Consider the following 113,475-nt stretch of genomic DNA (forward strand, 5'->3'; position numbering starts at 1 on the left):
CAGTGGAGCCGGTACGCTCAACTATGGGCATAACAATCCCCACCTGAAAGAAAAGCTGATTGAATACCTGAACACCGACGGCTTGGTACACGGTTTGGACATGGCCACCAGCGCCAAGAAATACTTTCTTGAAACGGTGGACAAAGTGCTGCTCAAACCGCGCGGGTGGGACTACCGCTTGCAGTTTACGGGGCCTACCGGCACCAATGCCGTGGAGGCGGCGTTAAAACTGGCACGCCAGGTCAAGGGTCGCCAGAATGTGATTTCCTTTACGCACGGTTTCCACGGCGTCAGCACGGGTTCCCTGGCAGTGACGGCGAACTCCAAGTTTCGTAGTGCAGCGGGTGTGGCCCTGGGCAATACCTCGTTCATGCCCTATGACGGCTACTTGGGACCGGACGTCAATACGATGGCTTATCTGGAGCGCTTGCTGGAAGACCCCAGCAGTGGTCTGGACCATCCTGCCGCGGTCATCGTGGAAACCGTGCAAGGTGAAGGGGGCGTGAACGTTGCTACACAGCGCTGGCTGCGTGAACTGCAACGTCTGTGCCGCGAGCACGACATGCTGCTGATTGTCGATGACATTCAGGTCGGTTGTGGTCGCACGGGCCGTTTCTTCAGCTTCGAGCAGGCCGGTATCAGCCCTGACATCATCACCTTGTCCAAATCCTTGTCCGGTTTTGGCTTGCCCATGTCTCTGGTTTTGTTGCGTCCTGAACTGGACGTATGGAAACCCAGCGCCCATAACGGCACCTTCCGTGGCAATAACCTGGCTTTCGTGACTGCGGCTCAAGCTCTGGAAAGCTACTGGGCCAACGAGGACTTTGAAGCCGAGATCCAGGGTAAGGAGCGTCAAGTGCGCGACTGGCTGGAAAACCTGGTGCACAGCTATCCAGATCGTGGTTTGAGCGTACGCGGTCGCGGCCTGATCCAGGGCCTGGTGACGCCGCCCGGTGCCGGTCTGGCCAATGAAATTGCTGCACAGGCTTTCAAGCAAGGTCTGGTGATTGAAACCTCGGGCGCCCACGACGAAGTTCTGAAGCTGCTGCCTGCCCTGACGATCAGCAATGAAGAGCTGACTCAAGGCCTGGACATTATTGAACGCAGCGTGGCCCAGTGCCTGTCCAAGCGCGGCAGCCAGGCCAAGATTCTGAAGATTGGAGGAGCACGCTAATGTTGGTCAAGAACGTACAAGATGTGATTGGAACCCGTGACGAGGTGCGCACGGACACCTGGGTCAGCCGCCGTGTTCTGCTCAAGAAAGACGGCATGGGTTTTTCCTTTCATGAAACCGTTATTTTTCCTGGCACCGAGACTCACATCCACTACCAGAATCACCTGGAAGCGGTGTGGTGCATCGAGGGCGATGGCGAAATCGAAACCGTTGCCGACGGCAAGAAATACGATTTGGGCCCAGGCGTAGTCTATGCCCTGGACCAGCACGATGAGCATTATCTGCGCGGTGGCAAAGAGCCGCTGCGAGTGATCTGCGTGTTCAATCCGCCCCTGACCGGTCAGGAAGTTCACGATGAGAAAGGGGTTTACCCAGCCATCGTGGAAGACTGAAGACCTAAGGAGAGCATGATGACAGTGACCATGAGCGATCTGTACACATCCCGTACAGAACGAACGGCGGCCATCGTCAGCCGCCAGGAGCCGGTGGTGTATCCGGATCCGGTAGGTAGCCAGCCTTTGAACAAGTCCCAACTGCGGGAGTACGAGGACAATGGCTTTTTGCTGCTGCCTGATTTGTTCAATGCGCAGGAAGTGCAAGCCTTGCTGGGCAATGTGGAGGCCATGAGCACCGATCCCGGCATCTTGTCGCGTGAAGAAGCGGTGGTGGAAAAGGGCAGTCAGGCCGTGCGCTCGATCTTTCGTGTGCACGAGTTAAGCGAGCTGATTGCCCGCCTGGTGCGCGATCCGCGTGTACTGGATGTGGCCCGCCAGATTCTGGGCTCGGAGGTGTATGTGCATCAGTCCCGTGCCAACCTGAAACCGGGCTTTACCGGCAAGGAGTTTTACTGGCATTCGGATTTCGAGACCTGGCATATCGAAGATGGCATGCCGCAAATGCGCGCCTTAAGCTGCTCGGTGCTGCTGACGGACAATAATGTGTGCAATGGCCCCTTGATGCTGGTGCCGGGCTCACACCGTCAGTTCATCTCTTGCACAGGGCAGACACCGGACAACCATTACAAGGAGTCCTTGCGCAAGCAGGAGTATGGCGTACCCGATCCGATCAGCCTGCGTTTGCTGGTGGATCAGGGTGGCATTGAAGCCATTACTGCCAAGGCCGGTTCGGTGATCTTTTTTGACTGCAATACCTTGCATGGCTCGGCCAGCAATATCTCGCCTTGGCCACGAGCCAATGTGTTTACGGTCTATAACAGCGTGGAGAACTGCGTGGGTGATCCCAAGCAGGGGCTGACACCCCGTCCTGCGCATGTGGCCACTCGCGGGCAGTTCCCTGTCCTGACGCCGTTGAACGGACCGCTGCTGGAGTCCTAGGCAGAAAGAAGGTTTGCGCCTTGTGCGCAGACCTGGCCGGATAAGACGCTCCCTGGATTTATTTCAGGGGGCGTTTTTTTGTGGGCTCAGGATTGTGAAGAAGAGGGGAGCGGCCAGCGTCTGGGGGCGGGCGTTGGTAAATGACGGGTCTGCACCGTACTGATTGGCCGGCGTCCGGAAAAGCTGTTATCGGAGATGCTCATCAGATATGACTCGGCATGTCCAGGAGTCCTTGTGATGGCTGCTGGACGGGATCAACTGTGTTAATACACCCAATTAGCAACAATCGCTTATTTATATCCGGGTAATATTGACGGATTAATATCATCCGGGTAAAAATAGGGCCTTCTTACTTGAAGCTCTGGTTTTGACATGAAAACGACTTACCCCAATACCTACACCAGCTTTATGGGCCACCGCCGTATCGCGTCCGGTCCCATGCTGACCAATGTGCTGGCCGTGAAGAAAGTGCTGGAGAGCCGGGTTAACGATCCCGTACTGATCTTTGACGATGTGACAGGCCGTTTTGTGGATGTGAACACCCAAGGGACGGACGAAGAGCTGGCGCAACGCTATGCGCCAGTGGATGCTCCTGAAGTAGAGGTCGAGCAGACAGAGAAAGAGGCTCCACGAGGCCGAGGTCGTCCTAAGCTGGGCGTTGTTCCCCGTGAAGTGACCTTATTGCCACGTCATTGGGACTGGCTGGCGACTCAACCCGGCGGCGCATCGGTTGCGCTGCGCAAGCTGGTTGAAGAGGCTCGCCGTGCCAGCTCCGCCAAAGATCAGCGTCGCCAGGCGCAGGAGCGGACCTATAACTTCATGACCGCGATTGGTGGCGATTTGCCCGGCTTTGAAGAAGCCATGCGAGCCTTGTTTGCCGATGAGCTGGAGCACTTCAAAACCCTGCTGGCTGACTGGCCGGAAGATGTGCGGGACCATGCTATCAAGCTGGCTGAAACTCCGGCGACACCCTTGGCTTAATAAGGCCTGGGGACTCCCGCCTGCTGCCTTTGCAAGAGATGGGTACCTCTTTGACAAAAGCTGCTTGAACGTGGCTCAGCTCAGAACCACGTTCAAGTGACGCAGACCGCAAGTGCTCAGGCCGCCTGAATAAAGTTGCTCAAGAACGCCTGCGTCCGCGCTTCCTGCGGATGGCAGAACACTTGTTCGGGTGGGCCGGATTCCACGATCACGCCTTTATCAAAGAAGCAGACGCGGTCCGAGACTTCCTTGGCAAACTGCATTTCGTGGGTCACCAGCAGAATCGTCAGATCCTGTTCCTGACTCAGCTTTTGAATCACGCCCAGCACTTCGCCCACCAGTTCGGGGTCCAGAGCCGAGGTAGGTTCGTCAAACAGCAGAATATTGGGTTCCATCGCCAGGGCCCGGGCGATGCCCACGCGCTGTTGCTGTCCGCCAGAGAGCTGGCTGGGGAATTTGTCAGCATGGTCGATCAGGCCCACCAGATCCAGATATTTGGTGGCCCGTTCGCGCGCCTGTTCTTTGGACAGGCCCAGCACATGGGTGGGCGCTTCAGTCACATTGCGCATCACCGTCATGTGCGGGAACAGGTTGAACTGCTGGAACACCATGCCCATTTCCTTGCGCATCTCGCGCAAGTGGTTCTGGCTGGCGGGCACCAGCTTGTCATCGACCCGCTCGTGCCAGAGGGGTTTGCCCGCTACCGTGATGACACCTTCGTCGATGGTCTCCAGCGTCATCAGAATGCGCAGCACGGTGGATTTACCGGAACCGGAAGGGCCGATGATGGTGACTTTTTCACCTGGTTCCACCTGGAAGTTCAAGGCGTCCAGCACGGTGACATCACCAAATTTCTTGGTGACATTGTCAAATTGAATGATGGGGTTCGTAGAGTCAGTCATCGCAGGGGGATTCCTTGCTTGGGCAAACGCTGGTCCAGCGCTCGTACCCCAGCGGATGCCAGGAGGGTCAGCAGCAGATACAGGCCGCCCACCATGGACAGGGGAATGATGTAGTTAAAGGTACGGTCACCGATAATCTTGGCCACATTCAGAACTTCCAGTACCGATACAACAGAGAGTACAGGTACGTCCTTCATGATGGACACCAGATAATTACCCATGGCCGGAATGATGCGCGGGATGGCCTGGGGCAGAGTGATGACCATAAAGGTACGCAGCGGGGAAATATCCAGTGCGCGGGCTGCTTCAGTCTGGCCATGGGTAACGGACTCCAGACCGGCTCGGTAGACCTCGGACAGATAGGCGCTGTATTGCACACCCAGTGCCAGTGCGCCGGTCAGAAAGGCGGGCAGCACAATCCCGTAGTCCGGTAGCACGTAGTACAGGAAAAATAATTGCACCAGCAAAGGTGTGTCGCGCAGGAATTCGGTCAGCACATAGGCGGGCCAGGAAATCAGGCGCAGACGCACACTTTTCAGGCCTGCCAGAATCAGTCCCAAGATAGCCGCAACACCAAAGCCCAGCACGGCGGCCTGGATGGTGACCCATAAGCCTTTAAGCAAAATAGGCAGGATAGACAGCGCAAATGCTCCGTTGCTGCTGGTGTCCCATTCAATACCAAACAGCATGTTCAGCTCCTTTGCGCACGCCAGCGGCCGGTTGCGCGTTCCAGCAATTTCATCAGGACGGTCAGCACCAGTGCCATGCCGAAGTACATCAGCAAGAGCAGGGTATAGATGGTGGTGCTGTCCTGGGTGAAGTTGCGTATTTGTTCAGCTCTGAAGCTCAAGTCGCCCAGACTGATCAGGGAGACCAGGGCAGTGTCTTTCAGGTTTTGCACGGCCAGATTCCCGAAGCTGGGCATCATCTCCGGGATGGCCTGGGGCAGGCTGATGCGCCACAGGGTTTGGCGCTCTGTAAAGTCCAGGGCCTTGGCCGCTTCCAGTTGGGAGTGTGGCACGGCCTGGATGGCACCGCGCACCACTTCGGCACCGTAAGCGCCAATGTTCAGGCCCAGGGCCAGGGTGCCGGCCACGACCGGGTCCAGACGCCAGTCCAGACCCATGGACTCGCCCAGAATGGGCAGGGCAAAGTACAGCCAGAACAGCTGTACCAATAAAGAGGTGCCGCGAAAAACTTCAATAATCGTGACGGACAGCGAGCGCAAGGCGACCGAGTGGGACAGCCTGCCTATGCCCAGGGCAAAGGAGGCGATGGCTCCCACCACGGTTGAATACAGGGTGAGCTGTATGGTGACCCAGGCTCCGTCCATCAGGGCCGAGCTGTAACTTAACCAATCCATATCAGGTTCCAGACAAGGGCAGGCGGTACACCTTCAGTGCGCTGTCGGCCTTTGCAAGGGGCCGCGCAGGCCCGTGCGGCCGCCTTACCCGCAGGTGAAGGATCAGGCTTTACACAGCTGTTCCGTGGATTTCTCAAATGAGTGCTTGGCGTCTTCTTCGGTAAAGCCGTGCTTGCTCAGGATGGCTTTCCATTCATCGGTTTTCTTGAATTCGGCCAGTTCCTTGTTCACCGCGTCGCGCAAGTCTTCGGATTCCTTGGCAAAGGCAAAGCCGCCCCAGCTACGAACCGGGTTGCCATCAATGATAGGGTCCTTGAACTCGGCGGCCAGCTCGACTTTGCCGCCCCCTTTGGAGGCCAGATCACTGGCGGTCTGGCCAGTTGCGGCATAGGCATCGGCACGGCCGGTTGCCACGGTGGAGATCGCATCCGCGTTGTTGGAAATAGTGATCATGCGGTTATCGGGCACGCCCAGGGCCTGCATCATTTCCAGCTGATCGGCACCGGCCATGATGGCGATCTTGTGATCAGTCTTGGCGAAGTCTTCGTAAGAGTGGATGTTCTTGGGGTTGCCCTTGGCGACCAGCAGGCCTTCACCGTAGGAGCTGTTGGGCTCGGAGAACAGCACGGTATTGCAACGTTGCGGCAGGATGGCCATTTCGGCGGCCACCATATCAAAGCGTTTGGCTTGCAGGCCGGGGATCAGGGAACCGAAATTAGCGGTTTCCCATTTGATTTCTTTGACACCCAGGCGCTCCATGATGGCCTGGGCCACTTCGGGGCCAGCGCCTTGGGCTTTGCCGGACATGTCCATGTATCCGTACGGAATTTCATTAGCAACGGCGACGCGAATCACGCCGCGCTCTTTGACTTGTTCCAGCGTGACTGCCTGGGCGCTGGAGGCGGCAGCCAGGGTGCCCAGCAGGGCAAAGGCCAACGCGCAGAGGGGCTTGGATTGTAGTTTCATCATGAGTCCTTTTCTCGCCTATACCATTTCGTTATGAATGATTTGTTTTACGAAAGATTTGCAGGGAAATCATAGCGCATAAAATCATTCGTACTCAAATTAAATGGATAGAAACTATCGCTCAAAAGAACTGATTAGAATTTATATATAAGTGAAAAGTTTGGTCTTAGGGAAAATGCGTGGTGCCTTGAGTACGTGTTTTCACTATGCTCCCAAGGATTAAAGAGCGCTTGTCCTCTCAAAAGCGCCTGGCTTATGCCTACCCCAGATTGATTCATGAATGAGTTCGGCGCGCCTTCGGGCGCGCCGACACCCTTTTGGAAAGTGCGCTTTGGCGCTCTTTCAAACCCTGCTGGTTCGGGAAATGCACGGTACCAAACGACTGTGCTGACCCCGCAAGAACGCCTGCCACACTCGGTATTGCGTCTCTTGTGCTGGCAGCTGGCGACTTCTTCAGATCAGAAGTGCGGCCAGAAGAAAAAGTTGGTGACAGACTTACTTAATGCAAAATCGTGGAGGCTCTATGAGCAGAGAAGAGGGCGGTTTTATAAAACAGCATCTGATTTGGGTGCTGGTTGCAGTGCTGGGGGCCTTTGCCCTGGGAACGGTGGCACTAAGCCGAGGGGAGAGCATCAATGCTCTATGGATCGTAGTCGCCGCAGTCTGCGTCTATTTAATTGCCTATCGTTATTACAGCCGTTTCATTGCTCGCAAGGTTTTTGAGCTGGACGCGACCCGCATGACGCCAGCGTGGCGTCATAACGATGGTCTGGACTACGTACCGACTAATAAACACGTGCTTTTTGGGCACCATTTTGCCGCCATTGCAGGGGCTGGCCCCTTGGTCGGGCCAGTGCTGGCGGCGCAAATGGGCTACCTGCCCGGCATGCTCTGGATTCTGGCCGGTGTGGTATTTGCGGGGGCGGTGCAGGACTTCACGGTGCTGTTCATCTCCATGCGCCGCGACGGGCGTTCGCTGGGGGATCTGATCAAGTCTGAACTGGGCACGGTGCCCGGTGTGATCGCCTTGTTTGGCGCTTTCATGATCATGGTCATCATTCTGGCTGTGCTGGCGCTGATTGTGGTCAAGGCCCTGATCAATTCGCCATGGGGCACCTTCACGGTATCAGCGACGATTCCGCTGGCTATCTTCATGGGGATTTATCTGCGTTTCCTGAGGCCGGGCCGTATTGGCGAAGTCTCGGTGATCGGACTGATCTTTCTGCTGGCCGCGATTGTGTATGGTCAGGACGTAGCGGCGCACCCGACCTGGGGCCCGTTCTTCACCCTGAATGGCGAAGAGCTGACCTGGGCACTGATTATTTACGGCTTTATTGCTGCTGTGCTGCCCGTGTGGCTGCTGCTGGCTCCACGTGACTATCTGTCCACCTTCCTGAAAATTGGCACGATTGTGGGTCTGGCCATCGGGATTGTGATTGTGGCGCCCGAGCTGAAAATGCCAGCGACCACCAAGTTTATTGATGGCACAGGTCCGGTCTGGTCCGGGAGTTTGTTCCCCTTCCTGTTCATTACCATTGCTTGTGGTGCCGTGTCCGGTTTCCACGCTTTGATTTCCTCGGGCACCACGCCCAAGATGATCGAAAACGAAACCCAGGCGCGCTATATCGGCTATGGCGGTATGTTGATGGAGTCCTTTGTGGCCATCATGGCCCTGGTTGCGGCTTGCGTGATCGAGCCTGGCATTTACTACGCCATGAACAGCCCAGCCGCTTTGATTGGCACCACGCCTGAGCAGGCCGCGCAAGTGGTGTCCAGCTGGGGCTTCCTGATTACTCCCGCTGATCTGACCCAAATGGCCAGCGACGTGGGTGAAAACAGCATTATTTCCCGTGCCGGTGGTGCTCCTACCCTGGCGGTGGGCATGGCCTTCATCTTGCATAACGTCATCGGCGGGCCGGCGATGATGAGCTTCTGGTATCACTTCGCCATTTTGTTTGAGGCCCTGTTCATTCTGACGGCGGTAGATGCCGGTACGCGTGCAGGTCGCTTCATGCTGCAAGACTTGATGGGTACTTTTGTGCCGGGCTTGCGGCGTACGGAGTCGCTAGTCGCCAACTTGATTGCCACATCCTTGTGCGTGGCGGCGTGGGGCTACTTCCTGTATCAGGGTGTGGTCGATCCACTGGGTGGTATCAACACCTTGTGGCCTTTGTTCGGTATTGCCAACCAGATGCTGGCAGCGGTGGCATTGGTACTGGGTACGGTGGTGCTCTTCAAGATGAAGAAAGACCGCTACGCATGGGTGACCGTGGTTCCCACTATCTGGCTGCTGATTTGCACGCTGGTGGCAGGCTTTCAGAAAATGTTCCACCCCGACCCCAAGATCGGCTTTTTGGCCCACGCCAAGGTTTATCAAGAAGGGTTGGCGGAACAAACTGTCATGGCGCCGGCCAAATCTCTGGAGCAGATGCAACAGGTGATTTTCAACGATTACGTGAACTCCACCTTGTGCGGTCTGTTCATCTTTGTGGTCTTGAGCATGGTGTTCTTTGGCATCCGTTGCGTGCTGAAAGCACGTCGCAGCACGGAGCCGCATTCTGCCGAGACTCCGTACGAGCCATTGCCGGCTCAAGCGGCAGCAGGAGCTTGATATGAAAGGATTATTGACAGGAGCCATTTCGCGCAGTGCCCAGGCAGGGCGGGGCACCGGGCGTTATCTGGCCACAACCTTGCGTCTGATGGTGGGCGTGCCTGATTACGAAACCTATCTGAATCATATGCGGGTGAACCACCCGGATCAGAAACCGATGGAGTACGCCGAGTTTTTCCGGGAGAGACAGCAAGCCCGGTATGGTGGCAAAGGGCGTATAGCCTGCTGCTAAATTAGGCGGCTAAGGGCCAGAACCCAGTGTTCTGGCCCTTTTGCATTTGTGCCTGGCAGTGTGCCATCAGGTTTGTATGTAGATGTAAAAATAAGACAAACAAGGCATCTAAACGATTTATCGTGGTTTTTCGCGATAACACGAAACAAAAGGGCCAATAAAAAATTCAAAACGAAACAATGATTTCGTTTGGTGGCGTTTTTTAGTGTCCTTTTGGTATAAATATTTTGTTGTTCTGCGTTTTTGTGGATGAATCTTGCTGGTTTTGTTGGCGGCGCGTCAGGAACTGTGTTAGGATTTTTCCCATGACTTTCGCAACCCCCGTTTTCTTCTTTTATTTTTATGCTTTTCCGATGCCGCTGGTGGAGGAAAGGACGGGTTGCACCAAACACAAGTAAGACCTAAATCCTGAAATAAGCCGCCAGCATAGACCGGGCGGCTTTTTTTTCGTTTGCCCCCGGACCTGGCAAACCAACTGGAGTTCAATCGTGTCGCACAATACTGATGATTTACGGATTCGTGAAATTAAGGAGCTGTCTCCCCCATCCCATGTGATGCGCGAGTTCCCGTGTACCTCTGCTGTATCGACGACGGTTCACAAGGCCCGCCGCAGCATTCACAAGATCCTTCACGAACGCGATGATCGTCTGGTGGTCGTGGTCGGCCCTTGTTCCATCCACGATACCGAAGCCGCCATGGACTACGCGCGTCGCCTGACGGTCGAGCGCAAGCGCTTTGCCCCCGAGCTGGAAATTGTGATGCGCGTGTACTTCGAAAAGCCACGCACCACCGTGGGCTGGAAAGGGCTGATCAACGACCCCTTCATGGATGGCAGCTTCAACATCAATCAGGGTTTGCGTACGGCGCGTGAATTGCTGCTGGCCGTCAACCAGCTGGATTTGCCCGCTGGCTGCGAGTTCCTGGACATGATTACTCCCCAGTACATTGCTGATCTGGTTTCCTGGGGCGCCATTGGTGCTCGCACGACAGAGAGCCAGGTTCACCGCGAACTGTCCTCCGGATTGTCCTGCCCCGTCGGCTTCAAGAATGGCACGGATGGCAATATCCGTATTGCTCTGGACGCGATCAAGGCCGCTTCCCAGCCGCACCATTTCCTGTCGGTCACCAAGGGTGGTCACTCCGCCATTGTGTCCACCGTGGGCAATAACGATTGCCACGTGATTTTGCGCGGTGGCAAGACGCCGAACTACGACGCTGAAAACGTTGAGGCAACCAGCCAGGCCATGATCAAGGCCGGCATGGTGCCGCGTGTGATGGTCGATGCAAGCCACGCCAACAGTAATAAAGACTACCGCCGTCAGCCAGAAGTGCTGGCCGATGTGGCTGGTCAGATCTCTGGTGGTGACATGCGCATTTGCGGCGTGATGATCGAAAGCCATCTGGTAGGTGGTCGTCAGGATGTGGTTGAAGGCAAGCCGCTGACCTACGGCCAAAGCATTACCGACGGCTGCATCGATTGGGATGACACGGTGGCGGTTCTGGAAAAACTGGCTGAAGCGGTGCGTCAGCGTCGCCAGGCACGAGTCGCTCTTGAAGAGGGGGCACTTAGCCACTCATAATAGGGTTTTGCCTTTTTGGAATGCTCATGAATGCTCCCGGTCATGCCGACCTAGCGCGGCGCCCTTTACCTGAAGGTTTTGTAGAAGCCTTGCAGGCTCAGTTCCAAGAGCGTTGCTCGCTTTCGCACGCCGTGCGTGAACACCATGGACGGGATGAATCGCCGTATCCACCCATGCTGCCTGATGTGGTTGTTTTTGCTCGCAGCACAGAAGAAGTAGCCTGGGTGGCACGTCATTGTCATGAGCACCATGTGCCCCTGATTCCTTACGGGGCTGGCTCCTCGCTGGAAGGGCATTTCCTGGCGATTCAAGGCGGTGTCAGCCTGGATTTGTCCGGTATGGACGAGATCGTCGCAATCAACGCCGAGGACTTCACCGCCACCGTGCAAGCTGGCGTGACACGCATGGCCTTGAACGAGCATATCCGTGATACGGGCTTGTTTTTTCCCATCGACCCCGGTGCGGATGCCAGCCTGGGCGGGATGGCCGCAACGCGTGCGTCGGGTACCAATGCCGTGCGTTACGGCACCATGCGCGAAAACGTCCTGACTTTGAAGGTTGTGACGGCAGATGGCCGCATTATTGATACGGCTAACCGTGCCAAGAAATCCTCCGCCGGTTACGACCTGACCCGCTTGTTCATCGGTAGCGAAGGCACGCTGGGCATCATTACCGAAGTGACGGTGCGTCTGTACCCGCAGCCCGAAGCCATTTCGGCGGCTATCTGTAATTTCCCCGATCTGCGCTCTGCCGTGCAAAGCGTGATCGAGGTCATTCAAATGGGTATCCCGATTGCGCGTGTCGAATTCATGGATACGGCCGCCGTACGTGCCACCAATGCCTACAGCAAGCTGACGCTGAAAGAATCGCCCTTGCTGCTGTTTGAATTCCACGGCAGCCCCAGCGGTGTGCAGGAGCAGGCCCAGGTTGTCCAGGAAATCACTCGTGATAACGGCGGCATGGACTTTGAGTGGGCCGATAAGGCCGAGGATCGTTCCCGCTTGTGGACGGCTCGACACAATGCCTACTTTGCCGGTTTGCAACTGCGTCCTGGTTGCCGCTCCAGCACCACGGACGTTTGTGTGCCTATCTCCGCCTTGGCAGAGTGTGTGGCGCAAACCGCGGCCGATATGGATCAGGCTCCGTTCCCGTACACCATCGTGGGTCACGTGGGCGATGGCAACTTCCACGTCCTGATGCTGCTGGACGCCGATAGTCAGGAAGAGTGGGACGAGTCCGAGCGCTTGAACCATCGTCTGGTAGAGCGTGCCATTGCCATGCAGGGCACCTGCACCGGCGAACACGGTGTGGGCTTGCACAAGATGGAGTTCATGCTGGCCGAGCACGGTCAGGATGCACTGGATGTGATGAGCAGCATCAAGCAGGCGCTGGATCCTCACAACATCATGAATCCCGGCAAGATGTTGCCCCCGCGTCCTCTGGACTGATTCTGCGGTAGTCGCCTTGAAAGCCCAGACCATGTCGTCTGGGCTTTTGTGTCTTGGGCAGCACAGTTTTCCAGAAACCCCAGGTGCGGGCGGTGTCTGCCTGTACATGTGTCAGGGCAGGCGTACAATGCCTTTTTTAGTTAGTCAGGTGCGCACTGGGCGCAAAGCCCAGCCAATGCGGCACCTCTCATCATCACTGCAATGACTATTTCCACCAAAAAAGGTCGCGTCGTTATCGGAATGTCCGGCGGCGTGGACTCCTCTGTCTCGGCCTGGCTGCTTAAAGAGCAAGGCTATGAAGTCGTGGGCCTGTTCATGAAGAACTGGGAAGACGACGATGACTCCGAATTTTGCTCTTCGCGCCAGGATTGGCTGGACGCGGCCAGCGTGGCCGATCTGGTCGGGGTTGAGATCGAGGCGGTCAACTTCGCTGCGGAATATAAGGACCGCGTGTTTGCGGAGTTCTTGCGGGAATATTCGGCAGGTCGCACCCCGAATCCCGATGTTCTGTGCAATGCGGAAATCAAGTTCAAGGCCTTTCTGGATCACGCCATGACCTTGGGCGCCGACTGGATTGCCACCGGCCATTACGCCCGTGTGCGTGGCGTGCCCATGGCCGGGGGCGGCACCGACTATCAATTGTTGAAAGGTCTGGATGCGTCCAAGGATCAAAGTTATTTTCTGCACCGCCTGAACCAGGCGCAGCTGTCGCGCACCTTGTTCCCCTTGGGCGAGATCAACAAGCAGGAAGTACGCCGTATTGCCGAGGAACTGAAGCTGCCCAATGCGGCTAAAAAAGACTCGACCGGCATTTGCTTTATTGGTGAGCGTCCTTTCCGCGAGTTCCTGAATCGCTATCTGCCCACTCAACCCGGTCCTATCAAAACACCGGAAGGGCAGGTATTGGGTCAGCACGTGGGTCTGGCTTTCCACACCTATGGTCAGCGCAAGGGTTTGGGCATTGGTGGTGTCAAGGGCAAGCAGCGCGAAGACGGTACCGCCGACGCCTGGTATGCCGCCCGCAAGGATCTGGCCACGAACACGCTGTATGTGGTGCAAGGGCACGATCACCCCTGGCTGTTGCAGTCTGAATTGAAGGCCGAGCAGACCAGTTGGGTAGCGGGCCATCCGCCAGCGCTGGGCCCGATTCATGCCAAGACCCGTTATCGCCAGGCCGATGCGGCCTGCACGATCCTGGCTGCCGAAGGCGACAGCCTGTCTCTTCATTTTGATCAGCCCCAATGGGCCGTAACGCCGGGCCAATCCGTGGTCCTGTACGACGGTGACCGCTGCCTGGGCGGCGGCATTATTCAATAAGAGGCGGGCATGGATCCCATTCTTGTCATCAGTTTGCTGGTGCTGGGTGCCGGTATTGGTTTGGCCGCCGGGCTGCTGGGGATTGGCGGAGGCATGATTCTGGTGCCGTTCCTGACCTTCCTGCTACCGCTGTTTGGTGTGCCGCAAGAGCTGGCCGTGCATGCTTCCATTGCCACGGCCATGGCCACGATTCTGTTCACCTCCTTGTCCAGCGTGAGGGCGCACCATAAACATGGTGCCATTCGCTGGGATGTGGTCAAGGTCATGGTGCCCGGCCTGATCCTGGGTGGGCTGCTGTCGGGCGGCGCGATTTTTGCCATGATCAACAGCAAGGCGCTGGCGATTGTGTTCGGTGTGTTTGTCCTGTATTCGGCCTCCAAAATGGCACGCAAGTCGGCCCCGGTGCAAGGCCGCTCTTTGCCAGCCCCATTCTGGATTGCTGCCATGGGAGCCTTGATCGGTTTCGTGTCCGGTCTGCTGGGGGCGGGTGGGGCCTTCTTGTCTGTCCCCTTCATGCTGCGCGGCAATGTGCCTGTGCGGCAGGCCGTGGCTACCTCGGCCGCCTTGGGCTTTTTCATTGCTCTGGCCAATAGTGTGGGTTATATCTGGTCCGGGCAGGCTACCTTTGGCAGCCACCCCGGCATGATTGGTTTTATCTACTGGCCGGCCTTGTTGATTGTTTCGGCCACCAGTATTTGTACCGCCCCCCTGGGGGCCAGTCTGGCCCACAAGATCGATCAGGTGACGCTCAAGCGCATCTTTGCTGGCATGTTGACTGTGCTGGCGATCTACATGATTACGCAGGCCATCACACAGGCTTGATGTTTTCTGGCTGGACTTTGCCATACGCACAGTCCAGCCCATTCAGTTCGGTTTCTTCTGCCGGCTCAAAAACTCCCCCAGCTGTCCATTGAATTGCTGTCCGTAGCGCAGTCATTGCCTGCTCGCTTTGCGGTAGTGTGCTGCCGTAAGCATGAAATTCGTGCGTCATATCCGGCCAGACATCCAGCCGTATATTGGCCCCCTGCTTGTGCGCCTCTCGGGCAAAATCCCGGATCATGTCGACCAGAATTTCCTTGCCGCCTGCCTGAATGTAGATGGGGGCCAGATGTCGCAGATCCTGTGCAATGGGTGAGAGTCGATCATCACTCCAGGGGCCGTTGCCCTTTAGCCATTGACCGTATTGCAGCGTTTGATAGCCCTGCACCATATCGTAGCGATCATGACCAAACTGGCTGGCGCCGCGTCGTCCTATATCCGTCCAGGGGCTTAGTGCCAAGGCCAGAGAAGGTTGGGGCAGTCCCGCTTGACGCAGGCCGACCAAGCTCATCAGCACCAGGTGTCCGCCTGCCGAGTCGCCTGCCAGGACAATATCCTGAGCGGGGATTCCACGTCCAAGCAGATAGCGGTAGGCGTCTAGCGCATCTTCCTGTTGGGTCGGGTGAGGGTGCTCCGGGGTCAGGCGGTAGTCCACGGCGAAGATGGGTATTTGCAGCTTGTAGGCCAGCAGACGAATGAAGTGGCGCGACACGATTGGGTAGAAAGCATAGCCGCCGCCATGAAAGTACAAGATGGTTTTGCTGCTGTTCGGGCGATCTGGAATGAACCAGTCACCCCGTGGTTCTGGGGACGTGCTGGCCTGCATCTGGACGGGCAAGTCCGGTTCGGCAATCGTGTACAAGCTGTCGAAATAGGCGCGGCCTTCAGCTATGGTTGGCAAGCGGAAGGCGTGGTTGAACTGCTTGCGATAGAACAGGGTGGCGATTTCAAAAGGCACGGACCAGCCGGGCACTAGCGGTTTGGCGATGATACGTCGAGCCAGTACGTCTATGGTGGTGGCCCAGAGGGCGAGGGCGCTTCGGCAACGATGAGACCAGGAACCTTGCAAGATAGTTTTGGGCATAAAAGGGCGGGGCTGAAGTAGGATAAAAGGACTTTCAGTGTGGCCCGGCTTGCCTGGGCCGGATAGAACGGAAACGACCTCCCATGTCTGCTTTGCCTTGTGCCCGTTTGCATCACCCCAGCGGAAAAACGGCGTCCATTATCCATCTGGGCGTGGAGCGTGATACCCGTGCTCTGGATCTGTTGCCGCAGCAACGTCTGAACTGTTATCCGGCTTCGCCCCTGGTGGTGTTGTCCTGGGTTTTCCATGGCCAGCTGCACATGGTGCAGACGCCCGTGGATGGAGGGAGTCCGGTACTGTCAGAGCCCCTGCCCGGCATGCTGTTTGCCGGGCCTTCGCGCACACCTTCCATTAGCTGGTCTCCGGGGCCTGTCCATGCGATTTCGATTGGACTGTACCCGGATGCCTTGAAACGTGTGTTTGGTATCGAGGCCAGCGACTTTCTGGATCAGGTACTGCCCATGGAGCAGGTCTTGCCCGCTGCCAGCTGTCAGACACTTGGACAAGCTGGCACAGAAGAAGCCCCTTTATTCGAGCAGCTGGAGGCGGCAATTCATCGTTGTGCTCATGGCTGTCTGGCGACAGAAGGTGCTGCCACCTTGCATCATTGGTTGACGGCATTGGGGATGAGGATGGCAGCAACACGCACGGGAACGGGCTTGCGTCAGATGCAAAGGCAATTCAAGCGTTGGGCCGGGCAGAGCCAGCGTGAGCTGCAGCTGTATGTGCGTGCCGAGCGTGCTTTTGCCTTGGTGCAGCAGCAGGAAAATCCGGTCTGGTCTGATGTGGCGTTGCAAGCCGGGTATAGCGACCAGTCTCATTTTGGCAGAGAGGTCAAACGGGTTTCGGGCTTTTCGCCTGCCCAGTTCGCCCAGCGCATGAAGTCTGATGAGGCCTTCTGGATGTACCGATTGCTGGGCGAGGCCTGAACCAGCAGACATAAAAAAACCCATTCAAAAGAATGGGCCCTGGCTTGCTGGCGCAACGCTCACTGCGTAGGCGGTAAGGTGCTGGCAAACGAGGGGCGCGCTTGGAGTTTTTCATCCAGGCGTTGCAGATTGCCGTACTGCGAGCGCCAGTCCAGTTCAGGAAAGCGCAGATCCAGATAACCCAGTGCGCAGCCTACGGCAATGTCGGCCAGGCTAAAGCTGGTGCCCATGCAAAAGGACTGGTCACCCAAGGTGTTGTTCATGGATTGCAGGGCGGCGGTAATCTTGCTGTTTTGGCGGTCAATCCAGGCGGGTAGACGCAGCTCTTGGGGACGGCGTTTTTCCACCACGATGGCAACGCAGGCATCAAGCAAGCCATCGGCAATGGCTTCCCAGCATTTGACTGCAGCGCGATCACGTCCGGCTTGGGGAATCAGGCGGCCGACGGGCGAGAGGGTATCCAGATACTCGACGATCACGCGGGAGTCAAACAGATTTGCCTGATCATCCATAATCAGACAGGGGACTTTGCCCAGTGGATTGTGCTTCAGAATATCGCTGTCATCGGCCCACACATCCTCCAGAATCAGCTCGTAGTCGAGCTTTTTTTCCGCCATGACAACACGCACTTTGCGCGCGTATGGGCTGGTGAGGGAAGCTAGAAGTTTCATAAAAAGCTATCAAAAGTTGCAGGCTCAAAAAGTATAGCAGGAACCTATGGGCGAACGTCCCGCAGGCCGGGCCTGAACCTGTCGCTGGAAACAATGTTGGAAAACTGTGGTTTATTCGTCAAAGCCTCGAACAGCCGTCGCATTCTGACCCCATGCTGAACGCGTGGCATACGGGTGCCAGCCTGCAATGTTAGAATGCGGGCTGACTTTATTCCCCCTTCTTTTCTGTAGAACGATGCACATAGCCGATACCCTGAGCACTCTGAATGCCTTGTCGCCATTGGACGGGCGTTATGGCAGCCGTACCGCCCCCTTGCGTGGCCTGTTGTCCGAAGCCGCATTTATGTGGCATCGCGTAGAGGTCGAAGTGGCCTGGTTGATCGGCCTGTCCGACGCGGGTCTGCCCGAACTGCCTACTTTCTCCGCCGAAGCTCGCGAGGTACTCAAGAGCCTGGTGCAGAACTTCTCGGAAGACGATGCCGCCCGCATCAAAGCCATCGAGCGCACCACCAACCACGACGTGAAAGCCGTGGAATACTGGTTGAAAGAAAAAGTGGCCGACCACGCTGAGCTGTCCGCTGCGGCTGAGTTCATCCATTTTTCCTGCACCTCTGAAGACATCAACAACACCTCGCATGCGCTGATGCTGACGCGTGCTCGTGAACAAGTAATCTTGCCGCAACTGCAAGAAGTGTGCGATGCCATCAAGGCTCAGGCCCGCTTGCACGCCGAGCAGCCTTTGCTGTCGCGCACCCACGGTCAGCCTGCCAGCCCCAGCACCATGGGCAAGGAATTTGCCAACGTGGCCGCTCGCCTGCAAAACGCCATTGCGGCCATTGCTGCGGTCCAGCCTCTGGCCAAAATGAATGGTGCCACCGGCAACTACAACGCTCACTTCTCGGCTTACCCCGAAATTGATTGGCCAGCCTTCAGCCAGAAAGTGCTGGCTGGTCTGGGTCTGACGCAAAACGTCTACACCATTCAGATCGAACCCCACGACTGGATGGCCGCTCTGTTTGACGCCATCGCTCGCGCCAACACCATCTTGCTGGACTTCAACCGTGACGTCTGGGGCTACATCTCCCTGGGTTACTTCAAGCAGCGCCTCAAAGAAGGCGAGATCGGTTCGTCCACCATGCCGCACAAGGTCAACCCGATTGACTTTGAAAACTCGGAAGGCAACCTGGGCCTGGCCAACGCCATGCTGCGCCATCTGTCCGAAAAGCTGCCTATTTCCCGTTGGCAGCGTGACCTGACCGACTCGACCGTGCTGCGTAACCTGGGCGTGGCTCTGGGTTACAGCGTGGTGGCTTACGACGCCTGCCTGCGTGGTCTGGGCAAACTGGAACTGAACGCCGCAGCTGTCGATGCGGACATCGACGCATGCTGGGAAATCCTGGCCGAGCCGGTTCAAACGGTGATGCGCCGCTACGGTTTGCCCCAGCCTTACGAGCAACTCAAAGCCCTGACACGTGGTCGTGGTATTACTCAGGAAGCGTTGCGCGAGTTTATTGGCGGTCTGGAACTGCCCGCCGACGCTAAAACCTATTTGCTTGAGCTAACTCCACGCAGCTATCTGGGTGTGGCAGTAAAGTTGGCCCAGGCGATCTAAATCCAAACGGCTGTGTTCTTGCACAAGGGCACAGCCGGTCGGGTTTCTTGAGCCAGTGCTTTATGAAGTGTTTTATGTTTCATCACACAGGAGTTCACATGAAAAAATTCGCGTTTCTGACTGCCGCTGCCGCCTTGTGTGCTGCGTTTGTCACGCCTGCTACCGCCCAGTTTGCCAAGCCAGAACAGGCCGTGGACTACCGTCAAGCCAGCATGTCACTGATTGGCTCGCACTTTGGTCGTATGGCTCCCGTGGCCAAAAAAGAAGCACCGTATGATGCGGCTGCAATCGCTAAAAACGTAGAAGTGCTGACGGTTTTGGCGGCTTTGCCTTGGGGCGCATTTGGCGCTGCTACCGAAGGCGGCGAGACCAAAGCTGAGGCCTGGAGCGATGCTCAGGGTTTCAAGCAAGCTACCGATGATTTCACCGCTGCAATCGATAAGCTGAAAGTGGCTTCCGATTCGGGCGACTTTGATGCCTTCCGCGTGGCTTTCGGTAATGTGGGCAAGTCCTGTAAGACTTGTCACGACGCTTACCGCAAAGAAAAATAAGCAACTGGTTTGCCTATAAAAAAAAGCCCTCGAAAGAGGGCTTTTTCTTTTAGGCCTGTGCCTGTGTGTAAAGGGAGCAGTTTGCCTGCAGGCAAGATTGGCACGAATCATGATGGGATCTCAGTGTTGATAACCCGTTTCACCGTGGGTACGGATATCCAGACCTTCGCGCTCGTGGTCAGCATCGACACGTAAGCCGCCGCAGACTAGTTTGGCAACGGTGAAGGCAATCCAGGCAGCCACACCGGACCAGACCAGCGTAACCAGCACGCCTTCGAGCTGAATCCACAACTGCATCCAGATACTGTTGCCAGCTGCAGTACCAGGCCCCCCCAGAGCAGGTGCGTTGAACAGACCTGTGAGCAAAGCGCCCACAATCCCGCCCAAACCGTGAATGCCAAAAACGTCCAGCGTATCGTCGGCGCGTAACCAGCGCTTCAGAACATTCACACCCCACAAGCACGCCAGGGAGGTAATCAGGCCAAGGGCCAGTGCGCCGGAAGGAGCCACAAAACCGGCCGCCGGGGTAATGCCGACCAAACCTGCGATCGCACCCGAGCAGGCACCCAGCAAGGAAGGATGACCTTTGCTGATCCATTCACCCAAAGTCCAGGCCACAACGCCGATGGCGGCTGCCAGCATGGTGTTGAAGAAGGCCAGCGTGGCATTTTCATTGGCCGACAAAGCCGAGCCTGCGTTGAAACCGAACCAGCCTACCCACAGCAGAGCAGCACCAATAAAGGTCAGGGGCAGGTTATGAGGTGGCATGGCTTCACGACGGTAGTTCAGTCTGGGGCCAATCATCCAGGCACCGACCAGACCGGCAATACCGGCGTTGATATGCACCACCGTGCCACCGGCAAAGTCCAGCGCGCCACGGGAGTTGAGCAAGCCGCCGTTCTGTTCATTGGCAAACCAGACCATATGGCAAATGGGCAGATAGGCCAAAGTGAACCAGATCACGGTAAAGACCAGGATGGCGGACAGGCGGGTACGTTCTGCCAGACTACCGACAACCAGAGCGCAAGTCAGACCGGCGAAGGTGGCCTGAAAAGACGCAAACAGCAGTTCAGGCAAGGTGCCCGACATGGAGAACTGTTGGTCAGCAGCGGTGAACATGCCGTTGAACAAGACCTTGTCGAAACTGCCAATCAAGGGATTGCCAGCGGTAAAGGCCAGTGAGTAGCCATAGATAAACCAGAGCACCACCCCCAGACTGAACACCAGCAAGGTCTGGGATAACATGGACAAGGCATTTTTTTGACGCACCATCCCCGAGTAAAACAGGGCCAGGCCCGGCGCGGCCATCATTAGTACCAGAAGCGTGGAGACCAGCATCCACGATAGATCAGCGTTGTTCATGATGGAGTCTCCGATTACAGGGCTTGCTCATCGCATTCGCCGGTGCGGATGCGGATGACATGGTCCAGCGGCTGGACAAAGATCTTGCCGTCACCAATACGTCCGGTGCGGGCACTGCTTTGAATGGCCTCCAGAACGCTTTGCAACTGCTCGTCGGGAATAGCCAGTTCAATGCGGATCTTGGGCAGGAAGTCGACTGCATATTCCGCACCGCGGTAAAGCTCGGTGTGGCCTTTCTGACGACCAAATCCCTTGACCTCGGTAAGCGTCATCCCCTGTATGCCCAGATCGGAAAGGGCCTCGCGTATCTCGTCAACCTTGAAGGGTTTGACGATGGCGGTAATCAATTTCATAGGTGTTCCTGAAGTAAACACAGGCAAGCTGGCCTTGCGGATGCAATGGAACACCGAGAGGGGTAGGAGACGGTTGAGAGGGGGCCGACCGGGATGGGTTATCCTGGTGGATGGCTTGTGTGCAACCGGGCAACGCCGGTTTGAGCGACTCTCCGGCTGTCAGCAGGGTGTGCGACAGCGCGAACGCAAGTGGTAGGCAAGCGGACCTGTGTTGTAGGTTGAAGAGCAACACAATTCCGGCAAGGCGAGTAAGCTAGCTAGGCACGTGACCCCGGTCTTGCCTAGTCGGTGGGCAGCGAGATAACAGCAGCGCTCTGTGACGCCTGTCTCCGCTCATCTCACCACCGCAGGAACAACGACTATGGAAAAATAATATATGTTGCGGCGCAACAAGTGCGCATTTTTTTTTAATAGTCTTAACTTTGCAACATTCGGTTCAGAAAAATGACCGACTGCAGAGCAGGCAGAACAGACCTGTTCGTGCTGGAATTGCCGTGGCTGAATGGCAGGCAGGGCGCCAGGAGGATTCACAGGGCAGCCCGCGTGTCAGCGCTGCCCGTGTATGGATAGAGCTAGTTCTGTGACTAGCAAGGATCAAGAGAGCAGCTCAGGACCTTTGTGCTTTCTGGTTTTTTTGCTGTCTGTACTCTGAGTGGGGAAGGTAAGCGGTACATGCCGCCGGTTAAATGCCTGCAGGCCTCCTTGCCATAATTTGAATCCCAGGCAGGCGTCCCATTTGTCGCGTTGGTATAGCCAATGGGTGTGACAAACAGTGCAGTGATACAGACTTTCGGTGCTTGGTTCGTCAGTGTCATCGACTCGTCTGATGGGTTTGAGGTAAGGATGTCGTTGAGCGTTGGGTTGCGATAGTGGAAGGGTTTGGCACATGATGCACATGGTGCCTCGGTCTAGCTGGGCCATACAATGCTCCTCAAATAATTTTGTGGTTGATGTAATAGCGTTTGCAAACTGGCTTGCCAATTAGCGTAGGGTGATGGTTTGTAATAAATATCACCACGATTCACTGTACTGCAGAAAATGTGACAGCCGTTTCAGGCCGCATCTCAATGTAATGACATGCGACCTGCGTATGGCGAGCAAGTGTTCAAATTCCTGCAAATAGCAGCGTCAAAAGCTCTGGCCTTTGACTATTTTTTGGATGGCGGCTCATTGCCAGGAATCTTTTTAGGGTCCGGCTCGGGGTTGGGCGTTTTGCCGGGAGGAGTGGTGTCGGGCGCTTTGGTGGGATCAATGGCAATTGGCATGAACATCTCCTGACTGAAGTGATCTTCCAGCGTATCGGATTTAGGGCGCAGCTAAAGTAAACAACTATGACTGCAGGGCAGGCCGCTCTTGTTTTTTCTTGTTGCATCGAAAAGAAGCTGGGTAGCCAATCGGCGAAGCCATTGCCTGGCGATGCTATGATCAAACTCCTTACAGAAAGCGGACTAGCGCCTTGGGAAGCGAGTTGGAAAAAACCACCCTGGACCTGGAGAATTTTCTCCCTTATCAAGTCACGATACTGGCCTCGCATATTGCGGTGACCTTTGCGCGTCAGCATGCACAGCAATTTGGTTTGTCCATTCCAGAGTGGCGCATCATTGCGACCCTGGGACGCTATGGCACCCTGACCTCGGGCAGTTTGACCGAGCGCACCAGCATGGACAAGGCCAAGGTCAGCCGTGCCGTTTCTCGCCTGACAGCCGCTCAGTTAATTGCTCGTCGCGATAACGAAAACGACATGCGCAGCAATCTGCTGTGTCTGACCGAGCAGGGCCAGCAAGTGCACGATCGCATTGTGCCCATTGCTCTGGATCTGGAGCAGGAGCTGACGTCCGTGCTTAGCCAGGAAGAGCTCAGCTCCTTTAAAGAAATGATGACGCGCCTGGAGAACCGTATGGTCCAGCGCTTTGGCAGCGATTTCAGCGGCGACGCACATATTTGAAGTCTCAAGGGTAATCACCGAGTTGTGCTGGATATTTCTCACGCTAATATTGTTTCGTTTGAAACGAAACAATATTCAGGAGAGGATCATGACGCAGGTCGTAGACAGCCCAATCGCAGCCAGCCGCTTGGAAACCAGAATCATGTCGCCCGCTATCGGTGTCGAGGTAGCGGGTGTCGATTTGACTCAGCCCCTGGAAGATACGCAGGTACAGGAGCTGCGCGCCTTGTTGTTGAAGCATCAATTGCTGGTGTTTCGTGACCAGCCTTTGAATGCGGCACAGCATGTTGCATTTGCCCGTTGCTTTGGTGAGCTGGAAGTGCATCCGGTTTTTCCACACGATCCGGATTATCCCGAGCTGGTGCTGCTGGGGGGCAATAACACGCAGCCGGGGCGTGAGAATATCTACCATAGCGATGTCAGCTGGCGGGCCGAACCTTCCATGGGTTCCATTCTGCGTTGCATTGAATGTCCACCCGCCGGGGGCGATACGATCTGGTGCAATATGGCACTGGCCTATGAGAACTTGCCGCCTCACATCAAAGATATTTTGCACGAGCTGGAAGCCGTGCACGATTTATTGCCTGGTTTCATAGACCGTATTCCTGAGGAGGACAGGGCGGCAATGCGAGATCGTTTTCCAGCGCAGACACACCCTGTGGTGCGTACTCATCCAGAAACCGGTCAGCGGATTTTGTATGTCAGTAGCTGGACTACCCATCTGGCCAACTACATTGAAACCGGCTTTTTCCGTGGCATGCCCGAGCTGCAAAGCGGTGCTCATTTCCTGCTGCAGTATTTGGTGGATCAGGCCCGTCACCCGGAGTATCAGGTGCGCTTGAAATGGCAGCCTCACACCATTGCGTTTTGGGACAACCGGGCCACTCAGCATTATGCCGTTCAGGACTATTTTCCTTTGCCCCGCAAAATGGCCCGAGCCACCATTATTGGTGACCGTCCTTATTGATCGTATCGCTGCACTTTTGACAAGTTGGGGGGAGACATGGAAAACCAGAAAAAGTATTTCCCAGGACAGCGCTACGTCGTGGTGTTCTTGTTGTTCTTGTTTATGGTGATCAACTTTGCCGATAAGGCGATATTTGGTCTGGTCGCCGTGCCGTTGATGGAGGAGCTGGCCATCGGGCCACAGCAGTTTGGCACCATTGCAGGCAGCTTTTTCTTCCTGTTTGCGATCTCGGGCATTGTGGTGGGTTTTGTGTCCAATACGGTGTCCTCGCGTTTGCTGCTGGTGGGGCTGGTCATTATCTGGTCTGTAGCCCAGGTTCCGATCGCTATGGGAGCCAGCACGATTATTGCCTTGATGGCTTGTCGCATTTTGCTGGGCGTGGGGGAAGGCCCTGCCTACCCCCTGGCCTTGCACGCGTGCTACAAGTGGTTTCCGGATCAGGAGCGTACCTGGCCTACGGCCATTGTGATGCAGGGTGGGCAGGTAGGTATGCTGCTGGCCGGTCCCTTGGTGGGTTACCTGACCATCAGTCATGGCTGGCGCTCGGTGTTTTGGGTGACAGCGGCAGCAGGGCTGATGTGGCTGGTGGTATGGGCCTTGTTGGGCAAGGATGGTCCCATCAGTGCGAATCCGGTGCCCGCCGTTGGCAAGAGCAAGCCGCAGTCTCGCTGTTCGTACCGTGATGTGCTTTTGAATCGTAGTTTCATCGGCAACCTGCTGATGTACTGGGTAGCGTACTGGTGTGCTGCGCTGGTCTTTACCTGGTTGCCCGCTTATTTGCAACGCGGTCTGAACTTCTCGTCGGACACGGCGGGATGGCTGTTTTCCTTGTGCATTTTCGTGGCAATCCCGATTGTGTCGGGCGGCTCTTACCTGTCCAACCGCTTCTTGCGTCAGGGGTATTCGTCCCGAGTGGCACGCAGTCTGGTCACGGTAGGTTTCTTGTTGGCAGGGGCCTTGTGCCTGCTGGCGGCCGCTTACTTGAAGCCGGGTCCAACAGCGGGGATTGTGCTGATCGCCTTGGGCTTGAGTTTCCCCCAGGTCGGTTTTGTGCTTTGTTCGGCAATCTCAGCGCAAATCAGCCCAATCGAAAAGCGAGGTTCTACATTGGCCATCACCAATTCCTTGTCCACAACAGCGGGTCTGGTTGCACCGATTGTGATGGGAAGACTGATTCAGGCCGAGCCAGGTCTTGCCGGTTTTCACCAGGGTTTTGCCTTGACGGCCGTACTTTTGCTGCTGGGAGCCGTGCTGGGTTTTGTCTTGGTGGATCCCTCCCGCACGCTGTCGCAGATTCAGGCAAAGGCAGGAAGTTCTGTGAGTGGTTCGGCTTCTGTTTAAGGCAGGGTGTTGAAGAACGCAGAGTGGCACTGCTTACCGCGTTTTTCTATACACTTGCCTGGATGGACAGTATGGAGATTCAGGAAAAGATGATGGCAAGTGTGACGGGTTTCATGCGGGCCGCTTCATGACCGAATTACAGAATGGGTGCCACGACTATTGACCGTGTGCAGTATTGTCACCCAAGCCCTGCCACTCAAAAATTGGCAGGGCCCTTGAGCTTCTCAGGGATAGTGTTCAGACGCAAAAAAGCCCGCTGCAGTAGCGGGCTGATTTACGGTGTTACGGCATGGTGTACCGTAAGCAGCAGGACATGTGGTGGGTCGTGACAGACTCGAACTGTCGACCAATGGATTAAGAGTCCAGTGCTCTACCAACTGAGCTAACGACCCCCGTTTCCTGCGAAGAAAAAGATTATAGAACGGAAATTATCTAGCGCAAGACGAGGTTACATAATTTTACGTTTATCAGGAGACCGGGTCAGGACGGGTGAAGGTGTCGCACATTTTCAGCTGTCCGGTTTTATAGCCTTCCATGAACCAGGCCATGCGTTGTTGCGAGCTGCCGTGGGTAAAGGAATCGGGGACTACATAGCCTTGCGATTGCTTTTGCAAGGTGTCATCGCCTACGGCTTGAGCGGCATCCAGGGCCGAGCGAATATCGCCTGGTTCCAGAATCTGGCGTTGCGCGTCAGCGTGGTTTGCCCAAATACCGGCATAGCAATCAGCCTGAAGCTCCAGGCGTACGGAGGCTTGACGAGCCTGGGAGGCGGAGCCGCTGCGACGGGCCTCATCGACACGACGCATCATGCCTAACTGGTTCTGAACGTGGTGGCCCACTTCATGCGCAATCACATAGGCAGGGGCAAAGTCGCCCTTGACGCCCATCTTTTGCTCCATCTCGGTGAAAAAGCCCAAGTCTATATAAAGCTTTTGATCGGCAGGGCAGTAAAACGGCCCCATGGCAGATTGACCCGCCCCGCAGGCGGTCGGGGTAGCGCCCCGGTACAGCACCAGCACGGGATCGCGGTAGCTGCCATTGGTTTGCTTGGCAAAAACATCACGCCAGACATCCTCGGTTTCGCCCAGGATCTTGGCAATGGTTTGGCCCTGTGCATCCGAGGCTGCAACGGGTTGAGACTGAGGGGCGCTGGTAGGGCCGTCGGCCAGGTTCAGCACCACACTGGGATCCACCCCAAAGTACATGGCCACCAGGGCCAGCACGATTGTCCCCAAGCCGATCTTGCCGCCGCTCAATCGTGGCCCATTGGCACGGCGGTCCTCGACATTACGGCTGGAGCGAGACTTATCCAGACGCATCACGCTCTCCTTGAATTGGAAAACGTCAATGTACTCTGATTTCCGTGGATAGAGCAGGGGCATTTTCGATTCTTGTCATCGGAAAACGGGTAGGGGGCGTTAATTACCCCGCCATGACAAGTCATTGAATTGCTTGGCTTAATGTGACTTGTCCAAAGGCTATCCCCGAGCTTGCCCACTGAAAATGTGGATAAGTGGATAAGTAAGTCACCGGGACACTGCGGTATGCTACTTTTCTCAGAGCGTACCCTACTGGAGAGCGAGTATGTTGGGAGGAACCTTGTTGGCCTTGCGCGACCATGCACGAGTCCGTGCCATTGGAGCGGTTATAGCTCGATACGGGATTGGGGATGTGATGCATCGCCTGGGCTTGTCGGACCTCCTGCCCGGTAACAAGACCTCGGTGGCGGCCGAAATGCCCGAGCGCTCGGCACCTGAACGTTTGCGACGTGCGCTGGAAGAGCTGGGTCCGACCTTTATCAAGCTGGGTCAGATTCTGGCTACACGTAATGATTTGCTGTCGTTGGAGTGGACGCAGGAGCTGGAGAAGCTGCAAGGTCATGCCGCGCCGGTGCCTTGGGAAACGATCAGACCCGAGCTGGAGCAGGCTTTGGGTCAAACGGTTGATCAAGCCTTTGCGCGCTTTGACACCCAGGTGCTGGCCTCGGCCTCCATGGCACAGGTGTATCGCGCCTGTTTGCGGGATGGCACCGAAGTCGTGGTGAAGGTGCAGCGCCCTGGTCTGGAGCCACTGATTCAGGCTGACTTGCGTTTGTTGAAACAGATTGCCCGCCTGGTCCAGCAACAAGGCCTGCTGCCCGAGTATCGCCCTTACGATATCGTGCGTGCCCTGGCTGAAGCCATTGCCGATGAGCTGGACTTCACCCGCGAAGCGGCCAATACCTTGGCGGTGCGCGAGAACATGCAGCCTTTCAAGGACATTGTGGTTCCGCGTGTCTATATGGAGTGGACCAGCGCGACGGTCATGGTGCAGGAGTTTGTCCCCGGGGTCTCGCCCATTCAAGAGGCACAGTTGCAAGCCATTGAGGCGGATCGTCCTTTATTGGCCCGCCGAGGTGCCTTGGCGTTCCTGCATATGGTGCTGGAGGACGGGCTGTTTCATGCTGATCCGCACCCCGGCAATATGATGGCCTTGCCGGGCAATAAGGTTGCCTTTATTGATTTCGGCTTGGTGGGCCATTTGACGGAACGTCGCCGCCAGCAATTGCTGGTGTTGCTACGGGCGATTGTGGATGGACAGGCAGATGGGGTGGCAACGACCTTGCTGGACTGGTCCGGGGCAGAGGACTTTGATTGGAGCCGTCTGGAAGAAAGTGCCCAGCGTTATGTAGCCCGACAAAGCAGTGGGCTGTTGTCCATCTCGGCTGCCTTGCTGGACTTCATGGCTCTGGCGCGCGAGAACCATTTAATTCTGCCGCCGGATCTGGCCTTGCTGTTCAAGGCTTTTATCACGGCGGACGGTGTGCTGAAGCGTCTGGACCCGCAGTTTGATGTGGTCGAAGTCGCGCAGCCCGTGATTATGGGCTTGATGCGCAAGCAGTACTCGCCACGTCGTGTTTATGCGGACCTGCAACGCAGTTTGCTGGAGTCGCGGCAGTTGGCCATGGATGCGCCCCAATTGCTGCGTCTGTTGATGCATAGGGTGCGGCAAGGAAAGATCTCGGCGCGTATTCAAATCGAGGGCATGCCGCGTCTGGCCTCGTCGCTGGAAAAGGCAGCCACCCGTCTGGCCATTGCGATTGTGACGGCGGCTTTTGTATTGATTTTGGGTCCGGTGCTGGTTACGCGCGGTCCCGCATGGCTGGGCCTGACTATTTTCAGCTGGGCGGGTTTATTAGCCGCCGTGCTGGGCCTGGTTCTGGTTTTGTGGGGATTTTGGCGACGGCGCTAAGAAGTATCTTGAGGCCGTCGCTTTCTGCGCAGGAAGTGCTCAAGCGGCTAGTCACCGTCCAGTTTAAAAGACGGCTAGTAAAAATGCGGCTCAGCCCAAACAGTCCCCGCATTATCCCCAGGTTTATTCACAGCTTCTGGGGATAAGTCGGCCTTACATAAAGTCGTCCATGCCACCGCCTACGGGTGCCAGACCTGTCATCCAGTACACGCCCCAGGCAATCAGAGCCACAATGATCAGAGCGAGAAAACGGGTTTTCCAGCTGTCTTTGCTGGCAGGCAGGCTGGCATCGGCGGGAACCGGCATGCTGCCCTTGACCATGACGCTGGTTAATTTCTGACCACGCAACACGCGATACAGGAAAATAGCCAGGATATGCAAGGCAATAATGGCCAGCATGATCCATTCATTGGCTTTGTGCAGGCCCGTCAGGGTTTTGGACCAGTCGCTGCTCAGATAGGCCAAAGGGCCAGTCGTGAAGATGTCGTCATTGGCAAACAGGCCCGAGACGGCTTGAAAGCCGAACACAATCAACATGATCCAGACGGACCAGGCACCGATGGGGTTGTGGCCTGGGTAAACCGCGGGCTTGTCACGCAAGTAGCGCAGGCTGCGTACAGGATTGGGCAGGAAGTGGCTGAAGCGGGAGTAGTAACCACCAATCAGGCCCCAGACCAGGCGAAATGCCAGCAGCCCCAGGGCCAGCAAGCCAAAGCGTACGTGCCAGTCCATCCACAAACCGCCAACCTTGATCGTCACAAAACAGCCCACGATGCTGATCACGAGCAGCCAGTGGAACAGGCGGGTGGGTAGATCCCAGATGAGTAAAGGGCGAGTCGAGGAGGCTTGCATGGGGAAATCCGGAGAGACTAAGACAACTGATTATAGTCAGTGTTGTCTTGGAGTCCGTTTTCCGCCGCGGGTTCCTTCTTTTATTGAGCGCGGGGTTTGCGCTTGCGCAAACTGATCTTGCGACCGTCGTAACGGTACTCGTCGATCAGGGTGGGATTATCCAGGCTGGGGGTTTCCATGATCAGGGTTTGACCCTGGTGGCGTACTCGAATTTGTGCGCTGCAAGACCCAAACGCTGGCGAGACGGTATAGCCCTTGGAGGACACTGTGACCCAGTGATAATAAATCGAGCAACCCCCCAGGCCGTTGTCCACCGAAATCAACGCAGTCTGGTTGTTGGATTGTCTGAAGGCGTAGGGAATATTGATCAAGCCCTTGAGTTCGGGCGCGATGATTTGCGAGTCCAGTTGCAGTTGTGCTTCATAGACATAATCGCTCTGGCTCACTTGCAAGGTGCCGTAGGGGCTGTCCAGACTTAATTGAGAAGGAGGCTGGGGCCAGGTCTGGCTTGCCGCACTATGGGCGACAAACGGTTGCAGGGCCAAGCCGAGCCCAATCACAACATAACGAATAAAGACCTTAGTGGCGGGCATGATCAATCGAGTAAGAGGATGATCAAGGCTCAGTGAAAAACACAAAGCGCCATAGATCATCTGTATTTGTAAGTTTCATAACATTTTATGTATTTTCTTGTTGCGTAGAATACCGGATCGCAGAACTTTTCGCTATAAGGATAGGCACATAAGGTGAATGTTTCATGTCTGTGTCATAGGGGGGACAAGCGAAATTAGTCCTGAAAAGCATCTTGCCTCAGGCTTAAAGAAATGGACTGAATTGGGCTATCATTGCTAGGTTGCCCCGGATGGGGCCAAGCCGCATTTCTTCGTTGCAGCAGAGACTCATTATGCAATCCATCCCGGATGCCGCACTGGCATCAGAATCGGACTCCCCGCTGGCTGCCCAGCAGGCCAAACCCGGCGCTTTATTGGACTACGTCAGCTCCAGCCGTTTGCCTACCCCCTGGGCCGTATTCCAAATCCATGTATTTGTAGAGCGCAGCAATCAAAAAGAACACGTCTTGTTGACCCTGGGGGATGTGGCCGACGGCGAGCCTGTCCTGGCCCGTGTCCACTCCGAGTGTCTGACGGGCGATGCCTTGTTCAGCCTGCGCTGCGATTGCGGCCCTCAACTGCAATTGGCGCTGGAACGTATTGCTACGGCAGGCCGTGGTGCCTTGATGTATTTACGCCAGGAAGGGCGGGGTATTGGTCTGGTGAACAAGATCCGTGCCTACAACCTGCAAGATCAGGGTGCGGATACGGTGGAAGCCAACGAGAAGCTGGGGTTTCCTGCGGATATGCGTCGCTATGATATTTGCAAGGATATGCTCGAGCACGTCGGTATCCAGAAGCTGCGTCTGATGACCAATAATCCGCGCAAGGTAAAAACCCTGCAGGAAATTGGCATTGATGTGGTGGAGCGTGTGCCGCATCAAATTGAAGGTAATCCCTTCAACGAGGCTTACCTGAACACCAAGCGTCTGCGCTTGGGCCACTGGCTGGAAACAGACGAATAAAAAGGGGCGCGCGGGCAGAAATTGATTCTGCTCCGATTTCGTTCCTGCTTATCGCGGTATCAACACAAAGGGCCAATTGATGGCCCTTTGTGTTTTTCTCTGGTGGAGATTAAGCGCGATCAGAATGTGCTGCCTGCTGGCAGGCAACGCAAAAGAGAAAGCCGGATCCGATGTCCACACAGGGATTGGGATCCGGCTTTATCTTTGCTTGCTCAGGCTTGAGAGCTGAAGGGGCGGGTGGCTGCTTGTGCAGAACTAAACAGCCAAGGCCTGGTCGAACCAGGCCTTCCCGGTCTTAGGCAGGGCTCTTTTCCAGCAAGGCGCTGACACTGGCCTTGGCGTTCTCTACAATCTGATCACGCAGCTCTGGGGTTTTGCCCAGACCTTCGGCGTACACAATACGCAGGTCCGTTACACCCATGAAGCCGAACATCACACGCAGGTAGCTTTCCTGATGTTCCATGGCCTGGCCTTGCTCCGATTCGGAGTAGATGCCACCACGGCTCAGAACCAGGTAAACCGTTTTGTCGCCAGCCAGACCTTCTGGGCCATTGCTGGTGTAGCGGAAAGTGCGGCCAGCTTGAGCCAGACGGTCCATCCAGGCTTTCAGTTGGCTAGGAATGGTGAAGTTGTAGAAGGGGGCGCCAATCACCACCACATCGGAAGCCAGGAACTGGCTCAGGTATTGTTCGGTGATGGCGTTCTCGGCACGCTGGCGCTCGCTCAGGGTGGCTGGGTCCAGACCCAGGCGCATGCCCAGGGAGTCAGCCGAAAAGTGAGGTGGCGGGTTCAGGGCCAGATCTACATGCTCCACTTGGACTTGCTCATTTTGCTGGCGCAGTTGATCAACCACAAATTGCGAAAGTTCGCGGGAAACGGAGTTGGCGCCGGTGATACTGGAGTCTACGTGTAGCAGTTTCATGATGTTTGGTGTCCAAAGCGATGAAGGAATGGTGTCATTATGTTTGATGCCCATACCTTTGATAAGCCGGTTTTTCTGAGAAAGATTATTCTACTTTTGTCTGTAATCCTGGAAAACTTCCCTGTATGTATGACTTAAATGACATGGTGCTGTTTACCGAAGTGGTACAGCGTGGCGGCTTTAGTGCTGCTGCCCGACACTTGGGCATGCCGCCATCGCGAGTGTCGCGACGTCTTAGCCGTCTTGAGGCTGAAGTCGGTGTGCGCCTGCTGCAACGCACCACGCGCAGCCTGTCTCTGACCCCTGCTGGAGAGGTGTTCCTGCGCCATTGCCAGGCCATGCGTGACGAGGCCGAAGCTGCGTATTCTGCGGTGGCTCAAGTGCAGCAAGAACCGCGTGGTCTCTTGCGTATCAGTTGCCCGGTCACCTTGGCCCATACGGTCTTGTCGACCGTGTTTGCACAGTTTCTGATTCGCTACCCTCAGGTTGAGCTGGAGGTGGAAGTCAGCAACCGGGTGGTTGATCCGGTGGCGGACGGGATTGATGTGGCTTTGCGAGTGCGCAGCACCTTAAGTGATAGTGCGAGCTATATCGTCAAGCGCCTGGGTGAAACAGGAGCGATTCTGGTTGCTCAGCCTGAACTGCTGGCGCGTTTTGATCCGGTGCGCGGCCCGGCTGATTTGGTGAAATTGCCCACGGTGGCCATGTCGGCCCGACAAGGTCAAAACGAATGGGAGCTGTATGGTCCCGAGGGCGCCAGCCTGACGGTAACGCACAGGCCGCGCTATATGGCCTCGGATTTGCTGACGTTGCGTGAAGGGGTGGAGCAGGGCATAGGCGTGGGTATCTTGCCCGACTATATGTGTTGCGAGGCCTTGAAAGCTGGACGCCTGGTGCAAGTATTGCCACAGTGGGCGCCCTTGCCGGGGATTATTCACGCTGTGTTTGCTTCCCGCCGAGGCATGGCCCCGGCGGTCCGACATTTTCTGGATTATCTGGGTGAGCAACTGCCGGTGCATCACCCCAAAATTTAAGTGATTCAGCGGGCGGTGGCTGCAAAGGGGCAACTGCTTTGTGCGGGCAGAATGGCCCAGTTCAGATCAATCATGGGACTGCGCTCGGAAGACCAGCGCTGCTCGGCCTGCCCCTTGATAGGAGCTTGCTCGTACAGCTGGAACAAGGATGCAGGAGGTTTCCCACGGGTCTGGATGCTGTAAACAATCAGAGCGCCGCATTCCATATCCTGCGGTAGTGTCAGCCAAGGTGAAGCAGCCGGGTCAGCATCAATAAAGACCATCACATCCTGGCCGGCATGAACGGCAATATTGCCGCCTAGCCAGGTATCGGCTACGACGACTTTAAGTGGGATGCCGGGCATGTGTTCGTTCCAGATGGCTTGCATTTGGGCAGATACTTCCGGGCCGGGGAAGGTGGAGCGAGAGTCCCGACCTTTATGCCAGGCCAATGGGCCACGAGCCAAGGCGTAGCCCGATGCCAGCAATATCTGCAACACGATCACAATAATAGCCACGCGCCGCAGCTGGATCTTGTCCTTGCCGTGCATGACCCAAAGAGCAAAAAAGCCATACAAAACAAAGAAGGTGGTGGCCCAGGAAGCGACCAGACGGGTGCCCATCATGGCTGAAATCAAGACGGTGCTGACGATCGGAGTCAGGCCCACCCACAGCAGGAATTGCTTGTCGCTGCGGGAAATATCATCGGCATAGCGCTGCTTGTTTTGCAAGGCCGCGTCGGATGGGGCCAGCTTTTTCCTGTCACGACGATTCCAGATACCCAGCGCAATCATGGCCACAACCATGGGGCTTAGTCGCCCCAGCTGGTCCAGGCTAAACGCCAGCAGTTCCTTGTAGGCCTCCCAGCGGGTATGTGTTTCCAGCGAGCCGTCCATATAGCGGAAGGGGGCGAAGTCGTGCTTCACCAGCCAGTACAGATGGGGCGACAAGACCAGCACATAGGCAAGCAGGGCCAAGCCCAGCCCTATCCAGGTCTGCCGCTGACGCCACATACCGCTGCGCAGGAAATACAAAAAGAAGGCGGTGAACAGAATCACGGCACTGTATTTGGTGACCGTAGACAGCGCAGCGACGGCGCCCAGCCATAACCAGTCTGCCGGTTTCTGGTCGCGGCTGGCGCGATAGAAAAACCAGGTCGCGGCGGTTACGGACCACAGTTGTGCCGTGTTGTGATTAAAAATGGTGCCGCGCAAGGAAAAGTAAATACTGACAGAACTGATCAGCAAGACCATGAAGGCGCGTTCGGGATTCAGAAATTCGCAGGCCAGTTTCCAGATAAACCATAGCCCCAGCACCGAAGCTGTCATGCCCGCGGCAAAGGTCAGCCATGCCGGGCGTCCGACTACGCTGGTCAAGGCGGCCATCACCCACGCTGGGAAGGGCGGATGCTTCAAATAGCCCAGCTCGAAGCTGGCCGACCAGACCAGTTCTTCCATGCCGTCCAGATCGGGGGCTTTATGGCTAATTGCCATCAAAACGGTCCACAGCAAAATCATGAATAACAGATACAGCAGCACATAGCGCTGGTAGGTGTTGGGCTGAGCCGATGCTGGGTTTTGGGCAGTCATGCGTCTGGTGAAAGCGTGAAAATAAGCAAGTGTACTTCTTGTGCGTTGAAAAGCCCCGATTGGACAGGCGTCTTGATCTGGGCTACGATGCGCTTCGTCATTAGGGAGTAGCCGCTTCGGTTTACCGAAGATCAGCGTCAACATACTTGACCTACACAGGGTCATGGCGCTGATAGCAACTTAGCCTGGCAAGACTTTTGACCATGGACCTTCGCGTTTGGCCGGGAGGGTTTGTGGTCATCTGTCTCTTATCCGGCCAGGAGTTGTTATGGAAGCGTTGTTTATCTCCACGGGTGTGGTTGCCTTGGCAGAAATTGGGGACAAAACCCAGTTGTTGGCCTTTATTCTTGCAGCCCGCTATAAACGCCCTTGGCCCATCATTCTCGCTATTTTCATAGCAACCTTAGTTAATCACGGTCTGGCTGGCGCCATTGGTGCTTGGGTTCCCGCTTTGCTGGATCCGGAAGTGCTGCGTTGGGTGCTGGGTATTTCCTTTCTGGCCATGGCCATCTGGATTCTGATTCCTGACAAGATCGATGATGCCGAAGCCACCCGTACGCGTTTTGGTGTTTTTGGCACCACGCTGGTGACATTCTTCTTGGCCGAGATGGGCGACAAGACACAGATTGCGACGGTCGCTTTGGCTGCTAAATATCAAGAGTTCGGTTTGGTGGTGCTGGGCACGACCTTGGGCATGATGTTGGCCAACGCACCTGCCGTTTTGTTTGGCGAGCGCATTGCCCGCCGTTTGCCGACTCAGTTGGTACACCGGATTGCTGCCTGTATCTTTGCCGTGCTGGGTGTGCTGGCCTTGTTGGGAGGGGCTGAAAGCCTGGGCTTTTAGCGAACTCAGGTACTGGATGCCAATTGTCGTAGTCGGCCTGGGTGGGCCGGTTTGCGACGAGCGGCGTCCATTTTCACAACCGGGGCCAGGATCAAGGGGGCAGCAGAGCGAGTGGGTGGGTGGGTATGTGCACTTTCTCCATGATTCAGGACACTGATAGCCTCTTGCAGTTCGGCCCCATTCTGGTTCAGTTCCTGCGCTGTTTCACTCAAGTCATGGACCAGAGCGGCATTGTCGCTGGTGATTTGGTCCACCTGTTTCAAGGCCTGGGTCAACTGGCCCAAACCGATGCTCTGCTCGCTGGTGGCAGCAGAAATCTCACCCATCAAACCCGCAACCTCAGACACGGATGTCAGGATTTCCTGCATGGTCTGCCCCGCATGGGCGGCGTGGGTGGCACCTTCAGCACTGAGGGTTTGGGTTTCGGTGACCAGTTGCTTGATTTCATCGGCCGCTTGAGCCGCTTGCTGAGCCAGCGAACGCACGGCAGAGGCAACCACCGCAAAGCCTTTACCGGCCTCTCCGGCGCGGGCCGATTCAATTGAGGCGTTGATCGACAGGATATTGGTCTGAAAGGCGATGTTATTGATCATCGACACGATATTGCCGATATGCTGCGAGCTTTCCAGAATCTGCTGCATGGATGAGCTGACTTTCTGAACCGCATCGTTCCCGCGACCCGCGATATCCGCGCTGCGGCTAGCCAGTTCGTGGCTGGCCTTGGCGTTTTCCGCGGTCTGTAGAACGGCTTGCCCAAAGGAGCTCATACTGGCAGTGGTCTGCTGCATGGACGCCGCTTGCTCTTGAGTGCGTGCTTCCAGCAGGGCGCTGTTATCCGAGAGTTTGCGTGACACCATTTGATTGTTGCTGCAGCTATGGTCCACGTCGGTACTAATGCTCATCAGGCTCTTACGCATCAGATCCAGATTCTGGCCCAGCGTTTCCAGCTTCTTTACAGCGGGCCCGCGTGTGTTGACTGTCAGGTTGCCTGCGGCAATTTGTTGGGCGATGTGCGTGGCCGTTTTAAACGATCCCAAAACCCGTCGCATCAGCACGGCCTGATAGCCCAAAATCATCAGTGTCCCCACCCCCAGAGAACTGGCCAGGAGGATCATGCTTTGCTGTGGCATTTCCGTATTCAGGATCGTGGCAATAATCCCGCCGGTAATACCCAGATTCAACAGGCCTTTTCGTAAAAAGGCGGCCAATAAACTGGGACCAGCCAGGAAACGAAGGCCGGCAAAAGGGCGACGCCAGCTGCGAGCCGTAATTTGGCCAGCGCGTATCGTTCGGGAACGATTTCGGCCTTCGCGCAATTCCTGATAAAACTGTTCAGCTGCTTGAATATCCTGAGGTTTTGCGCGCACACGAACCGACGCAAAGCCGGTTAATTCCCCTTGTTCAATAATGGGACTGGCATGGGCCAGGACCCAATAAAAACCGCCGTCCTTACGGCGATTCTTTACCACCCCCACCCACGAACGTCCCTGTTTTAAGGTATGCCACAAATCTGCAAAAACTTCGGATGGCATATCGGGGTGACGCACGATATTGTGCGGCTCGCCAATCAATTCTTCCCGACTAAACCCGCTCACCTCGACAAAGGCCGGGTTCGCATAAATGATGCGGCCGGCCAGGTCAGTTTTGGAAATGAGATATTGCTCGTCCAGCAGCTCGGTTTCGATGCCGGTAATTGGTAGGTTCTTGCGCATAGCCTTTCCCTTTGTATTTTTGTATCAGCAAAAGACTCGAGATAAACGGATCAATTTCTTGTTGTGAATTTTCGTGAATAGTATCATTTGATTCGTTTTTTATGTCTAAAAATAAAAAAATGATAATCAAATGAAAATTTTTGTCACAAAAAGATCGAAATTGAAAAAATTGATCCTGGCTGATAAAGGGCAGAGGACGTGCTCAGGAGGGCAGGTACTGGGCGTGGAAGGCTTCGCTGAGCAGTTGCAGGAGCAGGGCAATGGGAATGGGCTTGGTCAGGGCTGTTGCTTTGCCGGGCAGACCGCCACGCGCGTGAATATCGGCGGCGCTCAATGCAGAAATCACATAAATCTGGGTATGTTCGGTTTCAGGGGCATCGGCCAGCGCCTTGAGCATGGCAAAACCATCCAGTTTGGGCAGGTTCAGGTCCACGATCAGCACATCGGGGTAGAAATTGCCGGCAGCAATCAGACCTTTCAGGCCATCTTGCTCGCAGCGCAATTCGACCGGGAAGGGCAGATGTTCCATGGCCATGCGGTAAATCGCCAGCAAATCCAGGTCGTCTTCAACGACCAGTACGCGCAGGCAGGGTTCACCGCTGCAAACAGGTAGGCTGGGAGTGATCGGAACATCAGGCGTCGGGGGGCTGGTTTGCCCACGGCGCTCTTGCAAGATGGCTTGTACGGAATCGCGGTCGATGCGACGGTGCCCGCCTTGGGTTTTCCAGGCTTTCAGGGTCCCGGCTTCTACCCAAAGTTGTACGGTGCGTACAGACACACCTAGTAAATCAGCAGCCTGCCGAGTGGAGTAAACGGCGTCGTTCATGGAGTCAACAAAATGAAAGCAGGCCAGACCGGGGAAAGAAAGGCTATGGGCCCCGATGTAGCAGTGCAGAGTGTAGAGACGGTATTAGTAAGTACAGAAATACTACTAATGGCAATGGGAAGTGGCCTGTTCACGCCAAGTGATAGGCAGAGTATTCGACACACATGCTTCTAATATCTCCGATTTTCAGATGTTCATGCTTCATCAGGGACTCACTTCAATCGGGCGGGCCTGTGAACCTGGACTCGCCTTGCTGATTTTACGCGTATCCCTTGCGCTGTCGTGTTACCGGACGGGCCCAGTGTGGGGAGCTGAACACACTTATAAGTGTTGATGTTACGGGCGGGTCCGGGCGGTGCTCGGCTTGTTGGGCCAAGAAAAACGGTGTTAGCACCCTAGCACTTGTTTTTATCGTTAGTCTTGATCCTGGTCAGTCTTTATAAAATAAATAGGAATCCATTTTGTACAAGCCCCTTTGTTTCCTCAAAGAAAATTTATGCGCCTTATGATAAGGCCGTTTCTGCCGTTAAGCAGTATGGGCGGTGGTTTTGGAGTAAAACTTTTAAAAAGTACTAATCCCTTTCTTATTGTTCCGCCTGATTGTTATGAAATTTATTTATTAGGCGATTAACCGTTTTTTCACCCAGGCTGATGCAAGGGCATTGGCAGATCAGTAATCCCATCTAGAAAAATGCTTGGTTTATCCGCTGGACTGGCTTTTTGTCGTATGGAGATTGAAACCACACTGAGGCAGGCCTGGTGCTTGTTTTGGGACGAAAATAGGGGATTGGTTTGTTGCTCACACTATTTACCAGTTTTTTGATCGGGCAACGTTTGTTTGACCGAGCGGGCGCGCCTAAATGGCCGGGACAGGCTTATGAAAAAGCACATCGCTTTGAGCAAATGCTGGATGCCTTGCCCGATGCCATTGTCATGTTCGATTCCTGTGGTCGAATTGAGGGTTGTAATCGGGCCATGCGGCGTTTGCTGGATACGCCGGAATTGGCCAATGATAACGATGATTTAATCGATTTTTTCCAGAATCTGGAAAAGGGAATACGGGCAGATTTAGCGTATTTGCTCCCTGGGATTAGTCGGGTTATTAACCGCGAAAAAAATCCTTTTTACTATGTGCACCGGGATGGGGAAGGGGAACAGGCCCGAGCCCTGGAGTTTCATGCCTATGCGGCCTCCGATTCAGACAGCGCAACTTTGTTGATGATTCGCGATGTCAGCACAAAAATGCAACAGGAGCGCGATCGTGCTGACTGTTTTGCCATGGCTGCCCATGAAATACGCTCCCCGCTGGCCGCCATCAGCGGCTATATCCAATTGCTGCAACTGGAGACAACCCCGTCAGCCTGGGCTAGCAAGATCTACTCTCAATTACATGAAAAGGTTCGTGGCGTTGATGTGCTGCTGGACGATTTGACGCGCTTGAATCGCATGGAGTATGAGGGCACGAGCATGCAGGAATGGCGCGAGTCCGATTTGCGTGCCGTGCTGCGCCTGAGTCTGCGCCCCTTTCACGAACAGCGCCACCGCATTTACCTGGATGTGCCCGAGTATGGCTTGTGGGCCAAGGTGGATATCGTTCCTTTATTGGTGGCTTTGCGCAATGCGCTGGAAAATGCCCTGAAGTACTCCGCGCCGGACACCATGGTGACCCTGCGCTTGCAGCCGGGCGAAACCGGTTGGGCTCGGATAGAGGTCCTGGACCAAGGGCCGGGAATTGATCCGCTCTATAAAGAGAAGGTCTTTGACAAGTTCTATCGCCTGCCCGGCCAACAGGTGCAAGGAAGCGGTCTGGGCTTGTCCATTTTGCGCTCGATTGTTCACCACCACGGGGGCAGAGTCTATTTCAAGGACCGTCCGGGTCCAGGAGCGCATTTGGTCATGGAATTGGTTCTGCTGCCTTCCGCGTCGTATATACCTTAATCTTCCCTTAAATAGGGTTATTTTCATATATTTAAGTTTGATATAAGGTACAATTTGCGCTCTTTTCGATGAAGCGAGGTGATCGCCATTCCAGGTGCACCTCGCTTTGAAGTTTTTACGTTGCGGTCGTCTCGTTGGTAGGGAGCGCAAAATCTGTTAAAGGAGCACACGATTATGCAAGGCTTGCACTTGACCGCAGACCTTTACCAATGTGCATGCAGCCCGGAGCTGCTGATCGATGCCCAGAAACTGGCGGATTTTTGCCGTCAGCAGACTATTGATGCAGGGCTGACGATTGTTGGTGAGGAGTGGCAGGCATTTCCCGAATTTGAAGGGCAGCCTGGTGGTGTTACCGGGGTACTGTTATTGGCCGAGTCTCACTTGGCCATCCATACCTGGCCAGAGCGTGGTGGCGTGACGCTGGACGTTTATGTCTGCAATTTCATGCAGGACAATTCCGGCAAGGCGACCCGCCTGATTGACGGTATTGAGCAGGCTTTCAAGCCCGGTCAGGCCCAGCGTAATCGCTTGTGGCGTGGCGAGGCCGATGGCCCGGCCCATGCTGGTGAACTGCTGACGGAAAACCTGAATCAGGATGCGCTGTACGGCTTTCGCTTCACCGAGCGCTTGCTGGAGCGCCAGACTGCTTTTCAGCGTCTGGAGTTGCTGCGTTCCGAAACCTTGGGTAAGACCTTGCGCCTGGACGGTTGCATGATGACTTCCGAGGCCGAAGAATTTTTCTACCACGAAGGTCTGATTCACCCGGCCGCTATGTCTCACCCGAATCCACGTCGTGCCCTGATTGTGGGCGGTGGGGATGGTGGAGCCCTGGAAGAACTGCTGAAGTACCCCAGCCTGGAGCGAGTCTCTCTGGTTGAGCTGGATGGGGAGGTGATCGAGGTGGCCCGCGAGCACTTGCAGTCCATTCACAAGGGGGCGTTTGATAACCCGCGTGTACAAATTCAGATCGAAGACGGCGCGAAGTTCCTGGCCAATACACAGGAACGCTTTGACTTGATCTATCTGGACCTCACCGACCCCGAAACTCCGGCCGGTCCCTTGTACACGACTGCCTTTTTTGAGTCCTGCAAACGTGCGCTGGCAAGTGGTGGTGCTTTGGTATTGCACCTGGGTTCGCCTTTCCACGAAAGTCAGCAAGTCAAGAACCTGAGCGAATCCCTGGCCAGTGTGTTTGCACAAGTGCATGGCTACGGTCTGCATATTCCGCTGTACGGCTCTTACTGGGGGCTGGCAATTGCCTCCGACGAGCTGAACCCGCGTGCTTTCTCCGCCGAGCAAATCCAGGAACGACTGGAGCAGCGTATGAGCAGCGAGAACCAGGATTCCCTGCAGTTCTACAACGCTGATATTCATGGTGCCTTGTTTGCTTTGCCTACTTTCTACCGCCGCCTGATGCCTGTGAATGAGGTCAATCTGGAAGAGGTCTGTTAAGCAGGTTCTGGACAGTTTGAGTCTGCCTTCGGGCAGATTTCGTGATGAAAAAGCCCCTGATCTTGTTAAGGTCAGGGGCTTTTTCTGTTCAGGAGGAAACTGGATAGAGCCTTATTCCTTATCCGCCCCACGATAGCGCTGGTAAGGCAGGACGTTCCAGGTGCGTGTGGTCAACTGCTTGGCAGAAATCACGGTCGGAATATCATCCAGCAGGCTGCGGGCCGAATGCAGCTCGCGCACGACTTCCTGCTTGTCCTGATACATGAACTCGTCCGAGGCTTCTTCCGGTGCTTGCTGCTGCTTTTCTTCCAGATCGCTGATCAGACGCTCTTGCTGGAAGCGCAGGGCAGCACGTGCATCCTCAATCCAGGCGGCTTGCATATTGCGGTTGTGATCCACCACGGCGCTGTACTCGGTGTACACCCCGTTGTAGATATCTCCCGCATGGTGCCGCACGTCGTGGCTGGCGATTTCCAGATCGCGCACCGTCAGCTGAGATGGATCCAGCGGTTCACTACGCTTGGCCCCGCCCAGACGGGTGTACTGGGTGTAGTAGGGGAACATGCTCTGGATCACTTTACTGACGGGCTGGATGGCTTCGCCTGCCTCGCACAGTCCTTTGGGCTGTACGCCTTGCATGGCCGGCAGAATGGATTCAGGGCGGCAAATTTCCTTGGGCGGCATGATGCCGTGACGCAGCATCTCGCGAATGCCGGTGCCGGAGATGGTCAGCCTGAAGCGATCATCGTGCGGGCAGGTCTCGGAAGTGGCATGGCAGGCACAGCGCGTGCAGTAAAACACTTCGTGGAACAGACGCACATCAATGCCCATTTCCTTGGGGCTGAACTGATCGAAAATACTGTGGCTGGCGTACTTGTCGTAGTAGCTGCCAATCCCGGCGTGATCCCGACCAATCAAGGCGTGGGTGCACCCATAGTTCTTCATGATCAGGGCATGCAAAATGGTTTCGCGAGGGCCAGCAAAAATATAGGTGACGCGCAACGGTGACAGGATGGCACGGTCCTTGGGGTAGTAGGTATCCAGCACATTTCGGTAGGCCATCATGCGGAACTCGTGGCGCACGTATTCACGCTTGGCCATTTCCACCAATGGTTGCAGGAACAGGCCATCAATCCCTTCCAGCGCATTGCGGTGAATGTACTCGTGGCCACGGTGCAGCGGATTCGCACCGGTGATAAAGCCTGCCACGGAATTGAATTTCTTTTCTTCGTAGAACAGGCGCCAGGTGTCTTTGGGTTCGCGGCGCAGCTTTTCGAACGGGCCCCAGTCCACACGCTGCAGCAGGTGCAAGGTCCCGCCCAGGGACACATCGCCCATGCGGCGGTAAATGGAGTCCACACCGGGGTGATTTCTGTCCGTGGTGCCAAACAGTTGCTGAGCGCGCTGCTCCTTGTCGTAGGAAAAGATGTCCTCGATGCTCAGGATGGCTACCGGCTCGTTGTCGCTATTGGTCAGCGCCACTTCAGAGCCGACCGAAAGTCCTTTAATAATGTCGCGGTTGCGATCGCCAATCGGGGCGAAGCTCAGCGGCACAGGCCACACCACACCATTACTCAAACGACCCTCTTTGAGCACGGAGTTGTAGTCGGCCTCGTTCATGAAGCCTTTGTTGGGGGAGAGCACGCCCGTAGCAATCATCTCGATGGTGATGACGGCTTCCAGATCCACGCGGATGCTGGGCAGGGTGCGCGCACGTTCGATCTCGTCCTTGACGCGATCCTCCGGGACAACCTGGTTGACCAGCGTTCCACCGTGCGGTTGCTGTGGATAGCGATCAAAGTTCAATGTTGAGTGGTTCATATTGCCTCCTTTAATTTGCCCCGCGTGACGATGAAAGATAGTTTTTTTGTCGGGGCGTTTTTCGTTTGCGAGTGATAGATGAGTTCTGGACTGGAGCAGTGACTCCCCGGTTTCAAACGCTCTATTTCTTCTTGTGATGCCAGACGAAAGCTCTTCGTCCAAACAGGTGATGCAGCGCTGGCTTGAATACCGCCTGCGCATTGTTTTGCTGCGCTTGTTAAATGCGACATGAGGACAGGAATGCAGGCATCGTTCTGGGTTTATCGGTGCGTGAGGTGATCCTCACCGTGGCTCATGATGCTGCGGGTGCTGCCTGCCCAAGAGATCTGTCCCGAAAATCAAATTGGGTATAGGTGATAAGCCCTAGTTTTCCGAGCTCAGATCCTGCTGGAACTGTCTTAGTATTACTCACAATCGCGAGAAAAATCATCGCGTTATACCAAAGTAGGAGACAGTGCAGATGACGCCAGCTTGGGTGGTGTTGGCCTCGTTGATTTACGCCGCAATTTTGTTCGCCATTGCCTGGTTCGGGGACAGGAATCCTTTGTATACCCAGCGCCCCTGGTTGCGACCTACGGTCTACAGCCTTGCCTTGGCTGTGTACTGTTCGTCGTGGACGTTTTACGGCGCGGTCGGGTCGGCGGTGCGCTATGGCATTGGCTTTCTGCCTATTTATCTTGGCCCCATGCTGATGCTGCTGTTTGGCTGGCGGATTATTGAACGCCTGGCGCTGGTGGCTCAATCCCAGAACACGGTTTCCATTGCGGACTTCATGGCCAGTCGTTATGGGCGCTCGCAGCGCTTGGCGGCCATGGTGGCGGGGATTGCCGTGGTGGCGGCCGTGCCGTATCTGGCCCTGCAATACAAGGCGGTGGCCTTGAGTTTGAGTGTGCTGGCCGGGACCGAGTTTCACGCCGGGCTGTTTGGTGATCCGGCCTTGTATGTCGCGATTTTGATGGCCTTGTTTTCTATTCTGTTTGGAACACGCCAGGTGGACGCGACCGAGCATAGACCGGGTTTGATGCTGGCCGTGGCCTTTGAGTCCGTGGTGAAACTGGTGGCCTTGGTGGCGGTTGGCCTGTTCGCCTTTCGCTGGTTTGGCAAGACTGAACTGAATATGGTGGGGGCCGTCAGCACACTGTTCGAGAACAGTCCGCCGGTGGGTTTTGTCGGTCAAACCTTGCTGGCCTTTGCCGCGATTATTTGTTTGCCCCGTCAGTTCCATGTGGCCATTGTGGAATGTGGGGACGTGGTGGATATACGGCGGGCGCGCTGGTTGTTTGGGGCGTATCTGCTGGTGGTCAGCGTCATGGTCTTGCCTATTGCTGCGGCAGGAGTCAGCCTGTTTGGCGTCGGGGGCGAGGGCGTGGCACCGGACAGTTTTGTGCTGGCCTTGCCCCTGTCGCAAAACCAGGTTGGCTTGGCCTTGATGGTTTACATAGGCGGTTTTTCAGCGGCAACTGGCATGGTCATTGTGACCAGCGTGGCGCTCTCAACCATGGTCAGTAATGACTTGGTGATGCCTTTGTTGCTGCGTCGTGGCTGGGCGCAGTATCAGCAAAGTACGGTGGCTTCCACAGTGCTATGGATACGCCGTGTCGCCATCATGGCGCTGGCGGGTGTGGCTTACGGCTATTACATGCTCAGCGGCAGCGATACGACCCTGGCCGCGTATGGGCTGATGGCTTTTGTGGCGGTTGCGCAGTTTGGGCCGGGCTTGATTGGTGGTTTGTATTGGCGCGGTGCCAGTCGACAGGGCGTAGAGGCCGGACTGCTATTGGGCTTTGCCATCTGGGTCTATACCTTGCTCTTGCCGACGCTGACCGAGGTGGGCTGGCTGGCGGATGATTGGTTGTATCACGGGCCATTTGGCCTGTCCTGGCTGCGCCCTTATCAACTTTTTGGCGTAGAGGGCTGGGACCCGCTGACACATGGAACTTTCTGGTCCCTGCTGTGCAATATCAGCGCCTTTTTGTGGGTGTCCTGGCGCCGGCGTCCGGGCTTGGGAGAGCGCTTGCGGGCCGAACCGTTTCTTAATCCTTATGCGGAGCGGCAGACCTTGGCGGCCCGTCATTCTTATGGGGATTTGTCGGTCCAGGATTTGCTGCTTTTGGCAGAGCGTATCGTTGGTAAAAAAATGGCGAAGCGGGCTTTTGAAACGCAGGCCAGACAGGCCAAGCAATCGCTGGAGCCTGGTTTGCGGGCGGATAGTTCCTGGGTGCATTTCACGGAGCTATTGCTGGCAGCTGCGGTGGGGGCCGCGTCCGCGCGCCTGGTGCTGACCAGCGCCTTGCGTGGTTCGGGCATGGAGGTGGCTGCCATCATGGCCGTGCTGGATGAGGCGGGGCAGGAACTGCGTTTCAATCGGGATATTTTGCTGGCCACCTTGGAGAACATTGATCAGGGCGTCAGTGTGGTGGATGCGGACATGCGGCTGGTCGCCTGGAACCAGCGCTATCAGCAGTTATTCGATTACCCGCCCAGCATGTTGTACGTGGGGAGGTCCGTGGCGGATCTGATTCGCTTTAATGCCGAGCGGGGCAAGGTCGATGGCGTGGAAAGCATAGGGGTGGAACAAGCTATAGAACGTCGTATTCAGTTCATGCGCGAAGGCTCTTCCTATGTGACTCAGCGTATGTTGAATGACAAGCAGGTGATCGAGCTGCGGGGGCGGCCTTTGCCGGGCGGCGGTTATGTCACCAGCTATAGCGATATCACGCACTACAAGCGCGTGGAGCGCGAGCTGCGGGAGATGAACGACAGCCTGGAGCAGCGTGTCGCGGTGCGTACGCAGGAGGCGGAAAAAGCCCAGGAGTCTCGTACCCGATTCCTGACGGCCGTCAGCCACGATGTGCTGCAACCGATTAACGCGGCACGTCTGTTTGCGTCGGCCTTGCGCGATACGCATGACCTGGCGGAGATGCCCAATCTGGCCGAACGAGTCGATACCTCTTTGCGTACGGCGGAGGAATTGCTGGAAGGCCTGCTGGATATTTCCCGTCTGGATGCCGGAGCCTTGAAGCCGGATCTGGGCGTGATCAATGTGCAGCATTTGCTGCAGCATTTGGCAGACCAATACGCTCCTATGGCTGCACGACGTGGTATCCAGTTGCGGATTCATGCTCGACCTTTGCAGGTGTATAGCGACCATCGTCTGTTGCGGCGCGTGCTGCAGAATTTCCTGGCCAATGCCTTGCGGTACACCCAGGAAGGACGAGTGGTGTTTGGCGTGCGTGTCCGGGGCGAGGAGCTGGAGTTTCAGGTCTGGGACTCAGGCCAGGGTATCCCGCCACATCATATTCAGCAGATTTATGCGGAGTTTCATCGCTATGAACAAGCCTTCGATTGGGATGGCCGTGGCCTGGGCTTGGGCCTGTCCATTTGCCAACGTATTGCGGTCTTGCTGGGGCACACGCTGGATGTGCGATCCGAAGTGGGGCGTGGCAGCATGTTCTCCATTCGCGTTCCTTTGAGTGACGCTACGCAGGCCAGCAGTCAGCAAAATAACGAGTCCAGCAAGCCTGCCGATGGCTTGCCTTTAACAGGCTTGCGTGTGCTGTGTCTGGATAACGATCTGGATATTATTGCGGGTATGGAAGTGCTGCTGGGGCGTTGGGGAGCACAAATTATCACCGCCAATACGGTAGATAGCGCTTTGGAGAAAATTGCCTTGAGTCCCGATGTCTTGCTGGTGGATTATCACTTGCATGATAGGCTGGACGGCTTGCAGGCACTGCAACTATTGCGTTTGCATCTGCCTCATGCGCAAGGCGCTTTGTTGACGGCGGATGGTAGCGACGAGCTGAAAGCAGCGGCTCGACAATATGGCTATCTGGTGCTGACCAAGCCGGTAAAGCCCGCTTCGCTGCGAGCTTTTCTGACCGCGCAAATTAAAACGTATTAGCGTCCTGGGATTCGTCCTGGTTCAGGCCAAGATGACTGGCCATCAAGACGGCCTGAGTACGATTGGAAGCACCCAGCTTGCGCAGGATGGCCGTCATGTGCGCCTTGATGGTGGCTTCCGAGACATTCAGTTCGTAGGCAATTTGCTTGTTCAGTTGCCCGGTGCTGAGCATTTGCAGAACGCGAAATTGTTGCGGTGTCAGCTCGCGCAATTTCGCCGCGACCTCCCGTTCGTCCAGGCTGATGCCCGGAGAGGAAGAGCCGATTTCCGGCAACCAGGTGCCACCATCCAGAACCACCTGCAGGGCTACGCCCAGCGTCTGTGCATCAATGGATTTTGGGATGAAGCCCATGGCTCCGTGATCCATGGCGCGGCGCATGAAGCGGGCCTCTTCATGGGCGGTGACCAGAATGATGGGCAGGGATGGGTAGGTCGCGCGTAAATGGACTAAAGCGCTGAAACCGATTGCCCCTGGAATATCCAGATCCAGCAAGAGCAGATCGGCGTCAGGATGGTCGTCGACCAGGGGATACAAATTGGAGATACGATCCGCTTCGTAGATGGCCGTGCCGGGAAACAGGCTGGCGACGACGCCTCGTAACGCCTCACGAAACAGGGGGTGATCGTCAGCAATGAGCAGTTCATTCATGTGGGGATTATGCCATGTTCAAGTATCTGTAATGGTGCCTGCCAGGATGAGCTGCCTATCAGTAAAAACAGGGCACCGAAATGCCCTGTTCTTGTTCCTGCGTGCTGATTACATCAGCATGAAAAGTGTGTTTAGTGAGCGCTGGCGCTGGCAGCACCAATGCCGGTTTGACTGCGTACGGTCAGAGCCTCGAAGGCTTCGCGTTCCTTGGCAGCGCGGGCACTGTTGTCCAGGGTTGAGAATAGCCAGATCGAGAAGAAAGCCAGCGGAATGGACAGGATGCCAGGGTTAGGGAAGGGGGTGATGGGCTCGGCAAAACCGAAGACATCCACCCACACGGTGCTACTCAAGACCACCCACACCGTGGCGGTGACCAGGCCCAGAAAACCGCCAATGGTGGCACCACGCGTGGTGCAGCCACGCCAGGCAATCGACAGCACCAGGACCGGGAAGTTGGCACTGGCTGCAATGGCAAAGGCAAGGCCCACCATGAAGGCGACGTTCTGGTTTTCAAAGATAATGCCCAGCAAAATCGCCAGCACGCCCAACACCACTGTGGAGATACGCGAAATGCGCATCTGGTCTTTCTCGGTGGCGCGGCCTTTGGCAATGACGTTGGCGTACAGGTCATGAGAAATGGCGGCGGCACCGGCCAAGGCCAAGCCTGCAACCACGGCCACAATCGTTGCAAAGGTGACTGCCGCCAGGAAGCCCAGCAACAGGTTGCCGCCTACCGCATTGGCCAGGTGCACCGCCACCATATTGGTGCCGCCAATCAGGTTGGTCAGCATATTGAAAGAGCCGTCCGGACCCGTCTGGAAGTACTCGGGATGCTTGACCAGCAAGGCAATCGCACCGAAACCGATGATGAAGGTCAGCAGGTAGAAGTAGCCAATAAAGCTGCTGGCGTAGATCACGGATTTGCGGGCTTCCTTGGCGTCCGCCACAGTGAAGAAACGCATCAGGATATGGGGCAAACCTGCGGTACCGAAGGCCAGCGCAATACCCAGGGACAGCACGTTCAGCGGGTTGCTGCTGACGGCAGCGCCGGGCTCAAGAATGGCGTGTCCGGTGGGGTGTGTTTCCACGGCGGCGGCCAGCATGGCATCGACATCCCAATAGAACGCGGCCAAAACTAGAACAGTCATCAAGGTAGCACCGACCAGCATCAGCACGGCTTTGATGATTTGTACCCAAGTGGTGGCCGTCATGCCGCCAAAGGTGACGTAAATCATCATCAGCGAACCCACAATCACCACGGCCACGTTGTAGTCCAGACCAAACAACAGCACGATCAGCTTGCCAGCACCGACCATTTGCGCGATCAGGTACAGGGCGATGATCAATAGGGAGGCACTGGCCGCCAGAATCCGCATGGGGTTTTGCGACAGGCGAAACGAGGTGACGTCGGCAAAGTTGTAGCGGCCCAGATTGCGCAGGCGCTCTGCAATCAGGAACATCACAACCGGCCAGCCGAACATGAAGCCGATGGCGTAAATCATGCCGTCGAAACCGCTGACGTACACCATGCCCGCAATCCCCAGGAAAGAAGCGGCGGACAGATAGTCCCCGGCAATTGCCAGGCCGTTTTGAAAGCCGGTCAAACCGCCACCGGCGGTGTAAAAGTCGGACGTGGTGCGTGTGCGGCGTGCCGCCCACCAGGTGATGCCCATAGTCCCGGCAATAAAGATCAGGAACATGACAATGGCGGAGGTATTGGCCTGGCCGGGGGAGGCCGCCATGGCATTGCCGCTGGCCAGACTGAACAGGCCCAGGCTCAGAAGTAGTCTCTTCATGTCACGTCCTTCATGATTTGAGCCAGCAAGGGGTCATACACCTTATTGGAAATGTAGACGAAGGTGGACACCAGGACGACGGCGCTAATCAGCACAATGGCGGCGCTAAGCACGCCAATGGTCATGGTCATGGAGCCGACAGAGCGGCTGAAAAGTTCGGGGTCAAAGGCCAGGGTCAAGATAAAACCGGCGTACACAATCACGGTCAAGCCGAAAAAAACCAGGCTCATGCGGTTGCGTCTTCTAAGCAGCTCTTGATAGGCGGGGTGCTGGGTTACTGCCGTCACGACAGTATTGGCTGAGCTCATTCTTATGTCTCCTTATGGGGTTTGATGATTCTTGGCATCGAGGCTCTCTAAACACGGCGTGTACAGAGAGTTGGCGCTTGAGGGCGCTCTGTGTACAGCATGTATAGAACGAATCAACTTTTCCCAACAGGCGACTTTGGTCGTAGATGAGGGAGGAGACGGCTCTGATTTTGGAGCCTTGGTTTAGCTGGGCGGGGCAAATGATGCAGGAGACGCACTGGCACAAGAGCTGGTCTCTTCTGCTCTGAGTGGCTTGCAGAGCTTGAAAAGGGTGTTTTTTGTTAGTTCAAAACAGCGCGTCAGCGGTGGCCAGTTCTTGTTCTGATTCATCACGGCGATCAGCGCCACGTACTTTCAGTATTTCGGACAGCAGCAGATGAGACAGGCTGGCAACGGCCACCGAATTATCAGGCAGCGCTTCAGGCCCAGGCTGGCAGGGCAGGGACCAGCGGCTCTTGGGCCGCTCTTTGTAATCCTGGTCGGTGATCAGCACGATGTCCGCACAGCGTGTTTCCAGGCGTCCGATCAGCTCCGGCATGTAGCTGGGGCGTGGATGCAAATCAAAAACAATCACGACATCCTGGTGCTGAATGTCGGCCAGGTAGTCGGAGACGGTTTGCCCCGCTCCGGGGATAAGCCGTACGCCCGGCATGAGTTTGGACAAATGCCAGTAAAAATGCCCGGCCAGAAAGTAGTTTGCCCGCAAACCCACCAGCCAAACCTGCCGCGCACGGCTGATGGCTTGACTGGCTTCCTGCAGAACAGAATGGGACAGATGCCGATAGGTATTGCCCAGTTTGCTATAGCTTTCCTGCAAGTGTGAGTGCAAGGCGGCCTCGCCCGGAGATAGCGGCTGGTGGACCGAGGTGAAGGAGTCATCCGTTCTTTCCGTGCGAATCTGCTTGCGTGCCGCTTCGTAGTTGGCGTATTCCAGACGACGGATCAGACGTGTGACAGTGGCATTGGAAACTTGGGCCAGACTGGCGAGTTCCGAGGCGTTGTAGCTGGATAAATCACCCGAGAAATCCAGTGTGAATTGGGCCAGACGTCGTTCGGAAGCGGGGAGATCACTAAGAATGGCGCGTACACGATCAAGAAAAGAGATGTTGCTGGTGTCTGGCATGGTGCGGGGCATAGCCCTGTTTTTTTGATTCAGGAAAAGCGGGTGCGGCGGGGAACCAATTGTGGTTCCTGTGTTCGGGCAGGGAGTTTCAAGTCCACATCATACCTGAGTACAAGATGCGTTTAATGTCCCTGAAAACCGTTTAATTTTGACTCTGTTTGACTGCTTGTGATTGATTAATCAGCAGTATTTTTTCCGAAAATGAATTAGCCAATAGCTTTGAAATAATCCTGTGCGGCGATCAGGGCATCTGTAAAGGAACCGTGTACAAACTCCGTGCTGATCGCCACCATCAAGTTCGAGGGCAGGCCAAAGTCTTCGATCAGCGCACCATTGCGATCACGCCAGATCTGGCTGGCCGGGTCCAGCACAACTGGGCTGTAGTGCTCGCGGACGGTGTCCAGAACGGTATCGGCGGTAGAGCGGTAGGTAAAAACAGGCAGGCCCTGGGCTACGGCGTAACCGATTTCAAAAGCGGTGCCGGTATCAATCTCTGCGCCTCGAAAGGGCGTGATATTGGCCAGAACCGCATCGGCTTGGTCCAGCAGACGAATATTGTGGTGGTAGATAGCCGAGGCCTCGATCTCTTCCTGATCAACGGGATGCAAGGGCTTGAAGCCAAAGTCTCGTACCAATTGCTTGTGCAGCTTGGCACGCTCGGTGGCATCGCTGAAAAACACATCAGGACCCGCTAAATAGATACGCTTCATCTTGGCTCCTTGTTGATTCGGGGTGAAGGGAAATCGTGCCGGTTCAGGCTGGGCTGCTGGCCGCTGGGGCAAACCGGAGTTTGTGAGACATGGCTGTTCTGAACCCGTAGCAGGCTATTCGTGGTGGCCATCTGAATGATGATATACGATCCCATCAGCCTGAACATGGCGCTGGGTGAAAGGACCTGGCACGGGTTTGCGGTTTGTCGTTTGGCGTGTTGCTCTAGCGTCACGGATGGTGAGGTGCAGTCTTGTCGTAGACAAGACTGGCTTGCAGCACATAAGAAAAAGGGACCGATTCAGGTCCCTTGTTTTCCTTGGCGGTTGCGATCTTCAGTTGGAATTACCGCGTCGATACAGACTTAGCGCAATACCCAGACCTGCCAGCATGCCAGCACAAGCCCGGTTCAACCAACGCATAGCCTTGCCGGAAAGCAGCCGCATGGCGTGATGGCCACCCACGGCATAGACAGTCATTAAAGCCATATCAATCAGGGCTGTGACCAAGGCCAGTGTGATGTACTGAACGGCAATCGCTTCTTCCGGACGAATGAATTGCGGCAAAAATGCAGAGAAGAACAGCAGCGCTTTAGGGTTGGACAGGGCAACCAGCAAAGATCGCAGAAAAGCCGCGCGACCCGTCCGAACTTTTTCCGTGGGGGTGCCTGTCTGGATAGAGCTGACCGGAGCGTGCCAGAGACCATAGGCCAGATAGAGCAGATACGCCGCACCTATCCATTTCACCACTGTGAAAAGCTGCTCGGAGGCAAGCAGCAGCGCGCCCAGTCCACAGCCGACGGCAGCAATCAGAATCAGGTCCGAGAGCGCCGCACCCGCAATACCGCATGCTGCGATCCGTTTGCCGCCATGTGCACCATTGTTCAAGGCAAGCAGCATGGTGGGGCCCGGCATGATAGTGACGGCCGATACTGCAACGATATACAGAGAAAGGCTGGCTAAATCCACGAAGATTCCTTGGTAAGAGTCTGATTGCAGAAGCATTGAGTGCCTGCACACTCAAGCATGGCGGCGGGTACTTGGGCTGAGGCAATCAGGCGTTGCTTGATCGGCCTACAAAAAAGGCCAGCCTGAATGGCTGGCCCCTTGTGCGTCAAGATATCAAATCAGGCACGGCCTGGTTCGAGTGTTGCCGCAGCGGTAAACAGCACGTCGGTCGAGGAGTTCAAGGCCGTTTCTACCGAGTCTTGTACCACTCCAATCACAAAGCCAACGCCAACCACTTGCATGGCGACATCGTTGGAAATACCGAACATATTGCAGGCTAGTGGAATCAGCAGCAAAGAGCCACCAGCAACGCCCGATGCACCGCAAGCGGCAATGGTAGCCACCAGGCTCAGCAGCAGGGCGGTAGGCAGGTCAGCCGGGATTTCCAGTGTGTGCACCGCAGCCAGCGTCAGGACGGTAATCGTAACGGCAGCACCGGCCATATTGATGGTGGCACCCAGTGGAATTGAAACCGAGTAGGTGTCCTTATGCAGGCCCAGGCGCTCGCACAAAGCCATGTTCACAGGGATGTTGGCCGCAGAACTGCGGGTGAAAAAGGCTGTGATACCGCTTTCACGCAGGCAGGTGAATACCAGCGGGTAGGGGTTGCGACGAAGCTTGGCAAACACGATCAAGGGGTTGACGACTAGAGCCACCACCAGCATGCAGCCTACCAGCACAATCAGCAGCAGTCCGTATTGGCGCAGCGCATCAAAGCCGGACTCGGCAATGGTGACGGCTACCAGACCAAAAATACCTAGCGGCGCAAAGCGAATGACCAGGCGCACCAAGGACGACACGGCATTGGCCATATCGGTCAGCAGGTCGCGAGAACCTTGCGAGCCGTGTTTCAGCGCCAGACCCAGAGCAATAGCCCAGGCCAAAATGCCCATGTAGTTGGCATTGAGCAAGGCATCAACCGGGTTCACCACAATGCTGGTCAGCAGATCCAGCAATACCTCAACGATATTGCCAGGAGGGTTCAAGGTGGCATCGGCCAGATCCAGCTTGAGCTTGACGGGGAAGGCGAAGCTGGCGATCACGGCAATCAGTGCAGCCAGGAAGGTGCCCAGCACGTACAAGAGCAAAATAGGACCCATGCGGGTGGAGGACTGGGCTTTTTGGTTGGCAATGGAAGACATCACCAGAACAAACACCAGAATCGGCGCAACCGACTTCAAGGCAGAGACAAATAATTGGCCCAGCAGGGCGATCGAGTGCGCGGCATCGGGAGCAAAGCGTCCCAGCAAAATACCGGCGATCAAACCGATCACAATTTGAGTAACAAGACTGCCGTGCAGGATAAAGCCTAATGGGCCTCTGGCTTGGTTGGCGGGATGGGCCATGAAAAGCGACTCCAAACAAATGGGTAGGCGTGAAGTACGTGAAAAACGCTCTGGCGAGGACTCAGCCAGAGCGCGGAAGAGGGTTATTCTAGCACCAGGAGCTATACATTTTGTAGCCGATGTGATATGGTTGCTAATCCACATGGGGTCGACATGGCTTCGACGTGGGTCAAGAAGCAGATCAGGGCGTGTCGAGCACCAGTACGCTCGTAAATCCACTGGAAAACTACAAACGCCAACGACGAGCGTTTCGCTCTAGCCGCTTAAGGCTGGGCCACTGCACTAATTTGTCTTTGGGTTAGGTAGGGCAACCTACAGCAGTGTTATTTACAAAGAATCGAATCGGCCTGCGCCACGAAGTCCGGTTCTAAAACTTAGTGGATCGCCAAGGAAAGGCCTGTCAATTGGCACAGTCCAAGGTTAAAACTTAAAATTAATTGACTACACATGTAGAACTGTCTGTGGACGGCTTGCGGACGGGGGTTCAATTCCCCCCGACTCCACCAAGATATCCCAAGGAACCCAACAGCTTAACGGCTGTTGGGTTTTTTGTTTTCTGCTTGCTCAACAAGGCTTCAGCGTCATAATGATCCCTTCGTTTTATGGACAAAAGGAGATCGACATGTCTCGTTGGGCGTTCTATTCCGCGCCAGGTACCTGCGCGCTTGCAACTCATATTGCGCTGCATGAAGCAGGGGCTGACTTTGATGTGGTCAAGCTTGATTTTGGTGCGAATCAACAGCAAAGCCCGGAGTTTCTGCGCGTCAATCCCAAAGGGCGTGTGCCGGCACTGGTGACAGAGCAGGGGGCTTTGACGGAAACCCCGGCCTTGCTGGCTTTTGTGGCACAGAGCTTTCCGGATGCCAAGCTGGCGCCTGTGAATGATCCTTTTGCATTCGCCCGTATGCAGGAACTGCATAGCTATCTGGCGTCCACGGTGCATGTGGCCCACGCACATAAGCGCCGTGGCTCTCGTTGGGCAGATGATCCAGCGGCGGAAGAAGCCATGCGAGCCAAGGTGCCGCAAAACATGACGGTTTGTGCGGCTTATCTGGAATCCTTGATTGTGGGTCCCTGGGTGTTGGGCGAGCAGTTCAGCGTAGCTGATGCTTATCTGTACACAGTAGGTGGTTGGCTGGAGGGGGATGCAGTCGATATGAGCCAATTTCCCAAACTAAGTGCTTATCTGGAGCGGGTAGGGGCGCGTGAAGCTGTGCGCAAGGCTGTTGCCGAGGCGGCTGCTTGAGTGAAGCCGTCACCCTTGCGGGCATTGGCTTCACTCAGCACATAAAAAATAGACGCAAAGATATTTATTGCTGGGGAACAGGTGATCTACGCTTTGTTCTCCTGCTCCCGTTTGTCTACTGCCACCGCCTGCATCGCACAGCCAATGAAATGATCTCCCTGGCTGATTAATGCTGCTGATGCCGCCTCCACATCCCGAGCCTCCTTATTCTGGCTCAGCTTGGCTTTGCCGATCAGCCGAGTGATCTCAATTTCAATTCCGACAATGGCTTTCAGCATGGCGTCGATATAGTCCTTGGGGCCATCTGTCATCTTCCAGGGTACGGGCTGGCTGGCTTCGTGGATGCGGGTCAAACGTGCCACGGCCCCGCGCACATAGCGTTCTTCATCGCGTATTCTTGCTCGCCCATAGGCGTGTGCCACGATGTAGTTCCAGGACGGAACTTGCTTGTGTGTTTCCAATTTGCTTGGGAACCACTGTGGGGAGATGTAGGCGTCTCCTGCACGGAATATCACCATCACTTCGTCACCGTTTTCCAGGTCTTGCCAGACGGGATTGTTTCTGGCGACGTGGCAGTGCAGTACTCCTTGTGCACCTTCCTGGGGATGCAGCATGAAGGGCAGGTGATTCGCGCTTAGTCCGCTTTTGCCATGGGCGACCAGAATGCCCAGTGGATGCTGGGCGATCAGCTCGTGCAGTGATTCAGGGCGGGATTCATCGAAGTGAGCGGGGATATACATCGTTGTCTTTCTTGGCTTGGGGTTCAGGGACGATGTGTCTATTATTGGTCTATTCTGGATCATTGATCTGTACCAGTTTGGCGCTATTTTTATGGACCACAATTCATGTCTCGTACTGCTCATAATCCAAAGATTCCTTCCCTTGGCGAACTGGACCGAAGTGCAGGGGGCCTGGGCCGTCAGTTGGCGCAGAAGTTGCGCGAAGCAGTAAAAAACGGTGCGCTCAAGCCGGGTGAGTCCTTGCCCTCCACACGAGCCTTGGCAGCGTCTTTGGGTGTCGCCCGTGGCACGGTCGTAGAGGCTTTCGAGCAACTGATTGCCGAAGGCTTTCTGGAGTCCTCGCCGGGCGTGGGCACTTACATCGCTCACTCGCTGGCCAATCCCAAAACAAGGCCGAAGAAACGCAGGACGGCATCGCTGCCTGCCCAGCCTGCACCACTTGCCGCCCAGCCATTCAATACGGTTGCGGCTCAATTTCAGCCTTTACCCTCTGCCCCGTTTGCCGTGTCGATCCCCTTGGGTGCCGCCGCGCCAGGCCCCATCTGGCGACGCTTGGGGAATCGCTTGCGGGCCCATGGTCAGGGCGCGCCGGGTGGTTATGGGGACCCTCAAGGCGCCTTGCCATTACGAGAGGCTATTGCAGAGTACGTGCGCCGGTCACGCTCGGTGCGCTGCGAGGCGGAGCAGGTCATTGTGACGACGGGTACACAGCAGGGCTTGTTTCTGGCTTGTTTGGTGTTGATGGGCAGGCAGGATTTTGCCTGGGTGGAGAACCCCGCCTATCCCGGTATTACCGCGATCTTGAATACGATAGGTTCGCCGGAACGTATGGTTCGTGTACCGGTGGATGAAGAGGGGCTGGATGTGGCTGCGGGCATACGTTTGCAAGCAGATGCGCGGCTTGCCTTTGTCACTCCCTCGCATCAATATCCTTTGGGCATGCCCATGAGCATGGCGCGGCGCAATGCCTTGTTGGCCTGGGCACGCGATATGTCCGCCTGGATTGTCGAAGATGATTACGATAGCGAGTTCCGCTACAGTGGCCATCCCTTTCCTTCCCTGCAGGGTCTGGACCCGGAGCGGGTGATCTATCTGGGAACCTTCAGCAAGGTGTTGTTTCCCTCGCTGCGTCTGGGTTATGCGATTGTGCCGCCGCAGTTGGTCCAGGCATTTTGCGGAGCGCGCGTTCTGCTGGATCGGCACCCGCCCAGTGCAGACCAGCATGTCTTGGCCAGCTTTATTTCAGAGGGGCATCTGGAGCGCCATATTCGGCGTATGCGCGGGATCTACACCCAATGTCGTAACCACCTTTTTGAGATTGTGCGCGAGGCTTTGCCCAGTGATTTGGCCAGCTTGCAGCCAAGCGATCAAGGCATGCATTCCGTCTTGTGGCTGACCTCGCCGGTTGATGATGTGGTGGTGGCGCAGCGAGCCATGAAGGAAGGCGTGGCAGTGCGTCCCGTCTCACCCATGTATCACGCTGGGCAGGGACCTTCGGGACTGATTCTGGGTTTGAGCGCATTCAGTCCCGAGCAAATGAGGGAAGCGGCGCAGAAGCTGGCGCGCATTATTTCTGAGCTTGCCCGACCTTCCAGAACCAAACGAAAGTCCTGAGTGCTGTTCTCGACAAGTCTGTGGCAAGAGTCGGCGTGAATCAGACTTCTGCCATCTTCCTGAAGTGGAAAACTTCACCCATTGTTTCCCCGTACGGGCCTCAAAGAGCTGTTCAAGAAGGCGCCGGCAGCAATGAGCTGCGGGTCGCTTCTTGAAGGGCCCTACCCATATTGCGCAAGGTGTCGGAGCGGATAGCCGCATGTTGCCAATACAAAGGCACATCCAGCCACAGGCCGGGGGCGACTAAAGCCAGCTCTTCGGCGGCCAGGGCATCGCTGACCATGGAGTCGGGTGCCAGACACCACCCCAGGCCCAAAGCCGCTGCTTTCACAAAGCCGGTGGAGGTGGGCAGGTAGTGGATGGGAGGGGCTACGGAGTCATTCGTGATTTGGCGTATAAAGCGCCACTGTAATTCGTCCTTGCGGTTAAAGACGATCATGGGGGCTTGAGCCAGGGATGCTGCGTCTATTCCCAATCCAAAATGGCGGGCCACAAACTCGGGAGAAGCAATGGCCTGATAGCGCATGATGCCCAAGGCCTGCACCTCGCAGCCTTGAAGGGGGGCAGGTTCGGCAGTGACCGCGCCCAGCACGGAGCCATTGCGTATCAATTCCAGTGTGTGGTCCTGATCATCCACGCGCACATCAAACAGATAGCCATATTCCTGACTTAGCCGGGACAAGGCTTCCAGAAACCAGGTGTCCAGCGAGTCACTATTGACCGCAATGGCGATAGGCCGTCGTGGGCCATTTTGCTCTGGCAGGAAGTCTGCGACGGCCTCGGCTTCCAGAACCTGCATGGGCCGTACACGACGCAGCAGCAACTCTCCCGCCGGTGTTGGACGACAAGGCGGCTGGCGCAGGACCAGCACTTGCCCCAGTCTGTCCTCCAGCGCTTTGATACGCTGCGAGATGGCTGAGGTGGTGATGTACAGCTTGCGCCCGGCTGCTTCAAAACTGCCTTCTTCCAGGACGGCCGTAAATGCTCGTAGTTGTGGGTGCAGCAGATCCATAATTGGCTTGTTTGATTAATTATTCTTAATTAAGTGAAGAATAATTAGCTTTTCTTAAACCGTAAATGACAGCACCATAACGCAGTTTTTCAATTCTGTGGATGGCTGGCATGTTCTTCTCTGTTGTTGCAACTGGCTTTCTGACGGGGGCGGGCCTGATCATGGCTATCGGCACTCAAAATGCCTTTGTGTTGCGACAGGGCTTGGAGCGCAGTCATGTGGGGCTGGTGGTGGCAATCTGCGCGCTGGCCGACATTGTCCTGATTCTGGGGGGCGTGGCTGGCATTGGTACGTTGGTACAGGAATGGCCTGGTTTGCTGCAAGTTCTGCGCTTTGGTGGCGCGGCTTTTCTGGCCTGGTATGGGCTGCTGGCCGCGCAGCGGGCCTGGACGGGTAAAGGAAGCCTGATGGCCGGGCAGGGGAGCGAGCGCAATCGACGCCGTATCTTGCTGACCTGTCTGGCGTTCACCTTTTTGAACCCCCACGTCTATCTGGATACGATGGTGCTGTTGGGCAGTCTGTCCACGCCTTATCCCGGTAACTTGCAGTGGGCATTTGCTTTGGGGGCCTGTGCGGCCAGTGCCAGCTGGTTTCTGGCCTTGGGCTATGGGGCGCGGTTGCTGCAACCTGTGTTTCGTCAGCCGTTGGCCTGGCGTGTACTGGATGGCAGCATCGCTGTTTTCATGCTGGCTTTGTGTGCTTTATTGCTGTTGAGGCCTTTGCATTAAGCCTTGGACTCCTTAGAGATTTTCTGTGGATGCGATTGCTGCCTGGATAACAGCCCGCTGCACAGACTACAGAAAGTCAGTTTTTTTGAATCAAAAGATAACTGTCTGAACTTTAGAGCGGCTTTCTGAAATTAAATAGGCTTTAGGGAAGAGCTCGTACCTAATGAAGTCTTGGTTTTTACACCTTCAATCAGGAGAAAACTATGAATGTCGTGAAGATGCTTGCCTCTGCTGCTCTGATCAGTAGTCTGGCTGCACCAGCGTTGGCGCAGGATGTGAAGCGCCATCCTATTCCCAATTCGGATTTCCCGATTCTGACGGCAGTGGAAGTGCCTGCCGGTAAAACCACGGTGTACTTGAGCGGTACTGTTCCCGCTGTGCGCGACAAGTCGGCTGATGCGGCCAGCACGGCAGCCTACGGCAATATGCAGCAGCAAACCGAATCCATCATGGAGCAGATCAAGGCTCAGTTGGAAGGGATGGGCATGTCGGTAGGGGACATTATCAAGATGCAGGCCTTCCTGGTTGCTCCGGAGGATGGCAAGTTGGATTTTGACGGCTTTATGGCAGGCTATTCCAAGTACTTTGGAACCAAGGAGCAGCCAAATCTGCCTGTGCGATCAGCCATGGCGGTCCAGGCTCTGGTGAACCCAGGCTGGCTGGTCGAGCTGGAGGTGACGGCCGTGCGGCCTTGATCGCCGCCAGATTTTTCTTGAAAAGGATGTGTTGTGATCTCTATTCGTCCGGTTCAGGCGCAGGAATGGCGTCTGTATCAAGCATTGCGTCTTGGCGCCTTGCGTGATTGTCCCGATGCATTTGGGAGTACCTATGCCGTGGAGTCCACACATCCTGAGCATTTCTGGCAGGAGCGGATTCAAGCTGCTTGTGCGTCCGAGACGGACCGCGTCTTGTTCGCTGAAAAAGAGGGGCAGGCTTGCGGCCTGGTCTGGTGCAAGTTGTCTGCCTCAGAGCCCGTTCTGGCCGATATTTATCAGATGTGGGTGGCGCCGTCGGCGCGAGGTTTGCGAGCGGGTTTTGCTCTGCTGGATACCGCAGTGCAATGGGCAAAAAGCAGGCAAGCAGCCTGTGTTCGCTTAGGCGTGACCCTGACGAATGAAGCAGCCGTCCGGCTGTATGAGAGTTATGGCTTTGTGCCCAGCGGAGAGCCCGAGCCTTTGCGTGAGGGTTCGTCCTTGATGTCGCAGACCTTGGTGCTGGATTTAGCAGACTGAAGCCCAGCAGATACAGACAGCCCCTTGTTGAATCTGATAACAAGGGGCTGTTTTTATGCCTTGCCGGATCTGTTGAGCAGACAAGGCATAAGGTCTGGATTACTCCAGGTTCAAGGCTTGGCGCAGCTTGTGGATTTCCGCTTGCCAGACCTCTTGCAAGCCAGGCTTTTGATGCTTGGGCTTGCGTGCCAGATCAGCCTCCAGTTTGCTTTCCAGTTCAATCAGTTGTTCCAGCAATGTGTCGTCGCTGGAGGGGGCTGATTGAGCCCTTGTTGTGCTTCCTGTGCCCGGGCTGAGGATGGGTGAGGATTCCTCTGGCTGACCTGTCTGGACCAGAGCAGCATACAACTGCGTCAAGTCCTGCATTTCCGTCAAGGAACCCTCGTCCACCAGCCAGAAGCGATTGCAGCTTTTCTCCAGCAGCTCCCGGTCATGGGTGACCAGGATAAAACCGCCTTTGAATTCGCACAGTTCCTCTGCCAGTTCTTCCTTGCCGTCCAGGTCCAGGTGGTTGGTTGGCTCGTCCAGAAAGAGCAGATGATAGTTGGCCAGCGACAGGGCAATAAACATCAGCCGAGCACGCTCGCCACCACTCAAGCTATTCACTTTCTGTGCATGCCGCAGATAAGGAAAACCGGCACTGATCAGCGCCATTTTCCTGACATCGTCCGGCAAGGGCGAAAAGTCCTGCAAGGCATGCAGCAAGGTCTTGGAACCATCCAGTTGCTGTTGGTCCTGGTCGTAATAACCAATGCGGCATTGCGGGTGAAACTTCAGCCCGTCCATGTCCACCTCGTCCTGCCGGTATTGCCATAGCTGACGCAATAAAGAGGATTTACCGCAACCATTGCGACCGACCAATCCGATGTGATCCCCGCTGCGCACCTGCAGGCCATGGGCTTGAAAGAGAGCAGGCAGGTTCTGTGCCGGGCTGACGACCATATCTGCAATATCCAGTAGGCGATCTGCCTTCATGTCCAGGCCATGCAACTGCAAGGTCCAGGGTGTGCCATCCGTCAGATCGGTCTGGTTTTCGCGCAGTTTGGACAGGCGCTTTTCCATGCTTTGGGCTTTGCGGGAAAAGGTCTCGTTGTCGTAGACCTGTCCCCAGATAGCCAAGCGTTTTGCGCTTTGTTCGATGCGATCAATTTCCTTTTGCTCGCCTTGATGACGACGCCAATCCGCCTCGTCTCGATTGCGCAACGCTTCACGCGCAGCCGAGCAGGGTAGAGAGAAAAAAGACAGCGTACGATCGCGCAAAATAATGGTGCTGTTGCACACGCGATCCAGCAAGCGCTGGTCGTGAGAGACCAGCAAAAATGTGCCGCGCCAATTGCTTAGAAAGCTTTCCAGCCAAAGCAGGGAAGGCAGGTCCAGGTGGTTGCTGGGTTCGTCCAGCAAGAGCAGATCAGGCTGGGTAATCAAGGCCCGTGCCAGCAGCAGGCGAGTGTACTGCCCACCACTTAAGGCACTGACCCGGGTATGCCAGTCCTGTTCCTGAAAGCCCATCTCGCCAAGCAAGCTTTCTGCGCGCCAGGCATCCGTGTCGTGCTGCTCTGCGGGCAGGGCAGCCAGTACGGCGTTCAGCAAACTCAAGGCGTGCAGATCCGCTGGCAGGTATTGCTCAACACGCGCCAGAATGCAGTGGTTTGCTAGTGAAATACTGCCTTGCCTGGGCGTCAGTTCGCCGCACAGCAGGCTGATTAAGGTGCTTTTGCCACAACCGTTGTGGCCTATAAGTCCAACTCGATCTCCGGCCTTGATAGTGAAGGCAATTTCTTTGAATAAAGGACCGGAAAGGGTTTCGTAAGAGAGTGAGTGGACTGACAGTAAAGTACTCATGACATGCTCAAGTTTTTTGGGTGCGCGGGTACAGCGCATCCTCGTCAATAGAAGCTGACGATAATTCTTGAGGCCTGAGTGAAGTCCTTCAGTAAGTTAATGCTTCGCTCAAGTCTAGATTATCGCGCTGCGAAATCGAAAACTTGAGCCGTTCTCTATACCAAAGAAGAGTGCATAAATGAATGTGCACATAGGTGTAGGATCTCCTCTTAATCAATGGGTTAGCCATGCTTGAAGCGGGTACAAAAGACTTGTTGAATCAACAAGCTTGTGGCCTCAGGGCAGGGTAAGGACTGGTTGTGCCTGGGAAAGAAAGACGGGTATGAAACACCGTTCGTTCCGACAAAACCGCAAGAGTGTGATTGTAATCAGGATGTAGAACGGTAGAAAACTCAGGCGTTGGTTTTTGGAGGGATGTGTAGCATTCAAGATGCATTGTCCCTGTAGTAGCAGGGGTGTGGCCTGACGGGTGTGCCACTGGATACTGTGCCTTCAACTGGCCGCAAGGAACTGATTTTTAGACTGTTTTTCGTTACTCAGGCACCTGCTTGCAAGCTTCTGGATGGTTTGTTCCGCAGTAAAAAAAGTAGAACTATTACCATTTTAAAAATAGAGTATGGCCATAATCTATCCTTGCTTTCCCAGGAAAGCTGTGCAAGGATAGCTGCCATCCATAATCTATTTACGCGGGCAGCGACGCGTACTCACACACTTTCTGGAGAGTATTCGGATGAGCCTTACAGCACCTGTCTATCTTGAGGATCTGGCCCTGGGAATGGAGTTTCGCAGCGCAGAACATGCTCTGGATGAAGCGCAAATTGTCAGCTTTGCCCGCCAGTTCGATCCGCAGCCTTTCCATCTGGATGCAGAGGCGGCCAAGGGCACGTTCTTTCAGGGGCTGGCCGCCAGTGGATGGCATACCGCCGCCATTACCATGAGGCTTTTGGTGGACAGCCTGGTATTCAGTCAGGGGATTATTGGTGCAGGTGGGCAAATCGATTGGCCACGGGCTACGCGCCCTGGCGATGTCTTGCATGTGCTCAGTAAAATCATCGACATTCAGCTCTCCCGCTCCAAAGCGGACAGGGGCATGGTGGTGGTGGAGTCTCACACCCTGAATCAGAACAATGAAGTGTGCCAGCGCCTGATTGCCAAGCTGATTGCCTTTCGTCGTCCGGAGGTTTGAATGGGGCGTGTCTCGCGTGAGCAGGCCGAACGCAACCGCGAGCGTGTGCTGGAGACGGCTTGCCGACTGTTTCGCAAACATGGAGTGGAAGGGGTCTCGATCGGGGACATCATGAAAGAGGCGGGCTTGACGGCAGGCGCGTTCTACAAGCAGTTTGTGTCCAAGGAGGCTTTGATTGATGAGGCCTCCCGATTTGCTTTTACCCAGTCCTCCGAATCCTGGGAGCGTATCAACCAGCGCTATGAACAGGACGCCGTGCAAGGGTTTCAAGCCTTGATGCGGCGATATTTCAAGCACCGTCCTCAAACCCAAAGCTGCCCGATCCTGGCCTTTTCTTCCCTGGCCAGCGGCCTGCCTGCGGATGCGCAGACCACGGCAATTTACAGTGAAGGCGTAGAGAGCTTGTTTGAGCAGTTTCGTGGCGTTGCCCTGCAAGCGTGTGCCGAGCAGACCGAAGAGCAAGTCATGCTCTTGTTTGCCGCCATGTTGGGGACAGGGATGCTCAGTCGGGCCATGGGCGATACCGCGTTTACGCAAAGTATGCAGGCTGCGGTATTGGCCGCATTGCCTGGCAGTGAGTCCGATTAGCACGATTAGCCTATCGATAATGGCGACAAGAGCTTGCGTATCAGGCTTGTTCGGGCAGTTGTGCCACCACCTTGATTTCAAACTGAAAACCCGACAGCCAAGGCACCCCTACGCCTGTCAGTGCCGGGTAAGGCGCATCCCCCCAGTAGTCCGGCAGAACCTTCCACAGGGTTTCCAGATTGGCTTCCGGGTTCACCAAAAACAGCGTCACATCCAGCACATGAGCAAAGCTGCAACCTGCTGCGGCCAGCACGGTATTGAGGTTCTCAAAGGCCAGGCGTATTTGCTGTTCCAGGTCCGGCTCGGGTGAGCCGTCTTCGCGGCTGCCGACTTGGCCAGAAATAAACAAAAAGCCATTGGAACGAATCGCCGGTGAGTAGTGACCGCGCTCATACAAGGCTTGGCGTTCGGTGGGGAAGACGGCTTGGCGTAAGGTAGTCATCATGCTTTCCAGTGCCTGCTGGGCAGGTGAAGTTCATTGAGTTATGCACTGTAGGTCTTGTGCGTGGACAGATAAACGCTGGATGGCAGACAACACTATTTCTATAATCAAAACAATCACTGCAACCGATTGGAGACAATACGTGGACCGTTTCGAAGCGATGCATACCTTTGCCAAGGTGGTGGAAACGGGCAGCTTTACCAAGGCGGCCCAAGCTTTGCATCTGAGCCGAACCCGGGCCACGCATCTGGTGCAGCAATTGGAGGCACGCTTGCAGGTGAGCTTGCTGCATCGCACGACGCGCAAGGTCAGTGTGACCAGCGCTGGGGCACTTTATTTTGAGCGTGTGGTGCAATTGCTGGCCGATCTGGAAGACAGTGAGCGGGATCTGGCCCAAGCCTTGGCTTCGCCCAGTGGCCGCTTGCGGGTAGATGTGCCCAGCCCTTTAGCCAGCCGTGTGCTGGTGCCTGCCTTGCCGTCGTTCTACGCACGCTACCCGGATATTCAGCTGGATATGGGCGTAGGCGACAAGACGGTAGATCTGCTCGATGAAAGCATGGACTGTGTGGTTCGAGGTGGTCAGATTCAGGACCAGTCCTTGATCGCCAAGCGGGTGGGGGCGCTGCATCTGTCCATCTATGCTGCACCCTTGTATCTGGAGCGGTTTGGTACCGTTGTGCATCCTGAAGAGCTGGACGGGTCTGCGCATCGAATGGTGGGGTACCTGTGGGAGCATCAGAACAAACCGTTTCCTTATGCCTTGCGTCGCGATAAAGAACGGGTTTCTTTGCCAGGCCGTTATGGCTTGGCCGTGAATGATGGCAATGCCTATCTGGCAGCGGGTGAAGCGGGTTTGGGGCTGGTTTGCCTGCCGGCGTATTTGGCCAAGGAAGCGGTGCAAGCAGGGCGCCTGATCGCGTTATTCCCGGATTGGACGATGGACCCTATGCCCTTGTATGTGGCTTTTCATCGCAGCAAACATACGAATGTTCGGCTGCGTGTCTTTATTGATTGGGTTGCGGAGCAATTGTCTCAAGTATCTTGAGTGCCAAAAAAAGCCAAGGAGAATGAGTCCTTGGCTTTTTTCATTGAGTCCGATTTTTATTCGGCTTCGGCGCTGTCTACGACTGGAATGGTCGCCTGGGCAAACTCAGGCCGTTCTGTACCGTGCTTGATACGGTAGTCTTTCAGGAACTTGGCGATGCGGTTGATGGCCTCGCGCAGGTCCGGCTCGTGGGGCAGGAACACCATGCGGAAGTGATCCGGATGAGGCCAGTTAAAGCCCGTGCCTTGCACCAGCATCACGCGGGTGGCTTCCAGCAGTTGCAGGAAGAATTGGCGGTCGTCCTTGATGGGATAAACCTCGGGATCCAGACGCGGGAACATGTACAGGGCAGCGTGGGGCATGACGCAGCTGACCCCTGGAATCGCGGTGATCAGCTCGTAAGCCAGATCGCGCTGACGGCGCAGGCGTCCGCCTTCGCATACCAGATCGTTAATGCTTTGATAGCCACCCAAGGCGGTCTGAATGGCCCATTGGCCGGGCACGTTCGCGCACAGCTTCATATTGGCCAGCATGCTCAGGCCTTCGATGTAGTCGGCACCGGCTTTCTTGTCGCCCGAAATCACCAGCCAGCCTGCGCGGTAACCACATGCGCGGTAGCTCTTGGACAGGGAGTTGAAGGTCAGGGTCAGTACGTCGTTGGACAGGCTGGCCATGGCGGTGTGCTTCATGTCGTCGAACAGGACCTTGTCGTAGACCTCGTCGGCTAGCAGCACCAGATTGAATTCGCGAGCAATATCGACCAGAGCTTGTAGCACCGAGTCGGGGTAGAGCACGCCGGTGGGGTTGTTCGGGTTGATGACAACCAGGCCCTTGGTGCGTGGGGTGATCTTGGAGCGGATATCGTCCAGGTCCGGAATCCAGCCTTTGGATTCGTCACACAAGTAGTGCACGGGTGTACCGCCGGACAGGCTGGTGACAGCCGTCCACAGCGGATAGTCGGGCATGGGCAGGAGCAGTTCGTCACCGTCGTCCAGCAGGGCGTTGGTGGCCATTGCAATCAGCTCAGAGGCGCCATTGCCCAGGTAAATATCTTCCAGCGTCACGCCCTTGATCCCTTGTTCCTGGGTGTAGTGCATGACGGCTTTGCGCGCGGCAAAAATACCTTTGCTATCCGAGTAGCCCGAAGAGTTGGGCAGGTTGCGGATCATGTCGAGCTGGATTTCTTCCGGGGCGTCAAAACCGAATACCGCCAAGTTGCCGATATTGAGCTTGATCAGTTGCTGGCCCTCGTCTTCCATTTGTTTGGCCCGGTCCATGATGGGGCCGCGAATATCGTACAAAACATTCGCCAATTTGCTCGATTTCTTGATGCTATTCATGATGCTGGTAATCGGATTCCATGTGTGCTGCTGATGAACGGTGCAGGGCTGATGCCTGACCAGCCTTATACCTTACCGCATGCGTGGGCCTGTCTTGTAAGCATCAAGCTTAAAATGTGGCATTGTCGAATTTTGGCGACACTCTTTTGTCGAAAAAACGGCTGTCTTTGTCGATAGGCTCCTTACTACCTGGACATATTCCGCTTTATGGATTGGATTGGCATGATGTGAAATCAGCCCTCCTTTATTTTTCTTGTTTTTGAAGCGCTCTGATATTAAGATTCGACATCAAATCATTTGATGTCGAACTATGAAACTGGAAGCGAAATATCGGGCCTTGCTCTCGCACGCAGAGCAGCAAAAGGGCGTCAACGTTCAGGGCATGTCCCTGTGTTTTCAGCTCCTGTCCTTGTCTGCCCGTATTGATCGGGACTGCGCCGCCTTGTTGGCGCCCCATGGCTTGAGTGAAGCCCGTTTTGTACTTTTGTTCCTGCTGGAGGAAGCACCCGACGGCATGCCTTCCCACATCCTGGCTGAACGGGCAGGCGTGACGCGGGCGACTGTCACAACTCTGGTGGATGGGCTGCTGAAAGCGGGCTTGGTGCAGCGCTTTGCGGCCCAGACCGATCGGCGTTCTGTCATGGTGAAACTCAGCCCTCAGGGGGCGGAGTTGGCCAGGACGCTGGTAGGAACTCACGCCCAGTGGATAGGCGAATTGTTCCGGCATTTGTCCGAGGCGGAGTGCACCCAGCTTAGCGCCTTGTTGAACAAAGCCGCTGGTGGAGAAGACGCGTCATGAGTATCGAGAACCGCAAGGCTTATGCCAAGGTCGCGGATATACCGGCTGATATTTTGCTGGCTCTGTCCAAGGGGGAAATCCAGGGTCTTACTCTGACCGAGTCCTTGGCCATCGATCAGCGCGTGCTGGTGGCGACCGTATTTCCGGATTTGGATGAGCAGGGTGCACAGCACATCGACACCCTGGCCCAATTGGGCATTCTCAAGCGCATGAAAGCCATTGGGGAATATTTGCTGGACACGTATGGCGAGATGGCCTGGACGCGCTGTTCGGATCACCCGGCTGATGTGGTGCGGGGCTGGGCCTGCTTTATGGTGGGAGCCCGTGCATCTTTAAGTGTGCCTCAGCGCCTGGAGGCACTGCGCCCTTTGGCTGATGATGCGCATTTTGGTGTGCGTGAATGGTCCTGGATGGCGGTACGTCCTCATTTGGTGGCCGAGCTGGATGCGTCGATTCAGAGCTTGCAGCAGTGGGCGCGCTCAGACTCGGAATATCTGCGTCGCTTTGCGTGTGAGGCTTTGCGCCCTCGGGGAGTGTGGTGCGCACATATTGCCATCCTGAAAAAAGAACCGGAACGCATGTTGCCGATTCTTGAGCTCTTGTATCGGGATGGCAGTGTGTATGTGCAGGACTCGGTAGCCAATTTCTTGAATGATGCGGCCAAGGATCAGCCGCAGTGGGTGCGTGATCTATGTGCCCAATGGCAGATGCAAGCGCCGGATAATGCTGCTGTGCAGCGCCTGTGTCGACGGGCGCTGCGCAGCGTGTCTTGATGCTCCGGTTCCAGTCCTGGAATCAGGAGGCGCGCAAGGTAATCAAGGTGATTTCTGAGGCGCGCCCCAGTCGCAGCGGGAAGCCCGCCCACAGTCCGGCACCGTAGCTGACGTACAACTGCATATCCCCTACTTGATACAGTCCACCCACATAGCCATCATTGGCCATCTGCACGATCTTGTGCATGCCCACAATATGGCCGCCATGGGTATGGCCCGACAACTGCAAGGCCGTGCCGGCCGCTGCGCTTTCCTTGGCGGTGTCAGGGCGGTGGGCCAACATGATGATGGGCATGCCAGCAGGGATCCCGGCGACTGCTGCAGCTACATCGGGCATGGGTTGCCCATGCACGGCTGCCGACTTGTCAGTAATGCCAGCCAAAGCAAAAGCAGCATCGTCTTGTTCAATAATGCTGTGCTCGTTCAGAAGCATACGTAGCCCAAGGCTGTTGAAGTGCTCTATCCAGGGCTGGTACTGGGTGTAGTACTCGTGGTTGCCTGCAATCACCCACACCCCTTGCGGGGCAGACAGGGCTTGCAAGGGGGCGACGTCATCGCGGCGCGCTTTCACCGTGCCATCGACCAGATCACCAGTAATGACGATCAGGTCCGGTTTCAAAGCCTGTGTTTTATCAACAATGGCTTGTATCCAGGGGCCTTGCAGCAGACGACTGGCGTGCAGATCAGTCAGTTGCACCAGCTTGAAACCATCCAGCTTGGGGGACAGGCCCTTGACCTTTACTTCGATGGACTTGAGCTCGGGGACTTGCACTGCCTGCCAGACACCCAGTGCGGACAGGCTGACCGCTGCGATGCCCAGCATGCCCCGCAAGGTAGAGGAGCGCAACAGAAGCAGCCCGGCTGGCTTGTACAGAACGCGCATCAGTAAACCTGCCAGATCGGTGATCAAGGTAAAGCAGGCGGCCAGCAGGACTGTCCCAAAAGCCCAGCCCAGGACCATGATGACTTGTGCGGGAATTTCCGGTGAGGCCCGTGAGCCCCAGAACAGCGCTACGGTGTAGTGGTGGAAGGTGGCGGCGACGGCCAAGATGCTGAGCAGCCATTTGATCCAGGGTTTGATCTTCAGCGGTTTGATCAGTCGCCAGGCGACATAAAGGGCAAAAACGAGGGCAGCGACTTGAAACACGAAATCATTCCAAAAAGAAACGGGGAGCCCGCGCTTGAGCAGGCGATAAAGCGTGCCCAGTATAGAGCGAGGAAGTGGGCATGATGTCAGCGCTCATCAGACAGTTACAGCTCCGTCACGAAAAAAGGTGGACATGCTTGATTACGTTTTGAGAGATTGCTTCGCACATCAAGTCATTAAAACTTCTAGGCTTTTTCCCAAGGGCACCCCAGTGGAACGGGGTTTTCGTTTGATTTGATTGGAGGACATATGGTGACTAAAAAATCCGCAGCCAAAACCAATCAGGATGCCGTGGGGCAAGGCGGGGAGTTACATCAGTTTGGCCATGCTGAGTTGACGACCAATCATGGCGTACCGATATCGGACAATCAGAATTCCTTGCGTCTCGGGGCGCGTGGCCCGACCTTGTTGGAAGATTTTGTCCTGCGCGAGAAAATATTCCATTTCGACCATGAACGTATACCGGAGCGCATTGTTCATGCTCGCGGCACAGGAGCACATGGTTATTTTGAATGCACGCAAGCAATCCCGGAGTTGACCCAGGCCTGTGTATTTCAAAAGGAAGGACATCGGGTGCCGGTGTTCTGTCGTTTCTCAACGGTAGCCGGCTCTAAAGGCTCCAAAGACACACCACGCGACGTGCGTGGTTTCGCGGTCAAGTTCTATACCGAGCAAGGCAACTGGGATCTGGTGGGCAATAATATGCCCGTTTTTTTTATCCAGGACGCCATCAAATTCCCGGATCTGATCCACGCCGTCAAACCCGAGGCGGACCGGGGCTTTCCTCAGGCAGCGTCAGCCCATGACACATTCTGGGATTTTGTCTCCCTGATGCCCGAGTCTTTGCATACCGTCATGTGGCTGATGTCCGATCGAGCCTTGCCACGGTCCTTTCGCATGATGCAGGGCTTTGGTGTGCACACATTCCGTTTTGTGAATGCCAAGGGCAAGTCGCACTTTGTGAAGTTTCATTGGAAACCCAAGCAGGGCTTGCAGTCCACCCTGTGGGATGAGGCGGTCAAGATTTCCGGGGTGGACTCGGATTATCTACGACGCGATTTGTACGAGGCGATTCAAAGCGAAGCCTTCCCGGAGTGGGAACTGGGTGTGCAGGTTTTCGATCAGGAGTGGGCGGACAAGCAGGACTACGATGTGCTGGATGCGACCAAACTCATTCCAGAGGAAAGTCTGCCCGTCAAAATCGTGGGTCGTATGGTTCTGGATCGTTATCCCGACAACTTCTTTGCAGAGACCGAGCAAGTTGCTTTCTTGCCGTCCAACATCATTCCGGGGATCGACTTTACGGATGATCCTTTGCTGCAAGGCCGCTTGTTCTCCTACCTGGATACGCAAAAGTCTCGACTGGGAACGGTCAACTTTCATCAGATTCCTATCAATGCACCCCGCTGCCCATTCAGTAATATGCAGCGCGACGGCATGATGCAGACGCAGGTTCCCAAGGGCCGTGCGACCTACGAGCCCAATAGCCTGGAGGAGGCGGGTGAATCGGGCGGGCCGCGCGCGCAGCCGCATGGCTTTCGCACCTTCCCCAGTACCGTAGACGATGGCGCAAAACTGCGTGTACGGGCTGAGTCGTTCTCGGATCATTACAGCCAGGCCCGATTGTTTTATCGCTCTCAGACTGAAGTTGAGCAGGAGCATCTGATTGCCGGGCTGGTATTTGAACTGTCCAAGGTCCAGCTCAATCATGTTCGTGTGCGTGTGCTCTCGCACATGCGTGTCATTGATGAGGATCTGGCCAAACGAGCGGCTCAGGGATTGGGGCTGGATTTGCCGCCTCCTGCCAAGCCCGCCCGCGAGCCGATCGACATGGCACCTTCCAAAGCCTTGTCCATACTGGCCCAGAAGTCGCCGATTGCCGGTCGGATGCTGGGTATTCTGGTAACGGACGGAGCTGACAAGGGCTTGCTGGAAATGCTGCTGACAGGGGCTCAGGAAGCCGGGGTGGCCGTCAAGCTTATCGCTCCGCAAGTAGGGGGAGTGACGCTGTCAGACGGCACACAATTGGCTGCCGACGAAAAGATTGCGGGTGCGCCCTCCGTTCTGTTTGATGCGGTGGCCTTGCTGCTTACCCAGGAAGAGGCTTCAAAACTGTGCACTAACAAGGCGGCAGTGGATTTTGTAGCCGACGCCTATGGACACTTGAAAGCAATTGGTCATAACGGCGCAGCCCAGCCCTTGCTGGACAGGGCGGGCGTATCAGTAGACAAGGGTGTGTTCGTCATTAAAACCGGTGATGATCTGCTTGAAAAAGTGTCTTCACGGTTCTGGGAGCGACGGCATCAGGTAGATGGTATGGCCTGATGTCTTGTGAAAAGGGGGCGGTGCCGCCCCCTTTCACGTGCCGTCAGTAGCGCCAGCTTAGCCCCAGCACGGGGCCCGACATGCGAGTGTCAAAGACATGGCCGGAGCGACGATAGTCCACATCCAGCATCTTGTATCCGGCAGCGATGGAGAAGTTCTCTGACAGGTCGTAGTTCAAGGTCAAGGTAGCTTGATAGCTCAGGCGCGAGCCCACGCCAAAGCCGCCCAAGTGGATCTGGGCTTGAGTGGAAAACTCCGGGGTGAAACGATAGAACGCACGCAGTCCTATCATGGGGTCCACCCAATTGAAGCTCTCCTGATGATGTCGGGTTCGGCCAGCCGTACTCAGATGGGCACGGGTGCGTATATCCCAAAACGAAAAACCGGCCAGTGCGTCCAGGCTGGCTTGTTCAGTATCGTAGATGCGGTAACCACCTTGCAATGTGGCCATGAACAGACGTGTGTCCACGGTCCCTTCTGCAGCACCGACCAAAGGCAAACCACCTACCACTTCACTTTCGCGTGTGTTCACGTAGAGCAGGTCACTGTTGAACACATAGCGGTCGCGACGCACCCAGGCGTTCAGAAAGGCCGCGGCACGCAGATCGTGCAGGACATCTGAAAAGGACTTTTCTATATCCAGGGAGGGCGCGCGTTTGAAGGGGGAGGCCTCACCCGACAAGCCGGTAATCCAGGCATAGGGTGTAATCTGCACGGCATAGTGTGGCGAAGTCGTGCTGTCGGAAATGGCGTCTGGACCTTGAGCACTCACTTGGGCATGAGCCAGACTGGCCAGTGGCAAGACTCCCAATAATAGCCAGCGGGAATGAGTGAGTTTACGCATCATTGTCATGGACCCCCTTTTTAATTCTGTAAATGACGGCGCACTAGCGCCAGTCTTGTGTCTTTCGGTATGCTGGACTAGCCGATCACCAACCCGTGGAGAACGTGTCATGCATGTGTTTTACCTTAGCAAGCAAGATATTGATAATTTGTTGCCCTTAGTGCAAGCGGCGTTACACGCTGATCGCACCGGACAAGTTGGTTTCACGGACGAAGAACTGGCCTTGCGCGCTGCCCTGGAGGCGATGCAGGACCCCAAGCTGTCCGAGCTGCTGGCCGGTGCCCGTGTCGAACCGGGCCGCATAGCCGTTGGATTGGCTGAAGAAGATTACCGGGAAAACCTGCTGGCTCTGGAAACCCGTGACAGTGCTTATGTCATTGACCAGCTTATGGATAGCTATGCAGGATTGCCGGGGTTTTTTGATTGCCTGGAGTTTTAGACGAATTTGCAAAACAGCCCGTTACGGGCTGTTTTTTATTGCATGTTATTGAAGTCCGTGTCGAGGCATTATGCCGTTCCTTGTGCCTACGGATAGGATTTGGCCATTCCTGGTAATTAATGATCTTCCAGTTCTGGGTAAAAGATTTCGAGCACACATCGCCTGTGTTTTCAGATCTGAATGACTATTTTTAAGTTTTTTAAAACAAGAAAAAGGCCTGTGTAGTTTGGAGATCTTATTTGGTTCATTTATACGCGGGCTGATAAGGCAGCTACCCACGTTTTCAGAGTGAAAAACGCAGTTTCAAGGCGATCAGGAAGAAAAAATAATATTGCGGTCGATCATGAGTTAGCAAATGTTTTTATTCTCAAAACAAGGGATTTCATGCTCCGTTTTTGTCGGTCTTGCACCACAAGACTTAACTTGGCTTGACGCAATGTCCTAATCCTGTTTTTGTTACACCCGTGTCCAATGTATCGGCTGTGTAAGCAGTCGGTTTTTTTGTTTTATTGATTGGGCGGCTAGCCGTCTCTGGAGAGAAAGATGTTGCTAAAAAAATGTCGTCGTACTTTGCTGGCATGCGCAGTTGGGCTGGCTTTGGTGCCTGCGGCCTCTCAGGCGTGTACCCGAGCTGTTTTTCTGGGTGATAACGGACAGGTGATTACCGGTCGCTCCATGGACTGGAAGCTGGATGTCGGCACCAACCTCTGGATTTTTCCTCGCGGTGAAAAACGTACTGGCGAAGCTGGCCCCTCGTCCATTGAGTGGACCTCGAAATACGGCAGCGTGATTGCGTCGGGTTATGACATTGCTTCTACCGACGGGGCCAATGAAAAAGGTTTGAACGTCAACTTGCTGTGGCTGGTGGAGTCCCAATATCCCACGCCTCAAAAAGGCGATAAGACCTTAAGCATGTCTTTGTGGGGACAGTACGTCTTGGATAATTTTGCAACCGTGGCCGAAGCGGTTGCTGCATTAGAAAAAAATCCCTTTGTAGTCGTTACTGCCAAGGTCAAAGGTGAAGATCGCTTGGCAACTTTGCACCTGTCCATGTCGGATGCCACAGGGGATAGTGCGATTATCGAGTATATCGACGGTAAGCAACACATCCACCATAGTCGTAAATATCAGGTTCTGACCAATTCGCCCACATTTGATCAGCAATTGGCCATCAAGGATTACTGGCAACAGGTGGGGGGCATGAACATGTTACCCGGCACTAGCCGTGCTGCAGATCGTTTTGCTCGCGCCTCTTTTTACATTGATGCAGTGCCACGCAACCTGAGTGATGACAAGGCCGTAGCCAGTGTGTTGAGCGTGATACGTAACGCTTCTACTCCATATGGCATGACAGTGCCCGGTCAGCCCAACAACTCCTCGACACGCTGGCGCACGGTGTTCGACCATCAACGTAGTTTGTATTATTTTGATTCGGTTCTGTCACCCGGTGCATTCTGGGTGGATATGAAAAAAGCGGATTTTTCGGCAGAAACCGGCAAAGTGATGAAGCTGGATCTGGGGCCGGAGCAAAGCAAGGTCTACATGGGTGAAGTGCTGGACCACTTCAAACCAGCCCAGCCATTCAAGTTCGAACCCGCCGAACCGCCCGCTGTTTAATGGGGCAGTGGTATATGCCACTCTAGGCTGAATACCCGGGGCATAGCCGACAGCGATCACATGATGTTCATGCTTAGCTGTTATGCTATGCCCCGTCTTTATTTGTTGAAGTAGCTGTTTCATGACCTATGTAGTGACGGAAGCCTGTATCCAGTGCAAGTACACCGATTGTGTGACGGTGTGTCCCATGGATTGTTTTTTTGAAGGCCCGAATTTCCTGGTCATTCATCCTGACGAATGCATTGACTGCTCCATCTGCGTGGCCGAGTGTCCGGTGGGGGCGATTGTCAGTGATCAGGATGTGACGCCCGAGCAGCAGGTCTATGTGGAGCTGAACCGGACCTTGAGCGAGGACCCGGCCTGGAAGCGTATCAGCCAGCAAAAAGCGCCCTTGCCGGATCATGAATACTGGGCGACTCAGACCGACAAGCTGGCGCTGTTGAAGAAAGATTAATGGGCTTTCTGATGGCTGTTGTTGCGTTGGAAGTACCAGACCGCCAAGGCCGCCATCACCAGCAAAGCCGTACAACTGGCCAGTACGGCGACATAGCCTTTATCAAAAGAGTCACGGGCCAGTTCACTTAAGGTCAGAGCCAGATTCTGTGGCATGGTTTCTGCCATCAATAAGGCCTGATCCAGGCTGTCGTAGGCCAGGGCGCGGTCACTTAATTCCTGTGGCAAGATCAGGCTGGCGCTATATACGAAGGACAGCAGGCTACCCATAATGGTCACGCCCAGCGCACCACCCAGTTCATAAGACATTTCCTCGACCGAGGCCACCATACCAGCGCGCGAAGGCGGCACGCTTTGCATGATAGTGCTGGAAGCCGCCGTCATGGCCGCACCGATGCCCAGGCCCAGCATGACCAGGCTGATCACTTGTAGAGGCTGTGCACTGTTATGCCACAGCAGATAAGCGGCCATGCCTGCTCCCGCCAAGCTCAGGGCGCCAATCAGCAGTCGCTTGCTGCCGATGACGACCAGCAGGCGCCCGGCCAAGGGGCCGGCTATAAAGGCTGCCAGCGGCAAGGGAATAATGGCCAGGCCCGCTTCCAATGGTGAGAAACCCAGTACCAATTGCAGGCGTTGGCTGAACACCAGCTCCATACCGATCAAGGCCGCTGAGGCCGTCAAGGCAGAGAGTACGGCGGTGCTTAGCGTGGCGTCCTTGAACAGGGCAAAGTCCAGCAAAGGGAAAGGGCTGCGGTTCTGTTGACGGACAAACCAGCTCAGAAACAAGATGCCGATCAGCAGGGCGGCAGCGGTCAAACCCCAATCCGTATGCAGCTTGCCCATTTCCTTGATAGCCAGGGTGCTGGCTACCAGGCCCACCATGATCAGCAAGGAGCCTTTGATATCCCAGGGGCGCGATGCATCTGGCGTGGAGCGGGGCACCAGAATCCAGCCCATAGGCAACGCGATCAGCACGATGGGCACGTTGATCAGAAAGACTGATCCCCACCAGAAATGTTCCAGCAGGAATCCGCCCAGAACCGGACCAAAGGCGGCACCACCGGAGGCGATAGAAGACCAGACACCGAAGGCCACCGCACGTTCGCGCTCATCATGAAAGGTGATGCGTATCAGCGATAAAGTGGCGGGCATCATCATGGCCGCTGCCACACCTAAAAAGGCGCGTGCGGCGATCAAGGCCGTTGGGTTCGGAGAGTAGGCGGCTGCGACTGAAGCCAGACCAAACATGGCCAGACCCGACAGGAACAGGCGCTTGTGACCCAGGCGGTCACCCAGGGTGCCCATGCCTAGCAGCAGTCCGGAGACGACCAGAGCGTAGCTGTTGATGATCCACAGCTTGTCCGAGGCCGAGGCCTGCAGATCATGGGTCAGGCGTGGCAGGGCGGTGTAGAGCACCGTCATGTCCACCACAATCAGTAGAAGAGCTGCCGACACAATTGCCAGGATCAACCAGCGACGGCTTGGGGATAGGGGAGCAGTGTGGGCTTGATGGGTAATCGAGCTGTGCAGCATAAAAGACCAGAGCGGTAGGAAAGCAAGTATGATCTATCAATATTATCAACAGTCAAAGTTGATTAGCATCTATAAAATAGATAAATGGATTGGACACTGGAACGTATTCGACATTTTGTCGCTGTGGCAGAAACTGGCTCCATGACTCAGGCCGCGAAAGAGTTGGGCAAGGTGCAGTCAGCCGTCAGCACCTCGATTTCCCTGCTGGAAGCGGATCTGAATCTGGAGTTGTTTGATCGTTCACGACGAACGTTAAGCCTGACGGTGCCGGGCGAAATCATGCTGCTGGAAGCCAAGGCTCTGTTGCGTCAGGTAGACGTGTTGAATCGTCGGGCACTGGATTTCTCGCAAGGGCAACCGACCAGACTGGAAATTGCTCTGGATGAAGCCTTGCCTCAAGAGCCCTTGCGGCTGCTGCTCAAGGAGCTGGCTGAACGCTGGCCTGCACTGGAATTAACGGTCTGGAACGGAACCGCTTCCGAGGTGATGGACTATGTGCAGGAAGGCCGCTCGGATATGGCTTTTCAGTTTGATCGCGGTGCTGATGCCGCGTCATTCGCGCAAAGTTATATCGGCGCTGTGCCCCAAGCGATTTGTGTGGCGCGTACGCACCAGCTTGCCAGTCAGCATCAGGTCAGCCGTAAAGAGCTGACGGCACATCGACAATTGCTGATTCATATTGAAGGGACAGAGCAAATGGTTGTCAGCCCCAGTGTGTGGCGCTCAGACAGCTTTTATGTCATTGCCGATATGGTGGCCGATAGTCTGGGCTGGGCGATTTTGCCCCTGAATATTGCCGAGTATGCAAACTTGCGCAACAAGCTGGCGCAGTTGCATTGCCGGGAGATGGTTTTGCCACCCTTGCCAGTGCGGATGCTGTGGCGGCAGGGGCAAACTTTGCCCCCTGCGGCAGTGTGGATGCAGCAGCGCCTGTCGGAGCTGCTGCCTTAAGCCTGTTTAGCAGGCTAGTGGGGAAGGGCGGGAAAGCTGACCGTTGGCCCAGCGTTGTACGCCTTCCCAGATATCAGAGGCGTGATGCACGGTCATATCGGCTTGCCAAGTGCTCAGGCTCTCGTCCTGAGCGCAGTAGCCGTAGGCGGCAATCATGGTGGCCATGCCAGCAGCCTGACCTGCCTGGATGTCGCGCAGATCATCACCTACGTACAGGCAGTCTTTGGGATCAAAGCCCGTTTTCTCGGCGGCATACAACAAGGGGGCGGGATGAGGTTTGGTGTGCTGGGTAGTATCCCCGCCGACGGTGACTGCGCAACCCGCTTCCAGTCCTAAATGACGGATCAGGGGCAGGGCCAGGTATTCCAGCTTGTTGGTGACGATGCCCCAGGTGTAGCCGGCCTGCTCTAACTGTTTCAGCATGGGGGCTACGCCCTCAAACAGATAGGTCAGCTCCGTCATGTGATCGTTGTAGTCCTGCAGGAACTGTGCTCGCAATTGTGCGTAGTTGGGGTGATCGGTATTGATATCCAGGGCTACCTTGAGCAGCCCCCGTGCACCGTGCGAGGCATAGGGACGCAGTGCTTCGTAGGGCAAATCAGGCAGGCCATGTTCCTTGCGCATGCGATTGGCCGTAGCGGCCAGATCCGGAGCAGAGTCGGCCAAGGTGCCGTCGAAATCGAATAGAACCAGTTTATTCATGAGGGCTTAGCTTTGGCGGCGGCTGGCCAGCAGGTAGTTGACGGAGGTGTCGCCAGACAGGTGATAGTGCTCGGTAATCGGGTTGTATTCCAGACCCTTCAATGCCAGGGCATCCAGACCACTGCGGCGGGCCGAGGAAATCAGCTCGCTGGGTTTGATGAAGCCCTCATAGCTGTGCGTGCCTTTGGGAATCAGGCGCAAGAGGTACTCGGCGCCCACAATGGCAAACAAGAAAGATTTGGGATTGCGATTCAGAGTCGAGAAAAAGACCCAGCCACCGGGTTTGACCAGTTTGGCGCAGGCCGCAATGATGGAGCCCGGATCGGGGACATGTTCCAGCATTTCCATGCAGGTGACAACGTCAAAACGACCCGGGTGCTGATCGGCCATGTCTTCGGCGCTGATCATCTCGTATTTGACGGGTACGCCCGATTCCAGACTGTGCAAACGGGCAATCTTCAAGGAGCGCTCGGCCAGGTCAATGCCGGTGACGTCGGCGCCGGACTGAGCCAGGCTTTCCGACAAGATTCCGCCACCACAACCGACGTCTAATACCTGCTTGCCCGCCAGGGAGCCGGTGTAGGACAGAATCCAGTCCAGACGCAAAGGGTTGATGGCGTGCAGCGGTTTGAACTCGCTGTCAGGGTCCCACCAGCGGGATGCCAGTGCACTGAATTTATCGATCTCTGCGGGATCGACATTGACGTTAGTGACGGTGGAAGCGGTCATGGCTCATCCAAAAAAATTAAGGCCCCGCAAAAGCGGAGCCTTAATTGTAGCCTTAGCTACAGAAATACGTGATGCAGCAAGAATTACTTGCGGTTGCCCACGATTTCGATTTCTACGCGACGGTTTTGAGCACGGCCTTCGCGGGTCTTGTTGGACGCCACTGGCTGAGCTTCGCCCTTGCCTTCGGTGTAGATACGGTCTGCAGGTACGCCCTTGTTGACCAAGTATGCTTTAACAGCATTGGCGCGACGCTCGGACAGCTTCTGGTTGTAAGCTTCAGCGCCGATCGAGTCAGTGTGACCGGTAGCGATCAGAGTTTCCAGATCGATGGACTGAACGGTGTCAGCCACTTGATCCAGAACCTGGCGGCCTTCTGGCTTGATGGTGGATTTGTCGAAGTCGAAGAACGTGTCAGCGTTCAGAGTCACTTTGGTGACAGTAGGAGCGACGACAGGAGCTTCGGGGGCTTGGGCAACGGGCACACCGTCACAACCTGGAATACCTGTAGCAGGTGTCCAGAAGTTGTTGCGCCAGCACAGTTCGTTGGTGCCGTTTTTCCAAACGTCGCCGAACGGATTGCGCCAGTTGTTAACTTCGCCGGACTCTTGTGCGGAAACTGCACTAGTGGCCGATGCGGCGGCAATGGCGAGTACAAGTGCGATTTTGGAGGGTTTGTTCATATTTCTCCTCGTTGAGCTGATGCTGTTAAGTGACCGCAGCGAACCCCTGCCGCTGATTAACGGAACCAGTATAGCAATCCTTTGAACGGAACAAAGACTTGCTTGCGCTGGGTTTCATGCGTGTTAGGTCGAATCTTAAGACATTTCGGCCACATGCGTGAGGGGGACGGGGAACGATTCGTGAAGATGCGTGGAATTAGCCTTGTTCTTTCCTTTTATTGTTGGTTTTAGGCAACAGGGGAAGGGTGGGGCCGCTTCTTCAATCCATCATCGATACGATTAGTGGACGATGGATTTTTGGCGAATCGACCGTTTCAATCACATATCGCCCGCCTTCTCGCCTCGCTACGCTGCGTCCCTCTATGTGAAAGTGCTAGAATTTCCTCTTGTCCGTTTACGGCTGGCTTACTGCTTAACCCATATCTATAAAGAATTGACCTATGGATTCCTTTGCCAAGGAGACGCTTCCCGTTTCGCTTGAAGAGGAGATGCGCCGCAGCTACCTCGATTACGCCATGAGCGTGATTGTGGGCCGTGCTCTTCCCGACGTGCGAGATGGTTTGAAGCCCGTGCATCGCCGTGTTCTGTTCGCCATGCATGAACTCAATAACGACTGGAATCGTGCCTATAAGAAGTCGGCTCGTATCGTCGGTGATGTGATCGGTAAGTACCATCCTCATGGTGACTCTGCCGTCTATGACACTATCGTGCGTCTGGCGCAGGACTTTTCCATGCGCTACACCCTGGTCGACGGACAAGGTAACTTTGGTTCCATCGACGGGGATAACGCCGCGGCCATGCGTTACACCGAAATCCGTCTGGCCAAGATCGCCCACGAACTGCTGGCCGATATCGACCAGGAAACCGTGGATTTCGTGCCTAACTATGATGGCAGCGAAAAAGAACCGGCCCTGTTGCCTTCGCGTCTGCCCAACCTGCTGGTCAACGGCAGCTCGGGTATTGCCGTGGGTATGGCTACCAATATTCCGCCGCATAACCTGGCTGAAGTGGTCAACGGCTGTCTGTACTGCCTGAGCCACCCCGAGTGCACGGTTGATGAGCTGATCGAATACATCCCGGCCCCCGACTTCCCGACCGGTGCCATTATCTATGGCATGTCCGGTGTGCGCGAAGGCTATCGCACGGGCCGTGGTCGCGTCATCATGCGTGCCAGTACACACTTTGAAGACATGGAAAAGGGCAACCGTCAGGCCATCGTGGTCGACGCCATTCCTTACCAGGTTAACAAGAAGTCGCTGCAGGAACGCATTGCCGAGCTGGTCAACGAAAAACGCATCGAGGGTATCTCCGATATCCGCGACGAGTCCGACAAGGACGGTATGCGTTTGGTCATTGAACTGAAGCGCGGCGAAGTGCCGGAAGTTGTGCTGAACAACCTCTACAAGAATACGCAGTTGCAAGAAACCTTCGGGATGAACATGGTGGCACTGGTCGATGGCCAGCCCCGTCTGCTCAACCTGAAACAGTTGGTGGATTACTTCCTGAGCCACCGCCGCGAAGTGGTTACTCGCCGTACCGTATTCCAGTTGCGCAAAGCGCGCGAGCGCGGTCATGTGCTGGAAGGTCTGGCTGTGGCCCTGGCCAATATTGATGAGTTCATCGAAATCATCAAAGCGGCTCCAACGCCACCGGTTGCCCGTGTCGAGCTGATGGCTCGGTCCTGGGATTCCGGTCTGGTGCGCGAGATGCTGGCCCGTGCCGACACCAGCGCCATTGTGGGCGGCCGCCAGGCTTACCGTCCGGATGATTTGGGCGCTGAATTTGGCATGAACACAGACGGTCTGTACCGTCTGAGCGAAGTGCAGGCCCAGGAAATTCTGAACATGCGCTTGCAGCGCCTGACTGGCCTGGAGCAGGACAAGATTGTTCAGGAGTACCGCGAGGTCATGGACAAGATTGCTGACTTGCTGGATATCCTGTCCAACCCGGCCCGTGTGTCCGCCATTATTGGTGACGAACTGATCGCCGTGCGCGACGAGTTCTCGGCGACTGGCAAGGACGTTCGTCGCTCGCAAATCGAGCACAACGCCACCGAGCTGGATACCGAAGACTTGATCACCCCTATGGATATGGTGGTGACGCTCTCGCATACCGGCTACATCAAGAGCCAGCCGCTGTCCGAGTACCGGGCCCAGCGTCGTGGTGGCCGTGGCAAGCAGGCCACCGCCATGAAAGAGGACGACTGGATCGACAAGCTGTTCATCGCTAATACCCACGATTACCTGCTGTGCTTCTCCAACCGTGGCCGTGTGTACTGGCTCAAGGTCTGGGAAGTGCCACAAGGTTCGCGCAACTCGCGTGGCCGTCCTATCGTCAATATGTTCCCTCTGGAAGATGGCGAGAAGATCAACGTGGTGCTGTCCGTCAAGGAATTCAGCGAAGATCAGTTCGTGTTCATGGCGACCTCGCGCGGCACGGTCAAGAAGACCCCGCTGTCCGACTTCTCCAACCCCCGTAAGGCCGGCATTATTGCTGTGGGCCTGGACGAGGGCGACTACCTGATCGGTGCTCAGCTGACCGACGGCGTCCATGACGTCATGTTGTTCTCTGACGCCGGCAAGGCCGTGCGCTTTGACGAGGGCGATGTGCGCCCAATGGGCCGTGCAGCCCGTGGTGTGCGCGGCATGACGCTGGAAGAAGGTCAGTCCGTGATTGCCCTGCTGGTGGCCGAAGACGAAACCCAATCCGTGCTGACCGCCACCGAGAACGGTTTCGGCAAGCGTACCCCGATTGGCGAATACACGCGTCACGGTCGTGGCACCAAGGGCATGATTGCCATCCAGACCTCGGCTCGTAACGGCAAGGTCGTGGGTGCGGTGCTGGTTCGTGAAACCGACGAGATCATGCTGATCACCAACGCTGGTGTGCTGGTACGCACTCGCGTGGCTGAAATCCGCGAAATGGGTCGTGCGACTCAAGGTGTGACCTTGATCAGCGTGGACGATGACAGCGAGCTGTCTGGTGTGTACCGCGTGGTAGAGACCGATGACGAGGTCGACGCCGAGCTGGCCGAAGAGGGTCAGGCGCCAGAAGGTCAGGAGCAGGATAATCAACTTGATTCCGCCCAAGACCAGGCGGACCCTTCCGGCGAGGAAAACGAGTAATGCGTGTATGGAATTTTTCGGCAGGCCCGTCAATGCTGCCGTTGGAAGTGCTGGAGCAAGCCGCTGCTGAAATGACAGATTGGCATGGCACCGGCATGTCCATCATGGAAATGAGCCACCGTAGCAAGGACTATATGGGTGTGCGTGACGAGGCAGAAGCCGATTTGCGCAGCTTGCTGTCCGTGCCCGATGACTTTGCAGTGTTGTTTGTTCAGGGTGGGGCACAAGGCCAGAATGGTCTTTTGCCCTTGAACCTGATTCAGCGCAATGGCAGTGGCAAGGCCGACTACGTGCTTTCGGGCAGCTGGTCGGTCAAGTCCTGCGAAGAGGCTCAGCGCTACGGTGATATTCACGTTGCCGGTACCAGTGGTCAGGCGTGGCAGGATCAGGGCAAGGAATGGGCGCCCTGGACCTGGTTCCCCGAGCCTTCTCAATGGGATGTGCGCCCGGACGCGGCTTACCTGCACGTTTGCACCAATGAAACGATTGGTGGTGTGGAGTTCAACGACATTCCCAAGCTGGATGTGCCTGTTGTTGCAGACGTTTCCTCCAACATCCTGTCCTGCCCGATCGATTTCTCGCGCGTGTCCGTGGCCTATGCCGGGGCGCAAAAGAATGCGGGTATGTCCGGCATCGCCTTGATGATGATACGCAAGGACCTGTTGGGCCATGCCATGGATCTGTGCCCGTCGGCGTTCAACTACGCCAACATTGAAAAGCAGCAGTCCATGTTCAACACGCCGCCTACGTACTCGATCTACATGGCCGGGCTGATGTTCAAGTGGCTGGAGCGCCAGGGTGGTGTGGCTGCCATGCAGGCACGCAATGCGGCCAAGTCCGAAGCTTTATACGGCTTTCTGGATGCGTCCGAGTTCTATAACAACACCGTGCATCCGTCGTATCGCTCGCGCATGAACGTCCCGTTCCTGTTGCGTGATCAGTCCCTCGATTCCCTGTTCCTGGAACAGGCTACGGCTGCAGGTCTGACTTCCCTGAAAGGACACAAGAGCGTGGGCGGTATGCGCGCTTCAATCTATAACGCCATGCCGCTGGAGGGTGTGCAGGCACTTATCGATTTCATGACTGAATTTGAACGACGGAATGGCTAATACCTTAACTGAGCGCCTGCTCCCTTGGCGCAATCGTATTGATGAGCTGGATCGCCAGATCCTGGAGCTGCTCAACGAGCGTGCTCGTGCGGCTTTGGAGGTGGGCAAGATCAAGCAGGACTTCAATACAGAGGAAGTCATCCTCAAGCCCGAACGCGAGGCACGTATTGTGCGTCGCTTGCAGTCAGAAAATGAGGGCCCGTTCACACCGGCAGCAGTCGAAGCGGTGTGGGGGCAGATTATTTCTGCCTGTCGCGGTCTGGAAAGCGTGTTGCGCGTGGCTTATCTGGGCCCGCAGGGCTCTTTTTCCGAGCAAGCCGCCTACGAGCATTTCGGCCATGCTTTGGATGGCCTGCAATGTGATTCCTTCGACGAGGTTTTCCGCAGCGTCGAAGTGGGTCAGGCTGAGGTGGGCATGGTGCCCGTCGAGAACTCGACAGAAGGCGCCGTGAACCGCACGCTGGATTTGCTGCTGAACTCGCCCTTGCGTGTCTTGGGCGAGCGCTCGATTCGTGTGCATCACAATCTGCTGACCCAAACTGGCACGATGGAAGGCGTCACCCGCGTGATGGCCCATCCTCAGGCTTTGGCGCAGTGCCAGAACTGGCTGCAAAAGCATTACCCACAGCTTTTGCGTGAGGCCGCCTCCAGCAACGCTGAAGCAGCACGCATTGCGTCGTCCGATCCTACGGTTGCAGCGATTGCGGGCAATACGGCTGTTACCGCCTGGAATCTGGGGGTGGTCGAGGCCGGTATTCAGGACGATCCGCACAACCGCACCCGTTTCCTGGCCATTGGCAATATCGAGTCCCTGCCTAGCGGTAATGACAAGACCAGCATCATTCTGGCGGTGCCCAACCGGGCTGGTGCTGTTTATGACATGCTGTCTCCTTTGGCTGTGCATGGCGTGTCCATGACTCGCCTGGAGTCGCGTCCTGCACGGACAGGGCAGTGGGAATATTATTTCTACGTAGACCTGATCGGCCATCGTGATGAGCCAGCCATGGCTGCTGCTTTGGCAGAACTGAAGAAACAAGTCGCCTTTTTCAAGATTCTGGGTTCTTACCCCGTAAACGACTTTTAAGCATCAGCAACAAGAAAGGCCTGGGGGGAGGTTTCACCCTCAAGGCCTTATTGTCTGTTCAGGACATGCCTTGTCAGAACGAGTGGCTCGCACAGGATCTGCTTGTTTCGGTCAGTCTTGCGCAGTTGCTTGGTGCGTTGTGCCATCAAGAGCTGGCTAGACAAAATAGAGGCTTTGCGTGTTGCTTTAATCCTTTGATGGGGTTTGGGCAGCCGTCTGGCAAAGTCTGCATCAATATCCCGGTTTTGCTCGTGCTATTTCACGCAATACGCGCAGCATGGACGGCCTGAGAGGGAACGGAATTAATCATGATAGCGTCATCAGAAACTATGGCGCCGCCGCCCTTGGTTCCGGTGCTGGCGATCGTCGGAGTCGGTTTGATTGGCGGCTCTTTGGCTCTGGCGCTCAAGCGCTCCGGGGCGGTAGGAAAAGTGCTGGGCGTAGGTCGACAGCTGAAAAGCTTGCGGCGCGCGCAGGAACTGGGCCTGATCGACGAGGTCGCCACGCTTGAGCAAGCCGCGCAGCAAGCGGACCTGATTGTGCTGGCTACGCCTATCGGGGCCATGGCCTCGGTATTGAAAACCTTGCGTCCCCATCTGCGTGACGAGACCTTGATCAGCGACGCAGGTAGCACCAAGGTCGATGTGGTCAGTGTGGCGCGTGAGGCGCTGGGTGATCGTATCAGCCAGTTTGTTCCCGGTCACCCCATTGCTGGTGCGGAGACCGTAGGTCCCGAAGCGGCGCGTGCTGATCTGTACGACGGTCGCAACGTCATCTTGACCCCCCTGGAAGAAAACAGTGCCAGCGCACGCGAGCGTTTGATTGCCGTGTGGGAGGCTTGCGGGGCGCGTGTCATGTTGATGGACCCGGCCACGCATGACGAAGTGCTGGCATCGGTCAGTCATGTGCCGCACTTTTTATCCTCGGTTTTTATGTGGCAGGTGGCCTCCAGTGCCAACTCGGATCAGCGCTTTGCCTTGGCAGGAACTGGCTTTCGGGACTTCACCCGCATTGCAGCCGGATCAGCCGAAGTGTGGCGCGATATTTTCCTGAGCAACCGCGAGGCTGTCTTGGGTCAATTGCAGGAAGTACGTCAGGCCCTGGATCAGGCCGAACAGGCTTTGCAGGACCAGGATGGTCAGGCTTTATACGAATTTTTAGAGCGTGCTGCCTTGGCGCGCCGTTTTTGGGCAAGTAGGAGTGGTTTGCAATGAGCCAAAGCGACAGTCTTGTTTTGAACCCCGTCAGCCGCGCTAGCGGACAACTGCAATTGCCAGGGTCCAAGAGCATTTCCAATCGAGCCCTGTTGTTGGCCGCCTTGGCTCAAGGGCAAACACGCCTGGAAGGCTTGCTGCATTCGGACGATACCCGCGTCATGATGGCCGCTCTGCAGCAAATGGGCGTGGCTGTGCAGGACCTGGGGCAGGGCACGGTAGTGATCGACGGTGGGGCTCCTTTTGCGCATCGCGATGCCGATCTGTTTTTGGGTAATGCAGGTACGGCCTTCCGCTCCTTGACCGCTGCTTTGGGCTTGATGGGTGGTCGCTTCAACCTTAGCGGTATTGCCCGCATGCACGAGCGCCCCATTGGGGATCTGGTGGATGCGCTGCGCAGCCTGGGGGCTGAGGTGCAATATCTGGGGGCAGAGGGCTATCCTCCCTTGGCGATTGGTGAGTTGGCACAGGCTGATCAGCGTCGTGTGTCGGTGAAAGGCTCGGTATCCAGCCAGTTTCTGACAGCCTTGTTGATGGCCGCTCCCTTGTTGACTGCTCGTACGGGCCAGCCTTTGCGTATCGAGGTGGAAGGGGAGTTGATCTCTCAGCCTTATATTGAAATCACGCTGGCCATGATGGGCCGTTTCGGTGTGCAGGTGGAGCGCGACGGCTGGAGCAGCTTTACTGTCTCCGCCGATGCGGCTTATGTCAGCCCCGGCTTGTACGTGGTGGAGGGCGATGCCTCGTCCGCTTCGTATTTCATTGCTTTGGGAGCTATTGGCGGTGGCCCGCTACGTATTCAGGGCGTGGGTACAGAAAGTCTGCAAGGCGATATTCAGTTTGCGGATGTGGCCCAAGCCATGGGTGCTCGTATCGAGCGTCATGCCAATGAGCTGATCGTTTCTGGTCAGTGCGTAGCCAAGGGCGACAAGCTCAAGGCCTTTGATCTGGATTTCAACCATATTCCTGACGCCGCCATGACGGCAGCTGCCATGGCCATGTTTGCTGATGGTCCTTGCACCTTGCGCAATATCGCCAGCTGGCGCGTGAAGGAGACAGACCGTATTGATGCCATGCAGGCCGAATTGCGCAAGCTGGGGGCAACAGTAGAATCCGGGCCGGACTGGCTGACTGTGCATCCTATTGCCGCCGGTCAATGGCGTTCGGCCAGCATCGAAACGTATGATGACCACCGCATTGCCATGTGTTTTTCACTGGCCAGCTTTGGCCCGGTGCCGGTCACCATTCTGGATCCCGGCTGTGTCAGCAAGACGTTCCCCGAGTATTTTTCTGTTTTTGAACAATTGGTGCAGGCATGACAGAGCAGAGCATTCCCGTCATAACCATTGATGGCCCTACCGCTTCCGGTAAAGGGACGATTGCTTCCCTGGTCGCGCAGCGGCTGGGCTGGCATACGCTGGACAGCGGTGCCTTGTATCGCCTGACCGCCTTGTCCTGCCTGCGTCGCGGCGTGGATGTCCAGGACGAGGCCCAGGTCCAGCATGCGGCCCAGAGCCTGAACGTGCATTTTGATTACCCCCATATCTACATGGATGGCGATGACGTCAGCGACGCCATTCGTCAGGAAGAGGTAGGAAATCTGGCCTCTCAGGTGGCGGCCTTGCCTCTGGTGCGTGAGGCACTTTTGCAACGGCAGCGGGATTTTCGCGTTGCCCCCGGTTTGGTGGGCGATGGGCGCGATATGGGCACAGTTGTCTTCCCGGACGCACCTTTAAAGATATTTTTGCTGGCAGATGCGGAGGTACGGGCTCAAAGACGCTGTAAACAGTTGAGCGAAAAGGGTATTTCTGCTAATCTTACGAGTCTTTTGGCGGACTTGCGTGCGCGCGACGAACGTGATCGTTCTCGAACCCATGCCCCGCTTGTGCCTGCGCCGGGTGCCCACATTGTGGATTCTTCCCAGCTCAGCATCCAGGAAGTTGTAAATAAGGTGCTCGACCTTTGGTCGGGCATTGCGGTCCCGACAGCCTAATCCCGTGCTGATCGGGCTTTGTTCACTCCACCGGGTTCTGCCTGGTGTGTTTTTTATGGCCATTTTGGCTAACGGATTGATTTAATGTCCACTAACCTTCACACAGACGCAACGGGCGGCGAAAGCTTTGCCGATTTGTTTGCAGAAAGCATTAAAAACCAAGACCTGAAAAGCGGCGAAGTCATCTCCGCCGAGGTTCTGCGTATTGACCACAACTACGTTCTGGTCAATGCTGGCCTGAAGTCCGAAGCACTGATCCCTCTGGAAGAGTTCCTGAACGATCAGGGCGAACTGGAAGTTCAAGCTGGTGACTTTGTTTCCGTGGCAATCGACGCCTTCGAAAACGGCTACGGTGACACCATTCTGTCCCGCGACCGCGCCAAGCGTCTGTCGGCCTGGTTGTCCCTCGAGCAAGCGCTTGAGTCCGGCGAACTGGTCAACGGTACCATCACTGGTAAGGTCAAGGGCGGTCTGACCGTCATGACCAACGGCATCCGCGCCTTCTTGCCCGGTTCGCTGGTTGATCTGCGTCCTGTCAAGGACACCACGCCATACGAAGGCAAGACCCTGGAATTCAAGGTCATCAAGCTCGATCGCAAGCGTAACAACGTCGTGTTGTCGCGTCGCGCTGTGCTGGAAGCCTCCATGGGCGAAGAGCGTCAGAAACTGCTGGAAACCCTGTCCGAAGGCGCTATCGTCAAAGGTATCGTCAAGAACATCACCGATTACGGTGCGTTCGTGGATCTGGGCGGCATCGACGGTCTGCTGCACATCACCGATATGGCATGGCGCCGTGTTCGTCACCCATCCGAAGTTCTGCAGGTGGGTCAGGAAATCGAAGCCAAGGTCCTCAAGTTCGATCAGGAAAAGAGCCGCGTCTCCCTGGGCGTCAAGCAGCTGGGCGAAGATCCATGGATCGGTCTGGCACGTCGCTACCCACAAAACACCCGTCTGTTCGGCAAGGTTACCAACCTGACCGACTACGGTGCATTTGTTGAAGTGGAAGACGGTATCGAAGGTCTGGTTCACGTATCCGAAATGGATTGGACCAACAAGAACGTTGACCCACGCAAGGTTGTGACCTTGGGTGAAGAAGTCGAAGTCATGGTTCTGGAAATCGACGAAGATCGTCGTCGTATCTCCTTGGGCATGAAGCAGTGCCGTGCCAACCCATGGGAAGATTTCGCCATCAACTTCAAGCGCGGCGACAAGGTTCGCGGTGGCATCAAGTCCATCACCGACTTTGGCGTGTTTGTTGGTCTGCCAGGCGGCATCGACGGTCTGGTTCACCTGTCCGACCTGTCCTGGTCCGAGACTGGCGAAGAAGCCGTTCGCAACTTCAAGAAGGGCGACGAAGTTGACGCCGTGGTTCTGGGCATCGACACCGACAAAGAGCGCATTTCCCTGGGTATCAAACAGCTGGAAGGCGATCCGTTCAACAACTTCGTAGCAACCTACGACAAGGGTGCCGTGGTTAGCGGCGTCGTCAAGTCCGTGGAAGCCAAGGGTGCTGTTGTAACTCTGTCGCTGGACGTTGAAGGCTACCTGCGCGCCTCCGAGATTTCCTCGGGCCGTGTTGAAGATGCCACGACGGCTCTGAAAGAAGGTCAGGAAATCGAAACCATGATCTTGAGCGTGGATCGCAAGACCCGTTCGATTCAGTTGTCCATCAAGGCTCGTGATACCGCCGAAACCGCTCAATCCATGGCCCGCCTGACCGAAGCCAGCGCTTCGTCCGGTACGACCAATCTGGGTGCTCTGCTGCGTGCCAAGCTGGACCAGCAGCAACGTGACGACGGTTAATCAGCGTGACAAAGTCTGAGCTGATCGCGTTGTTGGCCAGCCGCTATCCGCAGCTGGCTCTGCGCGATATGGATTTCGCCGTGAAAACGGTTTTGGATTCTATGACCCAGGCCCTGGCCAGTGGTCAACGGATCGAAATCCGAGGGTTTGGCAGCTTTTCGCTCTCTACCCGCTCGCCGCGGGTAGGGCGCAATCCCAAATCGGGTGAAAAAGTGATGGTGCCTGGCAAACAGGTGCCGCACTTCAAGGCCGGCAAGGAATTGCGCGAGCGAGTCGATTCTGTCTTTCTCGAGCAAGAGCAAATCGAAGCAGACGACCAGTCGTCTGCCTTCGAGCAGCTCAATGCGAGAGTCCGTCACGGTTAAGACCTACTTGCATACTGATTACACAGGCCCTTTTCAGGGCCTGTTTTGCGTGTGCGCTAAATTCCGCTTGCACGTACAATCAGACATTATAAAAACACTGTTGGAGCCCTAAAAATGCGCTATCTAGTCTGGGTACTGCGTCTGCTCGTTTTTGTGATCGTGCTGCTGTTCGCACTGAAAAACACGGAACCGGTGCAAGTCAGCTTTTTCGCCGAGCATATTATTCAAGACGTTCCGCTGATCGTCGTAATGCTGGCCGCGTTTATTTTAGGTTTGGTGTTGGGGCTGCTTTTGATGGTGGGCGCGTTGATGCGTCGCCGTCGCGAGGTCAACCGCTTGCGCCGCGAAATGGACCGTCTGCAAGACAGACTGGAGCAAGCGCAGCAATCGCCCGTGAATACGGCTGCTGTGGCGCCCGAGACCGTCGCCCCGCTGGCGCCTTTGTAAGTCCTTGGAGTAAACAGTGGATTTTGAAACCTGGTGGTTGGTTTTTGTACCAATTCTATTTGCCTTGGGCTGGGTCGCCGCGCGGGTGGATTTTCGGCAGATGATGTCCGAAACTCGCACCTTGCCGGATTCCTATTTCAAGGGTTTGAACTTCCTGCTCAATGAAGAGCCGGATCGAGCCATTGACGCCTTTGTGGAAGTGGCCAAGCTGGACCCCGAAACCACCGAGCTGCACTTTGCACTGGGTAGCCTGTTTCGCCGTCGTGGTGAAATGGAGCGCGCTATCCGAGTGCATCAAAGTCTGCTGTCGCGCGCTGATTTGCCAGTTGCAGATCGTGAAAATGCCCAGTTTCAGATTGCCCAGGATTTCCTGAAAGCTGGCATGCTGGACCGAGCCGAGGCCGCTTTTGAAGCGGTGCGTGAAACGCGCTTTGCTATTCCGGCCATGCGCGCCTTGATCCGTATTTATGAGTCCGAGCACGATTGGCCGCGTGCCATTGAAGCGGTGCGCCGTTTGCGTGCCCTGGTCGATGAACCCGTGCCGCAACTGGTGCATTACCAGTGTGAGCAGGCTGAAGGGGCCTTGCAAGGCAAGCAGCCTGATTTTGAACGTGCCGCCAAAGCCTTGGACGAGGCGGATAATGCCATTCGCAAGCTGGGCACGGGCCAAGGCATGTATGCTTCTCAGGCGCGGGTTGCCGGTTTGCGTGCTCGTGTGGCGCGTATGCAAGGCCAGAGCGAGCAGGAGCGGGCTTATCTTGTTTCCATTTTGAGCAGTGCGCCTGAATATGTGGGCCTGTACGCGACCGAGCTGCTGGACAGTTACCGCAAGCTGGGGCGGGGCGAAGAGGGCGTTGCCATGTTGCGCAGTCATTATCAGCAGCATCCCAGCCTGGATATTTTCAATGTGCTGTTCCGTGTTCTGCGCGAACAGGAAGGCCATTTGCAGGCCTGGGCGTTTGCGCGTGATGCCTTGCGTGCCCATCCTTCTCTATTGGGTCTGGACAAGATGCTGGAAGTTGAACTCCAGGATCAAGGGCAGGGCAAGGAAAGTACCGACGGCGCGGAGGCTGTCGGTGTCGATCAGATTATTGCAGGTGCGGATTTAAGCCTGCTGCGTTCCTTGATTCATCGCCACACCCAGCGTCTGGATCGTTATTCCTGCAGTTCTTGCGGCTTTGAAGCTCGCCATTTCTATTGGCAATGTCCCGGCTGCAACTCTTGGGAAACCTATGCACCTCGCCGCCTTGAGGAGCTGAAATGATGACCTTCCCTGGTGAAGCTGTTGCTGCCAGCCGTGTGCTGGTCGTGGGTGACGTCATGCTGGACCGTTACTGGTTTGGCGATGTGGATCGTATCTCCCCCGAAGCACCCGTTCCTGTGGTCAAGATGGGGCGGGTAGAGGACCGTCTGGGTGGTGCCGCCAACGTGGCACGCAATATTGCCGCTTTGGGTGCCCAGGCCAGCCTGCTGGGCGTGATCGGGCAGGACGAAGCGGGCAAGACTGTGCGTGAACTGGCTGAAGCGGACCATGTTCAGGCGCATTGGGTGCAAGATCCGGTCATGCCCACATCGCTGAAGCTGCGCGTGCTGGGTCGCCAGCAACAATTGTTGCGCGTGGATTTTGAAGAAAGCCCGGCCAGCAGTGCTTTGGATCAGTTGCAGCAAAGCATGAGCGACTTGCTGGATCAGCATCAAGTGCTGGTCTTGTCGGACTATGCGAAAGGCGCTTTGGCCCAGGTAGAAAGTTTGATTGCGTTGGCACGATCGAAGAACATTCCTGTTCTGGTCGATCCCAAAGGCAAAACCTACGAGCGCTATCAAGGGGCTACTATCCTGACGCCGAATCGTTCGGAAATGCAGGAAGCCGTGGGCGCTTGGAAAGATGAAGATGATTTGATGCGACGCGCTCAAGATTTGCGTCGCAAGCTGAATTTGGAATGCTTGCTGATTACCCGTTCCGAACAAGGGATGACCTTGTTCACCGAGCAGGGGCGTGAGCATGTGGATGCGCAGGCACAAGAGGTGTTCGATGTCTCGGGTGCCGGGGACACGGTATTGGCAACGCTGGCGGTGATGCGAGCGGCGGGTCTGGACTGGTTGCAGGCCATGCGCTGGGCGAACCGCGCGGGTGGTATCGTGGTCGGAAAATTGGGTACGTCCATTGTGACGGCAAAGGAATTGGCATGATCGTAGTGACCGGTGGCGCTGGCTTTATTGGCAGCAATTTGGTGAAAGGCCTGAACCAGCAGGGTGTGACCGACATTCTGGTGGTGGACGACCTGAGCGATGGCGACAAGTTCGTCAATCTGGTGCATGGCCAAATTGCCGACTATATGGACAAGGACGATTTCCGTGCCCGGTTGGCGCGCGACGAGTTCTCCAATATTGAAGCTGTGTTGCACCAGGGCGCATGTTCGGATACGACCGAGCGCAATGGTCAGTTCATGATGGACAACAACTACCGCGTGACGCTGGAAATCTTCGAGTACTGCCAGGCCAAGCGTATTCCTCTCTTGTATGCTTCGTCCGCCGCTGTTTACGGTGCGGGTCCCTTGTATGCCGAGGACCTCAGCAACGAAGCGCCGTTGAACGTCTACGGCTATTCCAAGTTTCTGTTCGACCAAGTGCTGCGTCGTCATCTGGATAGTCTGCGTGCGCCAGTGGTCGGCCTGCGTTACTTTAATGTCTATGGTCCACAAGAGCAGCACAAAGGTCGTATGGCCTCGGTGGCTTATCACAATATGCTGCAATACCGTCGCGACGGTCATGTACTCTTGTTTGGTGGCTGGGATGGCTATGTGGATGGCGGTCAGCAACGTGACTTCGTCTTTATTGATGATGTCGTGTCGGTGAATCTGCATTTCCTGGGTCAGGACAAGCAGTCGGGCGTGTTCAACTGCGGTTCGGGGCGTGCCCAGCCGTTCAATGATGTGGCCCAGACCGTCGTCAACACCTTGCGTGAGCATGATGGCTTGCCTGCCCTGACATTGGAAGAGTTGGTGACGCAGCAGTTTCTGCAATACATCCCGTTTCCCGATGATCTGAAAGGCCGTTATCAAAGCCACACCCAGGCAGACCTGACACAGTTGCGTGCGGCTGGTTACGACAAGCCTTTCCACGATGTACAGACGGGTGTCGCCGAGTACGTACGCCGTCTGCTGCAGTCGGGGGCTCTGCGCTAAGCAACAGGGCTTTAAAGTCCATGCGGGCTGCCACGCATGGCTAAACGCGGTCTCCGGCCCGCTTTTGCATTCACCCAGGCAGCACCATAAAGGCTTCTTTCCAAGGAGCCTTTATCATGTCTACCTCCCTGATCTTGTCCCCCGTTTCCCATCGCTGGCTGCACTCAATGCAAGGTTGGCGTGCGTCCGTTCTTCGCTTTCTGCTTGCCCTATGCTTATTGGGGCCCTGGAGCTTGGTCGCTGCGGTCGACTTGAATACGGCTGATGCTCAACAATTGCAGCAAATTAAAGGTATAGGCCCCCGCACGGCCGAGTTGATTCTGGAGGAGCGCCAGCGGGGTGGCCCTTTCGACTCTTTGCAGGATTTGGCGGACCGGGTCAAAGGGATAGGCGCGAAAAAGATTATTACGATGGAGCAGTCGGGCCTGAAAGTGGAACCTGCCAAAGCCGCCAGCAAGGCGGTTTCCAATACGGCCGATGCGGATATAAGAAGAAAGCCGTAGCCCTGGGCGTAGACTCGCTTTAAGCTAGTAGTTTGTTTAGTCTGCATGGGCAGTCAGTGCGAGCTGGCTGCCTTCTTGCTCAAGGTAAGAGATTGATCGATGAAAAACTATCCCACCATTGAAGATACCGTTGGCCAAACCCCCTTGGTTCGCTTGCAGCGTATTCCAGGCGAGTTTGGGCAGGCACGCGGTAATGTCTTGTTGGCCAAGCTGGAAGGCAATAACCCTGCCGGTTCGGTGAAAGACCGTGCTGCCAGTTCCATGATTCAGGAGGCCGAGCGCCGCGGTGATATCAAGCCGGGAGACACCTTGATCGAGGCCACCAGTGGCAATACTGGTATTGCACTGGCCATGATTGCGGCCGTGCGTGGCTACAAAATGATTTTGATCATGCCCGATAACCTGTCGCTGGAACGTCGTGCTTCCATGACGGCTTACGGAGCGAAGTTGATTCTGACGCCTGCGGATCAAGGCGGTATGGAATACGCCCGTGATTTGGCGCTGAAGATGCAGGCCGAAGGGCAGGGCAAGGTGCTGGATCAGTTTGCCAACAAGGATAATCCAGCGGCGCACGTGCATAGCACCGGCCCGGAAATCTGGCAGCAAACCGATGGTCAGGTTACTCACTTTGTCAGCGCCATGGGCACGACCGGCACCATCATGGGGGTGGGTAATTACTTGCGTAGCCAGAATAGCGGCATAGTGGTGGTGGGGGCTCAGCCTGCACCAGGGGCGCAAATTGCCGGCATTCGTAAATGGCCAGAAGAGTATCTGCCCAAAATTTACGATCCCTCCAAAGTGGATATGTTCGAGGAAATTGGCCAGCAAGAGGCCGAGATCATGACGCGCCGTATGGCCGCTGAAGAGGGGATCTGTGCCGGTATTTCATCCGGCGGTGCTCTGGTGGCTGCCATGCGCGTTGCTCAGCGCGTAGAAAACGCCACGATCGTGTTCATTGTGTGCGACCGTGGCGACCGTTACCTGTCTACCGGCATCTTTAATTAATTAGGGTTGCCGTAGCCCATTTGTTTGGCCAGTTCGGAAGCCAGATCGGCGACCGAGCTGGCATAAAAGTAACTGCGGTTGTAATGGGTAATGGCAAAGAAGTTGGGCGTGCCCAGGCGATACTCGGTAGTATTGCGTGGCTCGTCCACCAGGTTCACTACACCTAATTGAGCCTGCTGCCAGGGGCCTGCGTTCTGGCTCTGACCTTTCACCGTCGCACCGGCATTATTCAATTGTGCCCAATTAAGTTTGGGATAAATGCCGCCGTCCACCATCGCTTTACTTGCGTTGCTCAATTCGACCGGAGCGAAAACCGGCAGGCCGGGTTCCCAGCCGTGTGCACGCAAGAAGTTGGCAATCGACGCCATGGCATCGGCTGGGTTATTGCGCAGATCAATACGGCCATCTCCATCGCCGTCGACGGCATAGCGTATCAAGCTGCCGGGCATGAACTGGGACATACCCATAGCGCCTGCGAACGAGCCTTGAACAATACGTGCGTCCAGCTCGCCTTGATAATGCAATTCGATCAGGTCAGCTAATTGATCACGGAACAACTGACCACGCTCGGGACGGCTGTCATCCGGATAGGCAAAGCCCAGCGTAAACAAGGCATCCAGCACCTTGAAGTCGCCCATGATTTTGCCGTAGACGGTTTCCACGCCCAGGATGGCCACAATAATAGAGGGCGGTACACCATAGTCTTTGGAAATCTGGTCCAAGGCCAGGCGATGTTTTTGCCAGAACTGGACGCCACCTTGAATGCGGGCCGGGTCTACATTGCGTTTTTTATACGTTACCCAACTGCGCTTGATGCGCCCTTTGGTGGGGCGCATTAATTTAGCGGCGGTCTCGTTATATTGAGCTTGCTGCAACATGTCGGTGACGACATCCAGCGGGATCTTGCGTACTGTCGCCACTTCCTGGGCGTAGCTCGCAATGTCATCGTTTAATTCACCGTTTAATTTAAAAAATTGTGTCCGACCAGAGCGAGATTCACCGGCCTGAATGGACTCGGGTTCGGCCAAAGCCTTGATTGCGACGGTGCCGGTTTTTTTTACCGAGGTCTGGAGGGCCGCGCCGCTGCTGGGTTTGGTGTCCGTGGACGGAGCTTGGGAAGTGGTTGTGGCGCAGCCGGCAGTGCTCAGCGCGATCAGTACTGCTTGCAAAATTCGAGTGGGTCTGAACATAATCCATCCTCATGGAGACACTATATTTTATCCATCCATCATGCCATTTGCATGAGATGGGCCGATGGCATCCGGAAAGTCCGCAGCGACTGGATGCCATAAACGATCAACTGCTATCAAGCGGTCTGGCATCCTATCTGGTTCAGCGACAGGCAAGGCTGGCGACGGATGAGGATATCTTGCGGGTACACGATGCCGCTTATGTGCAAAAGCTCAAAGAGCAATTGCCGCAGCAGGGGTATTTCAATATCGATCCGGACACCTTGATGAATCCGCACACTCTGGAAGCTGCCTATGCCGCTGCCGGAGCGGGCCTGGATGCAGTCGATGGCGTCATGAACGAAGGGGCGACGGGCGCATTTTGTGCGGTACGACCTCCCGGTCATCATGCCGAGCGGGCGCGGGCGATGGGGTTTTGTTTTTTTAACAATATCGCTGTGGCCGTGGCCTATGCGATGGAAAAATATGGCCTCAAGCGTGTGCTGATCGTGGATTTTGATGTGCACCACGGCAATGGAACCGAGCAGATTTTTGCCGGCGACGAGCGGGTTCTGATGTGCAGTTTCTTTCAGTCCCCGTTTTTTCCTGATTCCTTTCAGGACCCGGCGGCGCAAAACATGGTAAATATACCGGTTGAGGCCTACACCAAGTCTGCTCAGATTATCGATCTGTTCAAGCAGGTTTGTTTGCCCCGCATAGAGGCGTTTGCCCCTGAAATTGTCTTTTTCTCGGCCGGCTTTGATGCCCACCGTGAAGATGAAATGGGACAGCTCAGCTTGGTTGAGGCCGATTATGCGGAATTGACCGCTATGGTGGTCCAGGCCAGTGCGCCTAGTGCCGGACAACGTCTGGTCAGTATGCTGGAAGGGGGGTACGATCCCTCGTCCCTGGGGCGCAGCGTGGTGGCTCACATCAAGGCCTTCGCCGGGCTTTAGGCGAGTGGCTTCGGGCTTTGGAATTCTTCTAAAGCCTTATTTCAACAGAATAATTTTTATTTAAGACTGCACTGGAGAACATTACATGAAGGTGTTAGTACCCGTGAAACGCGTAGTTGACTATAACGTCAAGGTGCGCGTGAAATCCGACCAAACCGGGGTGGACATTGCCAATGTGAAAATGTCCATGAACCCCTTTGACGAAATCGCTGTCGAAGAGGCCACTCGCCTCAAAGAAAGCGGTGCAGCCACTGAAGTGATCGCTCTTTCTTGCGGCGTTGCACAAAGCCAGGAAACGCTGCGCACGGCCTTGGCCATTGGTGCGGATCGGGCCACCCTGGTGCAAACCGATGCTGAGTTGCAGCCTTTGGCCGTGGCCAAGCTGATCAAGGCCGTGGTGGACAAAGAACAGCCTCAGCTCGTGATTCTGGGCAAACAGGCGATCGACGATGACGCCAACCAGACTGGCCAGATGCTGGCTGCCTTGCTGGACTGGCCACAAGCCACTTTTGCCAGCAAAGTTGAAGTTTCGGGCGACAGCGTGTCGGTCACTCGTGAAGTGGACGGCGGTCTGGAAACACTGAAACTGAGCCTGCCCGCTGTGATCACCACCGACCTGCGCCTGAACGAGCCTCGTTACGTGACACTGCCCAACATCATGAAGGCCAAGAAAAAGCCTTTGGAAACCCTGACTCCCGAAGAGCTGGGCATTGATGTGGCTCCTCGTATCAAAACTCTGAAAGTGACTGAGCCTCCAGCTCGTGCTGCCGGCATTATGGTGCCCGATGTTGCCACACTGGTCGAGAAACTGAAGAACGAAGCGAAGGTGATTTAAATGGCTATCCTTGTTATTGCCGAGCACGACAATCAGCAGCTGAAGGCTGCAACGCTCAACGCCCTGGCTGCCGCTCAGAAGATCGGCGGTGATGTGCATGTTCTGGTCGCAGGCAACCAGGCTGCTGGCGTGGCCCAGGCGGCTGCCAAGGCTCAGGGTGTCAGCAAGGTCCTGTTGGCCGATGGCCCTGCATTGGCTGAAGGCCTGGCCGAGAACGTGGCTGCCCAAGTGCTGGCCATCGCCTCCAGTTACAGCCACATCCTGTTCCCGGCAACCGCTTCGGGCAAGAACATTGCCCCTCGCGTTGCGGCCAAGCTGGATGTTGCCCAAGTGTCGGACATTTTGTCCGTGGAGTCGGCGGATACCTTCACCCGTCCTATTTATGCCGGTAATGCTGTGGCGACCGTTCAGTCCAGCGATGCCGTTAAAGTGATCACCGTGCGTACCACCGCCTTTGACGCTGTGGCCGCTGAAGGTGGTAGCGCCGCTGTTGAAGAGCTGAGCGCCGTGGCTGATTCGGGCCGTTCTACGTTCGTCAGCCGTGAAGTGGCCAAGAGCGACCGTCCTGAGCTGGCGGGTGCCGGTGTGGTCGTGTCCGGTGGTCGCGGTATGGGCAGCGCCGAAAACTTCAAATTGCTGGACGGTCTGGCTGACAAGCTGGGCGCGGCACTGGGTGCTTCGCGCGCTGCAGTGGACGCCGGCTATGCTCCGAACGACTGGCAGGTGGGTCAGACAGGCAAGATCGTGGCTCCTCAGCTGTACGTGGCCGTGGGTATTTCCGGTGCCATCCAGCACTTGGCTGGCATGAAAGACTCCAAGGTTATCGTGGCGATCAACAAAGATCCCGAAGCGCCTATTTTTGGCGTGGCTGACTACGGTTTGGTCGCGGATCTGTTTGAAGCTGTGCCTGAGTTAGAAAAAGCGCTCTAAGCGCCCATCGGCCTGCTGGGGACTTCTCCAGCAGGCTTTTTTTCAGTGCGTATATCCTAGGGGCCTGATTGTGGCTTCGGTCCTTTTTGTTTCTGTGTAGGAGTGTTCATGACGTATCGTGTACCCACCCAAGACATCCGCTTTGCACTTACAGAGCTGGCTGATCTACCTGGTGTGCTGGAATTGCCTGGCTTTGAGGATTTCTCGGCCGAGTTGATCGATGCCATTATTGATGAGAACGCCCGCTTCGTTGAGCAGGAAGTAGCACCTTTGAACCGCGCCGGTGATCAGAATGGCGCCAAGTGGAATGATGGTGTGGTCACCACCACACCCGGCTTCAAGAAAGCCTTTGAAGAATTTGCAAAAGCTGGCTGGCAGGGTTTGCAGCACGAAGCCGAACTGGGTGGCCAAGGCTTGCCCAAGCTGATCGGCGCCGTGGCATGTGAAAATATCAATGCTGCCAACCTGGCTTTTTCCCTGTGTCCGTTGCTGACCGACGGCGTGATCGAAGCCGTGTCCATGGTTGGCTCGGAAGAACAGAAACAACGTTTCCTGCCTCCCTTGCTGGAAGGCCGCTGGACCGGCACCATGAACTTGACCGAGCCTCAGGCCGGTTCGGATCTGGCCCAAGTTGCCAGCCGTGCTGTTCCTCAGGATGATGGCAGCTACCGCATCAGCGGTCAAAAGATTTTCATCACCTACGGTGAGCACGATATGGCCGAGAACATCGTCCATCTGGTGCTGGCCCGTACGCCTGATGCACCTGCCGGTGTGAAAGGGATCTCGCTTTTCATCGTGCCCAAGTTCATGGTGAACGACGATGGCTCCCCGGGCGCCCGTAACGACGTCTGGTGTGCTTCGCTGGAGCACAAGCTGGGCATCCACGGTAGCCCAACCGCTGTGCTGCTGTACGGCTCAGGCAAGGGTGAGGTGGGCGAGGGTGCCGTCGGCTACCTGGTCGGCAAGGAAAACGAAGGCCTGAAGTACATGTTCATCATGATGAACGCGGCCCGTTACGCGGTGGGCGTGCAAGGTATCGCCGTGGCCGAACGTGCATTCCAGCAGGCTCTTGAATACGCCAACGAGCGTGTACAGGGTGCGCCTCTGACTGGCGGCAAGGCTGTGTCGATTGCCCATCACCCCGACGTGCAGCGCATGTTGGTGCAAATGCGTGCCCTGACAGAAGGCTCCCGTGCCTTGGCTTACTTTGCTGCCGGTGTGAACGACAAGGCGCGTCACAGTGCCGACGAAAATGCCCGCAAGCGCTACCAGGCTCTGTACGAATTCCTGGTGCCTGTGGTCAAGGGTTTCAGCACTGAAATGTCCCTGGAAGTGACTTCCCTGGGCGTGCAGGTGCACGGTGGTATGGGCTTTATCGAGGAAACTGGTGCGGCCCAGCATTACCGTGACTCGCGCATTCTGCCTATCTACGAAGGGACAACCGCGATTCAGGCCAATGACTTCATCGGTCGCAAGGTTCTGCGTGACGCCGGTGCTGTGATCCAGGGCTTGGCTCCCGAGTTGGGTGCAACTGTTGCCAAGCTGCGTGAGCGTGCGGCTCAAGGCGGTGATCACAAAGCGGCGTTGACCTTGATCGCCGATCGTCTGGAAGCCGGAGTGAAGAGCGTGGAACGCGCTGCCATGTTCACCTTGATGAACGCTCAGAAAGACCTGCCTGCCGTGTTCCTGGGCAGCGTGCCATTCTTGATGCTGTCCGGCTATGTGCTGACTGGCTGGCAGATGGCCCGTGCCGCTTTGGCTGCGGAGAAAGCATTGAGCGAAGGCAGCCAGGATCCATTCCTGCGCCGCAAGCTCTCGACCAGCGTGTTCTTTGCCAGCCACTTGCTGCCACGTGCCGGTGCCTTGGCGCAGTCCGTAGCGGATGGTGTGGAGCTGACTCCTTACCTGTCGACTGAGCTGCTGTAACTCGATCAGCCCCAAGGCATGAAGGCCCGCGCCGCTTCTTTGGCTGCCGGGCCTTTTTTGGGTATATTGATATAACGTTTAATTATTTGAAACGTGCTCTTTATACTGACAAAATCATCTGACTAGTCCTGATTATTTAAGTCGGTGATCTCCTGATCGCGGCTGCATTTCGAAAAGAGGAACGTAATGGCTACACTTCGTCTGGGTGACCTGGCCCCTGATTTTGAACAAAAATCCTCCGCTGGCACCATCAAGTTTCACGAGTTCTTGGGTAATAGCTGGGGCGTTCTGTTCTCCCACCCAGCCGACTTTACGCCTGTGTGCACCACCGAACTGGGTTACACCGCCAAACTGGCGGACGAGTTCGCCAAGCGCGGCGTGAAAGTGATTGCCGTTTCCGTTGACGACGTTGATTCCCACGGCAAGTGGATTGATGACATCAACGAAACACAAAAAACCACCGTTAACTTCCCCATCCTGGCTGATGCTGACCGCAAGGTGTCGGATCTGTACGATATGATTCACCCCAACGCCAGCACCACCGTGACTGTGCGTTCGGTGTTCATCATCGACCCGGCCAAGAAAGTGCGTCTGATCATCACTTACCCAGCCAGCACGGGCCGCAACTTCAACGAGATCCTGCGCGTGATCGATTCCCTGCAACTGACCGACAGCCACAGCGTGGCCACGCCAGTGAACTGGGAAGACGGCGACGACGTGATCATCGTTCCCAGCCTGAAAGATCCGGAAGTTCTGAAGCAGAAATTCCCCAAAGGCTACACCGAGATCCGTCCTTACCTGCGTGTGACGCCTCAGCCTAACAAGTAATTGCCACTTGGTCTTTAGGCTCAGACAAAAAACCCTCCTGCTTATGGCACGAGGGCTTTTTTATGGGTACAGCCTTTCCAGGTAGGCAGCTCTCGCTTGGGCTCAGCGCATGTCCTGGTGTTTTTTCAAGGGTTTCTGGGGATCACAATTACGGCATAGAACTACTGTATAAAACCACGGGGTAATCACAGTTTTCCAGCTGCGGAGGGGAGAGGGCAGGCAAGCCAAGCCTGGTAAGAAATTGACTGCAGCTGGCTTCAGGACTGGGGTTCAGCGCATCAGTGGACAAGGCGCAACATTCGCGCAGGTACTAATTGCACTAAAAGCTGGTTTTAAGTACAGTACTGTATAAGAAAACAGTAATCGGAGTTAGCCATGCCCAGTCCAAGCCGTCATTACCGTCCTCAAGCCACTCCTCGTTTCCGTGGCCCAGTCCGTTCCGCAGCCTCGTCCAGTCCGTTCACCAAGCCTCTGTCTTTCAAGGCCAAGGTCATGGATGTGTGTTTGGTTGCCGTGTGGGGTGCCAGTATTCCTGGCTTGTTGTGGTTGGGCAGCATGGGCGGGTTTTAAGGCCACGCCCTTGTGCTGTTCCAAGGGGCGATCAGGGCACCAGTTGTGTCCAGTCGTTTGACAGGAAACGGTCCCGTGCCAGTTTTTCGGCCTGCTCCAGTGTGGGTGTTTCCAGTGTGCGGGGTTGAAGTGCCGTCTTTTTGCGGAACACGTCCAGCATGGCTTCAATCACAGCCTCGCGGCTCATGCCGGTTTGACTGCGGATAGGGTCCACGCGTTTCTTGGCGCTGGTGGTGCCTTTGTCCGAGAGTTTTTCCTTACCGATGCGCAGGACTTCCAGCATCTTGTCAGCATCAATATCGTAGGCCATGGTCACATGGTGCAATACAGCATTGCCACGGCGTGCTTGTGCGGCGCCGCCAATTTTTCCACCAGCACTGGTAATGTCGTTCAGCGGTTGGTACCAGGCATCAATACCAATTTCCCGTAGGGCTTCGATCACCCATGAATCCAGAAACTCGTAGGACTCCTGAAACGTCATGCCGGCTACAAACTGCTTGGGTACGCTAAGCGAATACGTTATGGTGTTGCCTGGCTCGATGAACATGGCACCACCGCCACTGATACGGCGCACGACGCGTATACCGTGACGGGCAGTTGCCTCGGCTTCAATTTCATTGCGCAGGGACTGGAAACGCCCAATCACCACTGCCGCTTCTTGCCACTCCCAGATGCGCAGGGTGGGGGCGCGGGTGCCTTCACTGACTTCCTGGGTGATGATTTCATCCAGGGCCATATGCAGGGCAGCGGGTTGCGGCTCCATATGGACCAGTTCCCAGGGCAACTCGTTCCAGCTCATCATGCCAAGGCCCTCCGCACGACCACGCCAATGGCCTGCGGGTCCAGACCGAACATTTCGATGTCGGCAGGCAGGGCGCGGCTAACATGAGCCGCAATTTCTTCAGCACTGCTGTTGACGGACAGGCCCTGCAGGGCTTGATTGATCAGGCCCAGTGCTTCGGGAGGTTCCAGAAAAAAGTCGCCGCTCAATCGTGCTTGTTCGATCATATGATCTTTGACATCCAGATCGATCACGACCAGCTTGCCGCCAGGGACTTTGTATTCAGCATGCATAGACTGTGTCCTTTGATAAGGTCGGCCCCTTTTTGCCAAGGGGAGGGCGAATCGAGTAAATTTCCGCCTTTGCTGCGTTTAATACGGGGGCACCGTGCCCAAAGTGTCGTATTTTAGCGTAGTTAAACGCCGGGAAACGAAGCCCCGATCAGTCAAAAAGCTTGGTAATTCAGGCTTTTTGCTGATAGAATCATGGGCTAATCATTTTTTTCATCCTCTGTCAGCGCGATTTTTATAATGTGTGCGGCTGATACGATGGTTTTGGAGTCAATCGTGGATTTGATCGCTATTCTTGAGCAAGAAGAAATCCAGCGCCTGACCGGTGGCAAGCTGCCTCCCGAGTTCGGTCCTGGTGACACTGTTGTTGTGAACGTAAACGTGGTTGAAGGTACGCGTAAGCGTGTCCAGGCTTACGAAGGTGTGGTTATCGGCCGTCGCAATCGTGGTCTGAACTCTTCTTTCATCGTTCGCAAGATTTCTTCGGGCGAAGCTGTTGAGCGTACATTCCAGCTGTATTCCCCTCAGATCGCCAGCATCGAAGTCAAGCGTCGTGGCGCTGTGCGTCGTGCTAAACTGTACTATCTGCGCGATCGCTCGGGTAAAGCCGCTCGCATCAAAGAAAAACTCGTTCGTCGTTCGGGTAACTAATTCCCAAGCGAACAGCGATGCAAAGGCACCCAAGCGGGTGCCTTTGTTTTTATGTGGGATCACATACCAGTTCTTATGGATAAGCCTCGTATCAGGCCCGTTATCGTTCCTGGATTCGACCCTCGCAGCCAGCCTCTGGTTGCATTAGACTCTTTGCCTGAATTGCCTGCTCAGGCCCAGCAACTGGATTTTCTACGTAGCGCTTTTGCCCAGCCCATACAGTGGCAGGTCGAGCCTTTGTTTCGCAGCTCCTTTTATCCAGAGTTTTTGCCCGGTTCCATGAATGTGCGCTCCGCCGTCTGTATTGGTGTGATGCAGCGCCCCGAAGGGCCCACCGTTATTTTTACGCGTCGGGCCATGCACTTGCACAATCATGCAGGGCAGATCAGTTTTCCCGGCGGACGTATTGAAGCCTCGGATCTGGGGCCGGTCGAAGCCGCCTTGCGTGAAACCCAGGAAGAGATCGGCATCGAGCCGCGCTTTGTACGTTATCTGGGTCAGCATCCTATTTTTGTCACCAGTACCCAGTTTGCGATGCGCCCCATTATTGGCGAGCTGCAAGAGGGTTTTCAGGTGTTGCCCGATAGCTCTGAAGTGGCCGAGGTCTTTGAAGTGCCCTTGTCGGTCCTGCTGGACCCGCAGCGTCATCAATTGCATCACGCCGATTTGCCGGACGGAGCAGGGCGTTACTACTTCTCCATCCCTTGGGGGCCGTACTTTATCTGGGGTGCCACGGCGGTCTTGATCCGTAATCTTTACCACCACTTGTCGGCTGCCTGGGTGCAGTTGTCTGCCGGTGGGGACACTCACGCCAAAAGCCTGTAATCAGGCCTGACAGGCGGGCGCTTTGCAGCGTATTCCGCCTTCACAAAAAAGGGGCATTTTGCTTTGCCCCTTGTTCCCCTAATAGCGTGGCTTGTTTTCGTGCTCGGCCAGCAAACGCTGGTATAGCGCGTGCCGTTCAGGGTGAATGCTGCCGGCTTCGATGGCCGCCAGCACGCCACAGCCCGGTTCATGCCTGTGGGTGCAGTTATAAAAGCGGCAAGACTCCACCGCTTTTCGGAAATCGGGGAAGCCGTGCGCAATATCTTCCTGTGTCATATGCGACAGGCCAAAGGCCTGGAAGCCGGGGCTGTCGATCAGGTCGCCGCTATTAGGCAGGTGATACAGGCGGGTGCTGGTGGTTGTGTGTCGGCCCGCCCCCAAGGCTTGCGAGTATTCCTGGGTCAGCGCGCCGGCATCCGGGACCAGGGCATTGAGCAGGGTGGATTTACCCATGCCGCTTTGCCCCAGCAGCAAGGTACGTTTGTTCGCCAGCCAGGGGGCCAGCGCTTCCCGTGTCTGTTCTGGTTCCAGCGCCACCATTTCCAGAATAGGGACGCCCAGGGCGGCGATAGGGGCCAGCTTGGCGCGTGCGCGCTCCAGGTGGGTGCTCAGATCGGCCTTGTTCAGAATAATCACCGGCTCAATATCCACACTCCAGGCCGCGACCAGGGCGCGTCCCAGCAAGTCTTCGGAGTAAACGGGTTCTGGTGCCACCACAATCAGAAGCTGATCAATATTGGCGGCAAACTGCTTGGTGCGGAAGTCGTCAGAGCGATATAGCAGATTGCGCCTTTCTTGCACCGCCTCAATAGAGCCTTCCCCTTTGGCCTGCATCAACACATCGACTTGATCGCCAACCGCAATCCCGGCTTTTTTTCCACGAGGGAAGCACTTGATCGTTTCGCCATCAGGCAGTTCGACAAAGTAGTGACGACCATGGGCGGCGGTCACCAGACCGCTAAGGTATTTAGATGTCATGCCAGGCTTTTCAGGTGTCGAATGCGATCAATCGCGTTGGGGTGGCTATCGTAAAAGGCAGAGTGCATAGGGTCGGGCGTCAAGGTTGCGGCATTGTCGTTATAGAGCTTGAGCAAGGCGCTGATCAAGTCCTGGGCCTGGCTGTGCTGGGCGGCAAAGCTGTCGGCCTGATATTCGTCCCGGCGCGAGAGCAGGGCGCTCAAGGGGCCCATCCAGAAGGTGAAGGTAGGCACCACCATAAAGAACAGGATCAGGGCCAGGGCGTCGTTGGGGCGACCTAACTGGGGAATCACGCCCAGCCCGGTATAAAAGCCCACCTTGCCCCAGGCCCAGCCGGCCAGCAGAAAAAAGATCAGGGATGTGAATACGCTGATCAGCAGACGGCGCTGGATATGGCGATGCTTGAAGTGGCCCAGCTCATGCGCCAGCACGGCTTCTACTTCTTCGGGCTGCAGCTTGTTCAGCAAGGTATCAAAAAACACGATGCGCTTTTGGCGACCCAGGCCGGTGAAGTACGCATTGCCATGGGCGGAGCGGCGCGAGCCATCCATCACATACAAGCCGTTGGTTTGAAAGCCGCAACGCTGCGCCAGGGCATTGATGCGTTCACGCAGGCTGGCATCTTCCAGTGGTTTGAAGGTATTGAAAATGGGGGCGATAACGCGCGGGTACAGCCACAGCACCAGCAGATTGAAAACCAGCCACAGACCCCAGCCGTACCAGGGCCATGAAGGGCCTGCCCAATCCATCAGACTGAGCAGGGCGGCACACAAGGGTGTACCCAGAATCAGGACGATGATCAGAGTTTTGGCGGTATCGGCAAAGAACAGGGCAGGCTTCATGCGGTTAAAACCAAAGCGCGCTTCCAGTACAAACTTGCGATACCAGGCAAAAGGCAGGCCCACGACACCCATAATCGCCAGGACCGCGCCAATCAGGGTTAGCTGACGCAGCAGTTCATGACTGATCCAGTTGCCCAGCGTGACATCCAGCCATTGCAGACCGCCCAGCAGCGTAAAGCCCAGCAAGACCAGGGCCTCTACCAGACGCTCGCTTAAACCCAGCCGGGTGCGTGCGATGGTGTAGCGTGCCGCACGTTGATGGCTATGCAGGCCAATGCGTTCGGAAAACTCGGCCGGCACCTCGTTCTGATGACGATAAACGTGCCGGATCTGCCGCAGGCCTAAATAAAAGCGCAGCAAAACGTCTGCAAGCAGAAAGATAATGAACAACAAAGTCAGCATGTAGGCGGCTATATGTAAAATGGGCGTTTTGAGGAATGATTATATGGCGGTTCATACACAGCGTCTGGTCTGGCTCGATATGGAGATGACAGGACTGGATCCGGACAAAGAGCGCATCATCGAAGTTGCGGTCGTGGTAACAGAAGCAGACTTGACTCTGGTGGCGGAAGGCCCGGTTCTGGTGGTTCACCAAAGCAATGCATTGCTCGATGGCATGGACGCCTGGAACAAGGGTACGCATGGCCGTAGCGGCCTGATCGACAAGGTCAAAGCCTCTACCCTGACCGAAGCGCAAGCCGAGGATCAGTTGCTGGAATTCCTGAAAGAGCACGTACCGGCTGGCAAGTCGCCCCTGTGTGGCAACACCATCAGCCAGGACCGTCGTTTCATGTACCGCTACATGCCTCGTCTGGAGGCTTTCTTCCACTATCGCAATCTGGATGTCAGCACTCTGAAAGAACTGGCTTTGCGTTGGAAGCCTGAAGTGGTTAAAAGTTTCGTCAAGCAAAGCCGCCACGAGGCCTTGGCCGATATTTACGAGTCCATTGACGAGCTGAAACACTACCGCGAGCACTTCATCCGTCTGTAAACGGGAAGGGCAGGCAGGGCGGAAGGGATGCGGGTCCCGGCACGGTTCGTGAGCGTGCTGCAGCTGTAGGCGGGGACACATTGGCAGGATCAAAACCGAGGATAGCGATTTGTCGCACCTCGGTTTTTTTACGTCTAAGTATTTACCCTTAAAGTATCTGTTTCAAGGCCATATGATACGGTTTTACGATTGACATCACATTTTTCGTATTAAATAATGAAGTGTATATGGTTTGCGTCGAAACAAATTTGTTTGGGCGCTTTCTGCACTCTTACCGGGGATGGTCATGTATGCACAACTTGTAGAGACAGGCGTCAAGCAGGTCCAGGATATCGAGCAGATGTCCGACGAAGAGCGTCGGTTCCAAGAGCGCATCGATGAGGGTGTCCGCATCGAAGCCAGGGACTGGATGCCCGAAGCCTATCGCAAAACCTTGGTTCGCCAGATTTCTCAGCACGCACACTCCGAGGTTGTCGGGATGCTGCCCGAAGGTAACTGGATTACCCGCGCCCCTTCGCTCAAGCGCAAAGCCATCTTGATGGCCAAGGTGCAGGACGAGGCCGGTCACGGTCTGTACCTGTACAGCGCGGCCGAAACGCTGGGCGTAAGCCGTGACAAGCTGGTCGACGATCTGCTGTCGGGCAAAGCCAAGTACTCCAGTATTTTTAACTACCCAACATTGAACTGGGCCGATATCGGCATGATCGGCTGGCTGGTCGATGGCTCGGCCATCATCAACCAGATTCCGCTGTGCCGCTGCTCCTACGGTCCTTATGCCCGTGCCATGGTGCGCGTGTGCAAGGAAGAGTCCTTCCACCAGCGCCAGGGTTACGACTTGCTGATTCAGATGTGCCTGCACGGTACGCCGGAGCAAAAGGCCATGGTTCAGGATTCCATCAACCGCTGGTGGTGGCCTGCCCTGATGATGTTCGGTCCTTCGGATGCGGACTCCACCAACAGCGCCCAGTCCATGCAGTGGAAGATCAAGCTGTTCTCCAACGACGAACTGCGCCAGAAGATGGTGGACCAGACCGTGCCTCAGGCCGAGTACCTGGGTCTGACCATTCCTGACCCTGATCTGCGCTGGAACGAAGAGCGCGGTCACTATGACTTTGGCGAGATCGACTGGGAAGAATTCTGGGCGGTGATCAAGGGCAATGGTCCCTGTAATCGTGAGCGACTCGAAGCCCGAGTCCAGGCCCACGAGAACGGCGCCTGGTTCCGTGATGCACTGGATGCACATGCCCAAAAGCAGGAAGCCGTCCGCAAGGTGGCCTGATCAAGAAGGCTAGGAAACCAGCACGGTTTCTGATTCGATCCGATTCGCAGCAGGCGCTTTGACAGCGCCGCTGCACAGCAAGGAATTTTCAGTTATGAGCAAGAACGATTGGCCCCTGTGGGAAGTTTTCATTCGCAGCCAGCATGGCTTGGCCCACAAGCACGTAGGCAGCCTGCATGCTCCGGACGCCGAAATGGCCATCAACAATGCCCGTGATGTGTACACCCGCCGTAACGAAGGCGTGAGCATCTGGGTCGTACGTGCAGCCGATATCGCTGCTTCCAGCCCTGGTGACAAAGGCCCGCTGTTCGAGCCATCCAACACCAAGGTCTACCGTCACCCTACGTTTTTCCCCATGCCTGACGGCATCAATATGTAGGAACTGGTATGGACAAAGCTTTGTTTTCCTACGCCCTGCGCATGGGCGATTCCACCCTGGTGCTGGCTCAGCGCCTGGGTGAGTGGACTGGCCACGGCCCGGCTCTGGAAGAAGAACTGGCCTGTGCCAATACGGCACTGGACTTGCTGGGTCAGGCCCGTATGTGGCTGACACTGGCAGGTGAGACCGAAGGTCAGGGCCGGGACGAAGATCGTCTGGCCTATCACCGAGACGTCCACGAGTACACCAACTACTTGTTGGTGGAGCGTGAGAATGGTCACTACGGCGACACGCTGGCACGTCAGTTCCTGTTTGATGCCTGGCATTGCTTCCTGCTGGAGCAGTTGATCGAATCCAGCGACGAGCAGATTCGCGAGATTGCCCAGAAGGCACATAAAGAAGTGCTGTATCACCTGCGCCGCTCGACCGACTTGATCGTGCGCCTGGGTGATGGCACCCCGGAAAGCCACAAGCGCATGCAAAAAGCCATTGATGATGCCTGGTTCTACCTGGGTGAGCTGTTCCTGGATGACGAGGTCACCGAGGAACTGGCTCAGCGTCAGGCTGTGCCGTTGATGGCCAGCCTGTGGCAGCCTTGCCTGGAGTACATCCAGAATGCGCTGGAGCGCGCCACCTTGCGTTGCCCGGCCGAGCAGGATGCTCAGCACAAGGCCTACCGTGGTGGTCCCCAAGGCCGTCACACGGAAGCGTTAGGGTTTCTGTTGGCAGAAATGCAGCACCTGCCACGTATGTATCCTGACGCCACTTGGTGATCGCCATGACACAGACCTGGAGCACCGAGCAGGTCATGCAAGTGCTGGCCACGGTTCCAGATCCGGAGATCCCCGTGATCTCCTTGCTGGACCTGGGCATTGTGCGTGACGTGAGTTGGGAGCAGGACGTGTGTGTGGTCACCATCACACCGACCTACTCCGGTTGTCCGGCGATGTACGAAATGAGCCACTCGATTGAACAGGCCTTGCAACAGGCCGGTATCGAGCAGGTTCGGGTGGATACCAAGTTGTCACCGGCCTGGACGACCGATTGGATGAGCGAGCAGGGCAAGCTGGCCTTGCGCGACTACGGTATCGCTCCTCCGGCCCAAAGTGCGGTTGATATTTCTGGTTTGCTGCGTCAGCCCGAGGCGCCCGTGGTGGCCTGTCCTCAATGCGGCTCCACGCATACACGGGTGATCAGCCAGTTTGGCTCCACACCCTGTAAAGCGCTGTATCGCTGCATCAGCTGCGGTGAACCATTCGATTACTTTAAGGCGCATTAGTCCTATGAGTCAGTTTTATTCTCTTCCTGTGGCTTCGGTCTCCCGCAGCACCCGCGACGCCGTGGTGGTGGCCTTTACCGTGCCCGAGGATTTGCAGGATGTGTTTCAGTTTCGTCCCGGTCAGTATCTGACCTTGCGCACTCACCTGGATGGCCAGGAATTGCGCCGCTCCTACTCGATCTGTGCGGCTCCGCACGATCGGTTGCTGCGCGTGGCGATCAAGCGTGTGAATGATGGCGCTTTCTCCACCTGGGCCAATAGTCATCTGGAAGCGGGCGCCACCCTGGAAGTGATGCCGCCTGATGGCAACTTCACCGTGGACTTTGATCCCAGCCAGGCTCACCGTTACGCCGCCTTTGCGGTCGGTAGTGGCATTACACCGATTCTGTCGCTGGTAAAAACCGCGCTGGATACCGAGCCCAAGTCCACTTTCACGCTGTTTTTCGGTAACCGTGCTTCCTCGGCCATCATGTTCCGCGAAGAGATCGAGGACCTGAAAAACACCTATATGGAACGTTTCTCCATCGTGTATATCATGAGCCGGGAAACGCAGGATATCGACCTGTTCAACGGCCGTCTGGATGGCGAAAAAGTGCGTCAGCTGATGCAGCAATGGTTTGATCCAGCCAGTGTGGACGTGGCCTTTGTGTGTGGCCCCCAGGACATGAGCGAGCAGGTGGTTGCGGCCTTACAGGAAAACGGCCTGGAAAAATCCCAGATCAAGTTCGAGCTGTTCGGCGCCCCCAAAGGCCCACGTGCCCTACGTACGGGCGAAGAGTCGCGCAAGGCTCCGGGCAAGGAAGAGTGCGAGCTGACCGTGATTCAGGACGGCATTACCCGCAACCTGACTATCAGCAAAAGCAACAGCAGCATTCTGGACGCGGCACTGGAGCAAGGGCTGGAATTGCCTTACTCCTGTAAAGGTGGGGTTTGTTCTACCTGCCGTTGCAAAGTGGTAGAGGGCGAAGTGGACATGGACGCCAACTTTGCATTGGAAGATTACGAAGTAGCCCGCGGTTTCGTGCTCAGTTGCCAAAGCTTTCCGGTTACCGACCGGGTGGTGATTGACTTCGATCAGGAAACCTAAGACCGCAGCAACATAGCGGTTTTTCAAGAATCTGGACGCCAGCTTCCCAGCTTGGCGTCCTACTAGTTTCAGGAGCACATTGTATGGCAGCAGATTTTTTCAAGACGCATCAGGCAACGCTGGATCAGGCTTTGAGCAGTATTCTGGAGCGCAACTTCTGGAGCGCTTATCCTGAAAATCCCAGCCCGCGCGCCTACGGTGAAACCGCGGCTCAGGATGGTCAGGCTGCTTTTGAAGCCTACCGTGGCAAAGCCTTTCCCTTGACGCTGGAAGGCGCACAAGGTGAAGTCGGCAACGAGCAATCGCCTTTTGGTTTTGATCTGGGCATTAGCTACCCCAAAGTGCCGGTGGACCAATTGCTGGCTCAGTCGCAACTGGCGCTGGACAGCTGGCGCGATGCTGGCCCGCAAGCCTGGGTTGGCATTTGCCTGGAAATCCTGCATCGCTTGAATCAGCGCAGCTTCGAGATCGCTCACGCTGTGCAGCACACCACGGGTCAGGGCTTCATGATGGCCTTCCAGGCCGGTGGCCCTCACGCTCAGGAACGTGCGCTGGAAGCCGTGGCCTACGCCTGGCAGGAAATGTCCCGTATCCCCGGTCTGGTTGACTGGATTAAGCCCCAGGGCAAGCACGATCCCATCCAGATGAAGAAACAGTTCAAAGTCGTGCCCCGTGGCATTGGTCTGGTGATTGGTTGCTCCACCTTCCCGACCTGGAACGGTTACCCCGGTCTGTTTGCCTCGCTGGCAACCGGTAACACCGTAATTGTGAAGCCGCACCCTGGCGCGATTCTGCCTCTGGCCATTACCGTTGCTGTCGCCCGCGAAGTGCTGGCCGAAGCCGGTTTCAATCCTAATGTGGTCTTGCTGGCCGCTCACGA

At 55.9% G+C, this 113,475-nt stretch carries 106 protein-coding genes, 1 tRNA gene, 1 other RNA gene and 1 riboswitch (2 of these 109 cut by a window edge); of the genes, 68 read left to right on the forward strand and 40 right to left on the reverse strand.

What is annotated here, in order from left to right; translation table 11 throughout:
* The 4 genes from ectB to MID00_RS14790 form a co-directional block, all read left to right on the forward strand.
* Positions 1-1,174, forward strand: the 3' portion of a protein-coding gene (gene ectB / locus MID00_RS14775; RefSeq protein WP_009456189.1) for a diaminobutyrate--2-oxoglutarate transaminase. The gene continues 134 nt to the left of window position 1, outside the view; only the last 1,174 of its 1,308 coding nucleotides appear in the window; its start codon lies off the left edge, out of view; its stop codon occupies positions 1,172-1,174.
* Positions 1,174-1,566: an ectoine synthase gene (locus tag MID00_RS14780; RefSeq protein WP_009456191.1), complete on the forward strand. Its 393-nt coding sequence runs from the start codon at positions 1,174-1,176 to the stop codon at positions 1,564-1,566. The genes ectB and MID00_RS14780 overlap by 1 nt, the downstream gene beginning before the upstream one ends.
* 18 nt (positions 1,567-1,584) lie before the next feature.
* Positions 1,585-2,508, forward strand: coding sequence for an ectoine hydroxylase (gene thpD / locus MID00_RS14785; RefSeq protein ID WP_035272589.1), 924 nt, complete (start codon positions 1,585-1,587; stop codon positions 2,506-2,508).
* 372 nt (positions 2,509-2,880) lie between these two features.
* Positions 2,881-3,489 carry a DUF2239 family protein gene (locus MID00_RS14790; protein WP_254498992.1) on the forward strand — a complete coding sequence of 203 codons (609 nt, stop codon included), beginning with the start codon at positions 2,881-2,883 and terminating at the stop codon, positions 3,487-3,489.
* A gap of 116 nt (positions 3,490-3,605) precedes the next feature.
* Here the strand turns inward: MID00_RS14790 and ehuA are convergent, their stop codons facing one another.
* The 4 genes from ehuA to ehuB all read right to left on the reverse strand — a co-directional run bounded on the left by ehuA (position 3,606) and on the right by ehuB (position 6,723).
* Positions 3,606-4,391, reverse strand: coding sequence for an ectoine/hydroxyectoine ABC transporter ATP-binding protein EhuA (gene ehuA, locus MID00_RS14795; RefSeq protein ID WP_009456195.1), 786 nt, complete (start codon positions 4,389-4,391; stop codon positions 3,606-3,608).
* Positions 4,388-5,080: an ectoine/hydroxyectoine ABC transporter permease subunit EhuD gene (ehuD, locus tag MID00_RS14800; protein ID WP_009456197.1), complete on the reverse strand. Its 693-nt coding sequence runs from the start codon at positions 5,078-5,080 to the stop codon at positions 4,388-4,390. Before ehuD ends, ehuA begins: the two co-directional genes overlap by 4 nt.
* A 2-nt stretch (positions 5,081-5,082) precedes the next feature.
* Positions 5,083-5,754 (reverse strand): ectoine/hydroxyectoine ABC transporter permease subunit EhuC, encoded by a 672-nt coding sequence (gene ehuC / locus MID00_RS14805; protein ID WP_009456199.1) that lies wholly within the window; start codon positions 5,752-5,754, stop codon positions 5,083-5,085.
* A 102-nt stretch (positions 5,755-5,856) separates the two neighbouring features.
* Complete coding sequence (gene ehuB, locus MID00_RS14810; RefSeq protein WP_035272602.1) at positions 5,857-6,723, reverse strand: ectoine/hydroxyectoine ABC transporter substrate-binding protein EhuB; 867 nt, start codon at positions 6,721-6,723, stop codon at positions 5,857-5,859.
* A gap of 520 nt (positions 6,724-7,243) precedes the next feature.
* On the opposite strand from ehuB, the gene MID00_RS14815 reads away from it, so the two are divergent.
* From MID00_RS14815 to MID00_RS14840, 6 genes are all read left to right on the forward strand, one after another.
* Positions 7,244-9,331, forward strand: coding sequence for a carbon starvation CstA family protein (locus tag MID00_RS14815; RefSeq protein ID WP_254498993.1), 2,088 nt, complete (start codon positions 7,244-7,246; stop codon positions 9,329-9,331).
* 1 nt (position 9,332) lies between these two features.
* Entirely contained in the window at positions 9,333-9,563 is a 231-nt protein-coding gene (locus tag MID00_RS14820) for a YbdD/YjiX family protein (RefSeq protein ID WP_009456207.1), read from the forward strand.
* A gap of 485 nt (positions 9,564-10,048) precedes the next feature.
* On the forward strand, positions 10,049-11,143 hold the full coding sequence (gene aroG, locus MID00_RS14825; RefSeq protein ID WP_279630670.1) for a 3-deoxy-7-phosphoheptulonate synthase AroG: 1,095 nt from the start codon (positions 10,049-10,051) through the stop codon (positions 11,141-11,143).
* Positions 11,144-11,169: 26 nt separating this feature from the next.
* Positions 11,170-12,591: an FAD-binding oxidoreductase gene (locus MID00_RS14830; RefSeq protein WP_022983265.1), complete on the forward strand. Its 1,422-nt coding sequence runs from the start codon at positions 11,170-11,172 to the stop codon at positions 12,589-12,591.
* 201 nt (positions 12,592-12,792) lie between these two features.
* Entirely contained in the window at positions 12,793-13,908 is a 1,116-nt protein-coding gene (mnmA, locus tag MID00_RS14835) for a tRNA 2-thiouridine(34) synthase MnmA (RefSeq protein ID WP_009456210.1), read from the forward strand.
* 9 nt (positions 13,909-13,917) lie between these two features.
* Positions 13,918-14,730, forward strand: a complete 813-nt coding sequence (locus tag MID00_RS14840) for a sulfite exporter TauE/SafE family protein (protein WP_254498994.1) — start codon at positions 13,918-13,920, stop codon at positions 14,728-14,730.
* Here MID00_RS14840 and MID00_RS14845 read toward each other — a convergent pair.
* The gene (locus MID00_RS14845) at positions 14,717-15,811 is read right to left on the reverse strand and encodes an alpha/beta hydrolase (protein WP_254498995.1); all 1,095 of its coding nucleotides are present in this window, start codon (positions 15,809-15,811) and stop codon (positions 14,717-14,719) included. The genes MID00_RS14840 and MID00_RS14845 overlap by 14 nt on opposite strands.
* An 83-nt stretch (positions 15,812-15,894) precedes the next feature.
* Between MID00_RS14845 and MID00_RS14850 the strand changes: the two genes are divergently transcribed.
* Positions 15,895-16,740 carry an AraC family transcriptional regulator gene (locus MID00_RS14850; protein ID WP_254498996.1) on the forward strand — a complete coding sequence of 282 codons (846 nt, stop codon included), beginning with the start codon at positions 15,895-15,897 and terminating at the stop codon, positions 16,738-16,740.
* Positions 16,741-16,799: 59 nt separating this feature from the next.
* Here the strand turns inward: MID00_RS14850 and MID00_RS14855 are convergent, their stop codons facing one another.
* Positions 16,800-17,411 carry a glutathione S-transferase family protein gene (locus MID00_RS14855; protein ID WP_009456225.1) on the reverse strand — a complete coding sequence of 204 codons (612 nt, stop codon included), beginning with the start codon at positions 17,409-17,411 and terminating at the stop codon, positions 16,800-16,802.
* Positions 17,412-17,646: 235 nt separating this feature from the next.
* On the opposite strand from MID00_RS14855, the gene purB reads away from it, so the two are divergent.
* Together purB and MID00_RS14865 are read left to right on the forward strand one after the other, a co-directional pair.
* Entirely contained in the window at positions 17,647-19,023 is a 1,377-nt protein-coding gene (gene purB / locus MID00_RS14860) for an adenylosuccinate lyase (protein ID WP_009456227.1), read from the forward strand.
* Between the two features lie 98 nt (positions 19,024-19,121).
* Positions 19,122-19,574, forward strand: a complete 453-nt coding sequence (locus tag MID00_RS14865) for a cytochrome c (protein WP_254498997.1) — start codon at positions 19,122-19,124, stop codon at positions 19,572-19,574.
* 120 nt (positions 19,575-19,694) lie between these two features.
* Here the strand turns inward: MID00_RS14865 and MID00_RS14870 are convergent, their stop codons facing one another.
* Positions 19,695-20,936, reverse strand: coding sequence for an ammonium transporter (locus MID00_RS14870; protein ID WP_254498998.1), 1,242 nt, complete (start codon positions 20,934-20,936; stop codon positions 19,695-19,697).
* Positions 20,937-20,950: 14 nt separating this feature from the next.
* On the reverse strand, positions 20,951-21,289 hold the full coding sequence (glnK, locus tag MID00_RS14875; protein WP_009456229.1) for a P-II family nitrogen regulator: 339 nt from the start codon (positions 21,287-21,289) through the stop codon (positions 20,951-20,953).
* A gap of 1,468 nt (positions 21,290-22,757) precedes the next feature.
* Between glnK and MID00_RS14880 the strand changes: the two genes are divergently transcribed.
* From MID00_RS14880 to MID00_RS14890, 3 genes are all read left to right on the forward strand, one after another.
* Positions 22,758-23,234: a MarR family winged helix-turn-helix transcriptional regulator gene (locus tag MID00_RS14880; RefSeq protein ID WP_052362886.1), complete on the forward strand. Its 477-nt coding sequence runs from the start codon at positions 22,758-22,760 to the stop codon at positions 23,232-23,234.
* Between the two features lie 88 nt (positions 23,235-23,322).
* The gene (locus MID00_RS14885; RefSeq protein WP_026483019.1) at positions 23,323-24,201 is read left to right on the forward strand and encodes a TauD/TfdA family dioxygenase; all 879 of its coding nucleotides are present in this window, start codon (positions 23,323-23,325) and stop codon (positions 24,199-24,201) included.
* A gap of 36 nt (positions 24,202-24,237) precedes the next feature.
* Positions 24,238-25,542 (forward strand): MFS transporter, encoded by a 1,305-nt coding sequence (locus tag MID00_RS14890; protein ID WP_254498999.1) that lies wholly within the window; start codon positions 24,238-24,240, stop codon positions 25,540-25,542.
* A gap of 316 nt (positions 25,543-25,858) precedes the next feature.
* Here MID00_RS14890 and MID00_RS14895 read toward each other — a convergent pair.
* A tRNA-Lys gene (locus MID00_RS14895) sits at positions 25,859-25,934 on the reverse strand.
* A gap of 75 nt (positions 25,935-26,009) precedes the next feature.
* Complete coding sequence (locus MID00_RS14900; RefSeq protein WP_060186892.1) at positions 26,010-26,861, reverse strand: neutral zinc metallopeptidase; 852 nt, start codon at positions 26,859-26,861, stop codon at positions 26,010-26,012.
* 265 nt (positions 26,862-27,126) lie between these two features.
* Here MID00_RS14900 and MID00_RS14905 point away from each other — a divergent pair, with 265 nt between their 5' ends.
* Positions 27,127-28,773: an AarF/ABC1/UbiB kinase family protein gene (locus MID00_RS14905; RefSeq protein WP_254499000.1), complete on the forward strand. Its 1,647-nt coding sequence runs from the start codon at positions 27,127-27,129 to the stop codon at positions 28,771-28,773.
* 153 nt (positions 28,774-28,926) lie between these two features.
* On the opposite strand, the gene MID00_RS14910 is transcribed toward MID00_RS14905, so the two are convergent.
* Together MID00_RS14910 and MID00_RS14915 are read right to left on the reverse strand one after the other, a co-directional pair.
* Positions 28,927-29,625, reverse strand: coding sequence for a cytochrome b/b6 domain-containing protein (locus MID00_RS14910; RefSeq protein ID WP_009456245.1), 699 nt, complete (start codon positions 29,623-29,625; stop codon positions 28,927-28,929).
* An 80-nt stretch (positions 29,626-29,705) separates the two neighbouring features.
* Positions 29,706-30,218 (reverse strand): hypothetical protein, encoded by a 513-nt coding sequence (locus tag MID00_RS14915; protein ID WP_039941590.1) that lies wholly within the window; start codon positions 30,216-30,218, stop codon positions 29,706-29,708.
* 311 nt (positions 30,219-30,529) lie between these two features.
* Here MID00_RS14915 and ribA point away from each other — a divergent pair, with 311 nt between their 5' ends.
* Positions 30,530-31,201: a GTP cyclohydrolase II gene (ribA, locus tag MID00_RS14920; protein ID WP_009456248.1), complete on the forward strand. Its 672-nt coding sequence runs from the start codon at positions 30,530-30,532 to the stop codon at positions 31,199-31,201.
* Positions 31,202-31,496: 295 nt separating this feature from the next.
* On the opposite strand, the gene MID00_RS14925 is transcribed toward ribA, so the two are convergent.
* Positions 31,497-32,123 (reverse strand): FMN-dependent NADH-azoreductase, encoded by a 627-nt coding sequence (locus tag MID00_RS14925; RefSeq protein ID WP_026483011.1) that lies wholly within the window; start codon positions 32,121-32,123, stop codon positions 31,497-31,499.
* Positions 32,124-32,248: 125 nt separating this feature from the next.
* On the opposite strand from MID00_RS14925, the gene MID00_RS14930 reads away from it, so the two are divergent.
* The gene (locus MID00_RS14930) at positions 32,249-33,157 is read left to right on the forward strand and encodes a LysR substrate-binding domain-containing protein (RefSeq protein ID WP_009456252.1); all 909 of its coding nucleotides are present in this window, start codon (positions 32,249-32,251) and stop codon (positions 33,155-33,157) included.
* A gap of 5 nt (positions 33,158-33,162) precedes the next feature.
* On the opposite strand, the gene MID00_RS14935 is transcribed toward MID00_RS14930, so the two are convergent.
* Positions 33,163-34,725 (reverse strand): glycosyltransferase family 39 protein, encoded by a 1,563-nt coding sequence (locus MID00_RS14935; RefSeq protein WP_254499001.1) that lies wholly within the window; start codon positions 34,723-34,725, stop codon positions 33,163-33,165.
* Positions 34,726-34,815: 90 nt separating this feature from the next.
* Positions 34,816-34,992: riboswitch (yybP-ykoY riboswitch) on the forward strand.
* 1 nt (position 34,993) lies between these two features.
* Here MID00_RS14935 and MID00_RS14940 point away from each other — a divergent pair.
* Positions 34,994-35,569 (forward strand): TMEM165/GDT1 family protein, encoded by a 576-nt coding sequence (locus tag MID00_RS14940; RefSeq protein WP_009456260.1) that lies wholly within the window; start codon positions 34,994-34,996, stop codon positions 35,567-35,569.
* A 5-nt stretch (positions 35,570-35,574) separates the two neighbouring features.
* Here MID00_RS14940 and MID00_RS14945 read toward each other — a convergent pair whose 3' ends face one another.
* Both MID00_RS14945 and MID00_RS14950 read right to left on the reverse strand, forming a co-directional pair.
* The gene (locus MID00_RS14945; RefSeq protein ID WP_254499002.1) at positions 35,575-37,281 is read right to left on the reverse strand and encodes a methyl-accepting chemotaxis protein; all 1,707 of its coding nucleotides are present in this window, start codon (positions 37,279-37,281) and stop codon (positions 35,575-35,577) included.
* A gap of 202 nt (positions 37,282-37,483) precedes the next feature.
* A complete protein-coding gene (locus tag MID00_RS14950) occupies positions 37,484-38,107 on the reverse strand; it encodes a helix-turn-helix domain-containing protein (protein ID WP_009456265.1) in 624 nt (207 codons plus the stop codon).
* 792 nt (positions 38,108-38,899) lie between these two features.
* Between MID00_RS14950 and MID00_RS14955 the strand changes: the two genes are divergently transcribed.
* Entirely contained in the window at positions 38,900-40,045 is a 1,146-nt protein-coding gene (locus tag MID00_RS14955) for an ATP-binding protein (protein WP_254499003.1), read from the forward strand.
* A 174-nt stretch (positions 40,046-40,219) separates the two neighbouring features.
* Positions 40,220-41,497, forward strand: coding sequence for a polyamine aminopropyltransferase (gene speE / locus MID00_RS14960; protein ID WP_250755884.1), 1,278 nt, complete (start codon positions 40,220-40,222; stop codon positions 41,495-41,497).
* 111 nt (positions 41,498-41,608) lie between these two features.
* On the opposite strand, the gene MID00_RS14965 is transcribed toward speE, so the two are convergent.
* A complete protein-coding gene (locus MID00_RS14965) occupies positions 41,609-43,318 on the reverse strand; it encodes a sulfate adenylyltransferase (RefSeq protein WP_009456272.1) in 1,710 nt (569 codons plus the stop codon).
* Positions 43,319-43,778: 460 nt separating this feature from the next.
* Between MID00_RS14965 and MID00_RS14970 the strand changes: the two genes are divergently transcribed.
* Positions 43,779-47,222 carry a PAS domain-containing hybrid sensor histidine kinase/response regulator gene (locus MID00_RS14970; RefSeq protein ID WP_022983262.1) on the forward strand — a complete coding sequence of 1,148 codons (3,444 nt, stop codon included), beginning with the start codon at positions 43,779-43,781 and terminating at the stop codon, positions 47,220-47,222.
* On the opposite strand, the gene MID00_RS14975 is transcribed toward MID00_RS14970, so the two are convergent.
* The 7 genes from MID00_RS14975 to sstT form a co-directional block, all read right to left on the reverse strand.
* On the reverse strand, positions 47,209-47,871 hold the full coding sequence (locus MID00_RS14975; RefSeq protein WP_009456278.1) for a response regulator transcription factor: 663 nt from the start codon (positions 47,869-47,871) through the stop codon (positions 47,209-47,211). The genes MID00_RS14970 and MID00_RS14975 overlap by 14 nt on opposite strands.
* 131 nt (positions 47,872-48,002) lie before the next feature.
* On the reverse strand, positions 48,003-49,667 hold the full coding sequence (gene actP / locus MID00_RS14980) for a cation/acetate symporter ActP (protein ID WP_009456279.1): 1,665 nt from the start codon (positions 49,665-49,667) through the stop codon (positions 48,003-48,005).
* On the reverse strand, positions 49,664-49,975 hold the full coding sequence (locus MID00_RS14985; RefSeq protein WP_026483001.1) for a DUF485 domain-containing protein: 312 nt from the start codon (positions 49,973-49,975) through the stop codon (positions 49,664-49,666). The genes actP and MID00_RS14985 overlap by 4 nt, the downstream gene beginning before the upstream one ends.
* Before the next feature lie 286 nt (positions 49,976-50,261).
* Positions 50,262-51,110, reverse strand: coding sequence for a MurR/RpiR family transcriptional regulator (locus MID00_RS14990; protein ID WP_254499004.1), 849 nt, complete (start codon positions 51,108-51,110; stop codon positions 50,262-50,264).
* A gap of 194 nt (positions 51,111-51,304) precedes the next feature.
* Positions 51,305-51,808, reverse strand: a complete 504-nt coding sequence (locus tag MID00_RS14995; RefSeq protein ID WP_009456284.1) for a nucleoside 2-deoxyribosyltransferase — start codon at positions 51,806-51,808, stop codon at positions 51,305-51,307.
* A gap of 333 nt (positions 51,809-52,141) precedes the next feature.
* Positions 52,142-52,774 carry a LysE family translocator gene (locus MID00_RS15000; protein ID WP_031232457.1) on the reverse strand — a complete coding sequence of 211 codons (633 nt, stop codon included), beginning with the start codon at positions 52,772-52,774 and terminating at the stop codon, positions 52,142-52,144.
* A gap of 158 nt (positions 52,775-52,932) precedes the next feature.
* Positions 52,933-54,159, reverse strand: coding sequence for a serine/threonine transporter SstT (gene sstT / locus MID00_RS15005; protein ID WP_009456287.1), 1,227 nt, complete (start codon positions 54,157-54,159; stop codon positions 52,933-52,935).
* A 144-nt stretch (positions 54,160-54,303) separates the two neighbouring features.
* On the opposite strand from sstT, the gene ssrA reads away from it, so the two are divergent.
* Together ssrA and MID00_RS15015 are read left to right on the forward strand one after the other, a co-directional pair.
* Positions 54,304-54,665: a transfer-messenger RNA gene (gene ssrA, locus MID00_RS15010) on the forward strand.
* A gap of 116 nt (positions 54,666-54,781) precedes the next feature.
* Positions 54,782-55,405 carry a glutathione S-transferase family protein gene (locus MID00_RS15015; protein ID WP_254499005.1) on the forward strand — a complete coding sequence of 208 codons (624 nt, stop codon included), beginning with the start codon at positions 54,782-54,784 and terminating at the stop codon, positions 55,403-55,405.
* Between the two features lie 86 nt (positions 55,406-55,491).
* Here MID00_RS15015 and MID00_RS15020 read toward each other — a convergent pair whose 3' ends face one another.
* Entirely contained in the window at positions 55,492-56,145 is a 654-nt protein-coding gene (locus tag MID00_RS15020) for an FMN-binding negative transcriptional regulator (protein ID WP_254499006.1), read from the reverse strand.
* Positions 56,146-56,250: 105 nt separating this feature from the next.
* On the opposite strand from MID00_RS15020, the gene MID00_RS15025 reads away from it, so the two are divergent.
* Positions 56,251-57,759 carry a PLP-dependent aminotransferase family protein gene (locus MID00_RS15025; RefSeq protein ID WP_254499007.1) on the forward strand — a complete coding sequence of 503 codons (1,509 nt, stop codon included), beginning with the start codon at positions 56,251-56,253 and terminating at the stop codon, positions 57,757-57,759.
* 112 nt (positions 57,760-57,871) lie between these two features.
* Here the strand turns inward: MID00_RS15025 and MID00_RS15030 are convergent, their stop codons facing one another.
* The gene (locus tag MID00_RS15030; RefSeq protein ID WP_250755877.1) at positions 57,872-58,771 is read right to left on the reverse strand and encodes a LysR family transcriptional regulator ArgP; all 900 of its coding nucleotides are present in this window, start codon (positions 58,769-58,771) and stop codon (positions 57,872-57,874) included.
* 110 nt (positions 58,772-58,881) lie between these two features.
* Here MID00_RS15030 and MID00_RS15035 point away from each other — a divergent pair, with 110 nt between their 5' ends.
* The 3 genes from MID00_RS15035 to MID00_RS15045 all read left to right on the forward strand — a co-directional run bounded on the left by MID00_RS15035 (position 58,882) and on the right by MID00_RS15045 (position 60,731).
* Positions 58,882-59,499 (forward strand): LysE/ArgO family amino acid transporter, encoded by a 618-nt coding sequence (locus MID00_RS15035; protein WP_009456290.1) that lies wholly within the window; start codon positions 58,882-58,884, stop codon positions 59,497-59,499.
* Positions 59,500-59,702: 203 nt separating this feature from the next.
* The gene (locus MID00_RS15040) at positions 59,703-60,194 is read left to right on the forward strand and encodes a RidA family protein (protein ID WP_254499008.1); all 492 of its coding nucleotides are present in this window, start codon (positions 59,703-59,705) and stop codon (positions 60,192-60,194) included.
* A gap of 33 nt (positions 60,195-60,227) precedes the next feature.
* Positions 60,228-60,731, forward strand: a complete 504-nt coding sequence (locus MID00_RS15045) for an N-acetyltransferase (RefSeq protein ID WP_009456292.1) — start codon at positions 60,228-60,230, stop codon at positions 60,729-60,731.
* Positions 60,732-60,830: 99 nt separating this feature from the next.
* Here MID00_RS15045 and MID00_RS15050 read toward each other — a convergent pair whose 3' ends face one another.
* Positions 60,831-62,573: an ABC-F family ATP-binding cassette domain-containing protein gene (locus MID00_RS15050; protein WP_254499009.1), complete on the reverse strand. Its 1,743-nt coding sequence runs from the start codon at positions 62,571-62,573 to the stop codon at positions 60,831-60,833.
* Positions 62,574-63,303: 730 nt separating this feature from the next.
* Here MID00_RS15050 and MID00_RS15055 point away from each other — a divergent pair.
* The gene (locus MID00_RS15055; RefSeq protein ID WP_009456299.1) at positions 63,304-63,759 is read left to right on the forward strand and encodes a MaoC family dehydratase; all 456 of its coding nucleotides are present in this window, start codon (positions 63,304-63,306) and stop codon (positions 63,757-63,759) included.
* Positions 63,760-64,347, forward strand: a complete 588-nt coding sequence (locus MID00_RS15060) for a TetR/AcrR family transcriptional regulator (RefSeq protein WP_254499010.1) — start codon at positions 63,760-63,762, stop codon at positions 64,345-64,347. It abuts the gene before it with no gap.
* A 40-nt stretch (positions 64,348-64,387) separates the two neighbouring features.
* Here MID00_RS15060 and MID00_RS15065 read toward each other — a convergent pair whose 3' ends face one another.
* The gene (locus MID00_RS15065; protein WP_022983255.1) at positions 64,388-64,789 is read right to left on the reverse strand and encodes a RidA family protein; all 402 of its coding nucleotides are present in this window, start codon (positions 64,787-64,789) and stop codon (positions 64,388-64,390) included.
* A 142-nt stretch (positions 64,790-64,931) separates the two neighbouring features.
* Between MID00_RS15065 and MID00_RS15070 the strand changes: the two genes are divergently transcribed.
* Positions 64,932-65,834 carry a LysR family transcriptional regulator gene (locus MID00_RS15070; protein ID WP_254499011.1) on the forward strand — a complete coding sequence of 301 codons (903 nt, stop codon included), beginning with the start codon at positions 64,932-64,934 and terminating at the stop codon, positions 65,832-65,834.
* A gap of 56 nt (positions 65,835-65,890) precedes the next feature.
* Here MID00_RS15070 and MID00_RS15075 read toward each other — a convergent pair whose 3' ends face one another.
* Complete coding sequence (locus MID00_RS15075; RefSeq protein ID WP_009456304.1) at positions 65,891-67,174, reverse strand: pyridoxal phosphate-dependent aminotransferase; 1,284 nt, start codon at positions 67,172-67,174, stop codon at positions 65,891-65,893.
* Between the two features lie 310 nt (positions 67,175-67,484).
* Between MID00_RS15075 and MID00_RS15080 the strand changes: the two genes are divergently transcribed.
* Complete coding sequence (locus MID00_RS15080; protein WP_022983289.1) at positions 67,485-67,973, forward strand: MarR family winged helix-turn-helix transcriptional regulator; 489 nt, start codon at positions 67,485-67,487, stop codon at positions 67,971-67,973.
* A complete protein-coding gene (locus MID00_RS15085) occupies positions 67,970-68,746 on the forward strand; it encodes a DNA alkylation repair protein (protein WP_250755873.1) in 777 nt (258 codons plus the stop codon). The genes MID00_RS15080 and MID00_RS15085 overlap by 4 nt, the downstream gene beginning before the upstream one ends.
* 22 nt (positions 68,747-68,768) lie before the next feature.
* Here the strand turns inward: MID00_RS15085 and MID00_RS15090 are convergent, their stop codons facing one another.
* Entirely contained in the window at positions 68,769-69,893 is a 1,125-nt protein-coding gene (locus MID00_RS15090; RefSeq protein WP_254499012.1) for a metallophosphoesterase, read from the reverse strand.
* Positions 69,894-70,142: 249 nt separating this feature from the next.
* Between MID00_RS15090 and MID00_RS15095 the strand changes: the two genes are divergently transcribed.
* Positions 70,143-72,218 (forward strand): catalase, encoded by a 2,076-nt coding sequence (locus tag MID00_RS15095; RefSeq protein ID WP_254499013.1) that lies wholly within the window; start codon positions 70,143-70,145, stop codon positions 72,216-72,218.
* Between the two features lie 43 nt (positions 72,219-72,261).
* Here MID00_RS15095 and MID00_RS15100 read toward each other — a convergent pair whose 3' ends face one another.
* Positions 72,262-73,065: a hypothetical protein gene (locus tag MID00_RS15100; protein WP_254499014.1), complete on the reverse strand. Its 804-nt coding sequence runs from the start codon at positions 73,063-73,065 to the stop codon at positions 72,262-72,264.
* 106 nt (positions 73,066-73,171) lie between these two features.
* Between MID00_RS15100 and MID00_RS15105 the strand changes: the two genes are divergently transcribed.
* The 3 genes from MID00_RS15105 (at position 73,172) to fdxA (ending at position 75,572) form a co-directional block, all read left to right on the forward strand.
* Positions 73,172-73,501: a hypothetical protein gene (locus MID00_RS15105; protein ID WP_009456315.1), complete on the forward strand. Its 330-nt coding sequence runs from the start codon at positions 73,172-73,174 to the stop codon at positions 73,499-73,501.
* 543 nt (positions 73,502-74,044) lie between these two features.
* Positions 74,045-75,118, forward strand: coding sequence for a linear amide C-N hydrolase (locus MID00_RS15110; protein WP_022983286.1), 1,074 nt, complete (start codon positions 74,045-74,047; stop codon positions 75,116-75,118).
* 121 nt (positions 75,119-75,239) lie between these two features.
* The gene (fdxA, locus tag MID00_RS15115; protein ID WP_009464181.1) at positions 75,240-75,572 is read left to right on the forward strand and encodes a ferredoxin FdxA; all 333 of its coding nucleotides are present in this window, start codon (positions 75,240-75,242) and stop codon (positions 75,570-75,572) included.
* Here fdxA and MID00_RS15120 read toward each other — a convergent pair.
* Positions 75,569-77,104, reverse strand: a complete 1,536-nt coding sequence (locus tag MID00_RS15120) for an MFS transporter (RefSeq protein WP_083053338.1) — start codon at positions 77,102-77,104, stop codon at positions 75,569-75,571. The genes fdxA and MID00_RS15120 overlap by 4 nt on opposite strands.
* An 84-nt stretch (positions 77,105-77,188) precedes the next feature.
* Between MID00_RS15120 and MID00_RS15125 the strand changes: the two genes are divergently transcribed.
* A complete protein-coding gene (locus MID00_RS15125) occupies positions 77,189-78,055 on the forward strand; it encodes a LysR family transcriptional regulator (protein ID WP_022983284.1) in 867 nt (288 codons plus the stop codon).
* Between the two features lie 6 nt (positions 78,056-78,061).
* Here the strand turns inward: MID00_RS15125 and gph are convergent, their stop codons facing one another.
* From gph to ompA, 3 genes are all read right to left on the reverse strand, one after another.
* Positions 78,062-78,757, reverse strand: coding sequence for a phosphoglycolate phosphatase (gene gph / locus MID00_RS15130; RefSeq protein ID WP_022983283.1), 696 nt, complete (start codon positions 78,755-78,757; stop codon positions 78,062-78,064).
* Positions 78,758-78,763: 6 nt separating this feature from the next.
* A complete protein-coding gene (gene ubiG, locus MID00_RS15135; RefSeq protein ID WP_250755871.1) occupies positions 78,764-79,486 on the reverse strand; it encodes a bifunctional 2-polyprenyl-6-hydroxyphenol methylase/3-demethylubiquinol 3-O-methyltransferase UbiG in 723 nt (240 codons plus the stop codon).
* Between the two features lie 83 nt (positions 79,487-79,569).
* Positions 79,570-80,166: an outer membrane protein OmpA gene (gene ompA, locus MID00_RS15140; protein ID WP_009464175.1), complete on the reverse strand. Its 597-nt coding sequence runs from the start codon at positions 80,164-80,166 to the stop codon at positions 79,570-79,572.
* Positions 80,167-80,606: 440 nt separating this feature from the next.
* Here ompA and gyrA point away from each other — a divergent pair, with 440 nt between their 5' ends.
* From gyrA to cysM, 14 genes are all read left to right on the forward strand, one after another.
* Entirely contained in the window at positions 80,607-83,291 is a 2,685-nt protein-coding gene (gyrA, locus tag MID00_RS15145) for a DNA gyrase subunit A (RefSeq protein WP_035272681.1), read from the forward strand.
* Positions 83,291-84,400 (forward strand): 3-phosphoserine/phosphohydroxythreonine transaminase, encoded by a 1,110-nt coding sequence (gene serC / locus MID00_RS15150; RefSeq protein WP_254499015.1) that lies wholly within the window; start codon positions 83,291-83,293, stop codon positions 84,398-84,400. The genes gyrA and serC overlap by 1 nt, the downstream gene beginning before the upstream one ends.
* Complete coding sequence (pheA, locus tag MID00_RS15155) at positions 84,393-85,484, forward strand: prephenate dehydratase (protein ID WP_026482974.1); 1,092 nt, start codon at positions 84,393-84,395, stop codon at positions 85,482-85,484. Before serC ends, pheA begins: the two co-directional genes overlap by 8 nt.
* 329 nt (positions 85,485-85,813) lie before the next feature.
* Positions 85,814-86,698 carry a prephenate dehydrogenase/arogenate dehydrogenase family protein gene (locus MID00_RS15160; protein ID WP_254500303.1) on the forward strand — a complete coding sequence of 295 codons (885 nt, stop codon included), beginning with the start codon at positions 85,814-85,816 and terminating at the stop codon, positions 86,696-86,698.
* Positions 86,695-88,017, forward strand: coding sequence for a 3-phosphoshikimate 1-carboxyvinyltransferase (gene aroA / locus MID00_RS15165; protein WP_254499016.1), 1,323 nt, complete (start codon positions 86,695-86,697; stop codon positions 88,015-88,017). Before MID00_RS15160 ends, aroA begins: the two co-directional genes overlap by 4 nt.
* Complete coding sequence (gene cmk, locus MID00_RS15170; protein WP_009463907.1) at positions 88,014-88,691, forward strand: (d)CMP kinase; 678 nt, start codon at positions 88,014-88,016, stop codon at positions 88,689-88,691. The genes aroA and cmk overlap by 4 nt, the downstream gene beginning before the upstream one ends.
* Positions 88,692-88,775: 84 nt before the next feature.
* Positions 88,776-90,494, forward strand: a complete 1,719-nt coding sequence (gene rpsA, locus MID00_RS15175; protein WP_022983279.1) for a 30S ribosomal protein S1 — start codon at positions 88,776-88,778, stop codon at positions 90,492-90,494.
* A gap of 5 nt (positions 90,495-90,499) precedes the next feature.
* Positions 90,500-90,859 (forward strand): integration host factor subunit beta, encoded by a 360-nt coding sequence (locus tag MID00_RS15180; RefSeq protein WP_026482971.1) that lies wholly within the window; start codon positions 90,500-90,502, stop codon positions 90,857-90,859.
* A 114-nt stretch (positions 90,860-90,973) separates the two neighbouring features.
* Entirely contained in the window at positions 90,974-91,306 is a 333-nt protein-coding gene (locus tag MID00_RS15185) for a lipopolysaccharide assembly protein LapA domain-containing protein (protein ID WP_250755870.1), read from the forward strand.
* A 16-nt stretch (positions 91,307-91,322) separates the two neighbouring features.
* The gene (gene lapB / locus MID00_RS15190) at positions 91,323-92,570 is read left to right on the forward strand and encodes a lipopolysaccharide assembly protein LapB (protein WP_250755869.1); all 1,248 of its coding nucleotides are present in this window, start codon (positions 91,323-91,325) and stop codon (positions 92,568-92,570) included.
* A complete protein-coding gene (rfaE1, locus tag MID00_RS15195; protein ID WP_250755868.1) occupies positions 92,567-93,496 on the forward strand; it encodes a D-glycero-beta-D-manno-heptose-7-phosphate kinase in 930 nt (309 codons plus the stop codon). Before lapB ends, rfaE1 begins: the two co-directional genes overlap by 4 nt.
* Positions 93,493-94,491: an ADP-glyceromanno-heptose 6-epimerase gene (rfaD, locus tag MID00_RS15200; RefSeq protein ID WP_088450358.1), complete on the forward strand. Its 999-nt coding sequence runs from the start codon at positions 93,493-93,495 to the stop codon at positions 94,489-94,491. The genes rfaE1 and rfaD overlap by 4 nt, the downstream gene beginning before the upstream one ends.
* Positions 94,492-94,607: 116 nt before the next feature.
* Positions 94,608-94,994 (forward strand): helix-hairpin-helix domain-containing protein, encoded by a 387-nt coding sequence (locus MID00_RS15205; RefSeq protein WP_250755867.1) that lies wholly within the window; start codon positions 94,608-94,610, stop codon positions 94,992-94,994.
* Between the two features lie 99 nt (positions 94,995-95,093).
* A complete protein-coding gene (cysM, locus tag MID00_RS15210; protein WP_042481700.1) occupies positions 95,094-95,999 on the forward strand; it encodes a cysteine synthase CysM in 906 nt (301 codons plus the stop codon).
* Here cysM and mltB read toward each other — a convergent pair.
* On the reverse strand, positions 95,996-97,189 hold the full coding sequence (mltB, locus tag MID00_RS15215; protein WP_254499017.1) for a lytic murein transglycosylase B: 1,194 nt from the start codon (positions 97,187-97,189) through the stop codon (positions 95,996-95,998). The two genes, cysM and mltB, sit on opposite strands and share 4 nt — an antisense overlap.
* Positions 97,190-97,200: 11 nt before the next feature.
* Between mltB and MID00_RS15220 the strand changes: the two genes are divergently transcribed.
* From MID00_RS15220 to MID00_RS15245, 6 genes are all read left to right on the forward strand, one after another.
* Positions 97,201-98,124 (forward strand): histone deacetylase family protein, encoded by a 924-nt coding sequence (locus MID00_RS15220; RefSeq protein WP_250755865.1) that lies wholly within the window; start codon positions 97,201-97,203, stop codon positions 98,122-98,124.
* A gap of 85 nt (positions 98,125-98,209) precedes the next feature.
* Positions 98,210-98,959, forward strand: coding sequence for an electron transfer flavoprotein subunit beta/FixA family protein (locus tag MID00_RS15225; protein ID WP_009456000.1), 750 nt, complete (start codon positions 98,210-98,212; stop codon positions 98,957-98,959).
* Complete coding sequence (locus MID00_RS15230; protein WP_254499018.1) at positions 98,960-99,889, forward strand: electron transfer flavoprotein subunit alpha/FixB family protein; 930 nt, start codon at positions 98,960-98,962, stop codon at positions 99,887-99,889.
* 108 nt (positions 99,890-99,997) lie between these two features.
* Positions 99,998-101,815, forward strand: coding sequence for an acyl-CoA dehydrogenase (locus tag MID00_RS15235; RefSeq protein WP_254499019.1), 1,818 nt, complete (start codon positions 99,998-100,000; stop codon positions 101,813-101,815).
* 186 nt (positions 101,816-102,001) lie between these two features.
* Positions 102,002-102,643, forward strand: coding sequence for a peroxiredoxin (locus MID00_RS15240; RefSeq protein ID WP_009455994.1), 642 nt, complete (start codon positions 102,002-102,004; stop codon positions 102,641-102,643).
* A gap of 375 nt (positions 102,644-103,018) precedes the next feature.
* Positions 103,019-103,213 (forward strand): hypothetical protein, encoded by a 195-nt coding sequence (locus MID00_RS15245; RefSeq protein ID WP_250755864.1) that lies wholly within the window; start codon positions 103,019-103,021, stop codon positions 103,211-103,213.
* Between the two features lie 31 nt (positions 103,214-103,244).
* On the opposite strand, the gene MID00_RS15250 is transcribed toward MID00_RS15245, so the two are convergent.
* Both MID00_RS15250 and MID00_RS15255 read right to left on the reverse strand, forming a co-directional pair.
* Positions 103,245-104,015: a biotin/lipoate A/B protein ligase family protein gene (locus MID00_RS15250; RefSeq protein WP_254499020.1), complete on the reverse strand. Its 771-nt coding sequence runs from the start codon at positions 104,013-104,015 to the stop codon at positions 103,245-103,247.
* Positions 104,012-104,287 (reverse strand): biotin/lipoate A/B protein ligase, encoded by a 276-nt coding sequence (locus tag MID00_RS15255; protein ID WP_022983275.1) that lies wholly within the window; start codon positions 104,285-104,287, stop codon positions 104,012-104,014. The genes MID00_RS15250 and MID00_RS15255 overlap by 4 nt, the downstream gene beginning before the upstream one ends.
* Positions 104,288-104,560: 273 nt before the next feature.
* Between MID00_RS15255 and rplS the strand changes: the two genes are divergently transcribed.
* The gene (rplS, locus tag MID00_RS15260; RefSeq protein WP_003799181.1) at positions 104,561-104,935 is read left to right on the forward strand and encodes a 50S ribosomal protein L19; all 375 of its coding nucleotides are present in this window, start codon (positions 104,561-104,563) and stop codon (positions 104,933-104,935) included.
* 75 nt (positions 104,936-105,010) lie between these two features.
* A complete protein-coding gene (locus MID00_RS15265; RefSeq protein ID WP_022983274.1) occupies positions 105,011-105,760 on the forward strand; it encodes a CoA pyrophosphatase in 750 nt (249 codons plus the stop codon).
* A gap of 78 nt (positions 105,761-105,838) precedes the next feature.
* Here the strand turns inward: MID00_RS15265 and rsgA are convergent, their stop codons facing one another.
* On the reverse strand, positions 105,839-106,738 hold the full coding sequence (gene rsgA / locus MID00_RS15270; RefSeq protein WP_026482958.1) for a ribosome small subunit-dependent GTPase A: 900 nt from the start codon (positions 106,736-106,738) through the stop codon (positions 105,839-105,841).
* Positions 106,735-107,982, reverse strand: coding sequence for a M48 family metallopeptidase (locus MID00_RS15275; RefSeq protein ID WP_009455986.1), 1,248 nt, complete (start codon positions 107,980-107,982; stop codon positions 106,735-106,737). Before MID00_RS15275 ends, rsgA begins: the two co-directional genes overlap by 4 nt.
* A 43-nt stretch (positions 107,983-108,025) precedes the next feature.
* On the opposite strand from MID00_RS15275, the gene orn reads away from it, so the two are divergent.
* The 7 genes from orn to paaN form a co-directional block, all read left to right on the forward strand.
* The gene (gene orn, locus MID00_RS15280; protein WP_009455985.1) at positions 108,026-108,571 is read left to right on the forward strand and encodes an oligoribonuclease; all 546 of its coding nucleotides are present in this window, start codon (positions 108,026-108,028) and stop codon (positions 108,569-108,571) included.
* 286 nt (positions 108,572-108,857) lie between these two features.
* The gene (paaA, locus tag MID00_RS15285) at positions 108,858-109,850 is read left to right on the forward strand and encodes a 1,2-phenylacetyl-CoA epoxidase subunit PaaA (protein WP_009455984.1); all 993 of its coding nucleotides are present in this window, start codon (positions 108,858-108,860) and stop codon (positions 109,848-109,850) included.
* Between the two features lie 94 nt (positions 109,851-109,944).
* A complete protein-coding gene (paaB, locus tag MID00_RS15290; RefSeq protein ID WP_003799192.1) occupies positions 109,945-110,229 on the forward strand; it encodes a 1,2-phenylacetyl-CoA epoxidase subunit PaaB in 285 nt (94 codons plus the stop codon).
* Positions 110,230-110,237: 8 nt separating this feature from the next.
* Complete coding sequence (gene paaC, locus MID00_RS15295) at positions 110,238-111,002, forward strand: 1,2-phenylacetyl-CoA epoxidase subunit PaaC (RefSeq protein WP_035272706.1); 765 nt, start codon at positions 110,238-110,240, stop codon at positions 111,000-111,002.
* Positions 111,003-111,007: 5 nt separating this feature from the next.
* Positions 111,008-111,508 (forward strand): 1,2-phenylacetyl-CoA epoxidase subunit PaaD, encoded by a 501-nt coding sequence (gene paaD / locus MID00_RS15300; RefSeq protein WP_009455982.1) that lies wholly within the window; start codon positions 111,008-111,010, stop codon positions 111,506-111,508.
* Between the two features lie 4 nt (positions 111,509-111,512).
* Positions 111,513-112,595: a 1,2-phenylacetyl-CoA epoxidase subunit PaaE gene (gene paaE / locus MID00_RS15305; RefSeq protein ID WP_009455981.1), complete on the forward strand. Its 1,083-nt coding sequence runs from the start codon at positions 111,513-111,515 to the stop codon at positions 112,593-112,595.
* Between the two features lie 83 nt (positions 112,596-112,678).
* Positions 112,679-113,475 carry the start of a phenylacetic acid degradation protein PaaN gene (gene paaN, locus MID00_RS15310; protein WP_254499021.1) on the forward strand. The gene runs 868 nt beyond the window's last position, so the window shows 797 of its 1,665 coding nt (coding positions 1-797); its start codon is at positions 112,679-112,681; its stop codon lies beyond the right edge, outside the window.

This window comes from Alcaligenes sp. NLF5-7 (genome assembly GCF_024266725.1).
Taxonomy (GTDB): Bacteria; Pseudomonadota; Gammaproteobacteria; order Burkholderiales; family Burkholderiaceae_B; genus Alcaligenes; species Alcaligenes phenolicus.

Coding starts and splice junctions, on each gene's coding strand:
- mnmA (WP_009456210.1), top strand. CDS start 12,793: ATGACTATTTCCACCAAAAAAGGTCGCGTCGTTATCGGAATGTCCGGC.
- MID00_RS14945 (WP_254499002.1), bottom strand. CDS start 37,281: ATGCGCAAGAACCTACCAATTACCGGCATCGAAACCGAGCTGCTGGAC.
- MID00_RS14830 (WP_022983265.1), top strand. CDS start 11,170: ATGAATGCTCCCGGTCATGCCGACCTAGCGCGGCGCCCTTTACCTGAA.
- MID00_RS15265 (WP_022983274.1), top strand. CDS start 105,011: ATGGATAAGCCTCGTATCAGGCCCGTTATCGTTCCTGGATTCGACCCT.
- MID00_RS15240 (WP_009455994.1), top strand. CDS start 102,002: ATGGCTACACTTCGTCTGGGTGACCTGGCCCCTGATTTTGAACAAAAA.
- cysM (WP_042481700.1), top strand. CDS start 95,094: ATGAAAAACTATCCCACCATTGAAGATACCGTTGGCCAAACCCCCTTG.
- MID00_RS15060 (WP_254499010.1), top strand. CDS start 63,760: ATGGGGCGTGTCTCGCGTGAGCAGGCCGAACGCAACCGCGAGCGTGTG.
- ubiG (WP_250755871.1), bottom strand. CDS start 79,486: ATGACCGCTTCCACCGTCACTAACGTCAATGTCGATCCCGCAGAGATC.
- MID00_RS14940 (WP_009456260.1), top strand. CDS start 34,994: ATGGAAGCGTTGTTTATCTCCACGGGTGTGGTTGCCTTGGCAGAAATT.
- gyrA (WP_035272681.1), top strand. CDS start 80,607: ATGGATTCCTTTGCCAAGGAGACGCTTCCCGTTTCGCTTGAAGAGGAG.
- MID00_RS15095 (WP_254499013.1), top strand. CDS start 70,143: ATGGTGACTAAAAAATCCGCAGCCAAAACCAATCAGGATGCCGTGGGG.
- MID00_RS14845 (WP_254498995.1), bottom strand. CDS start 15,811: ATGCCCAAAACTATCTTGCAAGGTTCCTGGTCTCATCGTTGCCGAAGC.
- MID00_RS14970 (WP_022983262.1), top strand. CDS start 43,779: ATGACGCCAGCTTGGGTGGTGTTGGCCTCGTTGATTTACGCCGCAATT.
- ehuC (WP_009456199.1), bottom strand. CDS start 5,754: ATGGATTGGTTAAGTTACAGCTCGGCCCTGATGGACGGAGCCTGGGTC.
- rpsA (WP_022983279.1), top strand. CDS start 88,776: ATGTCCACTAACCTTCACACAGACGCAACGGGCGGCGAAAGCTTTGCC.
- MID00_RS14885 (WP_026483019.1), top strand. CDS start 23,323: ATGACGCAGGTCGTAGACAGCCCAATCGCAGCCAGCCGCTTGGAAACC.
- MID00_RS15235 (WP_254499019.1), top strand. CDS start 99,998: ATGACGTATCGTGTACCCACCCAAGACATCCGCTTTGCACTTACAGAG.
- fdxA (WP_009464181.1), top strand. CDS start 75,240: ATGACCTATGTAGTGACGGAAGCCTGTATCCAGTGCAAGTACACCGAT.
- ehuD (WP_009456197.1), bottom strand. CDS start 5,080: ATGCTGTTTGGTATTGAATGGGACACCAGCAGCAACGGAGCATTTGCG.
- MID00_RS15105 (WP_009456315.1), top strand. CDS start 73,172: ATGCATGTGTTTTACCTTAGCAAGCAAGATATTGATAATTTGTTGCCC.
- MID00_RS15230 (WP_254499018.1), top strand. CDS start 98,960: ATGGCTATCCTTGTTATTGCCGAGCACGACAATCAGCAGCTGAAGGCT.
- MID00_RS14780 (WP_009456191.1), top strand. CDS start 1,174: ATGTTGGTCAAGAACGTACAAGATGTGATTGGAACCCGTGACGAGGTG.
- MID00_RS15015 (WP_254499005.1), top strand. CDS start 54,782: ATGTCTCGTTGGGCGTTCTATTCCGCGCCAGGTACCTGCGCGCTTGCA.
- pheA (WP_026482974.1), top strand. CDS start 84,393: ATGGCTAATACCTTAACTGAGCGCCTGCTCCCTTGGCGCAATCGTATT.
- MID00_RS15065 (WP_022983255.1), bottom strand. CDS start 64,789: ATGACTACCTTACGCCAAGCCGTCTTCCCCACCGAACGCCAAGCCTTG.
- MID00_RS14935 (WP_254499001.1), bottom strand. CDS start 34,725: ATGACTGCCCAAAACCCAGCATCGGCTCAGCCCAACACCTACCAGCGC.
- MID00_RS15160 (WP_254500303.1), top strand. CDS start 85,814: ATGGCGCCGCCGCCCTTGGTTCCGGTGCTGGCGATCGTCGGAGTCGGT.
- MID00_RS14925 (WP_026483011.1), bottom strand. CDS start 32,123: ATGAAACTGCTACACGTAGACTCCAGTATCACCGGCGCCAACTCCGTT.
- MID00_RS15030 (WP_250755877.1), bottom strand. CDS start 58,771: ATGGATCTGCTGCACCCACAACTACGAGCATTTACGGCCGTCCTGGAA.
- purB (WP_009456227.1), top strand. CDS start 17,647: ATGCACATAGCCGATACCCTGAGCACTCTGAATGCCTTGTCGCCATTG.
- MID00_RS14915 (WP_039941590.1), bottom strand. CDS start 30,218: ATGCCCGCCACTAAGGTCTTTATTCGTTATGTTGTGATTGGGCTCGGC.
- MID00_RS15225 (WP_009456000.1), top strand. CDS start 98,210: ATGAAGGTGTTAGTACCCGTGAAACGCGTAGTTGACTATAACGTCAAG.
- aroA (WP_254499016.1), top strand. CDS start 86,695: ATGAGCCAAAGCGACAGTCTTGTTTTGAACCCCGTCAGCCGCGCTAGC.
- MID00_RS15185 (WP_250755870.1), top strand. CDS start 90,974: ATGCGCTATCTAGTCTGGGTACTGCGTCTGCTCGTTTTTGTGATCGTG.
- rsgA (WP_026482958.1), bottom strand. CDS start 106,738: ATGACATCTAAATACCTTAGCGGTCTGGTGACCGCCGCCCATGGTCGT.
- MID00_RS14865 (WP_254498997.1), top strand. CDS start 19,122: ATGAAAAAATTCGCGTTTCTGACTGCCGCTGCCGCCTTGTGTGCTGCG.
- MID00_RS15080 (WP_022983289.1), top strand. CDS start 67,485: ATGAAACTGGAAGCGAAATATCGGGCCTTGCTCTCGCACGCAGAGCAG.
- MID00_RS14840 (WP_254498994.1), top strand. CDS start 13,918: ATGGATCCCATTCTTGTCATCAGTTTGCTGGTGCTGGGTGCCGGTATT.
- MID00_RS14930 (WP_009456252.1), top strand. CDS start 32,249: ATGTATGACTTAAATGACATGGTGCTGTTTACCGAAGTGGTACAGCGT.
- MID00_RS15220 (WP_250755865.1), top strand. CDS start 97,201: ATGGAGACACTATATTTTATCCATCCATCATGCCATTTGCATGAGATG.
- MID00_RS15040 (WP_254499008.1), top strand. CDS start 59,703: ATGAATGTCGTGAAGATGCTTGCCTCTGCTGCTCTGATCAGTAGTCTG.
- MID00_RS15025 (WP_254499007.1), top strand. CDS start 56,251: ATGTCTCGTACTGCTCATAATCCAAAGATTCCTTCCCTTGGCGAACTG.
- glnK (WP_009456229.1), bottom strand. CDS start 21,289: ATGAAATTGATTACCGCCATCGTCAAACCCTTCAAGGTTGACGAGATA.
- ompA (WP_009464175.1), bottom strand. CDS start 80,166: ATGAACAAACCCTCCAAAATCGCACTTGTACTCGCCATTGCCGCCGCA.
- cmk (WP_009463907.1), top strand. CDS start 88,014: ATGACAGAGCAGAGCATTCCCGTCATAACCATTGATGGCCCTACCGCT.
- MID00_RS15275 (WP_009455986.1), bottom strand. CDS start 107,982: ATGCTGACTTTGTTGTTCATTATCTTTCTGCTTGCAGACGTTTTGCTG.
- MID00_RS14870 (WP_254498998.1), bottom strand. CDS start 20,936: ATGAACAACGCTGATCTATCGTGGATGCTGGTCTCCACGCTTCTGGTA.
- orn (WP_009455985.1), top strand. CDS start 108,026: ATGGCGGTTCATACACAGCGTCTGGTCTGGCTCGATATGGAGATGACA.
- ehuA (WP_009456195.1), bottom strand. CDS start 4,391: ATGACTGACTCTACGAACCCCATCATTCAATTTGACAATGTCACCAAG.
- paaD (WP_009455982.1), top strand. CDS start 111,008: ATGACACAGACCTGGAGCACCGAGCAGGTCATGCAAGTGCTGGCCACG.
- gph (WP_022983283.1), bottom strand. CDS start 78,757: ATGAATAAACTGGTTCTATTCGATTTCGACGGCACCTTGGCCGACTCT.
- MID00_RS15250 (WP_254499020.1), bottom strand. CDS start 104,015: ATGATGAGCTGGAACGAGTTGCCCTGGGAACTGGTCCATATGGAGCCG.
- MID00_RS14890 (WP_254498999.1), top strand. CDS start 24,238: ATGGAAAACCAGAAAAAGTATTTCCCAGGACAGCGCTACGTCGTGGTG.
- rfaE1 (WP_250755868.1), top strand. CDS start 92,567: ATGATGACCTTCCCTGGTGAAGCTGTTGCTGCCAGCCGTGTGCTGGTC.
- MID00_RS14965 (WP_009456272.1), bottom strand. CDS start 43,318: ATGAACCACTCAACATTGAACTTTGATCGCTATCCACAGCAACCGCAC.
- MID00_RS15085 (WP_250755873.1), top strand. CDS start 67,970: ATGAGTATCGAGAACCGCAAGGCTTATGCCAAGGTCGCGGATATACCG.
- paaB (WP_003799192.1), top strand. CDS start 109,945: ATGAGCAAGAACGATTGGCCCCTGTGGGAAGTTTTCATTCGCAGCCAG.
- MID00_RS14900 (WP_060186892.1), bottom strand. CDS start 26,861: ATGCGTCTGGATAAGTCTCGCTCCAGCCGTAATGTCGAGGACCGCCGT.
- sstT (WP_009456287.1), bottom strand. CDS start 54,159: ATGGCCCATCCCGCCAACCAAGCCAGAGGCCCATTAGGCTTTATCCTG.
- MID00_RS14790 (WP_254498992.1), top strand. CDS start 2,881: ATGAAAACGACTTACCCCAATACCTACACCAGCTTTATGGGCCACCGC.
- thpD (WP_035272589.1), top strand. CDS start 1,585: ATGACAGTGACCATGAGCGATCTGTACACATCCCGTACAGAACGAACG.
- ehuB (WP_035272602.1), bottom strand. CDS start 6,723: ATGATGAAACTACAATCCAAGCCCCTCTGCGCGTTGGCCTTTGCCCTG.
- MID00_RS14905 (WP_254499000.1), top strand. CDS start 27,127: ATGTTGGGAGGAACCTTGTTGGCCTTGCGCGACCATGCACGAGTCCGT.
- MID00_RS15245 (WP_250755864.1), top strand. CDS start 103,019: ATGCCCAGTCCAAGCCGTCATTACCGTCCTCAAGCCACTCCTCGTTTC.
- MID00_RS15205 (WP_250755867.1), top strand. CDS start 94,608: ATGTCTACCTCCCTGATCTTGTCCCCCGTTTCCCATCGCTGGCTGCAC.
- MID00_RS14985 (WP_026483001.1), bottom strand. CDS start 49,975: ATGAGCTCAGCCAATACTGTCGTGACGGCAGTAACCCAGCACCCCGCC.
- MID00_RS15020 (WP_254499006.1), bottom strand. CDS start 56,145: ATGTATATCCCCGCTCACTTCGATGAATCCCGCCCTGAATCACTGCAC.
- MID00_RS15075 (WP_009456304.1), bottom strand. CDS start 67,174: ATGAATAGCATCAAGAAATCGAGCAAATTGGCGAATGTTTTGTACGAT.
- paaE (WP_009455981.1), top strand. CDS start 111,513: ATGAGTCAGTTTTATTCTCTTCCTGTGGCTTCGGTCTCCCGCAGCACC.
- paaC (WP_035272706.1), top strand. CDS start 110,238: ATGGACAAAGCTTTGTTTTCCTACGCCCTGCGCATGGGCGATTCCACC.
- actP (WP_009456279.1), bottom strand. CDS start 49,667: ATGAAGAGACTACTTCTGAGCCTGGGCCTGTTCAGTCTGGCCAGCGGC.
- MID00_RS15125 (WP_022983284.1), top strand. CDS start 77,189: ATGGATTGGACACTGGAACGTATTCGACATTTTGTCGCTGTGGCAGAA.
- MID00_RS14950 (WP_009456265.1), bottom strand. CDS start 38,107: ATGAACGACGCCGTTTACTCCACTCGGCAGGCTGCTGATTTACTAGGT.
- MID00_RS15255 (WP_022983275.1), bottom strand. CDS start 104,287: ATGCATGCTGAATACAAAGTCCCTGGCGGCAAGCTGGTCGTGATCGAT.
- MID00_RS14820 (WP_009456207.1), top strand. CDS start 9,333: ATGAAAGGATTATTGACAGGAGCCATTTCGCGCAGTGCCCAGGCAGGG.
- MID00_RS15055 (WP_009456299.1), top strand. CDS start 63,304: ATGAGCCTTACAGCACCTGTCTATCTTGAGGATCTGGCCCTGGGAATG.
- MID00_RS14850 (WP_254498996.1), top strand. CDS start 15,895: ATGTCTGCTTTGCCTTGTGCCCGTTTGCATCACCCCAGCGGAAAAACG.
- mltB (WP_254499017.1), bottom strand. CDS start 97,189: ATGTTCAGACCCACTCGAATTTTGCAAGCAGTACTGATCGCGCTGAGC.
- MID00_RS15050 (WP_254499009.1), bottom strand. CDS start 62,573: ATGAGTACTTTACTGTCAGTCCACTCACTCTCTTACGAAACCCTTTCC.
- MID00_RS15120 (WP_083053338.1), bottom strand. CDS start 77,104: ATGCTGCACAGCTCGATTACCCATCAAGCCCACACTGCTCCCCTATCC.
- MID00_RS14975 (WP_009456278.1), bottom strand. CDS start 47,871: ATGAATGAACTGCTCATTGCTGACGATCACCCCCTGTTTCGTGAGGCG.
- paaA (WP_009455984.1), top strand. CDS start 108,858: ATGTATGCACAACTTGTAGAGACAGGCGTCAAGCAGGTCCAGGATATC.
- ribA (WP_009456248.1), top strand. CDS start 30,530: ATGCAATCCATCCCGGATGCCGCACTGGCATCAGAATCGGACTCCCCG.
- MID00_RS15035 (WP_009456290.1), top strand. CDS start 58,882: ATGTTCTTCTCTGTTGTTGCAACTGGCTTTCTGACGGGGGCGGGCCTG.
- MID00_RS14910 (WP_009456245.1), bottom strand. CDS start 29,625: ATGCAAGCCTCCTCGACTCGCCCTTTACTCATCTGGGATCTACCCACC.
- MID00_RS14815 (WP_254498993.1), top strand. CDS start 7,244: ATGAGCAGAGAAGAGGGCGGTTTTATAAAACAGCATCTGATTTGGGTG.
- MID00_RS14995 (WP_009456284.1), bottom strand. CDS start 51,808: ATGAAGCGTATCTATTTAGCGGGTCCTGATGTGTTTTTCAGCGATGCC.
- serC (WP_254499015.1), top strand. CDS start 83,291: ATGCGTGTATGGAATTTTTCGGCAGGCCCGTCAATGCTGCCGTTGGAA.
- MID00_RS15100 (WP_254499014.1), bottom strand. CDS start 73,065: ATGATGCGTAAACTCACTCATTCCCGCTGGCTATTATTGGGAGTCTTG.
- speE (WP_250755884.1), top strand. CDS start 40,220: ATGCAAGGCTTGCACTTGACCGCAGACCTTTACCAATGTGCATGCAGC.
- rfaD (WP_088450358.1), top strand. CDS start 93,493: ATGATCGTAGTGACCGGTGGCGCTGGCTTTATTGGCAGCAATTTGGTG.
- MID00_RS15110 (WP_022983286.1), top strand. CDS start 74,045: ATGTTGCTAAAAAAATGTCGTCGTACTTTGCTGGCATGCGCAGTTGGG.
- MID00_RS14855 (WP_009456225.1), bottom strand. CDS start 17,411: ATGAAACTTCTAGCTTCCCTCACCAGCCCATACGCGCGCAAAGTGCGT.
- MID00_RS14990 (WP_254499004.1), bottom strand. CDS start 51,110: ATGCCCCGCACCATGCCAGACACCAGCAACATCTCTTTTCTTGATCGT.